We start from the raw sequence: 115343 nt of genomic DNA on the forward strand, positions 1-115343 counted from the left end.
ATTCCTGCCCTTTTATTTACATTATTAGGTGCTTATTCTTGTAATAAGTTAGCTAAAGTATTTTACGGTAAACAAGCTAGCCATGTAGCAGCTTTAGTTTTCTTATCTACTCAATCCATTTTCCTTGCCAACCACGATGTAAGAACAGATGCTGTTTTAACTGGAGCTACCATTTTTGGCATTTGGCAACTGGTTTTATATGTGCATCTTAACAAAGTAAAGCATGCCATTCTTGGCGCTATTGGTGTTGCTATTGCCTTTTCTACTAAGGGTAATTTAGGTGTATTTGTAGTAGGTGTATGTATTTTGGTCCATATAGCCTATACTAAGAAATGGAATATAATTTGGTCTTGGAAAACGCTTGTTGGTCTTTTAGCTTTTTTTATTTCTATTATGCCCATTTTATATGCTTACTATTTACAATTCGATTTACATCCAGAAAAAACAATTAATAATAGAACGCATATTTCTGGAGTTAAATTTATTTTATGGGATCAATGTTTTGATAGACTTACTGCTACTGGTTTTAAAAAAACGAGTCCAGATTACTTTTTCTTTTTTCATACGCTGCTCTGGGCCTTTTTACCATGGTCTTTAATTGCCTATGTTGCTTTATTTAACAGGCTAAAATTACTTTGGAAAGTAAAGTTTACATTACAACCTAAAACAGAAATTTTAACTTCTGTTGGTGTTTTAGTTGTATTAATAGTTATAAGTTTTTCTAAATTTAAGCTACCTCATTATTTAAATAGTTTGCTGCCTATATTGTCTGTTTTAGTAGCTGGATACATTATTAATTTACATCAAAATAATAAAATAAAAACAACAAACATCTTGTTAATTATTCAATACACAATACTAACCTTAGGTAGTGCTTTTATTTTATTCTTAATATTATGGGCCTTTATGCCTCCGCATGTTGGCTATATGCTTTGCTATTTACTATTAGTAGCTGGTTTATGTTATATTGTAATTACACAAATGCAAAAACTTAGAAAATTAGTTATTGTTTCTGTTTACTTCATGATTTTTATAAACTTTTGTTTAAATACCCAGTTTTACCCAAAACTGTTAATGTATCAAGCGGGTAATAATGCTGCTAAAATTATTGAATCGGAAAACATTATTAAAGACGATGTATTTATGCTTAAAAATAAGCCTAGCTGGTCGCTCGATTTTTATACAAAAAGAATAACACCAAACCTTAATATTGAAGAAGTAGTTAACATGAAAAAAGGTACATGGTTATTTTTATACGAAGAACAAATATCGCTTTTAAATCAAAATAATATTGAATGGTCTAAAAAATATGAGATTAACCATCATCGTATTACAAGACTTTCATTCAAATTTTTAAACCCAAATACCAGAGAGGGCATACTTAAAAAAGCTTATTTATTACAAATAAAATAGTTTTTCTATAGCGTTTAAAATGAAATTTATAAAGAATTAATTAAGCGTACAAATTTACAGTATAACACCTAATGCTCTAGAGTAACTAATACTTTTATATTTTACTGAGTTTTAGTAATAGTTGATACTTTATAAACTTCTTCTTGAGAGTTATAATTTTTTAGCCACTCACCTTTAGATGTTCCGTGATCAAAAGAGCTTAAAAAAGTTATAAATTTTGTTTTCTTGCGAGCTTCTTCATTAGATAAGCCTTCATATTTTATACGATATAAAGCACTATACAATCCTGCGCGACCTATACCATGATAGCAGTGTATTAACACTGGATAAGAATTATCATTATCCAAAATATTAAAAAATTGCTCTAAGTTTTCTTTATTAGGAATTTGTTTTGATGGTAAATTTACATGCCTTACACCTTTTATAGCGCTTACAGCATTATGCTCTTTTATTATGTCTTCGTTTAAACTTGGGTTAAGCGGATCTATAACAGAGCCAAGCCTAAGATCTATAATTGTTTTTATATTATATTTTGTTATATAATCTTTAATTTCATGAGGAGGAATAACACCAGATTGAAATACCTTACCTTCTGCTATTTCTTTAAATCTATAATTAAAATGTACTTGATAAATATGGAAAGATGTTAATACAATAGCAATTGTTAATAGAGAAAAAATAATTTTCTTTGTAGTTTTCATTACCTGCCTTTTAGTATTTCTAGTAACGAATTTATAGAATACTAAAACAGAAAATTGGGTGTGGCATAAAGCCTAATGGTTTAATAAAGATTACCAAACATACACGTAGTTTTTCATAACATTTACATTACACAAACACATAATAACCTAAAAATTAAACCTTTAATTCAACTTAAGTTTTATAGCACTAAAACTAACTATACCTTTTTTATAACATTGGTAACAATACCCCAAATAACAAAGTCGTTATCATCTGTAATTTTTATAATAGGGTAATTAGGATTTTCGGGCTGTAGCCAAACTTCGTCTTTATCTACTCGCAATCTTTTTACAGTAAATTCGCCATCTAAAAAACACACTGCTATTTTATTATTTATAGGCTCTATACTTCTATCTATTACTAACAAATCGTTATCCTCTAAACCAGCCCCAATCATAGATTGACCACTTACTCGTGCAAAAAAAGTCGCTTCTTTATTTTTAATAAGCTCTCTGTCTAGAGACAAACGTTGCTCTTTAAAGTCTTCTGCAGGCGATGGAAATCCAGCAGCTATACCTGCATCGAAAAAAAGTGCCCCTAAACCACCTATGGTTTCTGGCGTAAAAAAAGTTAGTGCACTAGATTTATGTAATATCATTGGTTAACAGTATTCGTTTTATTTGTTTTTGCTATTTCGTCCATATTCTAAAAAAAAGTATTGCACGATAGAACATAGCTGTTTTGGATTTTAGAATTTTGGAAGTTTAAATTTAATTCTATTTTCTGAGATTTTGCTGTTATTTAACAACAATAATGTCATTAATATTAGTAGTATATCTTGGCGATAATCGTTCTTGGCGCATTTTCCAGGTGCGCTCTAAATCTTGATTACCTAATTTAATCTTATAATTAGCATACTTTTTATTTAAATGATCTATGGTTTGCATTAAGGGTTTGTGTTTAGGGTTTTCGTTATCAAACATTTGTAATTGCTTATTATTTGTAGGCACCAACCCCATTACTATTACTCCTGCTCGCTTATACTTTATGCCAGGTTTAAAAATTTTTGAAACTGCTCGAATCGCTTCTTGGCTAAGAACCAAAGTAGAATCTGTTGCATATGCTAAATTTACTACAGCATTCACCCTATGCTGCTCTAAATCTTTTTTATGTCTATCACTACTTAAAGTCACATAAATAGTATGGCAACTAGAGCCTTGCTTACGCAATTTTTCGGCACAACTTGTTGCAAAGGTCGAAATGCGTTCTTTTATACTATTTAAATCAGAATAAGTATACTCGAAGCTTCTAGTTGTTGCTATTGCTCGTTTTCTCTCTACCTCATCTAACTTTATTTTAGATATTCCTTCTAAATCTTTTTTTAGTTTCCATACTGTAATAGATAAATTTTTACGAACCCAATCGTCTGGCAACTGTACAAAATCGTATGCTTTTACACACCCTTTTGCTTTTAAACGCTTTTGCAAACCTCTACCAATGCCCCAAACTTTCTCTATAGGCATCCATTTTAAAGCTTTTATACGCTTCTCTTCAGAATCTATAACATATACCCCTTGTGTTTCATCTGGAAATTTACGGGCAATTTTATTAGCCACTTTGGTTAAAGCTTTAGTTGGCGCAACACCTACACAAGTAGGAATACCTGTCCATTTTAAAAGACGCTGCCTTATTTGCATTCCATATTTTGTAAAATTTTTGTCTTGAAAACCTTTAAACTCTAAAAAAGCTTCGTCTATACTATAAACCTCTACATCTGGCGTAAACTGCTCTAAAATAGTCATAACGCGCGAACTCATATCTCCATAAAGCGGGTAGTTAGAAGACAACACCTTAATATTATTAACCTTACAAAAATTTTCCCATTTAAAAATAGGTGCTCCCATAGGTAAGTTTAATGCTTTTGCCTCGTCGCTACGAGATATAACACACCCATCGTTATTACTTAAAATAGCAATAGGTTTATTTCGCAAGTTTGGATTAAAAGCACGTTCGCAAGACGCATAAAAGTTATTACAATCTACTAAAGCATACATGGTATAAAATTAAAGATTTATTTAGCTTTAAAAATATTTTTTTACTTAGAATTATTATAAACAACCTACACAACCAAAAGCAATAAAAACAACACAATCGATTAATAGTAAACTAGTTAAACACAAAAACCATGTAAATTAATCTGCTATAATTATTTTTTTACAATTTATTTTTTTGAAATTATTGTGAAAAAAAACGTAATTTTAAATGCGAACGTCTCTCACCAAAATTTATTGCATAAATTTTGATAGCAACATTTTTTAATTTTAAAACAAGTGTTGTGAATACTCTTAAGAAGCGAATTATCGTCATAGAAGACGATCCGATATTATTAGACTCCTACGAACATTATATATCTACGTTTAAAAATTTCTCGCTAAAAGCCATGTACAATAACGTGCACGACGCTTTAAAACATTACGAGGCAACATCTCCAGATATAATAATTAGCGATATTTCTATGCCAGGCATGAGCGGTATAGAAAGCATTAAAAAGTTTAAAGAAAAAGATAGTTCTGTCAAAATTATTTTAATTAGTGTACACGACGAGATAAACTTTGTTTTAAACTCTATAGAAAACAAGGTAGATGGCTATCTTACTAAACCTATTAGCAAAGATGGTTTATTACACGCTCTAGAATCTGTTGAGCAAGGTGGCATACCCTTAACACCAGATATTTCTAAACTTTTAGTTAAATTGGTTGTTGATAAAAAAGATGATTTATTCTCTAAAAACGATTTATTTTCTGAAAGAGAAATAGAAATTTTAAAACTTTTTACAACAGGGCACACCTACAAATCTATGGCCGAAACCTTATTTATTTCACACAGTACAGTTAATTTTCATATTCAAAACATATACAGTAAACTAGATGTCAACAATAAATCTGATGCATTAATTAAACTAAAAAACACTAAAATTTAATTATAAAAGGTTTTAAACATACTTTTTTTATTTACAGCTAGCCTCCAAAAATACTAGCACGTATATTCTCTTCTTTTATCGTTTGTTAATGTTTTAAGGGTAATAATGAGTTATAATGGGTAAAATTAACTAATAAGTTATCATTAAATTCTTATTCTTTTGTAATACCCATTAGTATTTTATGGTATTATATATTTTAAACAATATTTCTTACAGCAAACAATAGGCATGTCTAAATTAAAATTAACTTCTATCATTTTATTAGAATTTTTAATTCTATTTCTAATAATAAGTTGTGGCACTAATAAAAAAACACCACAATTAGTAAAAGGTACTAATCAAGAAATATATCCATTTTCTGATCCAAATAATTCAGGAAATTGGAGTTACAAAACAGATCTTAGCGATGAGTTTGAAGCTTCGACCATAGACGAAGATAAATGGTATATCGTTGGCAAATTCGAAAACGGAAAACCAGTATATAAAGACCCCGATTATCCAAACAAAAAAGTATGGAAAGGTCGAGCTCCTTCTCAATTTTCTGGAAGAAATTACCGACTAGAAGATGGTAAATTAATATTAGAAACACGTTGGGAACCCGATTTTCCTTTTGCTAAAGACAATAAACAAACTTGGGGGCCAGATAAAAAAATTGAAAAATACGAAAACCTTACAACTGCATGTTTTATTGGGCGCCGAAATTTTAAATACGGTTATATGGAAATTAAAAGCAAGGCAGCAGATGCAGAAATAACAAGTGCTTTTTGGGCTACAGGTAGCCAAACCGAACTAGATATATTCGAGCAATTTGGAGATCATCGTCAAAAAGGAAAAGAATGGAAAGATCGAGAACTTTGGTGGTCCATTCACGATTGGAGTAAAGAAGGAAAAGGAAAAACTGTTTTTACAGAACGTTTAGATTACGGATTTAGAGTTGCAGATAATTTTCATGTTTATGGTATAGAATGGGATGAAAATGGAATGAAACTTTTTGTTGATGGAAAACTGTTTACACAAGCAACAAAAGAACAAGTAGAAGCTTATGCTAAAGATAAAAATTTACCTAATGGATGGGTAATGACTGGGCCAATTCACCTTTGGTTAGACCAAGAAACTTTTCCTTGGCATGGTGTTCCAGACTCTAAAGAAGATTTAGAGTTAAATAGTCCAGAAAACAAGAAAGGTGATGGTGTTGTTGATTATGAGATTGAATACGTTAGAGTTTGGCAAAAAAAGTAAGTTAAAGTCTAGTTTTAAAACTACTATTAATCCAATTTATTATAAGATTTATAATAAATTGGAGAGAATTTAATAATTGCTATTAGTTATTAAATAATCTCTTTAAAAAAATTTATTATGAGTTCGTACAAAAAAAACGCGTACATATATTCTACAATAGTAGCCATGGGTGGTTTTGTCTTTGGCTTAGATGCTGCATTAATATCTGGCACAACAAGTTATATAACTAAAGAATTTTCTTTGTCTACAATGCAACTAGGCCTAGTTGTAAGTGCTCCTGCTTGGGGTGTGCTGCTCGCTTTACTATTTGCAGGGTATGCTTGTAATAAATACGGAAGACGTAAAACACTACACGCAGTAGCTGCCATGTATGTTATATCTGCCATTGGCTCAACCTTTTCTCCAAACTATATAGCCCTATTAACTTTTCGGTTTTTAGGAGGTTTGGCTTTTACTTCAATTTCGCTGGCAGCCATGTATATTGGAGAAATTGCGCCTCCTAAATTAAGAGGCAAACTAGTAACCATGATACAAATTAACATTGTAGTTGGTTTATCTGGAGCGTATTTTATTAATTATTTAATACTTCAGCTAGGCGCATCAAACGCTTCTTGGGTAACCGAATATGGCTTAAATACACAAACATGGCGTTGGATGTTAGGCTCTGAAATTTTGCCTGCATTAGCTTGGTTTATACTTTTATTTTTTGTGCCTCGTAGTCCCGCATGGTTATTTTACAACGGAAAAGAAAATGATGCCAAACAAACGCTTTTAAAACTACTACCTAAAGATAAAGTAGACACCCATTTAGTAGAAATGAAAGAAAGTTTAGAAAACAGTACAGACAACCGTTCTTTACTTTCTCAACTAGGAGATATATTTAGCAAACCCATGCGCATTACTTTTATAATAGCTTTTAGTATTGCCATAGCACAACAAACAACAGGAATAAATGCTATTTTATTTTATGCCCCAACGGTTTTCGAGCAGGTTGGCATGGGTACAAATGCAGCCTTTATGCAAGCCATCTGGATTGGTTTAACAGGTTTAGTCTTTACCGTTCTAGGTTTAGTGTTAGTCGATAAACTTGGTAGAAAACCTATGATTGTTGGCGGTATGTTATGGGTGGTTATAAGTTTAGGTATTGCCTATTTTGGTTTTAAAACCGCAACTTACACCCTATCTAAAGACGCCATAAACGAACTAACAGAAATTGAGCATGTTAACAGATTAAATAGCATAGTTAATATAGAATACGGAAGCGATATTGAGTTTAAAAAAGCACTAATAGAATCGTTAGGAGAAGAAGGCGCACGAAATCATTCAAGTTTATTAATTCAAAAATCAGCAGATATAAATGCTGTTTTAATCTTAATTGGAATTCTTAGCTTTATTGCAGCCTTTCATTTTTCTGTTGGCCCTGTAATGTGGGTCTTGTTTTCCGAAATATTTCCAATTTCAATACGTGGTATAGCCATTCCTTTTTTCACATTAATTACAAGTTTAACCAGTTCTTTGGTTCAATTCTTTTTTCCAACACAACTAGAAACATTTGGAATAAGCAACACCTTGCTTTTTTATGCAGTAACAGTATTTATTGGCATGGTAATTCAATACCGTTATTTAATAGAAACCAAAGGATTAAGCATTGAAGAGATTCAACTAAAACTTCAAAAAAAATAATTTTATAAATCACAATAAAAAATGAAATCTCATATTAGAATTTATATAATTACCCTTTTTGTATGCATTACATTTTTTAATCTAAACTGTAAACAAAATAGCCAAGAAAATACCCCTACAGAAAAAATTCTAAAAATAGAAAGAGTTCTTCCGTTTTCAGATCAAGAAAATAAAGGCGGTTGGGTACTTAATGAAGATTTAAGTGATGAGTTTGAAGGCAACACAATAGATACTGCAAAATGGTTTGTTGAAGGTTTAAATGACAGATATTACATCTGGAAAGGAAGAGCGCCTTCTCAATTTGTGTCTAAGAATGTTATTGTTGAAGATAATAAATTAAAACTGCGTACCGCCTGGGAGCCCGATTTTAAATTTTATGATGAAAGCTACGCCGATGGCAACATGGGAGCTTCTAAATACGGAGTATATAAAGATGGCACACCTATGCCAGTTACTACCGCAGGCGTATTAACCCATAAGCGTTTTTTGTATGGGTATATGGAGGTAAAATCTAAAGTAGGTAATGCTGCTATTACGGGTGCATTTTGGGCTATTGGCCACGAACAAGAGTTAGATGTTTATGAGCTCATGGGAAACCCTAAAAGTAAAAAAGGAAATATTCGAGAAGATTCTTATTTGGCTACAGCGCATGATTGGAGTCCGCCAGCTCAAAGACCAACCAAAATTTTTAATCACGTAGAAAATTTAGATTTTAGAACAGCAGACGATTTTCATGTTTATGGAGCCGAATGGGGTGTAGATTATTTAAAACTGTTTATTGATGGCAAAATGATTCGTCATTTTACGCAAGATCAATTAGGAACAGCGTTTGTTTTAAACAATCCCATGGAAATTTGGTTAGACTCCGAAATATTCTATTGGCTAGGTCTACCGCATAAAGAAGAATTGCCTGTAGATTTCGAAATTGAATACATGCGTGTATGGCAAAAACCATCTGATAACATATTAGCAAAAGATGCTGCTTTTTATGGTTTTGAAGGACCTATTCTTTTTGAAGAAAACCCAAAACCTTTAACACTACTTCCCGAAAGTTCTGTTCCAAATAATTATCAAAAATTCTGGATTCTAGATGAAGATTCCGCAAAATACTTATCTATTGTACACGGAGATTATTATAAAGGTGTTAATAGTCTAAAGTTTTCTGGTTACGGAAAAACAGATAGTTTAGAAGTTAACAAAGTAGTAGCCAAGGCTCCAGAAGGATCTCTAAAACTCAAAGCTGGAGATTATAATCTATCGGCTAAACTTTGGTTAGACCAAGGTATTATTGCAAATAAAATTCATGTCACATTAAAAAATCCAAGCTTAGAAGTTGCTTTTAAAGATTTACAAAAACTACCAAGAAGAACATGGATAACTGTAGAGGCTAAAATTTCTAGAACAGCAGTATCTGCAAAAGATGATAAATTAACTATTGAAATAAGAAAAGAAGACTTGCCAAAAACAAGAGCTGCAAAGCTTTTTATAGACGACATTGCCATAAAAGCAATAAAGTAAACACTAGCAGTTTTAAAAGAACTTGTCTAAAATATAATAGAATAAACAGAAATGAATACAGCAAAAAAACATACTAGAGCCATAACAAATACTGTAAATAGCCCATACGTAAAACTAAAAAGCATCGATTTTGGAGATTGTAGGTGGACAGATGGATTTTGGGCGAATAAAGAAAATGCTGCAGCACAAATTATGGTGCCTTACATGGGTAAAGTTTTATGTGGAGATGTTGGACATGGATTAAACAATTTTAAAATTGCTGCTGGAGAAAAAGAAGGAGAACATAAAGGATTTTACTGGCATGATGGCGACTTTTTTAAGTTTATGGAAGCTAAAACGTACATTTATGCCTTAACAAAAGATGAGTCATTATTAAAAGAGTTAGATGAATACATTGAGTGGATTGGTAAAGCTCAGGAAGAAGACGGGTATATTCATACACATATTCAAATTACTGAAGGTGCAGAACGTTTTTCGAACAGAAAGTACCACGAAATGTATAATTACGGGCACTTATTTATTGCTGCAAGTGTACACTACCGTTTAACAGGGCAACGTAATTTTTTAGATATTGCTATTAAACAAGCCGACTTGCTATGTGTGTATTTTATGCCAGATACTAAGCACTACCAACGTTTTGGGTTTAATCAAACTCAAATTATGGGTTTGGTAGAATTATACAGAACAACAAGAAATAAAAAATATTTAAAACTAGCAGAAAAATTTATTAATCGCAGAGGACATTACGATATAAAACACGACTCTACCACAGAAGGTTACCCCATTGGAGATATGGTGCAAGAACGTACACCTCTAAAAGAAGCTAAAGAAGCTGTAGGGCACGCAGTACTAGCATTATATTACTATGCAGGAGCTGCAGATGTATATGCAGAAACTGGCGAAAAAGAATTAATTGATGCGTTAGATAGATTATGGGAAAATGTAACAGATAAAAAAATGTATGTTACCGGTGCTGTTGGGCAAGCACACTATGGAGCTTCTACTAATTTAGATATGATTGAAGAAGGCTTTATTGATGCTTATATGATGCCTAACATGACTGCTTATAACGAAACTTGCGCTAATTTATGTAACGCCATGTTTAGTAACAGAATGATGGCTTTAAAAGAAGAATCGCGTTATGCTGATATTATTGAATTAGTACTGTTTAACAGTGGTTTATCTGGTATTAGTATTGATGGAAAAGAATATTTTTATTCTAACCCTTTACGAATGGTAAATGGCTCTAGAGATTACGAAGCACATGCAGATGTAACCGAAAGCCCAGTAAGACAGGCATATTTAGAGTGTTTCTGTTGTCCGCCAAATTTGGTTCGTACCATTTGTAAAAGTTCAGGATGGGCATATACCTTATCAAAAAACGGAGTTGCTGTAATACTATTTGGAGGAAACACTTTAAACTCTAATTTATTAGATGGCTCTAAAATTAAATTAACTCAAGACACGAACTATCCATGGAAAGGTATTGTAAAAATAACTGTTGATGCATGTAAAGCTGAAGCTTTCGACATTAAGGTTAGAATACCAAAATGGGCTATTGGTAGTACTTTAAAAGTTAACGGAGAAGATAAAGGCGTAGAAGTTACACCAGGAACTTTTGCAGTTGTTAACCGCGAGTGGAAAGCAGGAGATACCATAATTTTAGATATGCCTATGGAAATCACCCTTCTAGAAGGACACGATAGAATTGAAGAGGTAAGAAACCAAATAGCAGTAAAAAGAGGACCTATAGTTTACTGTATAGAGTCTCCAGATTTACCAAAAGATAGTGGCATTTTAAATGTATACTTAAAAGGTAATGCCGAATTTAAAGCAGTACACAAACCAGACTTTTTAGGTGGTGTAACCATTATAGAAACAGAACTATTACTAAGAGAAGGCAAAACTAACGACATGTACCAAACCGTTACAAAACCCATATTTAAACCCTATAAAACTCAACTAGTACCATATTTTGCTTGGAGCAACCGAGGACAAGCTGAAATGACAGTTTTTATGCCTGTTGTATGGTAAATAAAACATGTGTTCGGGTAATTTATGCACGATGATTTTAAAATTGATTTTACCACACATTAAAAATACGTGTAAAGACATAAACATGAAGTTGATATGATAATTTTAGATTATATAGAACATCTAAAATTTAAACAAAAATTAAACAAATAAAATGAAAAATTTAGCACTTAGTCTATTCTCCTTAATAACCATATGCTCTTGCGGAAAAAAACAAGAAGAAGTTAAGACAAAAGAACTTGCTGTAAACACAACAACTACAGCGCAATTAAGTTTAGATAAAAATAAAGGTATAATAAATAACACCAATAGCCCACATGTTAAACTAAAGAGCATTAACATTGGCGATTGTAAATGGACCGAAGGTTTTTGGGCCGATAAGTTTAAAGTAGCCGAAGAGGTTATGATACCTTACATGGGCGAGGTTTTAACAGGAGATGTTGGTCATGCCCTAAACAATTTTAAGATAGCTGCTGGATTAAAGGAAGGTAAACACAAAGGTATGAAATGGCACGATGGCGATTTCTATAAATGGATGGAAGCTTCCATGTATATCTATGCTCAAAATAAAGAAGAAAAAATTATAAAAGAACTCGATGAGTATATAGATATAATTGGTAAAGCACAAGCAGAAGATGGTTATATTCATACCAAAGTTCAAACCGAAGCAGACATGGATCGATTTGGTAATAGACAACATCACGAAATGTATAATTTTGGACATCTTTATACAAGTGCATGTATTCATAACCGTATTACAGGTAAAACTAATTTTTTAGATATTGCTATTAAAAATGCTAATTTCCTTTATAATAAGTTTATGCCAGAACCAAAGGGGCATTTAAAACGTTTTGGTTTTAATCAAACCCAAATTATGGGATTAGTAGAACTTTATAGAACAACTAAAGATAAACGATACTTAGAATTAGCCGAATTATTTATTAATTTAAGAGGAAAATTAAAAGTAAATCCAACACCTGTTTCTAGCTATAAGTTTATTGGCGATATGGTGCAAGAACGTACACCTATTCGTAAAGCAAAAACAGCCGAAGGACATGCGGTGTTGGCGCTCTACTATTATGCTGGCGCTGCCGATGTTGTTGCAGAAACAGGAGAAAAAGAACTTTTAAAAGCTTTAGACAGATTATGGGGTAACGTGGTAAATAAAAAAATGTACGTAACTGGAGCTGTTGGGCAAACACACCACGGTGTTTCGTCTCACGTAGACATGGTTCACGAAGGTTTTATAAACGAATACATGATGCCAAACCTATCGGCATATAACGAAACGTGTGCCAATGTTTGTAACTCTATGTTTAGTTATAGAATGCTAGGGTTAAATGGAGAATCTAAATATGCTGATATTATGGAATTAGTACTTTTTAACAGTGCTTTGTCTGGTATTAGTGTAGAGGGAAAAGATTATTTTTATGCAAACCCACTTCGCGTAAGTCATGATGGGTACGATCCTGGTAACGATACAGAGTTTGATGTACGTCAGCCTTATATTCCATGTTTTTGTTGTCCACCAAATTTAGTTCGTACTATAGCTAAAGTATCTGGTTGGGCATATAGCTTATCCGAAAATGGAGTTGCAGTTAATTTATATGGCGGTAACACATTATCTACAAACTTATTAGATGGTTCTTCTATCAAGTTAAAACAAGAAACACAGTACCCTTGGGAAGGGCAAGTAAAGATTACAATAGAAGAAAGTAAAACTGAGGCTTTCGATATTTTACTAAGAATCCCAGAATGGGCAAGTGGTTCTAAAATACTTGTAAATGGAAAAGCAATAGGTGTCGAAGCAAAAACAGGAACATTTGCAGTAGTGAATCGTAAGTGGAAAAAAGGAGACGTATTAACTTTAGATATGCCTATGGATATTAAGCTTTTAGAGGGACATCCTTTAATTGAAGAAGTTCGTAACCAAGCGGCTATAAAAAGAGGACCAGTGGTTTATTGTATAGAATCACCAGATTTGCCAAAAGGAACAGATATTTTAGATGTTTACCTACCAATAAAATCAAAATTAACAGCAACATATAAGCCTAGCTTTTTAGGAGGTATTTCAACTATTAATGGAAATGTAAAACTTCGTAAAGACGATAAAAAAGGCATGTACAGAGAAATGTCTAATTTAAAATGGGATACTTACAAAGCTCAATTTGTGCCATATTTTGCTTGGGCAAATAGAGGTCAAGCAGAAATGAGTGTTTGGGTTCCAGTACTTATGGAGTAAACGTTATTTGTACAATTTTTAATATAAAAAGCTATGTTAATTTTATTATTAACATAGCTTTTTTTTAGAGTTTTAAATTAAAATCATGAAAATTCTTATCTACACAATTGCTTTTTTATCATATCATATAATTCTAAGTCAGAATAGTAAACAACCTAATGTTTTGTTTATTATGTTAGACGATTTAAACGATAATATAGGGGTTTTAGGTGGGCATCCACAAGTACAAACTCCTCACATGAATGCCTTAGCAAAAGAAGGAGTTGTATTTAAAAATGCGCATACAAATGCTCCAATTTGTGCCCCTTCACGAGCTAGTCTTTTTACAGGTATATATCCACACAAATCTAAAAATTTTTGGTTTTCGAAATGGACAGAGAATACGGTTTTAAAAAACAGTAAAACGTTAATGCGTTTTATGAAAGATAACGGTTATTTAACTCTAGCTACAGGAAAACTAATGCATCACAGAGATAAAAATGAATGGGATGAATATGGAATAGAGAATGATTTTGGTCCTTATCCGTTTGATGGAAAAAAAACGGTAAAACATCCATTGGTACCAAAGGAATATTATCAAAATAAAAATGATGGACTTTATGCTTCTTTGGCAAATATACCTAGTGTTTCTCCATCGAGTAACACACCAGGTTACACAGGTTGGTACGATGTTAAAAACAAAAAACCATATAATTATGTAAACGATGAAAATCGAGATTTGTTAAATGATGAATTAACAGCAAATTGGGCTACAAATAAAATTAAAGAATTAGAAGCTAAGAATACTACAAAGCCCTTTTTTCTAGCAGTAGGTTTTGTAAGGCCTCATACACCACTAGTTGCACCACAAAAATATTTTGATAAATACCCTTTAGAAAATTTAAAGCTTCCTGTTATTAAAAAGAATGATATTGATGATACTTTTTATAGATCTACCTTTAAGAGGGTAGCGCCTTGGGCAAAACACTATCAAGATTTAAAAGCTTCTTATACTAATTTAAACGAGGGATTAAAAACTTATTTACAAGCATATTTAGCTTGTGTAAGTTTTGCCGATGACCAAGTAGGTAAACTAATGAATGCTTTAAAAAATAGTAAGTTTAATAATAATACTATTGTCTTTTTGGTAAGCGACCATGGTTATAATCTTGGAGAGAAAGAATTTATTTATAAAAATAATTTATGGGAAGAAACAACAAGAATTCCTATGATTATTCGTGCGCCGATGTATGCGAAAAATGCAGGAGAAAAAGTAGATCACCCAGTCTCTTTAATAGATGTATACCCTACAATAGCAGATTTATGCGGTATTAATAAAACCAACATTAAAAATAACAAAGGCGAGTTATTAAATGGTTATAGTATGAAACCATTTTTAAATAACCCTAAAAAAGGTAAATGGAAAGGTCCTGGCGTAGCTTTAACAGTAGTAAGAGGTAATACTAAAAGTAATGAGGCTAACGAGCAAAGTTATGCAGTGCGCTCAAAAGATTTTAGATATATTAAATATGTTAATGGGAAAGAGGAATTGTATAACCATAAACAAGATCCATACGAGTGGGAAAATTTAGCAAGTAAAAAGAAATATTTAAAAGTAAAAAAAGAGCTAAGAAGAGAAATGAATGCCTTATTAAACAATTAAGGTAATCATTTTTCAGTAATACTAACTTTAAATAGGTTAAAATAATTAAGTTATAGGGTAAGTTTTGAGCTTAATAACTCGTCTTTTTATCTTTTTTTTGGTAAAAGAATAATTCAATGTTTTAAAAATGTTTTACTCCTACTTATTTTAAATAATATATTGTTATGAATTTTATTAAAAAAATACACTTACTTTTAGCTAGTACATTCTTGTTTTTAACAAGTTGTATAGCGCAAACAGAACGCCCAAATATATTACTAGTTTTGTGTGACGACCTTGGTTACGCAGATGTAGGCTTTAATGGTTCTACAGATATTGTTACTCCAGAAATGGATAAACTAGCAAAAAACGGAGTGGTTTTTACATCTGCCTATGTGGCGCATCCTTTTTGTGGTCCAAGTAGAGCATCATTACTAACAGGACGTTATTCTCAAGAAATAGGGACACCTTTTAATTTACATAGTAATTCTAGTCAAAAAAATGAAGACAATATGGGAGTACCATTAAAGGATGTTTTTATGTCTAAAGTTTTACAGAACTCTGGTTACTATACTAGTGCTTTTGGTAAATGGCATTTAGGTGCAGCCCCTAAGTATCACCCTAATAATAGAGGTTTCGATAATTATTATGGTTTTATAGGTGGTGGGCATGATTATTTCCCAGAGCAATATTTAAAAATATACGAAAAACAGCTTAAGGCAGGTAATAAAAACATAAGAGATTATTATTTACCATTAGAGCATAATAAAAAAGAAGTAAGAGAAACAGAGTATATTACAGATGCTTTATCTAGAGAGGCTGTTAATGGTATTAAATTAGCATCAAAAAACAAAGACCCTTTCTTTATCTATTTAGCTTACAATGCACCACATGTACCTTTACAAGCAAAAAAGGACGACATGCAAAAATTTGCTCATATACAAGATAAAGATAGAAGAACATATGCTGCAATGGTTTACGCTGTAGATAGGGGCATGGGCGAAATTGTAAAGACTTTAAAAGAAACCAACCAATTTGATAATACTTTAATCGTATTTTTAAGCGATAATGGAGGTAATTTTGATCATGGAGCAAGTAATTATCCATTAAAGGGAACCAAAGGAGATGCTTGGGAAGGTGGATATCGTGTACCTATGTTTTTTCATTGGCCAAATAAAATAAAAACAGGGAAAAAATTTGATCACCCAGTATCGTCATTAGATATATATCCAACATTTGCAAAACTTGCAGGGGCGAGTTTACCAAAAAATAACAAGTTGGATGGAAAAGAGATTATGGACGATGTAATAAATAACAAAGAGCCACATAAAGACGAATTAATTTACTGCTTACGCTACAGGCATGGTCATTGCGATGTTGGTGCTAGACAAGGCGATTGGAAAATTACACGTGTAGGTAACGAGCCTTGGCGTTTAACTAATATTACAGCAGATATTGGAGAAAAGAAAAATATGGGAGGTAGATACCCAGAACGCCTTAAAAATATGGTTGCAGAAACTAAAAAATGGACAGAAACTTTTATAACTCCTTTATGGTATTATTCTGCTCAAGATGAAGAAATGTGGAACGATGGAAGAATGCCAAAATACGATGAAACATTTGAGGTAGATAAGTTAATTAAACCAGCCTCTGGACATTAATAATTTTCTCTAAATATTCACACTAGAGAGATAATAGAAGGAGTAAATAAAGTAAAATCGATAAAATTAAGCTAGAAATAAACTTGACAAGGTAATATTTTTAGTTTCATTTTTATCATTGTAAAAATTGTATGAGTAACTTGCGTTTTAAACTAAACACAGCATGATTAAAAACATTTTTACAACTCTATTTATTGCTATTTGTTTGTTTTCTTGTCAAGAAAAAACAACAAATTCTGACGGTTCTTTTAACCGTGAGGCCGATTTTAATTTCGATTGGAAATTTCAACTACAAAAAGACACTACTAAACTTACCAACGTACCTCTACCCGATGCAAATTGGAGAGACGTAAGACTTCCCCACGATTGGAGTGTAGAATTCTCTTTTGATAAAACGCTAGAAGGGTGCACAGGCTATTTACCTGGAGGAGTTGGTGTGTATCAAAAACATTTTGAAACCCCTAAAGATATTAGCGAAAAAAGTGTTTATGTATTATTTGATGGTGTATATAACAACGCTAAATTTTGGTTAAATGGCAAAAGTTTAGGAGAGAATCCTTACGGTTATTCTCCTGTTTATTTTGATTTAACAACGCTTTTAAATAAAGATAAAGAAAACATACTAACAGTTCATGTAGACCATTCAAGATATGCAGATTCTCGCTGGTATACAGGTAGTGGTATTTACAGAAATGTAAAACTAATTACTCTTAACAAACTACACATTCCTATTTGGGGTACGTTTGTGTCTACTCCAATAGCCACAAAACAAAAAGCCTCTATTCATTTAGAAACTACAGTAAAAAATCAATTAGCAGCTAACGAAAATTTCACCTTATCTACTAAAATTTTAGACGAAAAAGGTAATCAAGTTGCTTTAAGTGAAGAACAATTAAATATAGAAGCTAATAAACAAAATACCTTCTCTCAAGATTTTTCGCTAGCTAATCCTAAATTATGGGACACCGAAAACCCTAACATGTACAGCGCAGTAACTTCTGTTATTCAAAAAGGTAAAGTATTAGACACATACACAACTCCTTTTGGCATTCGAAGCTTACGCTTTGACGCTAAAACTGGTTTTTATTTAAATGAAGTCGCTACAGAAGTTAGAGGTATTTCTATTCACCATGATGGTGGTTTAGTTGGTGCTGCTGTACCAAAAGGAGTTTGGAGAAGACGTTTTGAAAAACTTAAAGCTTGTGGCGTTAACGCAATAAGAACAGCTCACAATCCGTATTCTAAAGAGTTTTTAGATTTATGTGACGAAATGGGAATCTTGGTACAAGATGAGTTTTTTGATGAATGGGATTACGCGAAAGACAAAAGAAAAAACTACCACGATCGTAGCACAGATTACATTACTAGGGGTTATGTAGAGCATTTTCAAGAATGGGCTAAAAGCGACTTAACACGCACCATGTTACGCGATAGAAATCACCCAAGTGTATTTCAATGGAGTATTGGAAACGAAATTGAATGGACTTATTTACATTACAGATACGATACTGGTTTTTGGAAAGATCCAAACAATCCACAGGCATCTGGTAAATATTGGGGAAGCGAGCCTATTTTAACGCCAGAACAAATAAAAGCAAACTACGATGCTGCCGAAAAAGGAGAGCATATATTAACAGAAACTGCACATAAACTAGCAAAATGGACTAGAGAACTAGACCCAACTAGAGTTGTTACAACCAATATGGTAGTACCACAAACAAGTATGGTAAGTGGCTATGCAGACGCTGTAGATATTTCTGGATTTAGCTATAGAAATAAAGATATTGCATGGGCTAAAAAACACTGGCCAGACAGACATATTACTATTAACGAAAACCCTGGTACTTGGGACGATTTAAAACATGTAATTGATAATCCGGGCGTATTCAGCCAATTTATGTGGACAGGAATTTCTTATATGGGAGAACGCGATGGAGATTGGCCTGCAAAAAGTGGTTGGGGAGACCTTTTAAATTTAGCTGGTTTTGAATTACAAGGCTGGAATTATTTTAAAAGTGTTTGGGTAGACGAGCCTCACCTTTCTATTGGTACTTTACCTATTGCAAAGTCTGGATTTAAACAAACCGGTATTTCTGGTCAACAGTTACCAGAAAACAGTAATGCTTATAAATGGAGAGACTCTAATATGCATTGGAATTATAAAGAAGGAGAATCTGTGGTTGTAGAAGTTTGTACTAATTTCCCAGAAGTAGAATTATTTATAAACGATCGCTCTTTAGGTAAAAGAAAAATGGCAAATAGCCCAGATAGGTTATTACGTTGGACCATTCCTTTTCAAGCAGGAACACTTACTGCAAAAGCAATTAAAGAAGGAAAAGAAATTACTACCCAATTAAAAACAACATCTAAAGCAACAAAATTAAACCTAACCGCAGATAAAACTAATTTAAAAGCAGATGGTTACGATGTATCTCATTTTGTGGTACAATTAGTTGATAAAGATGGCTTAGCTGTAAAAACCGAAGATGCTAATATTGAATTCGAAATTATTGGCGATGCCAAACTACTAGGTGTTGATACTGGTATTAGCGAAAACACACAAGACTTTCAATCTAACACTATTAAAACAGGAAAAGGCAGATGTTTAATGATACTTCAGTCCACTAAAAAAGCAGGAACAGTAAAAGTTATAGCAAAGGCTGAAGGATTTAAAAACCAAGAAATAACACTTCAAATTAAATAAAACATTTAAAATATATTCCCATAAATACAGGAATACATTTTAAACAAGTTAAAAACTAATAAGTGTAAGTTAAACAAAGCACTATTTTTAGCATAGAATTTTCCGTAATTTGATAAAAATTTATCAAATTCCATGATTATGAAACTGCTAAAAATAGTGTTTTTACTTTCCGTACTGTTTGGTTGTAAAACCAAAGAAACACCAAAAGAAACACAACCAGCAAAAAAGCCTAATATTTTATTTTTAGCCATTGATGATTTAAGGCCCGAAATTGGCGCTTATGGTTCAGAAATTGCCATTACACCCAACCTAGACAAACTAGCAAGTCATGGTTTATTGTTTAATCGAGCATATTGTCAAGAACCTATATGTAGCCCTTCAAGAGCTAGTTTAATGACGGGGTCAAGACCAGAAACTATTAACGTTATAGAGAACTTTACATATTTTAGAGAAGCCAATCCAGATATAGTAACTATCCCTCAACATTTTATAAAATACGGTTACGAAACTGTTCACACCGGTAAAATTTTCCATAAACCATCTTGGGCAGATAACGAAAAATCTTGGAGTAGAAAGCCCGCAAACAATAAAATGACCATTAAAAAAAGTAGAACTCCTGGCGGTTACGCCCTACCAGAAAACCAAGAATTTTCTAAAAAAAGTACAGCAGAAGTTATTGCTAAATATGGAAAAAACGCACCAAGAAATGGCTTAGGAAAAGGTCCTGCATTCGAAAAAGCAGATGTCGAAGACACCTTTTACGAAGATGGCTACAATGCAGAGTTAGCCATTGTTACCATGAAAGATATGCTTGCTAAAAACCCAAACAAACCTTTCTTTTTAGGAATGGGAATGAAAAAACCACACTTAAATTGGTTAGCACCTAAAAAGTATTGGGATTTATACGATCCTTCAAAAATAAAATTAGCTACCCAAACAGAAGCTCCAGAAAACGGAGCAACAATGGGGCTACATCCTTCTTTTGAATTAAGAGCGCGTTACGGTATACCAAAAAAAGGACCAATTAACGACGAGATGGCAAGAACCCTTAAACATGCTTACTTAGCTTGCGTAAGCTACATTGATGCCCAAATTGGTAAGATGATTGATGCCTTAGACGAAGCTGGAGTAAGAGATAACACGATAATAATTGTGTGGAGCGACCATGGTTGGCATTTAGGGGATATGGGCATTTGGGGAAAGGCCACTAATTATGAAATTGGTACACGTGTACCACTAATGATATGGACACCAAATATGCCTGCAACAACTAGAGGTAAAAAATCTGATGCTTTAGTAGAATTAGTAGACATATATCCAACTTTATGCGAATTAGCAGGAATAGAGTTACCAAACCATTTAGAAGGTCAAAGTTTTGCACCTCTATTGGACAGTCCAGATAAAATATGGAAATCTGCTGCATTTAGTCAGTTTCCAACTCCAGCTTTAAGAGAATGGGCTGCAAACCCTTTATCGCAAGGTATGCGAGAAACCTATTTTGGGCCATTAATTGAAGAGGTAGAAGGAAAAATTAAAACTCAACTAAAAAATAAATGGGATCGCGATTTGTTCGAAAACAGATTAATGGGCTATAGCATGCGCACAGAGTATTATAGAATGATTGTTTGGAAAGACTATACTAAACCAGAAAGTAAACCTTTATTTATAGAACTATACGACCATAAAAACGACCCTACAGAAACTGTAAATATTGCAGATAAAAACCCAGAATTAGTTGCAAAACTTTTAAAACAATTTAATAAAGGATGGAAAGGCAATAAAGCGGTTTTAAACTAGTATAAAAGAGCAATTCTTTTAAAGAGATTGTTTATTAATAGCATAGTATATCGTTAAAAGTAGTTTTAGTCTCTTCTTCTCTATGGATAATCTACTTTTAACTTTCTTCTGTCTAAAAATGCTTTAGAAGTTTCCCAAATAGCAGGAGAATAGATAAAACTAGCAGAATATTCAAACTCTATAATTTTGCCAGATTTTAGTTTTTCTTTACCTATTAAATAGTAACTGTCTCCTACGTGATTACTAAAATATTTTTTTGCTGAAGTAAAAAATATTGTATCTCCTACGTTATATTTTTTTACTACTGTCTTATCCTCTTGTAAAGTACTAACATCTATAAAATACTCTTTAAATCTATTAGAATTTAAGTCTCCTCGTTTTAATACCGATGCCTGTTTAACTATAAGAGGTTTATTTATATAAGCTTTAAAATTTGCAGTATTAGAAACATCAGTTGTAGAGGAGTAAGCTAAAAACCAAAGTAATAAACCAATAAATACAAGTATTGAAATTACTAGAACCAGCATAATTTTTTTTAGCTTGTTCATATTTTTATGCTATTCTTAATAAAAACCATTAAAGTGCTTTAATATCGTCTGCAGATATCCATCCTGTTTTTCCGTCAGACAGCTTAATTTTATTCCATTCTTTAATAGAATCTAGTACCTGTACTTTGGTACCTTCGTGTAATCTAAAAGACTCTTCACTGCGTTTATTAGGTTCGCTTTTAACCTTACTTTCTTGAGAAAAAACAATAGCAGGATTATCTTTTTTATCTAAATTATATTTATGAAAAGCTAATACTAAAGATATAACCATTAACAACAAAGACACATTGCTTACTATAAAAGCTAAACGCTTTTTAACAGTAGAAAAAGAGAAATAATAAGCTAGAAATAATACCACAAATAAAAACGCGAAAGCTACTGCTAATTTTGCCCAACCATCAAAAGTAAAAGCATGTGTTATCTTTTTTCCAAGTTTAGTAAATCCTGTTTCTGGTAACACATCTATAGCATCAATAGTCATATTTTTTGCAAACGATAAGTTGTTTTTTATATCTGCATCATTAGGGTCTAGCTGTAAAGCCTTTTCGTAATAATAAATACTTGGTGCAATATTATTTAATTTATAATGCGCATTCGCAAGGTTAAAATAAACCTCGGCCGAGTGTTTTTTTGTTTTTAAAATAGCTTTATAAGCATCAATAGCTTGAGCATATTCGCCATCGTTATACAAAGTGTTTCCTTTTTCGAATAACGCATCGTTTTGCGCCAAAGTTACAGTACTAAACAAAAATGCAAGGATGTATATTAGGTTTTTCATCTTAACGTGCTTGTTTATCTATTAAAGAAATGGTTTGTGCTGCTTTATTGTAATCTTCTTGCATTGTTACAATGGTTATTGGCGTATAACGTGCCAGTTCGCAACTTTCTAGAATAGCATTAAAATCTTTTATAACCTCGGCTTCTACACCTTTTTCGGTTAATAAAACTTGAATTTTATCTTTACTTAAATCACTTGTTTCTATATGCAATTTGGCTTTTAAATAATTATGCAATGCTTTTTCTAAGGCTATATAAAAAGCTTCTTTTTTACCTAAGGCTTTCTTGGCATTACTTAAATATTTCTTTGCCAGTTTATCGGCTTTTCTTATTCTGTTACCAAATACATCGGCATCTCTTGTCGCTTTCTTTTTTCTAATAATTATAGCTATAGGAATTACTAAAAAAGGCAACAACAAAGCACTCCAAAATAAAGGTGTTTTAAAAAAATAGTTTTGCGATATAGATTCAATATTGGTTTTAGTTTTAATAAAAGCAAACTGATCGTTATTTAAAACAACACGCTGCTTTGCACTACCTATACTGGTTTCTTCACCTGTTTGTACCGCATTATTTAATGGTCCTTCTAATACATCTATAACAATTTCTTTAGACGATAAACGTTTGTAGCTTTCTGTTTTTAAATCGAAATAAGAAAAAGAAATATTAGGGATAGGGTATTTACCTTTATACTGAGGCACTACGGTATAAGTATCTGAAATACTACCTTGCATACCCGATAAATTGGTTCTTACATTTTCTACATGTTCTGGTTCGTAAACCTCTAAAGAACTTGGTAACGCTATTTTAGGTAAGTTAAATAATTTTAAGTTTCCTTTTCCTTTAACCTCAACTTTAGTTTGTAAAGACTCTGATGCGTTTAATTCTGTTTTACTTGTAGAAACATTAAAAGAAAAATCGCCTACTGCACCAGTAAAATCTATAGGCTTACCAGCTTCTGGTAATGGTTTTACATTAATTGTCTTATTACCTGCAGATACGGTTTTATGCACACGCGTCATCATGCGGTTACCAAAAATATCGCGTCTATTTGATGGTACTTGTACCGTAATATCTAGACTTAATGGCTCTATATTTAATTTCCCTGTTTTTTGAGGATACAAAACCGCTTTTCTTAACACTAAAAACCGGTATTCTTCGCCTTTATAGGTACCGTTTTCTACCTTTTGCCCTTTAGTGTCTATCGTTTGGCTCCAAAAATCGTTGTATCTGGGACTGTCAATTTCGTGCCAATTATCTACACCTGTACTTGGCGAGACATACAATTTATAAACTACAGTTATAGCCTCGTTTAAATATGGGTTAGATTTAGAAACCTCTGCAACTAAATGAATTGTTTCTGACGCTATATAATTAGGGTCGTTAGGATCTTTTGGTTTATCGATAGCAGCTGTTACTACTACTTTTATAGGTGTTGTTTTATAGGTTTCGCCATCTATAACTATGGTTGCTTGTGTAATAGTAAAATTACCTCGTTTTTTGGGCGCTAAAAAATAACTGTATGTTTTTTTAAACGACCTAACTCCATTAATCCACGAATTACTAACCGATTGATTTGGGCCTCCAACAACTGAGAATCCTGAAAAACTTGGCGGATTAAAGTTATCGCCATCTTTATTCATTTCAAAATCTACACGCAATCGTTCGTTTATACCAAGCTTACTTTTACTAACCTTTGCTTCAAATTTTACTTGCGAAAAAGCAAAACTTGTTGCAAACAAGAGTAATAATATAGATACGTACTTTTTCAATTTCATTTTTACTTTTAATAAATTCCTTTATGTAGTAGGCTCACAAAAAAAGAAGCTTTTTTACCAATCTTTTTCTGTTTTTACTTTAACACCTTTTTGTTTTTCAGCATTCATTTTTTCTTGAACTTTTTGTTCTTGATTATTCATAGCTTCCAAAAGGCTTTTTATTTGCTGAGGTGATAATTGTCCTGGTTTAGGCTGTGGCTTTTGCTCGTCTTTCTTTTCGTCTTTATCTCCTTTATCTTCTTTCTCATCTTTAGGGTCTCCCTTATCATCTTTTTTATCTTCGTCTTTCTTCTCGTCGTCTCCCTTATCTTTATTCTCGTCCTCTTTATCTTGATCGTCTTTATTATCCTGATCCTTATTATCCTTGCTATCCTTGTCTTTATTCTCTTTATTTTCGTCTTGTTTATCCTTACTCTTGTCTTTGTCTTCTTTATCTTTATTATCCTTATTCTCGTCGTCTTTATTTTCGTCTTGCTTCTTATCTTCTTGCTCCTTTTGCTTTTTCTTTGCTAAGGCTAAATTATAACGCGTTTCTTCGTCTGTTGGGTTATTTCTTAAAGCATTTTTATAAGCTTCAACCGCTTCTTTGTAATTTTCGTTTTTCATTAAAACATTTCCCATATTATGAAATGCTTTATGGCGTTCTGCTTTAGATGTTGCGCCTTTTGCTGCTTGTTGATGCCTATACAAAGCTTCTTCATAATTTCCTTTTTCGTAATACGAATTACCTAAATTATAAGCTCCCGTTACTGCTAAAGGCTGATTAGATAAAGCCTTTCTATATTCTATTTCGGCCGATACAAAATCGTCATTACTAGCTAAGTTATTTGCTTCGTAAATATGATTATTTGCCTTTTTTATAGCTAACAAAGCCTCTTTATCTTGCGAAAAAGAAAGCGACGTAACTAATGCCATTGTTGCTAAGACTATTTGTTTTATCATTTTATTTCTAATATAAAAAACCTTGTTATTTTTCTTCGTTAAATATTTTATAAATGTTTCGCTTCTGCAGATTTACTAAAAATTCTCATTAAATAAATTCAGTTTTTTCAGCCAAGCAGTTTTACGTTCTAACAAGAACACATCTAATAATAAAAAGAATATTCCGAAACCTAAAAACCATTGAAACTGATCTTTAAAATCGGCAAATTGTTTAGCTTCAAACTCGGTTTTATCCATACTATTTAATATTTCGCGAATGCTTTCTACCACATTATCTGTGTTTTTACCATTTATATAGGCGCCATTTCCCTCTTCTGCAATACCTTGCAAAGTTTCTTCGTTTAATCGGGTAATTACCGTTTCGCCTTGTCCATCTTTTTTATAACTCTGTACAATACCGTTTTTCTTAATTGGTATTGGGCCTCCTTTTAAATCGCCCACACCAATTGTAAATATTCTTATACCTTCTTTATTTGCTTCTTCTGCAATAGATACAGCTTCTTCTGTATGGTCTTCTCCATCAGAAATAATAATTAGCACACGATTGGTTTGCTCTTCATTATCGAAATAAGTTTTTGCTAGCTTAATAGCCTCACTAATTGCTGTACCTTGAGACGATAGCATATCGGTATTCATGTTGTTTAAAAACATTTTTGCCGAGGCATAATCTGTTGTAATTGGTAATTGCGGAAATGCTTTACCTGCATAGGCTATAATACCAACTCGGTCACTTGCTAAATTATTTACAATTTGTGTTACTAACTGTTTAGATTTTTCTAAACGGTTTGGCGCAATATCTTCGGCCAGCATACTTTTTGACACATCGACAGCAAAAACGATATCGACACCTTCTCTTTTTACGGTTTCTAATTTTGTGCCATTTTTAGGGTTAACTAAAGCCATAGATAAACATGCAAAAGCCAAACAAAGCACTATAACTTTTAAAATAGATTTAAAAAAAGACTTATTAGGGCTTAACCTATTAAGCATCTGCTTATCTGCAAATTTTTTCTGCGCACTTCGCTTCCAAATTTGAAGTAATAGAAACAACACCACAACCACAGGAATGATTAGCAACGTCCAAAACCATATTTTTTCTTCTAGTAAATCAAACATATAACAACTCTAAAATTCTATTTTTAATACTTTTTTTCGCTTTCGCGGATATAGCAAAATACTTTTACACAAAACTTCTAAAAAAGGTAAAGCGCATTAACAACTCTATTAACAACAATAAACCCGCTAAGAGCACTAGAGATCTATACTTTTCTTCGTAGTTATAAAACTTAAACTCTTCTACCTCTGTTTTTTCTAGTTTATTTATTTCGTCGTAAATCTCTTCTAGCTTTTTATTGTTTGTTGCTCTAAAATATTTACCACCTGTAACTTCGGCTATTTCTTTTAATAATTCTTCGTCTATTTCTACTTGAACACGCCCGTATTGAAATCCACCATTTCTATTAAGTGCCACCGGAGACAATGCCATTCCGTTAGTTCCTAAACCAATAGTATAGGTTTTAATTTCGTATTCTAAAGCCAATTCACTCGCTATTTTAGGATCTATAAAACCAGAATTGTTTACACCATCGGTTAATAAAATAATAACTTTGCTAACAGCCTTGCTATCTTTTAACCTATTTACAGATGTTGCCAAACCCATACCTATAGCAGTTCCGCCTTCTATAATAGTGTTATATTTTATATCTCTTAACGATCGTAAAACAATAGATTTATCGCTGGTTATTGGTGTTTTTGTAAAACTTTCGCCTGCATACTCTACTAAACCAATACGATCGTTTGGCCTACCTTTTATAAACTCTGCAGCTACTTTTTTAAGCGCTTCTAGTCTGTTTGGCAATAAATCTTTAGCCAACATACTAGCCGATACATCTATGGCCATTACAATATCTATACCACGCGTAGTTTTTGTTTTTGTAGACACATCTACCGTTTGTGGTCTTGCTAAAGCGGTAATTAATATAGCTAGCGCAAATAAACGTAATGCAAATAATAAGTGTTTAAGCTTTGGCAACCACGAATTGGTTACCTTAAATCCCTTTAAGCTAGATATTTTAAGTTCTGCTGTTTGTTTTTTGTGCTTTAGCACATACCAAAAAACCGCTAATGGTAATAATAACAACAACCAAAAAAACTCTTTATCTAAAAATTGTATCCCTTCTAACATTACTCTTCATCATATTTAAGTTCTACAGAATTTAAAATACGTTCTACTATTTTATCTGCATAAGTATCGTCTTCCTTCCAAGTTAATACAATTTGTTGTATTACATTTTCTGCATTAAATACTAAAACGGTATAGTTTCCAGATTCTTTCTCGCCTTCTATTAACGTTGGAAAATTACCTGTTCCGTGTGTTTTTAAACCCTCTGCTCCATTTGGCGTAACAAACTTATCTGTTTTAACAAGCATGTTTTCTACACCTTGAGCTTCCATCATTTTTATACTTTGCTCTGCTATTTGTTTAAGCTCTATTTTATTTTCGCCTAAATTTTTAATTTTAGTAGTAACCACTACTACATTAAATTTATCTATTAAGCTACCATAGCCAAACATGGTCATTTCTACCTGCTGTTTCGCTTCTTCTGGTATTGGCGGTTCCATACGTTTTAAAACTTTAGGCGTGGTAATAGTAACTGGCGGTATACCGTATTGACTTGTGTACCACTCTCCTTCTAACAACTCTTTACTATCGTGCCCAATAACAGTGTCTTTTACATAATCAAAACCAAACTTAAAAGATAAACCAATTACGGTAGCAACTAATAAAAACACACTAATACCAACTGTTATCCATATTTTTTTACGTTTTTGTTTGCGTTCTTGCTCTTCTCTGTATTGCTCGTCTAGTAGTTTTTCTTCTTCGGTAGGTTCTGGCAATGCTTCTCTTACATGGTCTATTTCTATATCAATAGTATCTCTATCTATTTTAGCTAGCTCTATATCTGGTGCAGACTTAGCAAACTTTACCAAATCGGCTCGTTTTAAAATACTTTCTAAATTCTTAATATCTTCTTTACTTAAATCGACTTGATTAGCTTTTTTAAGTAAATTAAGTCTGTCTATAAGTTCGTCTGTTGTACTTTCTAGCGCGCGATCGTAAACTTTCTCATCAAGATATTTTCTTATAATAAATGTTAATTCAGAATAATAATCTTTTAAATTTTCTTCTTCTAAATAACTAGACTTATCTAAGGTTTGAAGCGCAAGTTTTGCCCTATCGTAAGGAGGTAAAAGCGCTATTTTTTCTTGTTCTGTTAACGGTTTTTTACGCCATAAAAACCAATACAACAGAGCTGCAATAGCTGCAATAGCCATTAGGGCGTACAATAAATATTTCCACCAATCGCTTCCCATTTGGTTAACCTCAACAATAGGCTTTATATCGTAAAGTCCTTGTTTTGTTGTATCTACAACGACTTCGCTTACACGTACATCCAACGAGTCTGTAAAAAAAGTTTTATCGCCAATTATAATTTTCTGTTTCGGAATATTGTAATATCCAGAATCGAATTGCGTTAAGCCATAACGTCTTACTAAATTGAATTTGTCTTTGTTTTTGGTGGTATCAATTTGATAGGTTTCTATCATTTCCAAAGCGCCAAACGATTGCCCTTCTGGAAAAACTACTAGTTTTGTAGAATCTGCCTCTACCTCTATTTTATAGGTAATTTGCTCCCCTATTCGAATAGAATTTGTTTCTACAGACGATTTTACTTGCGAAAACGAGAATAAAGAGATAAGGCACAAGAAAAAAGACAAAGCAAACTTTGACCTTAAACCAAATGGTTTTGATTCTTGATTTTTAATTCTTAATCCTTTTATATTTAAACTATTTTCTTTCATTTTAATTAGGTTTCCACTGCGCTCAACCAGACCTATTAACTTTATTTAACCTCTCCTTTTAAAATATCCTAAAAGCTTTTTAACGTAGCTTTCGTCTACGCGACAATCTATAGCTCCTGCTCCAGACCTTGAAAAACTTTCTTTGTAATATTTTACTTTTTCTTGATAGAATTCACTGTAATTCTGTCTTACTTTTTTAGACGATGTATTTACAAGCATTAATTCGCCAGTTTCTTCGTCTTGCATTTGTACCATACCTAAATTAGGAATAGCTTCTTCGCGCTCATCATAAATTCTAATACCAGTAACATCGTGCTTATTAGCAGCAATTTTCATGGTATGTTCGTAATCGTCTGCTATAAAATCTGAAAGCACAAAAACAATAGCCTTCTTTTTCATAACATTTCTTAAAAACTTTAAAGCTTCGGCTAAATTAGTTTGCTTACTTTTTGGTTCGAACTCAATAAGTTCTCGAATAATTCTTAAAACGTGAGAACGTCCTTTTTTAGGCGGAATAAACAGCTCTACAGTGTCAGAAAATAAAATCAATCCTATCTTATCGTTATTTTGTGTGGCCGAAAAAGCTAAAGTTGCTGCTATTTCTGTTACCACTTCGTTTTTAAATTGCTGGTTTGTTCCAAACAACTCAGAACCCGAAACATCTACCATAAGCATCATGGTAAGTTCGCGTTCTTCTTCAAAAACTTTTACGTAAGGTTCGCTGTAACGTGCGGTAACATTCCAATCGATACTACGTACATCGTCTCCAAATTGATATTGGCGCACTTCGCTAAATGTCATACCACGACCTTTAAAGGTAGAATGATATTCGCCTCCAAAAATATGATCAGACAAACGACGTGTCTTAATCTCTATTTTACGTACTTTTTTTAGTAATTCTTTAGTATCCATTTTTTAAGTATGCAGTGTGCAAATCTTTAGTTAACAGTCAAAAAAAATAAAAATTAAAATTCGAGTATACAACTACGTATCAAATTCTAATTTACTGCCAACTCTCTATGGTACTTCTATTTCGTTTACAATTTTATTAATAATATCTTCTGATGTTACATTCTCTGCTTCTGCTTCGTAAGTAATACCTATTCTATGTCTTAACACATCGTGAACAACTGCACGTACATCTTCTGGTATTACATAACCTCTACGTTTAATAAAAGCAAAACATTTTGCTGCTGTAGCTAAGTTAATACTACCACGAGGCGATGCTCCAAAAGAAATAAGCGGCTTTAAATCTGCTAGTTTATATTTTTCTGGGTAACGTGTTGCAAAAATAATATCTAAAATATACTTCTCTATTTTTTCGTCCATATAAACCTCTCTAACAACTTCTTGCGCTCTTAAAATTTGAGACACAGAAACTACAGGGTTTACTTTCTCCCAAGAACCTTTTAAATTAGCCCTCATAATCATTTGTTCTTCAGATATTTTTGGGTAATCTATAACAGTTTTTAACATAAAACGGTCTACCTGAGCTTCTGGTAACGGGTATGTACCTTCTTGCTCTACAGGGTTCATGGTTGCCATTACTAAAAAAGGCTTGTCTAGCTTAAAAGTCTCGTCGCCTATAGTTATTTGCTTTTCTTGCATAGCCTCTAATAAAGCCGATTGCACTTTTGCAGGTGCTCTATTTATCTCATCTGCTAAAACAAAATTGGCAAATATTGGTCCTTTTTTTATCGAAAAATCGTTAAGCTTCATGTTATAGATTAAAGTACCTGTAACATCTGCTGGTAATAAATCTGGAGTAAATTGTATTCTACTAAAACTACCATCAACAGCTTTCGCTAAGGTATTAATTGCTAGTGTTTTTGCTAAACCTGGCACACCTTCTAATAAAATATGTCCTTGCCCTAACAAACCTATAAGCAAACGCTCTACCATGTGTTTTTGCCCCACGATAACTTTGTTCATCTCTAAGGTAAGCAAATCAACAAAAGCACTTTCTTTTTCGATCTTTTCGTTAATTGTCTTAATATCAATTGTACCTGTCTCTTCCATCATATTATATTTTTAAAAGCCCGAATATACTGTTCTTATTTGAGCATTGCAATTTGTTAAAATTTTTAATTAAACGGTGTTAACAATTGGTTAAAAAAAACAGGCATTTTATCAATGAATTAGGCATTTAACTAATAATTTTGATAAGATTATCACAAAAAACGTACAGATTGGTATTTAAGCTTAAAAGACGAAAAAAAATAAAGTAAATGAATGATTAACTATAATTTGACACGAACTGTGTTTTATTAAACTTGTTTTAAGTATTTTTATACAAGAATTAGCGTATAAACTAATTGATTTACTGCCATGCAGGAATAACGATTATGATTAACAAACGTTTACTTATAAAACACTTACTAGCTCATAACGATGAGAACAGTTTTTATGATAAAAAACGTAAAATTGATATTAGCCAAAAAGAAGGAAAAGCTAAGTTTTTAAAGCATATTTGCGCACTTTCTAACAGCAACCCTAAAAACAACTCGTACATTGTTATTGGTGTGGAAGATGAAGACAATAATATTGTTGGCGTAGATTTTTTTGACGATAGCAAAATACAAAACCTTATTAACGCTTACCTTACTAACCCGCCAATTGTACAATACGAAAATATTCCCTTTCCACATTTACCAGACCACAAAGTGGTTGGTTTAGTTACTATTAGGCCTATAGATAGTATTACATCGCTTAGAAAAAACATTTGGAAATATTATGGCGGATCGGTTTTTTTTAGAGACGGTAGCATAAGCATGCCTAAAGTTTTTGACATAGAAATTACAGATACAAATTCTAAAATTGTTGAGTCTATAGAAAACCATGCTCAAAATAACATAGAACACACTTTAAATGGTGTTTTCGATTTTATGAATAACCGTGTAGATTTTAATCCTAAATACAAAGTTTTTAAGGAGTATTTTGTAATGTGTTGGTCTGGTAAAAAGAAGGTTGTAAAAACAGAAACCTTTTTTTCTAGAGTGGATATTGAGTTAATTAACGAACAAGTTCGACTTTTTTTCTCTGCTCTAGACGAGGTTTCTATAACTTATAACGACGATAGTTTCTCTATTATAGAATATGTAAACCTAGGGCTTCAAAATAAATTTAAATATTACCCATTAGAAAAAACCACTATTCGTTTTGAAGATAATGCTAGCTACTCCATAGACTCTAAACTTTTATTTGAACCTCCGCAATTTGATAAAAAAACACTGCATCATATATACAATACAAATAATGCGCTTTTAGAGAAATTAAAAAAAAATATAACGCTTACAAAAAGTGAAGAATTCGATTTACAAAACTTACCTGCAACGTATTTAATTTGTTATTTAAATTTATTTCACGATGCTAAAAACAAGTTAAACGAAGCTAAGCCATATATAAAAGCTTACAGCAGAAAAACATACAACCTTTACAAAGAGTCTATTCGTATTTTACGCAAAGTAAAATACAGTTAATATTAACAAATGTTAATAAATTTAACCTTAAATTAACCTTAGGAGAGATTTTGTATACAAAAAATGATTATTTTTGCCTCGCTATTAATCATTTTACACATAACCTTGTTTCTTACATTTTTATAAATGTTGCTGAAACAAGGTTTTTTTTTATATTTTTTTACCACCTTATAAGGAGTAAAAATTTTACCGTTTAACTATAAAACAGACTAGCTAATAAACGCGTTAGGGATTGATGCGACATCCTTTTTAAAACCTAAAATAGATAATACTTAAATTTTAGTACTAAGCTTAACAGCATAAAACAACCTCGCTTTGCTAACAATACTGTTTTAAAAAGATATAGCGGAAAGCCCGACCCTTGTGGTAACGCCAAAAAAACTAGATAAAGCTTAATTGTTTAAAGGATTTGCTAAGCACTTTTTTATCGTCTACCTGTAACCACTTATTTAATACAGTGGCATAAATGGCTCTAAAATCTATTTCGAATTTTAAATCGCCATTACCATCCAAATCGCTTAAACTACTCATGTTGTTATACAAGCCTTGTTTTTGTAGTTGATTACCAATAATAAACACATTATTTGCTGTACCATGGTCTGTACCTACATTTGCGTTTTGCTTTACACGACGTCCAAATTCTGAAAATGTTAAAATTAAAGTGTCGTTAAAAGTGCCATTATCTTTTAAATCTTGCACAAAAGCCTCTATACTTTTCGCATAAATATTTAACAATCGCTTTTGTGTATTTAGTTGGTTTACATGGGTATCGAAACCACTTAAAGATCCGTAAAACACTTTGGTATCTAGCCCAGAATTAATAAAACTTGCTGTAGTTTTTAATTGATTACCAAACTTATTATTTGGGTATTCTTTTTTTGATGTAAACGTTTTACTGGTTTGATAAATGTATTTGGCTGAAGACTCGGCAGCTATCATGGTTTTATACAAATATCCTAAATTATGCTCGCTTAAATGTGCGTTATTTTGATTACTGCGTATGCCTTTAAAATAAGGGTCTTTAGATAGGTTATAAAATGCTTTTGGGTCTTGGGTTGCAATGGCGTTCATGGTTTCGCCTTTCATGGCCAACGATAAACTTTCGTCTATCTCGATAGCACTGTAAGGTTGTTTTGCATAATTATCTAAATAACGCCCAATCCATCCGCTTTGCGAATATTTATTAGAGTCGGTAGCGGTGTGCCAAATATCGGTAGATCTAAAATGCGATCTATTTGGGTTTGGGTAGCCTACATTATTAATTACGGTTAAATTACCTTGGTCGTATAAACTTTTTAAAGGTGTTAAACTAGGATGCAAACCAACCTCGTCGTTAATTTTTATAACGTCTTTTTTAAGTATACCTAATGTTGGTCGCTCTTTGTAATACAAGTCGTTTCTGTAAGGTATTATCGTGTTTAAACCATCGTTACCACCAGAAAGCTGAATAATTACTAAACGTTTATAACCAAAGCTTTCGCTAGCTACTTGCTCGAACGCTTTTACAAAGCTAGGAACAAAAAACAGGCTACTTGCCAAACTTGAATTTTTTAAAAATTTTCTTCTGTCCATAATTAACACATTTGATATTCTGGTAAAGACATGAGTTGTATACAATATTCTTGCTTAGAAACCTTGGCCAATGTATTTAAATACGTTGCTGCTTCTGGGTTTAATGGGCAAGAAATTATATGTGCTACCAAACTTTCTACCTCTACACTTTTAAAATTTTTATTGAAAAACTCCCAATTGGCATTGGTTTGATAAAACTTACCAAATCGTTTTTTAAACATCGCTTTTTGCGCCTGGACATTATGCTCTTGCCCTTCTTTTGCTTTAGATATGTAAGCGTTGTTTAATAATAAAGACGGTAATTTTAACCTAAGCACTATGGTATTGCTATCTATCCAATTGCGACCACCTTTCCAACCTGCTACATTTGGCGGATCTAAAAGCACTTGCCCCAGTAGTTTTTGAAGGTACAACAACCTTTTATTTGTTTTAAATTGAAATGGCACAATGGTTTTTATGCCTACTATAAACTCTATTGGCGATTTTATTTTTGTTCCTATATTTTTATCGTCGTAAAACCAATTAGACATTAACACAAAACGCATTAGTTTTTTAATATTATAATCTGGATAAAACGTGTTTACCATTTGGCTTATATGCGACTGATCTAAATTTTCGTTTACAAAATAGCTGTATATTTTTTCGCAAATATATTTAGCACACTGTTTTTCTTCTAAAATAATATCGATAATATCTTCGCCCGAAAAATTACCCGTTTTACCAAAAAAGGTTTTATTAGTATTGTCGTGCTGACGTTGGCGTAAAACAAATTCTCCTTGTAAATTATGGCTGTACCCCGTAAAAGCCTTTGCACTTTCTTTTATATCGGTTTCTGTGTAATTACCAACTCCAAGTGTAAACAACTCCATAAGTTCGCGAGCAAAATTTTCGTTTGGCTTTTGTTTTCTGTTTTGCTTGGTGTTTAAATATTTTGTCATGGCTGCCTCTTTAGAAATAGCATTTACAAAATCTTTAAAATTACCTAAAGCATGTTTGCGCAAGGTGTTATGAAAGTTTTGAGCGTATAAAAAATTATTGTCTTTACACACAAAATGATTAGCCCAGAACAAGGTCATTTTTTCACGTAATATTTCGTCTGTGTTAGACAACCTATTTATCCAAGCAACATTAAGTTGCTTTGTTTTTTCTCGGCTTAATTTCTGAACTTTCATTCTATTAGCCTTTATAGTTTCTAAAGACCCACTTAACAACGCTTGAATATCTGCAGTATCAACAGTTAAAGGAGTGACAGAATCTGAAGCCTTTAATAAACTATTTACAACCTCTGCTTTCTTCTTTTTAGATAAGTTTTTTAATTTTGTTGGTAAAATACCAAAACCTACCCGCCAATATAAATGTTGAATATGATTGCTTTTCATCTGAAAAATATTAAAATAAATGAACCTTAGTATTTACTTTGACTCCAAATTACAAAAAAGGTTTAATATTAACGCTTTTTGAAGCTACACAAGTTTTGTTAAAACTAAAAATTGATATTTAAAACACAGCTATAGTACATTAAAAAACAAAAAACCGTTTCAAAAAAAAATGAAACGGTTTTTAACTATTTAGAACAAGCTATTAATTAAGTTCTATTTACCACCATCTAGCTCGTCTTGCCATTTTAAAAGCGCTTCCCACTTACCTTGATAAGCTAGTTCTGCTTGTTTTGGCCACGTGCCTGGTTTATGTATTTTAAAACGATCTCCGCCAGAATTTAAAATGGTTTGACATTTCTCTACCGTACATTCTGATAATGCCTTCCAGGTATTAACGCCATGATTATGAAACAATTCTTGAATTTTTGGACCAATACCCTCTACAAGAGTTAAATCGTTTTCTTTTACTTTTTTTCCAAAAATAGCTTTTGCAGCAGCAGCATCAAAAGACACCAAAGCTACAGATGCAGCAGAAAAAGATGTTGCTAAAGAATCCTTTACAGACTTTAAATCGGACTCTAAGGTAGACATTGACGTGGTTAATGCTAATTCACGCCCTTTACAAGCATCCAATTCGGCTTTTAAAGTAGCTACTTCTCCTTGACACTCTTCATCATTTCCTCCAGAAAGCTTACCCAATAAGTAGCCTAAAATAGCACAAATAGCACCAACTAATAAAGGGATTAATATACACCAATTCATAATTTTATATTTTTAAGTTTTAGTTAATTGTAATTTCTGTTCTTCTGTTTTCTGCTCTACCAGCTTGGGTTGCGTTATCTGCAATAGGAATAGCCTGTCCTTTAGAAAGCGCTTCTATATTAGCTTCCAAAATGCCATTTTTAATTAAATAGTCTTTTGCAAAATCTGCACGTTGCTTGCCCAGAATAATGTTTTTATCTGCATTACCAGTATTATCTGTATGGCCAACTACTTGAATTTTTACACCTAATTTATCCACACAATGCGAAATATCTGCTATTTTTTGACGTTGCGACGGTGTAAGATTAATAGATGCTTGCCCTGTTTGAAAGTGTAACACTAAAGGGTTTGCTCTTATAGCATCGCAAGCTGTTTTTAACGCATCTATAGACGATGTGTCCGACGCGTCTATGGTTAACATACCAAAAGCTACTGGACCAAACAAAGTATTATTTACATCTGGGTTTATGGCATCGTTTAACTTACCTCGTGTATCAATTTGTTTTGATGGCACGCCATGTAATACTAAATAATTTTTAACCTCGTTTGCTCTAGCCAATCCAAGATTTGGATATGCCGAATTGTTTTTCTCATCACTTTTATAAAATCCTACAACATCAACTGTTTTTAAAGGGTTTGATAAAAGATATTCTTTAAGTTCTAAAACTCCTTTTTCTACTTGGTCTGCAACAGGGTTTAAAATTGAAAAATTCGACGTTTTAAAATTAAAATTGTCATTTTGTTTTATACTAAAATTGCCATCTGCATCTGTAATTGCAAAAGCATTTCTAGTCGCGTCTTTAATTTTAGGCGCATCTACCTGTTTAGTCTCAACCGTTTTGTTTTTACAATTTTCTTTGCCACAACAAATGCTACAACATAAAAAGTAATACAAAATAGTACCAAGAATAATAGTGAGTAGAATACCTAAAAGATAAGCTGTTTTTTTACTCATTTTAAGTTAGTTTTATACAGTTAGTTACACAAGTAGCTACAGTGTGCTACTTTAAGCTCACTTATTAAGAAACATAAAAACCAAAAAAGTCACATTCTAGAAAGAACATGACTTTAAAAACTATTATTTTTTTATGCTTTACAAATTGAATTTTATACCCTGTGCCAGAGGTAACTCTGTAGTATAATTTATAGTATTGGTTTGACGACGCATGTAAACTTTCCAAGCATCCGAACCAGATTCTCTACCGCCTCCTGTATCTTTTTCTCCCCCAAAAGCACCTCCAATTTCGGCGCCAGAAGTTCCTATATTTACATTAGCAATGCCACAGTCTGACCCTTGAACAGACAAGAAACGCTCTGCTTCTCTTAAATTATTAGTCATAATCGCAGAACTTAAGCCTTGTGCTACTTCATTTTGAATATTAATAGCGTTTTCAACACCACCCGAATATTTTAACAAGTATAAAACAGGAGCAAAAGTTTCGTGTTGTACAATTTTAAAATGAGATTGTGCCTCTGCAATAGCAGGCTTTACATAACACCCACTCTCGTAACCTTTACCTTTTAAAACAGCACCTTCTACAACTACATTTCCACCTTCTTCCACAACTCTAGATAAAGCATCACTATACATTTTTACAGCATCAATGTCTATTAAAGGCCCCACATGATTATTTTCATCTAACGGATTTCCTATTCGCAATTGCTTATAAGCATCAACAACAGCTGTTTTAACTTTATCGTAAACAGACTCGTGTATAATTAAACGCCTTGTAGAGGTACAACGTTGTCCAGCTGTACCAACAGCTCCAAAAACAGCTCCAATAATAGTCATTTTTATATCGGCATCTGGTGTTACAATTATTGCATTGTTTCCACCTAATTCTAATAACGATTTACCTAAACGCCCTGCAACTTCTTTAGCTACAATTTTACCCATTCTGGTAGAACCTGTTGCAGAAACTAAAGGAATACGCGTATCCTTCGTTATAAACTCACCTACCTTATAATCGCCATTTATTAAACATGATATCCCTTCTGGTAAATTATTTTCTGCAAAAACTTGGGCTGCTATGTTTTGGCAAGCCACACCACAAAGAGGTGTTTTTTCGCTAGGTTTCCAAATACAAACATCGCCACAAATCCATGCCAAAGCTGTGTTCCACGCCCAAACTGCTACAGGAAAATTAAAGGCAGAAATAATACCAACTACACCCAATGCATGGTATTGCTCGTACATACGGTGCCCTGGCCTTTCAGAATGCATGGTAAGTCCGTGAAGTTGGCGAGATAAACCTACAGCAAAATCGCAGATATCAATCATTTCTTGTACTTCTCCTAAACCTTCTTGATAGCTTTTACCCATTTCGTAAGACACTAATTTGCCTAACGCTTCCTTTTTCTCTCTTAATTTATCTCCAAATTGGCGCACAATTTCTCCACGCTGTGGTGCAGGTATAGTACGCCATGTTTTAAACGCACTAGTTGCAGCATCTATTACTTTTTTGTAATCTGCTTCTGTTGTTGTTTTTACTTTTCCAATTAACTGTCCATCTACTGGCGAATAACTTTCAATAATCGAACCGCTAGAAAAACGATTTGTTCCTGTAGATGTTCCTTCATTTGTATGTTTAACACCTAAAACTTCTAGTGCTACATCTATACCAAATTCAGTTGCTATTGTATTCATAAATTATCGATTTGTTAGTTATATCATTATTTATTGCGAATATACTAATTAATAAGTCGTTTTTATTAAAATAAACATGTAATTAAATAGTTAACTTAGCTTACTCATTAACTTATACTACCATGAAAAAAACCGCCTTACTTTTACTTACTCTAATTTTAGTTTACACTTGTAAAAGCGAACAAAAAACTTCTCTTAAAAGCACAACAAACCAGCCTATTAAGGCTACATTCTCTATAATCATTCATGGTGGCGCAGGTAGCATAAGACCAGATAACTTATCTAAAGAAAAAGAAATTGAATATCAACAAAAACTAGAAGAAGCTATTAAAGTAGGACATGACATTTTAAAAAATGGAGGTACAAGTTTAGACGCAGTACAAAAAACAATAACTATTTTAGAAGATTCTCCACTCTTTAATGCTGGAAAAGGTGCTGTTTTTACTCACGAAGGACACAATGAACATGATGCCTCGATAATGGATGGAAAAACTTTAAACGCAGGTGCTTCTGCTGGCACAAAAACAGTTAAAAACCCTATTAATTTAGCTCGAGCAATTATGGAAAAATCGCCTCATGTTATGCTTTCTGGCAAAGGCGCAGAAACTTTTGCTAAAGAACAAGGTTTAAACCTCGTAGATCCTAAATATTTTTCTACAGAAAAGGCATTAAAATCTTTAGAGCGGGTTAAAGCATCAGAAAAAAATAAAATGGCATCCTTTTTTAATACAGATTTACAAGATTCTAAATTTGGTACTGTTGGCTGCGCTGCATTAGACAAGTATGGCAATTTAGCCTCTGGAACATCTACTGGGGGAATGACTAACAAACGTTGGGGACGCATAGGCGACTCTCCTATTATTGGAGCAGGCACTTATGCCAATAATAACACCTGCGCCATTTCTTGTACTGGTTGGGGCGAGTTTTTTATTAGAGGCATGGTTGCTCACGATATCTCTACACTCATGGCATACAAAGGTTTAAGCTTAAAAGAAGCTTCGCGTTTAGTAATCCATAAAAAATTAAAAGATTTAGGTGGCAATGGTGGTATTATTGCTGTAGATAAAAATGGTAATTTTGCTATGGAGTTTAATACCCAAGGCATGTTTAGAGCTACCATGAACCATAAAGGCGAGCTATACATAGGCATGTTTAAAAATTAACTTTAAGAACTATTTAACAAAACCTTAAAATCTAAACCTAAAAATTTACACGTACCTTTATTAACAAGAATCAACGTACACTTGTTGTATTGCCTATACTCGTTCATTTTCAATCAAATCGCATTAAATCATGACTTTAAAAAAGATTATCACCTTCGTTTTACTTATTTCAGCAGTTATATCCTGTAAAAAGAAAGAAGTAAACACCAATAATATTTTTAAGTTTAAAGATTATATAAGCTATACAACATCTGGATTAGTATCTGTAACAAGCCCTATACAAATAAATCTATCTAAAACAGTTGAAGGGTGGGAAGTGGGCCAAGAAATAACCAGTAATTTTATAAGTATAAAACCTTATATAGAAGGTAAATTAAAAGTTGGAAATAACCATACATTGCTTTTTACTCCAGACGAAACCCTAGAACCAGATACCGAGTACGCAGTAACAGTAGCTCTTGATAAAATTTATAAAAACACGCCTAAAGATTTTGGTAAATACACCTTTCAATTTAAAACCATAAAACCAAACTTTAATATTGTTACCAATAATTTACAATCTTACAGTAAAAAATGGCAATATATAGAGGGTACTATTAAATCTTCGGATATTATTACTCTCGAAAATGCAAAACAACTTGTTAAGGCATCTCAAAACGAAAAAAAATTAAATATCGTTTTTAATCAAGCCAATACAAAAAGCAAATACTTCGAGTTTAAAATAGATAGTATTAATAGGCTAATTGACGACAGCTCTATACTTATAGCATGGAATGGCAAGGCCATTGATGCAGAAAACAATGGAGAAAACAATATTGTTATTCCGGGTATAAACAACTTCACCATTACAAAAACCGAAGTTGTACAATCGCCAGAACAATACGTATCTATAAATTTTTCCGATCCTATAAAAAAGCAACAAAACTTTGACGGATTGGTAACTATTCAAAAATCAAAAAACCCAAAATTTATAGTTAACGGTAATGTTTTAAAAGTATACCCAAATAATAAATTGGTTGGCAATATTGAGGTAAGCGTATTTCAAGGCATAAAAAACACCGATGGTTTTAAACTAAAAAAACCGTTTTCTGAAACTATTGCATTCCAATCTTTAAAACCACAAGTACGCTTAATTAGTAATGGTACTATTCTACCTAACTCGCAAGAATTAAAATTTAATTTTGAAGCTGTTAATTTAAAAGCTGTAGATGTTAGAATAATTAAAATATTTGAAGACAATATACTTCAGTTTTTACAAGACAATAATTTAAACAGTAATAACGATCATCAAATTAAAAGAGTAGGAAGACGCATAGCAAAACAAACTATTCCGCTAGTTTCTGCAACAGAAAACACAGGAAAATGGAAAGCTTACAGCGTAGATTTGTCTACGTTTTTTAAAGCAGACCCTGGTGCTATATACAGAGTAGAAGTTAGTTTTAACAAAAGCTATTCTTTATACAATTGCGAAGCTAGCAATACAACTACAGCAAGCACAACTAACGAAAACGATTACTACCAAGAAGATAATGCCAGTATAGATAACGAAAATAAAGAGCTACTAGAAGAAGCCTACTGGAACAACTTAACATACCGCTATAAAACCTATACTTACAATTGGCGCGAAGAAAACAACCCTTGCCACGATGCGTATTACAATAAAAACAAAGAAGTTTCGCAAAACTTAATAGCATCAAATTTAGGTGTCATTGCAAAACAAGGTTCTAACAACTCGTACTACTTTGCTGTTACTAATATTTTAAATACAAACCCAGAAGCCAACGCTACTATTACACTTTACAATTTTCAAACTCAAGCTTTAGAAAGTGCAAAAACAGACGAAGAGGGCTTAGCTATTATTGATGCAGAAAAGCATGCATCGTTCGCCATTGTTACCAAAAACAACAATACCAGCTATATAAAACTAAGCGACGGAAACTCGTTATCGTTAAGTAAATTTGATGTATCTGGAAACCATTTACAACGCGGACTTAAAGGTTATATTTACGGAGAGCGTGGTGTATGGAGACCTGGCGACTCGTTACACTTAACCTTTATACTAAACGATAAAGCAAATAAACTACCAAAACAACACCCTGTTAAGTTGGAAGTAACAAACCCTAACGGTAAATTGGTTTACAAAAAAGTAACAACCAATAACGTTAACAACTTTTTTAAATTCACAGTACCAACAGCAACCGAAAATAAAACGGGGAATTACAGCGCCAAAGTATCGGTTGGAGGAGCTACATTTTACAAAGGCTTAAAAATTGAAACCGTTAAGCCTAACCGATTAAAAATAAAGGTAGATTTTAATAACGAAATACTTACTAATAACCAACCCCTTAAAGGAACATTAAATGTTAAGTGGCTACATGGCGCTCCTGGAAAAAACCTCAAAACAGAAATTAAAGCAAAATTTAGCAGCGCTCACACAGCCTTTAAGAACTATAAAAACTACACCTTTAACGACCCTACTAGAAAATTTGAAGTTGAAGAAATACATGTTTTCGATGGCAAAGTAAACGAAGAAGGTTTAGCACAAATAAACAAAAAGCTATCTGTAAAAAACAATGCTCCAGGCATGTTAAACGTTCAGTTTTTAGTACGTGCTTTCGAAAACGGAGGCGATTTCTCTATGGATGCCTTTACTAAACAATATGCGCCATACACGTCTTTTGTTGGCTTAAATTCGCCTAAAGGCAATGCTTACGGATCTTACCATACAGACGAAAACCAAACCTTTAATGTTGTGGTAGTTAACACCAAAGGAAACCCTATAAAACGTAAAAATTTAAAAGTTAAAATATACAAAGTAGAATGGCGTTGGTGGTGGAACTCATCATACGAAAACCTATCGAGCTATGTGTCTAACAAATATCACAGACCCTATTTAGACACAACTATTAATACCGATGCTAATGGCAAAGGAAGCTTTAACATAAAAATACCAAATAACGAACGCGGACGCTATTTAATTCGTATTGAAGATCCTGTTAGTGGTCATGCTACAGGAAGAACAGCTTATTTTTACAAAAACTGGTGGCAAAACGCAACGTCGGGTAACAAAGACGCAGCAAAAATGCTCGTATTTTCTGCCGATAAAGAAACCTATAATGTTGGAGAAACAGCAAAAATAACTTTTCAATCTGGTAGCGAAGGTCGAGCGCTAGTTAGTGTAGAAAATGGCACCGAAGTTTTAAATTACAAATGGGTAAAAACTAAAAAAGGAGAAACTACTGTAGATATTCCTATTGCTAAAGATATGGCTCCAAACGTATTTGTAAACATTTCACTTTTACAACCACATGCCATAACATCCAACGATTTACCAATTAGGTTATATGGTGTAATCCCTGTTATGGTAGAAGATCCAAATACAAAATTAGAACCCGAACTAAATATGCCAAACGTTTTGCGTCCAGAACAAAAGTTTGACCTAAAAATTTCAGAAAAAAACAAAAAAGCCATGACTTACAGCATTGCTGTGGTAGAAGAAGGTTTATTAGATTTAACACGATTTAAAACCCCAAACGCTTGGCATTCTTTTTATGCTCGCGAAGCTTTAGGTGTAAAAACTTGGGATATTTTTGACGATGTAATTGGCGCCTATTCTGGTAGTGCAGATCAAGTATTTGCTATTGGTGGAGATGGTAATGCTGCAGCAGGAAAAAACAAAAAAGCCAATCGCTTTAAACCTGTGGTTACTTATTTAGGCCCTTTTAACTTAAAAGCTGGCGAGAAAAAAACACATAGTATAAAAATACCTAATTACATTGGCTCTGTACGTACAATGGTTGTTGCTGGAAATAACACAACCGAAGCTTATGGTAGCACAGACAAATCGGTTCAAGTAAAAAAACCATTAATGGTACTCGCATCGCTTCCACGAAAATTAAGCCCAGGAGAAAAAGTAACATTACCAGTAACCGTTTTTGCTATGGAGCCTAAAGTAAAAAATGTAAACATTCGTTTAAAACTTAGTAATGGCATATCGATAGTTGGAGAAACTACAAAAGCTTTAAATTTTACAAAGCCAGACGAACAAATGACCTACTTTAAACTAGATGTAAGCAAAGCAAAAGGCATAAATACAGTTGAAGTAATTGCCACAGGTAATGGAGAAAAATCGACCTACAAAGTAGAGCTTGATGTTATAAATCCAAACCCTATAACCTCGAAACCTATAGACAAATCTTTAGAAGCTAAAGCATCAGAAAACATTGTCTTTTCAACGTTTGGAGTTACTGGGTCTAATAGTGCTACGGTAGAGTTCTCAACCTTACCTCCAATGAGTTTTTCTAGAAGGATGCAATATTTAATTCAGTATCCGCACGGCTGCTTAGAGCAAACCACATCTAGTATTTTTCCGCAGTTATTTTTAAATGATATTTTCGATTTAACCGCAAACAAAAAGCAAGAAATTCAAAATAATATTGAAAATGGTATAAAACGCTTAGGTCACTTTCAAAGACCTCATGGCGGTATGAGCTATTGGATGGGAGAAAACCAAGCAGACGATTGGGGCACAAGCTATGCTGGTCATTTTTTAATTGAAGCAGAAAAGAAAGGCTTTGTACTCCCGTTAACCTTTAAAAATAATTGGATAGCCTACCAAAAGCAGGCAGCTAGAGACTGGAGACCAAGCTATAGAAAATATAATTCTGACTTAGCGCAAGCCTACAGGCTCTACACCTTAGCCCTTGCAGGCAAACCAGATTTATCGAGCATGAATAGGTTACGAGAGTTTTCAGAATTATCTAACGAAGCAAAGTGGCGTTTAGCAGCTGCTTATGCTCTAGCTGGCCAAACCGAAGCTAGTAACTCTATTTTACAAACAGCAAATATAGAGTTTAAACCAAATAAATATAATTATTACACCTATGGATCTGTAGACAGAAACAGAGCTATGGCCCTAGAAACCATGGTACTAATTAAAAGCAAAAAAACGCGCGAAATAGCACAATATATTGCTAAAGATTTATCGAGCAACCGCTGGATGAGCACACAAACCACTGCATATAGCTTATTAGCTATGGCAAAAATGGTTAACGCCAATGGCGGAAAAGCTTTAAAACTTAAGTTTGACATAAATGGAACTAGAGAAACTATTACTACAAAAAATGCTATAGCCCAACGAGAGCTAAAAATTAACGATGGCGATAACACTATAACTGTAACAAACCAAAACGACAATGTAGTTTATGTACGCGTTTTAAACTCAGGAAAACTCCCGCTAGGTCAAGAATTAGCAGAACAACGCGGTTTAAGCATAAGCTACACTTATAAAGATTTAAAGGGCAATGCTATAAATGTATCCGAATTAAAACAAGGTCAAGATTTTGTAGCTACCGTTTTAGTAAGCAACCTTAAAAACGAATCTGTAAACAACATTGCTTTAACACAGGCTTTCCCTTCTGGTTGGGAAATTGTAAACACGCGCTTTACAGATTTTGGAAGCTCCACAACAAGCCAAGCCCGTTTTACAGATATTAGAGACGACCGTGTTAATTTTTATTTCGATTTACCAAAAAAAGGAAAACACAGTACTAAAACTTTTAATATAATGTTAAACGCCTCGTATTTAGGCTCGTATTATTTACCTGGTATTCAAGCAGAGGCCATGTATGACAACGACTATTTAGTTAGAACAAAAGGAAAATGGGTAACTATTGTTAAATAAAGATTTAAAACCATTATTACATTAAATAACAAGAAACCACTGATGCTTTTTTGTGTTGTTACGCATATGCAACACAAAAAAGTTTCTACCTCAAATTATTATAATGACAATCTTTTAAAAGAGCGTGCTTTTAAGTGAAAAAAATAATCAACTACATAAAACATCATAAAATAAAATCGGTATTGGTTTTTATAATATGTGTAGCCTATTACTTCTGCTTACCAAATCCGCTTTTTAAAGACCCTACAGCAACAGTAATTAACAGCTCTAACAACACCTTATTAGGTGCACAAATTGCTAAAGATGGCCAATGGCGTTTCCCGCAAAATGATAGTGTTCCAGAAAAATTTAAAACCTGTATTATACAATTTGAAGACGAATATTTTTATAATCACCCTGGTTTTAATCCCATTTCTATTTTTAAAGCATTAAGAGAAAACACCAAATCTGGTAAAATAAAACGAGGAGGCAGCACCATTACCCAACAAGTTATTAGACTGTCTAGAAAAGGAAATTCTAGAACATATTTCGAAAAAATAATAGAAATTATTCTTGCCACACGTTTAGAATTTAAAGTATCTAAAAATAAAATTTTAGCATACTACAGTAGTAATGCTCCTTTTGGCGGTAATGTTGTTGGGCTAGACGCTGCTGCATGGCGCTATTTTAACCAAAACGCCAACAATTTATCTTGGGCAGAAAATGCAACACTTGCTGTTTTACCAAATGCACCAAGCTTAATTTACCCTGGCAAAAACCAAGAATTATTACTTAAAAAACGTAACCGTTTACTAAAAAAACTACTCGACAAATCTATTTTAGACACGCTAACCTATCAACTTTCTATTGCCGAAAGCTTACCACAAAAACCATATGCATTACCACAAAAGGCTCCACATTTATTGCAAAAAATTGCAAAATTGCACTATGGTAAACGCATAAAAACAACAATAGATTACAATTTACAAGCTAAAACAAACACCATAGTTAAAAACCATTATAATTTATTAAGTGAAAACGAAATTTACAACAGTGCTGTTTTAATTTTAGACGTAAAAACAAGACAAGTTTTAACCTATGTAGGCAATGCACCAACAGATAAAGCTCACCAAAAAGATGTAGATATTATTGATAAACCTAGAAGTACAGGCAGCATTTTAAAACCTTTTTTATACGCTGCCATGCTAGATGCAGGCGACTTATTACCAAACACACTAGTTGCCGATGTACCTACACAATTTGGAAGTTACACCCCCGAAAATTACAATAAAACCTTTGATGGCGCTGTGCCTGCAAGCAAGGCATTATCGCGCTCTTTAAACATTCCTGCAGTTAAAATGCTTCAAAGTTTTGGACTGGATAGGTTTCATCATTATTTAAAAGCCTTAAAACTTAAAGACTTAAAATATAATGCCAACCATTATGGGTTATCTTTAATTCTTGGTGGTGCAGAAAGTAATTTATGGGATTTATGTAAAAACTACGCAGCCATGTCGTCTACATTAAATCATTTTTCTAATAATTCGAGCACCTATCTATCTAACGAGTTTTGCGAACCCACTTTTTTAGCTTCGGATGTCAAACATTTTGGAAAAAATACAACCGACAAAACTCTCTTTGACGCAGCATCTATATACTTAACTTACGAAAGCCTAAAGAAAGTAAATCGGCCTGAAGGCGACGAAAGTTGGGAGTTTTTTGACGATTCTAAACAAATAGCATGGAAAACCGGTACCAGTTTTGGTTTTCGCGATGCTTGGGCTATTGGCACCACAAAAGACTATGTAGTTGGTGTTTGGGTTGGCAATGCCGATGGCGAAGGCAGACCAGGTTTAGTTGGTGTACAAACTGCAGCTCCTATTTTATTTGATGTTTTCGATATTTTACCCAACAGCAATTGGTTTGCAAAACCTTTTGACGAGATGCAAGAGGTTTCTATTTGTAACAAAAGTGGCTATCGTGCTTCTACAAACTGCGACCAAGTTACACCACAACACATCCAAATAAGCGGTTTAAAAACAAAACCTTGTCCGTATCACAAATTAATTCATTTAGACAAAACAGAAACCTTTCAAGTTAATACCTCTTGCGAAAATTTAAACAATATAACACATAAATCGTGGTTTGTTTTGCCACCTTTAATGGAGCACTATTACAAAACTAAAAACCCATTTTACAAAACTTTACCAAAATTTAGAACAGATTGCCTAGGTACAAATCAAACTTCTATAGCTTTTATTTACCCAAAACAAGGCAATACTATTTTTTTACCAAAAGATTTTGATGGCAAAACCAACCAACTTATTTTAAAAATCGCCCATTCTAAACCAGAAAGCACTGTACATTGGTATGTAAATAAAACCTTTGTTGGCAGCACAAAAAATATACACGAATTAGCCATTTCTCCTAAAAAAGGCAAGCACATTATTACGGTTGTTGATGAGTTTGGAAACCAAAAAAAACAGACTATTAATATATCAGAATAATTCCTACACGACACTTCATCCTATATTTTTTTAAAAAAATTAACCAATTATCGATAAAATACGCATTATGACGATGTTATATGAAAAAAAAGAGTATATTAGCAACCTAAAAAACAAATTAAAAGACAGAATAGAACCACATGAACCCCTCTCAAAGAACGTGACTTTTTGTAAGATTTCGGGTCTTAGTAATAAGGCCTAATAAAATTTAGTTTGCCCTAACAAAATTTTAAAATGAAACTTAAATTTAACCTACTTATTATTTGCTTTGCATTTGGTTTATTTTTTAATATGGCTAATGCGCAATATTGCTCATCATCTTTCCATAACCCTTCTCAACATTATATATCGAATGTTAATGTGGGTACTTTAAATAATACAACTACATATGGAGCTTCTAGTTATTCTGATTACACATCAATATCAACAGATTTAACCATTGGAAACACATATACAATAACTATTTCAAGTGCTAGAGTAGATTCTTGGAGAGCTGCTGGTTATGGCATTTGGATAGATTATAATGGCGATGGCGATTTTTATGATGCTAACGAAGAGGTATGGTCTTTTGGCACCTCTACAGTGTCTCCGCAAAGCACAAGTTTTTCTGTTCCAGGTAATGCTATTACAGGCGCCACTAGAATGCGAGTAAGTATGGTTAACTGGTATACTCCTGATCCTTGTGCAGTAGACACCAATACAAATAATTATGGCGAAATAGAAGATTATACTATCAATATTTTACCACCAGTAAACCCTGTTCCTGCAGATGATGATCTTTTGGTTACACAAAACAGTAATACAGGAGCTAACAACCAAATTGATGTTAGTTTAAATGATAACATTGGTACAGATGGAGGTGATTCTGATAATTTCTCTTTAAACACTACAGCATCTAACGGTACTGTTACAGAAGTTTCTGATGGCGTTTTTGAATATGTACCTAACGCCAATTTTTTTGGTACAGATAGCTTTACATACTCTATTTGCGATGCATTAAACCACTGTGCAACAGCTACTGTAAATGTTATAGTTAACTGGGCTGCATGTAAACCAACTAGTAATTCAAAAGGCGATAGATATATTACTAATGTTAGTCTTGTTGGAGAATCTACATCTATAAATAACACCTCTGGAGACGATGGTGGCTATGCCAATTATACAGACGGTACCGCAGCAGATTTATACTTAGGTAGCTCGTATAATGTAACAGTCTCAACAGGAGGAGACACCAATACTGCTGGTTGGGCTGCTTACATAGATTTTAATCAAAATGGAAATTTTAACGATCCAGGTGAAAAAATTTATGACACACAAGGCACAGAAGCTTATTCTCCTTTTGCTTCTCAAAACTTTACAGTTCCTTTTTCAGCTTCACTAGGTTTTACAGTAATGCGTATTGGAGTAAGAAGGTATTACTCATCGGGAGAATCCTGCGGAACAACCTCTGGACAAGCAGAAGAATTTGAAGACTATAAACTTAATTTATCTATTAACCCTACAAGCCCTGCAGAAATAGATATTAAGGGTAATGGTAACAATATTACAGATGGATCTACAACCACATATGTAAATAACAATACAGACTTTGGAGTTTACGATATTTATAGTACCATTCCATCCCAAAAAACATATAGAATAACTAATAATGGAGGTACAGACTTAATATTAATTGGTGGTTCGCCTGTTACTCTAACTGGTAGTTCAGATTTTTCAATATCCTCACAACCAACCTCTACAACTTTAGCCTCGGGAGAGTTTACATTTTTCTCTATTGAATTTAGTCCTACTGCACCTATAATAGGACAAAGAATAGCTACAGTTAGTATTGCGAACAACGACCCAGACGAAAACCCTTATACTTTTACAATAGAAGGCTATGGAGAACAAACTTTTCCTGACACTGATGGAGATGGCATACCCGATAATGTAGACTTAGATGATGATAATGATGGTTTACCCGATCAATACGAGCAAGTATCTTGTGTATCAAACCCAATAGCAAATACAACAGATGTTGTATTTTTATTCGAAGATTTTGAAACTGGCACAAACAGAGGTACAATTGACGGAGTGACATACTGTTGGGAAGACGGTTCTGGTTCGTGTAATAGTTCTCCAGATTTAAATGATGGAGAATATGTTGTATACTATAAAGCCACAAACAACGATGGCACAAACCAAACACCTAACGGGGAAGTTGCTAGCTGGGCAGATGGGCTTTGGTATCCTGGTCTAGACCATACACCCAATGATACTAATGGGAGAATGGCAATGTTTAACGCCGATTACGACCCTGGTATATTTTACGAAAAAACTATTGTAGGTGTAAGTGCAGGGGTAGATATTACATATGGATTTTCTGCAATAAATTTAGATAGAGCTAATGCTCCTGGAATTGCAACACGAGAAAGACCATCGGTTTTAATAGAAATACTAGACCCAACTGGCACCGTAATAACCTCTTCTTCAACTGGACTTATTGCTCCAACAACAGATTACGTAACTGGAGATTGGGTAGATGTAAGCGCAACCTTTAACACACAATACACTCAATTTACCGTTAGACTAATTAACCAAAGTCCTGGAGGTCTTGGAAACGATTTAGCTATAGATGATATTTTTGTTCAACAAACACTTTGTGATTTAGATGGCGATGGCGTTGAAGATGCCATAGATTTAGATAATGATAACGACGGTATACCTAACGTCGTAGAATTACAATTACCAGACACAGATAAAGACGCTACAGTTAATAACGATACTGGCGCCAATACTTGGGTAGATATTAATAACAATGGGCTTTTAGATTTATACGACCATCAAGATGCTGCAGGAAACAATCCTGGAGACGTTGGATTTACATCATCTGTAGGAGTACCAATAGACTTAACAGACCCAAAATATGATACAGATGGTGATGGTGTTACCGATTATTTAGACCTAGACTCTGATAACGACGGTATTTTTGACGCTGTAGAATACGACAATAGAGGAGATATTGATATAAATGGCGATGGGAATGGTGATGGATTAGATCGCCAATTATACGACAGTAATGGCATTGCTATTCCAGACGATGGTTTTGATGGCGATGGTATTTTAAGTCCTGCTGATGGCAACGATTTAGATGCAGATGATAATGACCATGGAACAAACAACGCCTATCCAACACCGCTTGACGACGATGGAGATGGCATACCTAACTTTAGAGATGTTGATAGTGGCGACAACCCTAATAATTTTGCCAACGGTAGTGACATAGATACCACAGAAATTTATGCGCATTTAGATGCTGATAATGATGGTGTTTTAGATGATACTATAGATACTGATAATGATGGTATTTTAGATATTTTTGATACCGACAATACTATTTACGGTTCTCCAAGAGCATTAAACGATTCGTATACCTTATTTTTTGATGGTAGAAATGATTATGTAGAAGAACCTCCTGTAATAAATGGATGGACAAACGCAACCCTTATGTCTTGGGTAAAAGTAGAACCCGGATCTTCTGGCAAACGTGTTATTGCTGGTCAAGACGAAATACAACTTTATATAACTGCAAGTGGTAATGCAAGCGCAAGCGCAAATGGCAACACCCTAACATCGTCTGCAGCAATAGCTACTGGTATTTGGGTACATGTTGCAGCTATTTACAATGGCACAACAGGCAATTTTACCTTATACATAAACGGAGAAGAAGATGGTACAACAACGGTATCTGGTGCATTGCCAGCAGACACCTCTAACTTTACTCTTGGCAGAACACCAGATACAGATAGCGACTATTTTGAAGGCGAACTAGACGAGGTTAGAGTCTTTACCAAAGCCTTAACCAAAACGGAGCTGGAAAGAATGGTATATCAAGAATTAATAACCGCACAACGTGGTGCAGTTATTCCTTTAGATATTTCTACCACCTTAGCTGGAACTCTTTCTAGATACTATAAAATGGACACATATACAGATGATATTACAGGCAACAACGCATCTGGAGCAAAACTATACAATATTAAAAATATTTATTTTCAAACGGCGCCTTTACCTTACGAAACCATAGCTGGAGGTAGTGGCCATTGGAGTAATAAAAATAACTGGAAACATGGAGATGTTTGGGATATTGACGACGAAGCAAATAATAAAGATTGGTCTATCGTGCACTTAAAACACAGCATAGAAACAGCTAATAGGCATGGTACTTCTGGGTTACTAATAGACGCAAGTGCAGACTTAGAAGTTAATGGAGATTCAGAGCTTTTAAACACTTGGTACCTTAACCTTGATGGCGATATAGATTTACAAGGCGAATCGCAATTAGTACAAACAGAAACAAGTATTTTAACAGCTACTAGTAATGGTACTTTAGAGAGAGACCAGCAAGGTAACTCTAACACTTATTTATATAATTATTGGTCTTCACCTGTTGGCACACCAAACAATAGCACAAATAATAACAGTTATACATTACCAAATGTTATTTCTAATGTTCTGTTTTCTTCTTCGGGATTTAATGGTAGCGATTCTCCTGTTACAAATGCAGATTATTGGATATGGAAGTATGCCAATAGATTAGGAGATACTTATTCTGAATGGCAACACATAAGAAGCACAGGCACCATGCTTACAGGCGAAGGCTTTAGTATGAAAGGGCCAGGCACAGCAACACCCGAACAAAACTATGTTTTTAAGGGAAAACCTAATAACGGAGATATAACACTAACTATTGCTGCTGGTAACGACTATTTAATAGGGAACCCTTACCCATCTGCAATGGATGCTAATGAGTTTATTTACGATAATATTAGCACAACTGATGGTGGACGAAATACCACAGGAAACGTTATTAATGGGGCTTTATATTTCTGGGATCATTTTGCAAAAGACACACATATTTTAAGAGAGTACGAAGGTGGCTACGCAACGTACACCTTAATGGGTGCAGCCCCTGCCATTTCTACCGATACAAGAATTACTGCTTCTGGACAAACAGGAACAAAAACGCCAGGGCAGTACATACCTGTAGGACAAGGCTTTTTCGTATCTGCCATTGCAGATGCCTCTTTACCTAATGCATCAAGCATGACACAACCTATAGATGGAGGTACTATTGTAATTAAAAACAGTCAGCGTATTTTTAAAACAGAAGCATCAGACCCTTCACTTTTTCTTAAATCGAATTCTAAAAAAACTAAAACAGCTTCTACAAAAGCCAATACAGATATAAGAGAAAAAATCAGATTAAAATTTAATTCACCTAAGGGCTATCATCGCCAATTACTTGTTGGTGTAGATTCTTTAGCAACAAAAAACTACGATTTAGGTTACGAAGCTTTATTAAATGAAGAAAACAGCGAAGATATGTATTGGATGCTTAACGACTCTCAACTTATTATTCAGGCTGTAAATAATTTTGATAAAACGCAAACTCTTCCGCTTGGCGTAAAAACAAAAGAAGGTGGTTTTATTGAGATTGAAATTGATGAGTTAGAAAATATTTTAGACGAAACAGAAATCTATTTAAAAGATAATTTAAACAATGTTTATCATAATTTAAAAACATCAAAATATATTACAAGTGTAGCTTCTAACGAAGTGCATGATAGATTTGAAATTGTTTTTTCTGAGAATAACGAATTATCGAATACAGATATTAAATTAAATACCGACATTGCAATTTACTATAACAACACTTTAAAAACTATCGAGATTTCTAACGAAAAAAATCATGATATAAAAAGTATTGAAGTTATTAATATGCTTGGTCAAAAATTGTTAAATAAAGCTATTAATTCTTCTAAAAGTAAAATAAGCACACCAGCAAACATAAATTCTGGGGCTTATATTTTTAAAATTAAAACATTAAATTCAACCATAAATAAAAAGTCTTTAATTAACTAACCACTAACCAACCCGCATGACTATTACTAAAAAACTACTATTAGCAGTAACAGCCTGTTTATGTTTTTATTTTTCTGAAGCACAAACATCTCCAATGCAACCGCTATCCTCTTCTACAACACACGGATCGGATTGGACAACAACAAATTTAACTCCAGACCAAGCTCTAAACTTTCCTTGGGAAATTACTTATGGCCCTGACAATAAGTTATGGATTACCGAACGTGTAGGAGAAAAAATAATACGAGTAAGTACAGCTGGAACTCAAAACACAGGAGATATAGAAACGTTAATAGATTTAAGCGCTAAAATAGAAAACTCTAAACAAGGCGGATTAATGGGCATGGCTATTCATCCAGATTTGTTTAATAATTTAAACACAGCAAATAATTATGTTTATGCTGCGTATACTTATAATGATGGAGCAGGACTTCAATTAAGGATTGTTAGATTATTATATAATCACGCTCAAAATATATTAGAAGAAGACACATCTCTTGACGCAAATGGCACCATAATAGAAGGTTTACCTGGTAGTGAAGACCATAATTCTGGACGATTAATTATAGGTCCAGATTTAAAGCTATACTACACTATAGGAGACCAAGGAGCCAATCAATTTACCTATTCTTGTAATCCTATATTGTCTCAGGTATTGCCAACATCTCCCACAGATTACAGCAACTACCCAGGAAAAACATTACGCTTAAACCTAGATGGTTCTATTCCATCAGACAATCCAGTACTTAATAATGTACAAAGCCATGTTTTCTCCTACGGGCATAGAAATGCCCAAGGCATTATTTTTGGACAAGATGGTACTTTATACAACTCTGAACACGGAGCAAAAGTTGACGACGAAATAAATATTGTTAGTTCTGGTAAAAATTACGGTTGGCCAGAAATTGCTGGTTATTATGATAATTTAGCTTATACATATTGTAATTGGTCTTCTTTAGGCGGTGCTTGTGATGCTAATAATTTTAGCGACCACAATTGCCCAAGCGGTGCAGATACAAAAACAGAATACCAATCTTACCCTACACTAGCAGATGTACCTAGTAACTTTGCACCTCCAATAGGTACTTATGGAGGTACAGTAGACACCGATCCGCCTGGAGGTTGGTTTTCATGGCCTTCTGTAGCACCCTCTAGTATAGATATTCATGAGGCAAATAATATACCTGGTTGGGGAAGATCTTTATTAGTTTCAACCTTAAAAAAAGGAACGATATACCGCGCAAAGTTAACTCCTAAAGGCAATGATATTGTTGGAGACGATGACGAAAGTACCATTGATGGATATGAAGAATTTCATTCATCTAACGATAGGTATAGAGACATAGCTATATCTCCTGACGGACTTACCATTTATGCGGTTACAGATAACAGTGGTGGTACTTCTGGTCCATCGTCTGGAAGTGGTGTATCAATAGAAAACGGAGGAACAATTGTTAAAATAGAATATGTAGGGGCGCAAGTTACCAATCCGCCAGTTGCAAATTGTCAAGATATTACCGTAACCTTAGATGCAGATGGCAACGCAACTATTTTAGCAGAAGATATTGATAATGGCTCTACCGGAGGAACCGCAGGAATAAACAATATAGTTATAGACCAAGATACTTTTAACTGTACACACATTGGTACGCAAACCGTTTGGCTAACCGTTACAGATAATAATGGTAACGAAAGCAGATGCAACTCTACAGTTACTATACAAGCAAATGCAAACCCTAATCCTTTTACTGCCCCTACTTTAGATGCTATTGTGAGCAATTGCCCTATTACAGTTACTGCACCAACATTACTTAATAATGCCTGTATAGAAGTTACAGCAACCACAACAGATCAGGTTACTTATAACCCTGGAGAAAGCGGAACGATTACTTGGTCTTTTGATGATGGAACAAACTCTGACACAACTACACAAGACGTTATGGTAAATACCCTAGACACTCCATCGAACATCGCTGTAACACCAGGAGCAACAACATCTTACTTAGTTTGGGACAATATAGACGATGTTAGTTTTGAAGTTAGATATAGAGAAACAGGAAACTTTACTTGGTTAACCGAAACAACAAACGCTAATAGCTTAACACTTGCTGGGCTAAACACTTCTACAACATACGAGTATCAATTACGAAGCGACTGCGGTACGTTTCAATCTAGCTATACAGCTTTAGATACGTTTATGACTACTAATATTACTTACACAAAACCAACAGTTTCTTATTATCCTGATAATTTCTACATTAGTAATCTAAAATTAAAAAACAGTAGTAATATTGAAATTTTAAATAATTCGTCTGATGAAAATGATGATATAAATGGATATTCTGATCATACTACAGGAGAAACCATCCCTGATTTAAAAGCTGGCGATAATTTTAATATTGATATTACACTAGTAAATACACACGAATGGAACAAAACCACGGGACATTCTGTTTGGATTGACTACAATCAAGATGGAGATTTTCTAGATAACAATGAGCGCGTCTGGGGTACAACTGCTGGCAATGATTTATTTGATCATGGTGTTGTAGCGCAAGGCTCTTTTACAGTCCCTAGTGAAACACTAGTTACATTAGGAAACACACGCATGCGAATTGCTTCTAGAACATACTACACCCCTGAAAACTCTATTGAAATGGCGTTTGATAATAACAACGGTGGTGAGTATGAAGACTATATGGTAAATATAACTGGAGAGCCTTTATCACTTTCTAAATATTCTGTTTCAGAATTTAAAGTATACCCTAACCCTGTAAAAGATGCATTAACAATACAACTACCACCTAATTACAACATAAAAGGACTTAAAGCTGAGCTTTATGACATACAAGGTCGAGTTATAACTCAAAAAAACATAATAAACACTTACACAACAGTTGAAAACTTAAATAACTTAAACAAAGGTGTTTACTTTATTAAATTTAAAAATGATAAAGGTATATTAGGTACTAAAAAGCTAATAAAACTATAATAGTTATTAATTAAAATTTACAAAAAAAGCCTAAAACAGTATAAATGTTCTAGGCTTTTTTTTGTAATTATTTTAATTGTGTTACTGCTTTATAAAAGCTCGTAACATACTATGGTCTGATTTTAATGTATTTATTTTTTCGGTTTTTAATATTTCTAAATCTTTAGACACCCAAATATGGTCTAGAGAAAGTAGCGGTATATTATTAGGCCAAGTTTCTACAAAACCATTTCCCTTTTTTAAAAAAGCATGATTAAAGTCTTGCTTAAATCGCCTAAGAAAAAAAGACTCTAAGGGCACATTAAAATCGCCTAAAACAATAGCATTTGTTGTTTTATTTATTTCTGGATTTGCAAAATTAAACTCCCATGATTTTGGTACATCATAGCTACCCATCATATCTACAGCAAAAAAATGGACTCCAGATGTTTTAAAATGAACAACTGTAGAGTTGTGATTAGAACTTCCTTCTTTTATAATTTGCATTGGAGTTTTAGAAAAAATTTGCAATTCTTTCTTCGATTTGTAAAAATAATAATCTGGGTATTTTTTATGTAAATCATTAAAGTTATTACCCTTTGTTTCGGTTAAAACCATAACGTCTGGTATTTTTTCAAGATCTAGAAAAACATCCTCAAAACTATTTTCTCTTGAAGCGTTCCAAAACACAACTTCCAAATCTGTTTCTTTTATTTCAGAATCAAAACTAATTCTAAAGCTTCTACTTAACCAGACCAAACAAAGCAAAGCAGCTAGCATTAAATTATATTTTTTTAGTTTTCCAAGAAAAATAGACAATACCAATACTATAGCAATAATAACTGGTAACGGAAATAAATAAAAATATATAGATATATAATGATTATACTCTTTTACAAAAAAATGTAATGTGAGTAATGCTGCAATAATTAAAATATTTGCAAATAAATAAAGCGCCTTAATTATTTTTATCATTAGCGTAACGAGAAACCTTTTGCTGCCCACCATGGGTGAATTTCTATTACCAATCGACCTGCCTTTACCATAGGGTCAGAATTTGCTAAACTATCTGCCATTTTCAAACTCGGTACATTATAGATTGTAACACCTCTAATATTGCCATCGTCACCAAAAGGTCCAGAAATATCTGCATACCCTAATTCGTACATTTTACCTAAATGCGCTAAGTGCTCCTTTTGCAAATCCGTAGCTTCTTCTTCGTTTTGACCACGAATAGGTCCTTTTTTTAAAAAAGCCATAAAATATTGTTGCATAATAATAGTGTCTTTAGTTCTCTTATCCACATAATGGAAAGTACTATATCCTTTAGCTTTAAGATCGCTTATTATTGCTTTAGCAGATTTTTTAACTGTAACATTTTCGTCTTGTTTAACAACCAATGTATCTATCTCTTTTTTAATAACCTTAGCAGATGATTCAATAGTAGTCTTATCAATCTTAACAGGTTTAGCATCCTCTTTACAAGCAAAATTCATTAAAATTAAGAACACAAAAAAAACATAATTTTTCATAATAAAAGTATTTAATTCCAAGTATTATAAGGCGCTTTGCTTAGCAAAGAATTATAATACTTTATTTGCCCGGTAACTTCTTGGCCCAACCAACTAGGTTTTACAAACGTTTCGTTTTCATTATTTAATTCTACTTCGGCAACTATCAACCCCTTATTATCTCCAAAAAACTCATCAATTTCAAAAATATGTTGTCCTACTTTTACCTCGTACCGTATCTTTTCTATAACGCCTTTTTCGCATAATTGCAATAAGGCTTTAGCCTCTTCTATCTTAATTTCTTTTTCCCATTCAAAACGTGATAAACCATTGCTTGTAGATTTTCCTTTTACTGTTAAAAAACCTTTTTCCCCTTTTACACGTACTCTAACAGTACGCTCTTTATGTGTATTTAAAAACCCCTGAATAATTTCGGTATGCTTAAAAGCATCTGTTTTAAAACCTTCAGATTTAACTAAAAATTTACGTTCTATTTCTACCATTTATCTTTTATCTAATTTATAATAAAACACGTTTCAAATAAATCTTTTATTAAAAATAAGCTATTTAATGTCTAAATTTACACTATGTCTAACGATTTACCAATTAGAAAAATTATTCATATCGATATGGATGCGTTTTACGCCTCTGTAGAGCAAATGGATAATCCAGATTTAAAAGGTAAAGCCATTGCTGTTGGAGGTGGCGAAAAACGCGGTGTAATTAGTGCAGCAAGTTACGAAGCTAGAAAATTTGGAGTAAAAAGTGCCATGTCTGGAAATTTAGCAGTAAAACTTTGCCCAGATCTTATTTTTGTTAAACCACGTTTTAATCGTTATAAAGAAATTTCTAAAAAAATTAGAGATATATTTTATGATTACACAGATTTGGTTGAACCACTTTCGCTAGACGAAGCCTATTTAGATGTTACAGAAAATAAGAAAGGGAACCCTAGCGCCTCTTTAATTGCTAAAGAGATAAGAGATCGTATTTTTAACGAAATTGGATTAACAGCCTCTGCAGGTATCTCTATTAACAAATTTGTTGCCAAAATAGCAAGTGATTATAACAAACCTAATGGGCAAAAAATTGTAAATCCGGGAGAGGTTATCGAATTTCTTGAAGCTTTAGATATTAGAAAATTTTATGGTGTAGGTAAAGTTACTGCAGAAAAAATGTACCAAAAAGGTATTTTTACGGGTAAAGACTTAAAAGAAAAATCTATTGAATATTTAGATAAAAATTTTGGAAAATCTGGTCGTTACTATTATTACATTGTAAGAGGTATACATAACAGCGAAGTAAAACCAAATAGAATTAGAAAAAGTTTAGCAGCAGAGCGTACATTTAGAGAAAACTTATCGAGCGAAATTTTTATGCTCGAAAAATTAGAGCATATTGCAGAAGAAGTTTCTCGCCGATTAAACAAAAGCAAAGTAGCAGGGAAAACAGTAACTTTAAAGATAAAATACAGCGATTTTACTTTGCAAACACGAAGCAAAACTTTGCCTTATTTTTTAAGTGACAAAAGTATTATTCTAGAAACCGCTAAAGATTTATTGTATCAAGAACGCTTGAGTAACTCGGTACGTTTACTAGGCATTTCTTTGTCTAATTTAAATACAGAAACTAAGAAAAAACCAGAACAAAAAAGTGTAAGCGTTCAACTTAGCTTTAAATTTTAGGTCTTTAGCAATTATAATACATTTAATTAAAACTATTTTAAATAAAAATGCTGCCAAATGGCAGCATTTTTATTTATATAAAGTGATCTTAAAACTAAGCTCAAGATAATAATTTAAGCGTAATAGGTAAGTAAGGCTTAACTTAAATTACATGTTTTTATTTCTGTTACACGCAACGTATTTACCATTCCTTTTTCTTGAATTGGCATGGCTGCTAAACTAATTAACATGTCTCCCGCTTCTAAATATCCTTTTTGACATGCCATAGCGTTTACATCTTCTATAGTCTCGTCTGTACTTACAAACTTATCGTAGTAAAATGCTTTTACACCCCAAAGTAAACTTAAACGAGTTAATATTTTTTTGTTAGATGTAAATACTAAAATGTGACAAGACGGTCTCCAAGCCGAAATTTGAAATGCTGTATATCCACTATTTGTTAATGTCGAAATACCTTTTGCATTAATTTCGTTAGCCATATTTGCTGCATGATAACAAATAGATTTTGTTATGTAACGGTTAGTTCTAATATGCGGAGGTAATTGTGGCACCTTTATTAAATCTGAGTCTTCTACACTTTTTAAAATGTCTGACATTTGCTTAATAACTTGTACTGGATATTTACCAACAGATGTTTCGCCAGATAACATTACAGCATCTGCACCATCCATTACAGAGTTGGCTACATCGTTTACCTCTGCTCTTGTTGGTGTTAAACTATCTATCATAGTTTCCATCATTTGCGTAGCAATAATAACTGGTATTCTAGCTTTTTTAGCACGTAACACCAATTGCTTTTGAATTAACGGAACCTCTTCTGCTGGAACTTCTACACCTAAATCGCCACGAGCAACCATTAAACCATCGCATTGCGATACAATTTTATCGATATTTTCTACCGCTTCTGGTTTTTCGATTTTAGCTATAATAGGAATTTTATATTCGCTGTGTTCTTTTATTAAATCTCTTAATTGCATTAAATCTTCAGCATGACGCACAAATGATAATGCAATCCAATCTACTCTCTGGCCAATAGCAAAAATAGCATCTTCAATATCCTTTTTTGTTAATGCAGGTTGAGATATATTAGTGTTTGGTAAGTTTACACCTTTTTTAGATTTTAATGGTCCGCCTTGTATAACTTTAGCAACCACTTCGTCTTTAAGGTTTGAAGAAACGACTTCAAAAATTAATTTACCATCATCTAAAAGTATACGCTCTCCTGGTTTAGCATCTTGCGGAAACGTTTTATACGTCATATAAACACGCTCCTTTGTTCCTTCAAAACGCTCTCCAGTTGCAAAAATTATTTCGTCTCCAGGGTTTACAATTACCTCTTCTTTCATCACGCCAACTCTAAGTTTTGGCCCTTGTAAATCTCCTAAAATGGCTGCATTATACCCATACTCGTCGTTAAGTTCGCGTATCATATTTATACGCTCTGTAACATCACTGTAATCGGCATGAGAAAAATTAATTCTAAAAACGTTTACGCCTTCGTCAAGCATTCCTTTTAAAACTTCTTTTGTACTAGATGCAGGTCCTAACGTCGCTACTATTTTGGTCTTCTTTCTTATTGGCATTAGCTAAAAATTAAATTGTCCTTTGATTTTAATTGACTTGTGTCAATACTATAGGCTGTTGCTATTTGGGGTATATTTAGTATACTATTAATAATATACTTTTCTTTGTTTTCGCTTAATTCGTTTTCAATCTTCAAAAAATAATTAACCCGTTTTTTTTCGGGCACCAAATTAAATGTTTTGGTTACCTTATATTCTGTATTAAATAACGATTGATATTGAGCAACTTCATAAATTTCTTTTACACATATATTAGAAACTAAACTCCAAGTTAATAGCTGCTTTTCGTCTTCCCAATCGAAAATTGAAAACGACGATTTCCCGCTATTAAGGTCTAAATCGCACATTTTTCGCTTAAAACTGATGCCTAAATTTTTATTTAAAAGATAAGCTAATCTATAATCTTCGAGCGTACAATGTATAGCTATTAAAGTATAATTTACTTCATCAAATACATTGTCTAGAATAAGTTTGTGTACAGCCATAACTTATATTATCGACGTAAATATAATATATTAAATATTTAGTAGAGATATATTTTGTCTAATCTTAACGTTAAATACAACTCAAACGTTGTAGTTATTCTCTAGTAAAAAAGTAGACTTTAAAGCATTTTAGATATACTTTTTTGAAACGCAAAAAAAGCACGCTTAGATGCCTTTTCTTCAGCCTTTTTCTTAGATGTAGCCCTTGCTTTTGCCACAATTTTATTATCTATAGATAGCTTTACAGAAAAATGCCTTACGTCGTCGTTACCTGTATCTTCGTATACATTGTAAGCAAAAGTTTTTTTCTCTTTTTGGCACCATTCTATTAGCAAACTCTTATAACTTATAACCTTACCTTCAAGTTTTTCTATATCTACATAAGGTATTATAATGCGCTTATATATAAATTTTTCACATTGCTTATAGCCTCCGTCTAGAAATATAGCACCTACTAATGCTTCAAATAAATTACCATGAATATTATCGCCAAATTGCCCTGGCGGAATTTTACTTTCTACTAACTTAATTAGGTTTAACTCTCTACCCAACTCATTTAAATGCTCTCTACTTACAATTTTAGATCGCATTTTAGTTAAGTAGCCTTCGTCTCCACCTGGTACTTCTAAATACAAATGAGATGCAACAACCGAGCTTAGCATGGCATCGCCCAAAAACTCTAGTCGTTCGTAATTAATAGCATTACCCTGGCTGTCTTTAATATTCATTGAGCGGTGAGTAAATGCTTTTTTATAGAATTTTAATTGTTTTGGATTAAAACCTAGAATTTGGTTTAATTCCATAAAAAAACTCCCGTTGCGCTGAGAACGGGAGTTTAATATTTTTCGAATATAGTTCATCTAAGAATTAATAATTTTATTTAATATTCAGATGTAATAAACCATGTTTCATTTTACTGTAAAATTTAATTTATCGTTATGGTTTATTTAATTCGAGATTAATCTATTTTTTTGAATACGATACAAGCATTATGCCCACCAAATCCAAATGTGTTACTCATAGCCACATTAACCTCACGCTTTTGCGCAGTGTTAAGTGTTAAATTTAATTCTGGATCAATGTTTTCATCAACCGTTGTGTGGTTAATTGTTGGAGGTACAATACCATGCTCCATTGCTAAAATAGCCGAAATGGCTTCTATAGCTCCAGCAGCTCCTAGTAAGTGCCCTGTCATTGATTTTGTTGAATTAATATTTATGTTTTTGGCGTGATCTCCAAACACCTCAGTAATTGCCTTAAGCTCAGCCACATCACCTAAAGGTGTAGACGTACCATGTGTATTAATATGATCTACGTCTTCTGGTTTAAGTCCTGCGTTTTCTAAACAATTTTTCATTACAGCAATAACTCCAATACCATCTGGATGAGGCGCTGTCATGTGGTATGCGTCAGAAGATAAACCTCCACCTGCAACTTCACAATAAATTTTAGCACCTCTTGCTTTTGCGTGCTCATATTCTTCTAGAATAAGTGCTCCTGCACCTTCTCCAAGTACAAAACCATCTCGTGTACCATCAAATGGACGCGAAGCTGTTTCTGGACTTTCGTTTCTAGTAGACAAAGCATGCATAGCATTAAAACCACCCATACCAGCAATAGTAACTGCAGCTTCACTTCCTCCAGAAACAACTACATCGCAATGTCCTAAACGTATCATGTTTAAGGCATCGAACATAGCATTTGCAGATGAAGCACATGCAGAAACTGTTGTGTAATTTGGCCCCATAAATCCATGCTTGATGGAAATATTTGCAGGCGCAATATCGGCAATCATTTTAGGAATAAAGAAAGGGTTAAATCTTGGTGTCCCGTTACCTCCTGCAAAGTTTAAAACTTCTTGCTGGAAGGTTTCTAAACCACCAATTCCTGCTCCCCATATAACACCTACGCGTAACTTATTTACCTCATCTAGATTTAGTTTAGCATCTTCAATAGCCTCATCTGCAGCCACTACAGCGTACTGTGCAAATTTATCCATTTTTCGTGCCTCTTTTCTATCAAAAAAATCGGTAGCTACAAAGTTCTTTAATTCGCATGCGAATTTTGTTTTGAACAACTCAGTGTCATAATATGTTATAGGCGCAGCACCACTCTTACCACTAATTAGACCTTCCCAATATTCGTCTTTGGTGTTGCCAATAGGTGTTAAAGCCCCTAATCCTGTGACTACAACTCGCTTTAATTCCATAAAATTATGCTTAATTTACTTCTTATTTAGCTTCTTCTATATAAGAGATAGCTTGACCAACTGTAGCAATATTTTCAGCTTGATCGTCTGGTATTTGAATATCGAATTCTTTTTCGAACTCCATTATTAATTCTACAGTGTCTAAAGAGTCTGCTCCTAAATCGTTTGTGAAGCTAGCTTCTGTTACAACTTCGTTCTCATCTACTCCTAACTTGTCTACGATAATCGCTTTTACTCTTGATGCAATGTCTGACATAATCTTTTAATTTTAAGTTTTAATTAGTTGGCAAAAATAAAAAACTTTATTTTTAAAACACACCTTTACCATAAAAATGTGTTGGTAATTTAATAAAATTACTTTGAAGTATTTCTATAATCGCTTCTAATTGTTAATAATTATTCTTTTTTTTGTTCGAATAAAATTAACATTATTGTCTGTAAAATGAAACGTATAGTAATTTTTGCGTCCGGTGGAGGAACAAATGCTGAAAATTTAATCAAGTTTTTTCACAACAGAGAAAATGCGTCTGTTATTCAAGTATTAACTAACAATCCTTATGCCAAAGTGCTAGAAAGAGCAAAAAAGCTTAAGATTAGCGCACTTTCTTTTAATAAAATAGCCTTTACAGAGACAGAAGACGTCTTAAATATTGTAAAAGCTGCTAAACCAGACCTTATTGTTTTGGCTGGTTTTTTATGGAAATTCCCAGATAATATATTACATGCATTTCCTAATAAGGTTATCAATATACATCCTGCACTCTTACCTAAATTTGGAGGCAAAGGCATGTACGGTATGCATGTACACGAGGCTGTTGTTGCTAACAAAGAAACAGAAACGGGCATAACCATTCATTATGTAAACGAAAATTACGATGAAGGTGCTATTATATTTCAAGCAAAATGCAATGTTATTAATACGGATACTGCAAACGATGTTGCTTCTAAAATTCATGATTTAGAAATGAAACATTTTCCTGATGTAGTTAATAAATTGTTATCTGAGTAAAATTGAGATCTTAAATTGAATAGGTTTCTACTTTCGTAGAAATACAAAGCATGACAAAAAAGAAAAAGAAATACTATACTGTTTGGCAAGGACACAAAACTGGTGTTTTTGAAACCTGGAACGCTTGCAAAAAACAAATTAAAGATTACCAAGGCGCTCAATACAAATCGTTTGCCTCCCTAGAAGCAGCAAAACAAGCTTTAGAAGGCAATTATTTTGATTATATTGGAAAAAATAAACCAATTAAAAGCGAATTATCTGCCGAGCAATTAAAAAAAATAGGATTACCAAACTACAACTCCATATCTGTTGATGCTGCCTCTAGTGGCAACCCTGGCATCATGGAGTATCGAGGTGTCGATACTAAAACAAAACAACAACTTTTTATTCAAGGTCCTTTTGAACAAGGCACCAATAATATAGGAGAATTTCTTGCCCTTGTACATGGTTTAGCTATTCTTAAAAAAAATAACAGCAACCGCATACTCTACACAGATTCGAAAATAGCCATGAGTTGGGTTAGAAAAAAAACCTGTAATACCAAGTTAACCCGAAGTGCAAAAAACAAACCTGTTTTTGATTTAGTAGACAGAGCGCTAGATTGGTTAAAAAATAACACATACAGTACCGTAATTGTAAAATGGGAAACTAAAGCTTGGGGAGAAATACCTGCAGATTTTGGTAGAAAATAAACTTTAAAATAAAAACAGGCGTCTTAAAAACGCCTGTTTTGTTTTACTATTTTTACTAATACCCCTCAGTATGTTTAATTTTAAAATAGTAGCAATTCATTAATTAAGACACATCCTTTTTTAAAAAGTCACATAAAAAAACGCTTTTAATATTTTTAGGCAAAAAAATGCATAATCATCTTTAATAAGAATATCGTTTTAACGTCTAAAAAAGAATTATATTTGCAAAAAAATCATCATAACCTCTTTTATGAGCAAATTAGTAATTGTTGGCACTGTAGCTTTTGATGCCATTGAAACACCTTTTGGTAAAACCGATAAAATTCTTGGAGGTGCTGCTACTTACATAGGTTTATCTGCTTCTCACTTTAATGTAGATTCTTCAGCAGTATCTATTGTTGGTGGCGATTTTCCTCAAAAATATTTAGATTTATTATCAAATAAAAACATTGATATTTCTGGAATAGAAATCGTTAAAGAAGGTAAAACTTTTTTCTGGAGCGGACGCTACCACAACGATATGAATTCTCGCGATACTTTGGTAACAGAGTTAAATACCCTTGCCGATTTTAATCCTGTTGTACCAAAAAACTACCAAGATGCAGAAATAGTAATGCTTGGTAATTTACACCCACTTGTACAACAAGGTGTTCTAGATCAAATGACGGTAAAACCTAAATTAGCTATTTTAGATACCATGAATTTCTGGATGGACTGTGCTTTAGACGATTTACTTAACGTTATAAAAAACGTAGACGTAATTACTATTAATGATGAAGAAGCAAGGCAACTAACAGGAGAATATAGCTTAGTTGTTGCAGCACGAAAAATTCATGAAATGGGACCAAAATATGTGGTAATTAAAAAAGGAGAACATGGTGCCTTATTATTTCATAATGAAGATGTATTTTATGCTCCAGCATTGCCACTAGAAGAAGTTTTTGACCCTACAGGAGCAGGAGACACCTTTGCGGGTGGTTTTGCAGGCTATCTTGCTAAAACAGGAGATACCTCTTTCGAAAACATGAAAAAAGCAGTAATTTATGGCTCTACACTAGCCTCTTTTTGTGTTGAAAAGTTTGGAACCGAGCGCATGGAAAACCTATCGAAAGATGAAGTACACAAGCGACTAATGCAATTTAAGCAATTAACGCAATTTGAAATAGAATTAACATAAACTAACGCGCTCTAAATTTTAGAGCGCGTTTTTTAATACAAACCTTGCTCTTAAAAAAAGCAGGTAATAAAAACCTAAATCAATTTATTATTTCAGTAAAATCACTAATACCTAGTTTTTATGAAATAATGTAAATTAATGAGAATAGCGAAAATTTAAAAATTTATGAGTGATGCTTTAAAACATGAATGTGGAATTGCCATGATAAGGCTTTTAAAACCACTTGAGTATTATAAAGAAAAATATGGAAGCGCATTTTATGGTGTAAATAAAATGTACCTTATGATGGAAAAGCAGCACAATCGCGGACAAGATGGTGCTGGTTTTGCTAGCATTAAATTAGACACAAAACCAGGAGAACGTTACATAAGTAGAGTGCGCTCTGTTGCACAACAACCAATTCAAGATATTTTTGCTCAAATTAACGACAGAATTAATAATGAGCTTAAAGCACATCCAGAATACACAAACGATGTAGCTGCACAAAAAAAGAACATACCCTATATTGGCGAAGTCTTACTTGGCCACGTACGCTACGGTACTTTTGGTAAAAACAGCGTAGAAAGTGTACATCCATTTTTAAGACAAAACAACTGGATGCACAGAAACCTAATTATGGCAGGAAACTTTAACATGACCAATGTTAAAGAGCTTTTTAGTAATTTAATAGAATTAGGTCAACACCCAAAAGAATATACCGACACCATTACTATAATGGAAAAAATTGGTCATTTTCTAGACGATGCTGTTAGTAAAATTTATAGAGATTTAAAAAAAGAAGGTTACAATAAGCAACAAGCTTCTCCACTTATTGCTGAACGTTTAAAAGTTGCAAAAATTTTACGACGTGCTGCAAAAAACTGGGATGGAGGTTACGCTATGGCTGGTCTTATTGGACATGGAGATGCTTTTGTTTTAAGAGATCCTGCAGGTATTCGTCCAGCATATTATTATCAAGACGACGAAATTGTTGTTGTAGCATCAGAGCGACCAGTAATTCAAACTGTTTTCAATGTAAAAATGGAAGACGTAAAAGAATTAGATCCTGGTCAAGCTATAATTACTAAAAAGAATGGCGATATTAGATTAAAACAAATTCTAGAACCTTTAGAAAGAAAATCTTGCTCTTTTGAGCGTATTTATTTCTCTAGAGGTAGTGATGCTGAAATATATCAAGAACGAAAAATGCTTGGTAAATTAGTAATGCCTCAAGTGCTTAAAGCAATTGATGAGGACACTAAAAACACTGTATTTTCTTTTATACCAAATACTGCAGAAACATCGTTTTTTGGAATGATTGAAACAGCAGAAGCGTTTATAAATAAAACCAAAACAAATGCTATTTTAAACGGGCAACGCTCTTTATCTGCAGCAAAAGTAACTGAGATATTATCTGAACGTGCTCGTATTGAAAAAATAGCTATTAAAGACGTTAAACTTAGAACTTTTATAACAGAAGACAGCAGTAGAGACGATTTGGTTGCTCACGTTTACGATGTAACCTATGGCGTTATTAAACCTACAGATAATCTGGTTATTATAGACGATAGCATAGTAAGAGGTACTACACTAAAAATGAGTATTTTAAAAATGCTAGATCGTTTAAACCCAAAGAAAATTATTGTTGTGTCTTCTGCTCCACAAATACGTTATCCAGACTGTTATGGTATTGACATGGCTAATCTAGAAGGCCTAGTAGCCTTTAGAGCAGCTTTAGCTTTATTAAAAGAAAGCAACCAATTCGATATTGTAAAATCTGTTTACGAAAAATGTTTAAAACAAACAGAATTAGACGATAAGCATGTACAAAATTTTGTAAAAGAAATTTATTCACCTTTTACAGCAGAACAAATCTCTGATAAAGTAGCAGAATTATTAAGTGACGAAAGTATAAAAGCCGAAGTAAAAATTATTTTCCAATCTGTAGAAAACTTGCATAAAGCATGTCCAGATCATAAAGGCGATTGGTATTTTACAGGAAATTACCCTACAGATGGTGGTAATAGAGTTGTAAACCGTGCTTTTATCAATTTTTACGAAGGCAATAAAGAACGTGCATATTAACTAAGATATTATCAATTTTAACAATTGATAATTGCGTTTTATCTGAAATAAACGCATTTAATCTAATAAATACTCAATTTATAGGAAATACACATAAATTGGTATCACCATAACATAAGTAGGTTAAGTTCATGGTAGATTTGGGGCAAAAAAAGGTGAACATCTGTTCGCCTTTTTTTATACAACAAAACCAATTTTAAACCACACAAAACACTAATAAACAATACATTGCAAAAATAAAATCAATAGGTTTAGATTTAAAACAGTTTACTTTTATTCGTTATTTTTTTCTTTTTTATCGCTAAAAAAATCTTTTACATCATCAAAGGTTTCTGGCTTGTAAATAAATTCTTTTTCTTTGTTTAAAATAAAGTATGTAGGCGTTCCTGTAACACCATAAGCATTACCTATTTCGTTATCCCATTTACCAGCTCCATAAACGTGTAAAAACTCAGGGTAACGATACGTTAAATCTTTCCACTTATAAGGTTCGTCTTCTAAACCAATAGCTACAATTTGTAACATTCCTTTTTCTTTGGAGTTAACAAAGTTTTGTAACTGCGGAACCTCTTCTAAACAATGCGAACAAGTACTACTCCAAAATACCAGAATGTAGTGTTTTGCCACATTTAACTCGCTTAGTTTTTTGGTAACAAGCACTTCTTTTTCTTTTATCTCTATAGAAAAATCTGGGGCTTTATTGCCTATAGATGTGTTTTGATATAAAATTAAAGCATGTAAAAGTTCTTGATCGTTTAGCGACACAGCTAAATCCATCAAATAATTTTCTGCTATAAAATTAGCAACACTTTCTAAATTTAAATCGGCCATTTGTTGCCACAAATCTGTTAAAAGTCTTTTTTTAATTTTTACAGGAGCTTTGCTAATTACTGCAGTAAAAGCTTTTATATTTTTAATATAACCCGATGCTTCATCTTTAGCATCAGCAGAAATTCCAAACACATAATTAAACATACGCTCAGTTAAAAAATCTGAACTTTGAAGTATTTCATTTTTAAAATCTACAGCATCAAAATAATGTGTTTTTAAATTAGCAAGATATGTAGTTCCATCTTCTGCTTTATTAGGTATATATGGCCTGTTAGCCTTAATAAAGTTAAGCGCTATAGTCTCCTTTGCTCCCAACTCGTAATTAGCTTGTGTTTCTCGCTGTGTTTTTAAAATAGACTTAAATGCTAAGGTATCTTTATCGCCTTCTCTAAAATACTTACCAATACTATTGGTTACCATAGACATACTATTGGTATAAGATGCTAATAAAGTATTCTCTAAAGACGATTGAAATGTAACTCCAGTTTCAGAATTAAAAGATAACTCTATATCTTCTTTACCGTTGTAAATAACATCAAAATTATAATCTTCCTGTGGTACAGCATAAACCAATTTGTAAATACCTTTTGTAACAGTAGAGTCTAACATAAACTCAAACTCTCCTTTTTCGTTTATTTCGGCGTTACTTACGTAAGTAGAAACCTCTGGGGCCACTTTATATAACAATACGAATTTATAATCTTCTGGAGGAGAAAACACACCTTTTATGGTATGCTGAGCCATAATAATACTTGGTAATAAAACTGCTAAAGCAAAGAGACGTTTTAACATCGATAATAATTTATAATTTAATAAACAATAATTAAGCCATAATGGGTTTAATGGCATTTAAAGCTTGGTTTACAGATTTAATATTTTCAAACGTAAGCAATAATCGCAAGCCAGCACGGGTTTGTTTTTCTTTCATTTTACAAATATTAGCATTTGCTTGTACAAACTTTAATACTTTGGTAAAAGTACCACTTTGGTAAAAATTACTTTGTTGGTCGTTAATAAAATACCCTACAAACTTCCCTTTCTTCATTATAATTTTTTCAAAGCCTATTTTACTTGCTAACCACTTTATTTGGACACTATTTAATAAATCGGTCACTTGATTTGGCAATTCACCAAAACGATCTATTAATTCCTTTTCAAAATTATACAACTCGTCTTCGGTTTTTAAGTTATTAAGCTGCGTGTATAAATTTAATCGCTCTGCAATATTATTAACATAACTATCTGGAAAAAGCAATTCGAAATCGGTATCAATAGTTACGTCTTTTACATAAACCTTACCTTCTTCTGGCTCGTTATATAAATCTTTAAACTCGTTTTCTTTAAGCTCTTCAATAGCTTCGTTTAATATTTTTTGATATGTATCGAAACCAATTTCGTTAATAAATCCGCTTTGCTCCCCTCCTAATAAATCTCCAGCACCTCGAATTTCTAAATCTTTCATGGCTATATTAAATCCGCTACCAAGCTCTGTAAACTGCTCTAAAGCAGAAATACGTTTTCTAGCATCCTCTGTCATCGCAGAATACTCTGGAGTAATAAAATAACAAAATGCTTTTTTATTACTACGCCCAACACGCCCTCGCATTTGGTGTAGGTCGCTTAGTCCAAAATTATTAGCATTATTTATAAAAATGGTGTTAGCATTTGGTACATCAAGCCCGCTTTCTATAATAGTTGTACTTACTAACACATCAAAATCACCATCCATAAAAGATAGCATAAGTTGTTCTAACTTTTTACCATCCATTTGGCCATGACCAATACCTATTTTGGCATCGGGTACCAAACGTTGAATCATACCTGCAACTTCTTTAATATTTTCTATTCTGTTATGAATAAAAAATATTTGTCCGCCACGTTGTATCTCGTAACTTACAGCATCGCGAATATCTTCTTCGTTAAAACGAATAACATGACTTTCTATAGGATATCTATTTGGTGGCGGTGTTGTAATGACCGATAAATCTCTCGCAGCCATTAAACTAAACTGGAGTGTTCTTGGTATAGGTGTAGCTGTTAGCGTAAGTACATCTACGTTGTCTTTTAAAGTTTTTAGTTTTTCTTTAACAGCAACTCCAAATTTTTGCTCTTCGTCTACAATTAAAAGTCCTAAATCTTTAAATTTCACGTTTTTATTAACTAGTTGGTGTGTACCTATTATAATATCTACCTTACCCTGTTCTAGGCGTTCTAATGTTTCGCGTTTTTCCTTTGCTGTTCTAAAGCGGTTTACATAATCTACCGTTACAGGAAAATCTTTTAAACGCTGAGAAAATGTTCTAGAATGCTGATATGCTAAAATAGTTGTTGGCACTAAAACAGCCACCTGCTTACCATTGTCTACCGCTTTAAAAGCTGCACGAATAGCCACCTCTGTTTTACCAAAGCCAACATCGCCACAAATTAAGCGATCCATAGGGCGTTCGCTTTCCATATCGGCTTTAATATCTGCAGTTGCAGTACTTTGATCTGGTGTGTCTTCGTAAATAAACGATGCCTCTAGCTCGTGCTGCATATAACTATCTTCGTTATACTGATAGCCTTTTTCTGTTTTACGTTTTGCATAAAGCTTAATTAAATTAAAAGCCACATGTTTAACACGCGCTTTTGTTTTTTGCTTTAAGGTTTTCCATGCGGTGCTACCTAATTTATAAACCTTAGGAGGCTTACCATCTTTACCATTAAACTTAGTTATTTTATGCAGTGAGTGTATACTTAAATAAAGCACATCGCGCTCGCCATAAACCAATTTTATAGCTTCTTGTTTTTTCCCTTCTACGTCTATCTTTTGAAGTCCGCCAAAACGTCCAATTCCATGATCTATATGCGTAACATAATCGCCTATATCTAAATTTGTAAGCTCTTTTAAAGTAATAGCTTGCTTTTTAGCATAGCCATTTTTAAGGTTAAATTTATGATAACGTTCAAAAATTTGATGATCTGTATAACATACTACTTTATTATCGTGGTCTATAAACCCTTGGTGTAACGATAAAATAATGGTTTGATAAGCCTTAACATCTAACTGAGAATCGTCGAAAATATCGTGAAAACGTTTAGCTTGTTGCTCGCTAATGCACGCAATATAATTTACAAATCCGTTGTTTGTATTTGCATTTAAGTTTTCTATTAATAAGTTAAATTGCTTATTAAAAGATGGTTGCGGAACTGTTTTAAAAACAATTTCGCTTACATCTGTACGTGGTGTAGAGGTTATTTGTCCTGCATCATTAACCAAATAATTATTTAAATCTGTAGATCGCTCAAACTCTATAATAGAAAACTCTAATAATTGCTTTTTTAGTAATGTAGAATTACAAAACAGCTCGCTTGGCTCTGCATGCTTTACATCTGTAGATAGGTTTTTAAAAGCCTCTTCTGCCTTGCCATAAAAATCGTCTATTCTAGAAAAGAATAAATCGGCATTTTTAAAACATATTACTGTTTTTTGGGCAATATACTTTAAAAAGCTCTGTCGCCTTTCGTCTAGTAGTTTATTGGCAACATTAGGAATAATGTTTATTTTTTTTATTTGCTCTATGGAGAGTTGAGTTTCTACATCAAAGGTTCTAATACTATCTACCTCATCGCCAAAAAACTCTATTCTATAAGGTTCGTCGTTCGAAAACGAAAACACATCTACAATACCACCACGAACAGAAAACTCACCAGGTTCGGTTACAAAATCGACTCTTTTAAATTGGTATTCAAACAAAACTTCGTTAACAAAATCTATAGACAAATTGTCGTTAACACCTATTTTTAAAGTATGTCTTTCTAATTCTTTTCTGGTTACAACTTGCTCGAAAAGCGCATCTGGATACGTAACAATTATTGCTGGTTTTTTTCGCGAATTAATACGGTTTAAAACCTCGGCACGTAAAAGCACATTAGCATTATCGGTTTCCTCTATTTGGTAGGGTCTACGGTAACTACCAGGATAAAACAACACATCTTTTTCGTTACCAAGTTGCTCTAAATCGTTTAAATAAAAAGCTGCTTCTTCTTTATCGTTAAAAATAATTAAAAAGGGCTTTTCTGCAGTTTTAAAAGCTTGAGAAATTACAAAAGAAAAAGACGAACCCACAAGGCCTTTTAAATGGGTTTTACTCTGAGATTGGGCAATAGCAGTTCGCAGATTTTGCATTTGCAAAGTCTGTCCGTAAGATTGCGAGAGGGAAGATTTACTCACTTTATTTTATTTTACAGTGTAAATATACGGTTTAGAATTATTTATATAATGCTTTACCTACTTTTTGAAGATATTTGTTTAGATTTAGTATTAACAAATTAACTAAAAACCAACTATTTGACCTCAATAATATGTCTAAAATTTTTATGCTATTTTTAAGTTTATTGTTTAACAAACACAAAGTTAAACCATGTAAATAAAACAAGAATGGCTTACAAAAAAGACCTGAGTGTTATTACTATAAAAATTTAAAAAAAAGAGTTAAGATTAATTTGTTTTAATTGCGTTAGGGATTGAGGCATTTGTTGAAGCTCCTCGTAGAGAGCGACTGCCGAAAGCGCGCCCCCTGTGGTAACGCCCAAATATTTAAAATTTCGGTATAAAATCTTAAAAAAAATATGTAGGTTTGCATCACTAAAAAAAGAAAAATATATGTCGTTTTCAGATTTATTTGACAGTGGGTTTAAAAAGCGTAATGAGAGTCATTTTGCAGCAATTGTTCGTGTAGCAATGGCAGATGGTATAATTACAACCGAGGAGCAACAATTTTTAGATAGATTGGCGCAAAGATTGGAGATTGGAGAAGGAGACTTTAAAGCCATTTTAAAGAATTATGAATCTCACCCTATAAATCCGCCTGCATCTTACGACTTGCGTTTAGAGCGTTTGTTCGATTTAGTACGCATGGTACATGTTGATAACATAAAAGAGGATGAAGAGCATACCTTATTAAAAAAGTTAGCTGTTGGACTTGGTTTTCATGCTGTAAATGTAAAATACATAACAGATAAAGCTTTGACTTTAGTTAAAAATGGTGTTGATTTAGATACTTTTATTGAGGAAATAAAAAATATGAATAAATAGAAAATAAAATCTATACAATATTTAAAGCGCTCGAATTAATTTGGGCGCTTTTTTTTATGGAATATTTTTAGCGGTCTTTAATTATACTTTAGTGTAATTTCTATAGCTCCGTTACCTCCTCTTACACCCCAGTGCCCAGCTTTATTACCCATTAAAACTTTAACAGATTTTACATCTATAGGGTTAACTCCAGAAATATCGTGTGTAACAACTCCATCTACAATTAAGAGAGCATACTGACTTGCGTTTATAGAATTAACGCCTCTAGAATCTAATATAATTTGCTTTCCTGTTGCTCCAAAATCGCCAGGAGTAACCGATGGATCTATATTTTGATCTACCACTTTGGCTTGTGGGTAAACGTATTGGATAACATCGTATATGTTGGCCAATTGATCGAAGTTGTTGTTTTCGTCTAACAAATGCTCTAAACTATACTCTAGGTCATTCTGTGTCATGTGTCCACTTTTAACAATATCTTTATAAGCAGCTTCTACTTGAATAACAACTAAATTTACGTGTAATTTATTTTCTCCTTTTAGTTTTAAACGCTGAGTATGAAAACCACCCGCACTAAACACCAGTTGGTCATTTTTTTTACAAGCTATAGAAAAATTACCAAGAGCATCTGAAAACACACTTGTTTTAGATTTTTTAGAACTTACCTTAACGCTTTTAACTCCATATTTTTTAAAAGCCACTATTTTACCCGTAACCGTGTGCGTTTGAGCAGAACTAAAATTTACCCCAAATACGATAAAAAGAACAACTGCTAAAAAAGATAATTTCATAACTTTAAGTTTAAAAGTTTAACCTCTACTAAGTTAATCAATTAAATTTACACACCATTAAAAAGGGTTAATACAACCTCTTAAAATCAACTTTTAAAAGTTGACATTATATAAACAACTAACAAAATAAACTATATTTTAACACGACTCTTTTAGTTTAAACAAAAAATAAGCTTTCTTAAAATACAAACTAGAAATTTAGCATTTACAGCCTATTTTACCCTAAAATTAACCAATAGTTCTCTTTTTAAAATCATTAGTTTCCTTAAACGATACACTGTTATATTAATTTTACACCTATAATTCAACCAATATCTTACATTTAAAAATATGAATAACATTGTTAAAGGCTTACTTATAATTTTACTGTTTTGGTCTTGCGAAGACTCTAAACCAAAAACAGAAACTGCACTAGCTACAAAAACAGACACTACTTACGAAGCAAATTGGGAATCTTTATCTAAACACAATGAAGATCCAGAATGGTTTCACGATTCTAAACTAGGAATTTATTTTCACTGGGGTTTATATAGTGTTCCTGCTTATGGTTCAGAATGGTATCCTTATAGATTATATAGAGAAAATGAATACCCTGATTATAAAGAATTTCACGAAAAAAACTATGGTAAACTTGAAGATTTTGGATATCATGATTTTATACCAATGTTTAAAGCAGAAAAGTTTGACGCAGAAAGTTGGGCAGATCTTTTTAAAACAGCTGGAGCAAAATTTGCTGGCCCCGTAGCACAACATCACGATGGCTTTGCTATGTGGGATAGTGAAATAAACCCATGGAACTCTGCCGATATGGGTCCGAAAAAAGATATTACAGGAGAAATTTTAACTGCAATAAAAAAACGTGGTCTTAAAACCATGACATCGTTTCACCATGCTAGACAAAGACAAAGACATGAAGGCGACTCTACAAAATGGGATACTTATAACAGCCATTTTGCATACAACCCTAAGTACCCAACATCGTCTGAAGATGCTGATTTAAGAAAATTTTATGGAAACCTTCCTCAAAAAGAATTTGACCAATATTGGTTAGATCAAGTTAATGAAGTTGTAGACAAATATTCTCCAGATATGTTATGGTACGACGTTTGGTTAAACCATGTTGCAGAAGATAAAATTGAAGAAATGTCTGCTCACTTTTTTAACCATGGCTTAAAAACAGGGCAAGAAGGCGTTATTATTGCAAAACATGACGATTTACCTAAAGACATGAGTATTTTAGATATTGAGCAAGGTGGTAAAAAAGATGTTTCTGAAAAAGTTTGGATGACAGATATTACGGTTAGCGATAAAGGAAGTTGGTGTTATACCAATGGACAAGTATACAAATCGCCAGAAATGTTACTTAGAAACATGATTGATGTTTGGAGTAAAAATGGTGTTGTGCTTTTAAATATTTCTCCTTTAGCTGATGGGACAATAAACAAAGAACAACGCGACCTTTTAACTAACGTTGGTGGATGGTTAGATGTTTATGGAGAAGCTGTTTACGGTACTAGACCTTTCCATATTTACGGGTTTGGACATGCTAAGGCTGCAGAAGGCGATCATGGCGGACAATCGGCTAAAGTTAAGTATACCGCTGGCGATGTTAGATTTACAACATCTAAAGATAAAAAATCACTTTATGTATTTTTATTAGGAAAACCTAAAGCGGGTACAAAAATATCTTTAGGAAAAATGAACAATATTGGATACGGTCCTGCCTCGCCAGTAAAGCGTATTGTAGAGTTAAAATCTGGTAAAGAAGTTAAGTGGAACAAAACAGAGAGAACTTACTCTTTTACTGTACCAGAAGGTGTTGAATTAAGTAGCTTAGCTAATGTGTTTAAAATGGAATTAGAATAATTACAAACACATTATTAAAATAAAAAAGCCTAGATTAACTCTTGTTAGTCTAGGCTTTTACTTTTGCACTACTTAATTTTACTTACCAAATACGTACACGATTATTTGGAGCAATATACATACTATCTCCTTCTTTAATATTAAACGCATCATAAAAAGCATCTACATTTAATAAAGGCTGTACTGCTCTGTTTTTTCCTGGCGAATGCGGATCTGTTTTTATTCTTGTTTTTAAAGCATCATCACGCATTTTTATTCTCCAAACGGTAGCCCAACTCATAAAAAAACGTTGTTCTGCTGTAAAACCATCAATATTATCTGGTCTTCCTTGGTCTTTAAATGTTAATTGTAAAGCATCATAAGCAGCTAATACACCACCTAAATCTCCTATATTTTCTCCTAAGGTAAAACCTCCATTAATATTAGTACCAGGCAATACTTCTATAGCACTATATTGATCTGCCAAGGCTTTTCCTAAGGTTTCAAATTGTTTTAAATCTTCGTCAGTCCACCAATTGTTAAGGTTTCCATCTTTATCATAACGCGCTCCAGAATCATCAAAGCTATGGGAAATCTCATGGCCAATTACAGCACCAATACCTCCATAATTTACAGCATCATCTGCTTTATAATTATAAAATGGAGGCTGTAAAATAGCTGCAGGAAAAACAATTTCGTTATATGCTGGGTTAAAATATGCATTTACAACCTGTGGCGCCATATACCACTCAGACTTATCTACTGGTTTGTCTAACTTATCTATACTTTTGTTAAAGTTCCATTTACTAACATTAAGCGAATTTTGTAAATAAGAACCTCCTTGTTTTACACTCTTTATTTCTAAATCTGAGTAATCTTTCCATTTATCTGGATAAGCTATCTTTACCTTCATAGCTCGTAATTTCTCTACAGCTTTAGCCTTGGTACTTTCACTCATCCAATCTAGTTTGTTAATTCTGTTTTCGAAAGCCAAAACCACTTTTTTAATCATGTTTTCTGCTTTAGTTTTTGCTTCTGGCGGAAACATTTTATCTACATAAAGTTTCCCTAGAGCTTCACCTATATTTTGGTTTAAAGCTGCTAATGCTTGCTCGTTTCTTGGGCGTTGTTTTTTAGAACCATTTAAATCTCTTCCATAAAATTCCCAATTTGCTTTTTCCAACTCTGTACTTAACACACCTGCAGAACTTCTTAGTTTTTTCCAGGTTAAATAAGCTTTCCAAGTTTCTACATTACCATCTGCTAAAACCTCTTGCAACCTATTAAAGTAACCTAAATCGCTTACAATAACCGTATCGATTTGCTTAACTCCAATACCGTTTAAAAAACGACTCCAGTTTACAGCAGGCACCATATTTTGAACCTGACTAATAGATCTTGGATTATATCTTTTTCTGGCATCTCTTCTTTCTACCTTATCCATTTTAGCTTCTGCCAAACGTGTTTCGAATGCCAAAACCTGCTGTGCTTCTTTATTTGCATCTGCTTTACTTTTACCAATAAACTGCAACATTCTTGCAATATGTGCAGTATATTTTTCTCTTTTTGTTTTAGAGTCTGCATCATCTTTTACATAATAATCTCGATCGGGTAAACCAACACTTCCTCCACTAAGAAAACCTATGTTTCTATTACTGTTTTTAGGGTCTGAACTTACTCTAAAACCATATAACCCACCACCACCATAAGGAGCTGTTTGTACCATGTAATTTTGTAGGTCATCAATATTTTTAATACCATCAATTTTTGCTAAATACGGTTTAATGGGGTTTATGCCTTTTTTATTTCTACCTACAGTATCTAGAATAGTTTGGTAGTAATACACTGCTTTTTCTTGATCTGAACCTGGTAAAACTTGAGTTTTACTAATATCTTTATTATCAGACATAGCAGACTCTAGAATACTTAATGCATCTTCGTCTGTTTTTTTTCTTAATTCAGAAAAACTTCCCCAACTAGATCTATCATCTGGAATTTCGTTATTATCTAACCAACTCCCATTTACATATCTAAAGAAATCGTTGTTAGGTTTTGTAGAAACATCCATAAAATCAAGATTAATTCCGGGTACAACTGCTTCTGCAACTGCTGTTTCTTCCTTTTTATCATTTTTACATGCCACCAAACTTGCAAGTGCAATAGCTGTAAAAAACGATATTTTTTTTGAGTTAGTCATTATTTTTTCGTTTTTAAGTTAATCGTACAATATTACTACTATTTTAAATTTTGAAATTTGTCAATTAGTATATTTTCACAAAACATTAATAAAAAAGGGACATTACGTAAGAATTATACACCTCTTTTTAATTTATTAACTTATAAAAACAAGTAAATAAATCTATTAAAACTTTATAATATTCTTAACAAAGAAAACACATACCTTTGTAAACTCGTTTTTATTACTATTTTAATTGGCTAGATTTAGTTACTTGTTTTTTACGCTTTTTATAAGCATGTCTGCTTTCTTTTTTACAGAGAGCAACAATACGTATACAGAAAAAACTCTGCCAATTGAAAATGTATTAAAAACAACTGTATTAAACAGTCAAGGTATTATTGTAAATGCCTATCCAGATTTTACAGAGAATACATATAAAGAAAATCAGGTTACATTTTTTAAAAAATCGCATTTAAAAAACGAAACCTACAAAGCCCAACAAAAACGTTTATTATCGTATCAAAAAACAAGTAAACTTATTACTGTTGGCTTAACTACAAAGCAAATTATATTCCCGTTTCATTCATTTACGTAAACTCAATATATTTTTCACAAAATCTATTGAATCGCTACTCTAAATAGGGCTAGCGACGATTTATTACATATTAAATCTAAAATTTACAACAATGAAAATATCATTTACCTTACTAGTAGTTCTAGTAACATCTACTATTGTAGTACCTTTTTTAATTTTTATTTTAAAAGGAATAAACAGTAACGCAAAAAAAGAAATCTATAAATTAACCAAACAAAACAATTTTAAATATGACGTAAAAACTATTTGGAATAATAAATTTATTGGTATTTCTGAAGACAAAAACATATTAACATACATTCACATTAAAGAAGAAAACAAGCAGTTTACAAACATTAAACTATCTCATTTTAAAACTTGCGATATAGCAGCAAATTATAAAATAGATAAAAATAAAGTAAGACACCTTAAACAGTTAGATTTAAAACTAACTTACAATGCACCAGACAAAAAAGACCTTATTATTCGTTTTTTTGATGCAGACGAAGCTTTTATGGAAAACTACGAAATGCGCAGAATAGAGTATTGGAAAACATTAATTTCTAACAATTTAAACCGTACTTTAATTAACAAAAAAGCGGCATAAATAAGCCATAAAAACATTAACCTACACCATAAAGTTAGGTTAATGTTTTTATTTATGTAATTTTAACTGAATGCGTTTTCGTGCAACATCTACCTCTAGTACTTTTACAATAATTTGTTGATGCAAGCTTACATGGGCATTTACATCTTTAACAAAACTATCAGATAAATTTGAGACATGAATTAATCCGCTTTCTTTAATACCAACATCTACAAAACACCCAAAATTGGTGATATTATTTACAATTCCAGGCAATAATTGCCCTTCTTGCAAGTCGTTAATCGTTTTTATATTCTGATTAAAAGTAAACACTTTGGCTTGCTCTCTAATATCTAAACCTGGTTTTTCAAGCTCTTTAATAATATCTTCTAATGTTAGCAAGCCAATACTGTTAGAACAATACAATTTTAAATCAACCTTTTTAAGCAACTCGGCATTACCAATTAAATCTTCTACAGACTTACCTAAATCTTTAGCCATTTTTGCAACTACAGCGTAACTTTCTGGATGCACAGCCGAATCGTCTAACGGATTTTTAGCATCTTTAATTCTTAAAAAAGCTGCGCCTTGCTCAAAAGCTTTACTACCTAAACGTGGTACATTTTTTATGTCTTTTCTTGATTTAAACACCCCTATATCGTTTCTATAATTAAAAATATTTTCGGCTAGCTTTGGTCCAATACCAGACACATAACTTAATAAACTTTTACTTGCTGTATTAATGTTTACACCTACCGCATTTACACAATTTTCTACCACGACATCCAATTGTTTTTGAAGTTTATTTTGGTCTACATCGTGTTGGTATTGCCCCACACCAATAGATTGTGCATTAATTTTTACCAACTCTGCCAATGGGTCTTGTAAACGCCTACCAATAGACACAGAACCACGCACAGTAACATCGTAATCTGGAAACTCTTCACGGGCAATTTTTGATGCCGAATATATACTTGCACCTGCTTCGCTTACCACAAACACCTGCACATCGTTTTTAAAATGAATTTTTCTAATTAACGCCTCTGTTTCTCGCGATGCAGTACCGTTACCTATTGCAATGGCTTCTATTTTATAAGCATCGGCCAGCGAACTTATTTTTTTAATTGCTCCTGTACTATCATTTTTTGGTGGATGCGGATAAATCGTTTCGTTATACTTTAATTGTCCTTGTGCATCTAAACACACCAATTTACATCCGGTTCTAAATCCTGGATCTATAGCTAAAACTCGTTTTTCTCCTAAGGGAGAACCTAGTAATAATTGTTTTAAATTTTTTGCAAATACAGAAATTGCAGATTCATCTGCTTTATCTTTTGCTATTTGTAAAGCTTCATTACTTAACGAGGGCAATAATAAGCGCTTATATGCATCTTTTACCGCTAGCTCTATTTGGTCTGCGCAAGCGTTATTAGATCGTATAATTCGGTTTTCTATTCTATCTAAAGCTTTATCGTTATCAATTTCAATTTTAACCCGAATAAAGCCTTCGCTTTCCGCTCTTAAAATTGCTAATAATCGGTGAGAAGGAATACGACTTAAACTTTCTTGCCAATCAAAATAATCTCTAAACTTTTGAGCCTTTTCGTCGTTAGCTTTTGTTTTTATCACTTTAGTCGATATCATTGCAAAACGCTCTAATTGATTACGTATATTATTTCTAATATCGGTACGCTCGTTAATCCACTCTGCAATAATATGTCTAGCTCCTTCTAAAGCGTCATCTACAGAATTCACATTGCCTTTTGTATATTTATAAGCAATAGACTCCACATCGTTGGCATTTTGAGACATAATAATTTTTGCCAAAGGCTCTAAACCATTTTGTCTTGCTTTTTCTGCTTTTGTTTTTCTACTTTTTTTAAATGGTAGATATAAATCTTCTAGTGTAATTAAATCTTGGGCTTGCTCTATTTTTTGTTTTAATTCTGGAGATAAAACATCTTGCTCTTCTAACGTTTTAAAAATTGATTTTTTGCGTTTTTCTATAGCTTCAAACTGCTCTTTAAACTTTACAATTTCTCCAATTTTAACCTCATCTAAATTACCTGTTTGCTCTTTTCTATACCTAGAGATAAAAGGAATAGTGCAGTCTTGGTTAAGTAAATCTATAGTATTTTTTACAGATTGCTGCGAAAACTGCGTATTTGAAATTATATAGGAAACCAGATTCATCATACTTTAAAAAAAATTAAAGCGAATTTACTAAAAACAAAAAAGGTTACCCTAAAAAAAGAATAACCTTTACTTTTACTTTATTTATTAAGCAAATAACTAGCTTATTGCTCTGTTTGGTTTTTAGCCTCTTCTATCATTTTATCGTTTGGCAAAATAGCTATATTTACACGTCTATTTTTTGCTCTACCCTCTGCTGTAGTATTATCATTTGTAGGCTGCGTTTCTCCAAACCAATTGGTTGTAAAACGACTACTATTTAAACCTTGATTTGTTAAATAATTAGTTACTGCATAGGCTCTGTTTTTAGAAAGCAACATATTACTTTGCTCATTACCAACACTATCTGTATGCCCTACAACCAAAATATTTGTGTCTGGATATTCTTTAAATACAACCACTAATTTATTGAGACTATTTTGAGACGCTGGGTTAACATCGTACTTTCCAGTATCAAAATATACACCACTATTTTCATCAAACGTTACAACAATACCATCGTCTACACGCTCTACAACTGCTCCAGGAATTTCCTCTTCTATTTTTTGCGCTTGTTTATCCATTTTATTACCAACAAGCACACCAGCGCCACCGCCAATAACACCACCAATAACAGCTCCTAATTCGCCATTACCACCTTTACCAACGTTGTTACCTATAATGGCTCCTAAAATGGCTCCACCAGTAGCACCAATTACGCCTCCTTTTTGCTTATTGTTCGCATTTTCTACAGTTTTACAACTTGTTGCACTAATAGTTAATACTACAGCAAATAATAATCCTGCTTTTTTTATAATAGTTTTCATGTTTAATTTTTTTTAAAATTTGTTATAATTCATTGTAATTACAAATGGTTTACCTTCTACATTAACCGTTTGTTGCCATTGCATAGTGGTATCTGAGAGTTGAGACAACCTCATTCTGTATCCAGAATTAGTTACAGATTTACCTTTAGCATTTGTTGGTTTTAGTAAAAAATCGTACAATCCTGTTTCTGGATCTACCTCCTGAATAGTAAATATAAAATGGCGGTCGCCTGTACTGCAAGCTGCGTTATTTATATTGTAAATTCCTGTGTTGTTATTGGGAGTAAATTGCCAGCTACTACCCTCGAAACAAGCTTGAGTAGCATCATCTAATAACGAAATATTATATGTACCACTTTCGCTATAAGTAATTGTACTTAAAGTCCAGTTTCCTTTAATTGTTTTTTTAGAAACCCGAACTGTTTTTGATGTTGCACACGAGACAAAAACCGAGGCAACCATTAATAAAATTGCTATTTTTTTCATTTGTTTACTTTTATACTATGTACGCAAATACTAGGGTTACAAGTTTTTTAACACCTGTTAATTATTTCTTAAACATCACACCAACCTAATATAAAACACTAAAAATCACACAAATAATAAGGCATAAAAAGACATTAAATAAAACCTTTATAGGCTTTAATTAATAATATAATTGTAGTAAATAACGAGAAGTACAACCTTAAAACAGAAGAAATAGGTTGTTAGAAAAATAAGCTATGCTACTTTTTTTAGTAAATCGAAACAAGGACACTTTTTACAGCGTTTATTTTCTCCTTTTTTAAATTTTTTACAGCAACTACTTTTTACTTTATCAGGAATTTCAATTCCTAATTTTTGTAATTTTTTAATTGCTTTTTTCTTATCTTTTTTACCCATAACAGAATCTAAATTTCTAGACAGCTATTTTTATTAAGACAAAAATAAGTTATTTTTATTAAATCTAAATAAGCTTGTGTGTTAAAGTTTACACAACAGAGTCTTACCCATAAAAAAAGGATATTCTTAAAAGTTAAGAATACCCTTACTATTAATTAATCAATTAATACCCTACAAAACTGTAAGTGTATATTGTGGAGTTGGATTTAACGGGCAGAAATAAACATATTCTCCTTTTGCTAAAGTTGTAGCCTTAGTTTTTTCTGTTTTACCATCTGTTACAACCTTTGTTACATATGCTGTTTTAATATGGTTTTCTGGGTTGCTAGCGTCTTTTCCTTTTGGTACTAAAACCAAACCCACCTCTTTTGCTGCGTGGTTATTAGACACTTCGAACACATAAACTCCAGCGTTTACAGTTAAAGCTTTTTGCGTAAACTCTCCTTTTGTTTGCTCTAAAGCAATAACTTTTGATGTTTTATCTTGTGCGTTAGAGTTAATTGTAAATGCTAATACGAATACTAAAATTGCGACTACTTTTTTCATTGTTATTTTTGTTTTTTTGTCCGCGTAAGCGAAACTATTATTATTATTAAAATTTTACTTGTTTTTACCTTAAAGCCTTTATACCGTTTCTATTTCTAATGGCTGTGCTAACGGAAAATCTATAGCTACATCTGTTAAATTATGCAGTGTGTTTGTTACTGTTATTATAGCATAAGCAAATGTTAAGTCTACTAAATTTTCTTTTGTATAACCTGCATTATAAAACGCATCTTTTGCGCTTTCGCTTACTTTGCCACTAGTTTCTGCAATTTCTTTAGATATGCTTGCTAAAGCATTTAATTTAGCATCCCATGAAGCGCGTCCTTGTCTTAATTCTAAAATTTGCTCGTCTGTATAACCTTTTAACTTACTAGTTGCAGTATGTGCAGACTGGCAATATAAGCAACCGTTTACTTGACTTACTGCTAAATCTACAGCTTCTTTTTCTTTTGCAGATAACGATAATTTGGTGTTCGAAAATTTTAAATACTCGCCTAATCCGTTTTTAGAATATGCCATTGCAGCATATAAATTTGGTACAAATCCTATTGCTTTTTCTAAATTATCGAAAATAGCCTGGTTATTTTCGTTTACTTCTTCTCTTTTGGGTACATTAAATGTGCTCATAATTTTACTTTTTAAACTGTTATTATTTTTGCTTTTTTGTTTGATATTGTTGACACAAAAGTGCAACCGTTTTAAAAATTATACCATGTAGGTTATTCCTTTTGTGTTGTCAATTTTACCTTTATTGATTTACTCTTACTGTATTAAATACTACATATGGTTTTTCGGCATCACAATAAAAATCTGATAAATGATTTTGATCACAATGTGTTTTTTCGCTTATAGTATTAACTGCAGATGCCCTTTTTCCTTTGAATATTTCAATTAAATTGAAAATAGATATGTGTTTTAAATTCATGACTTTGTTGTTTTAATTACTTGGTACAAAGATGAATTAAAAGAAGAGGCTATACCATGGTTAGATTGCCTGAGGTATTGTCAATTTTTCCCTAAACTACTTATTGAAGCTGTTTTTTGAAGTCTGTAGGCGATAATTGGGTGTTTTTTTTGAATAATCGACTTAAATGCGAAGCATCATCAAAACCTATTTCGTACGCAATTTCTTTTGCTGTTTTATCGGTATAGGTTAAAAGACGTTTTGCTTCTAACACAATACGACCATGGATTATTTGTAACGGACTCGTATTTAATTTTGCAAATGTATTAGACAGTGTTTTAGGAGATTTAAATAGTTTATTGGCATAAAACGACACACTATGTTCTGTTTTAAAATGAGACTCTACAAGCAAATTAAACTCTCGTAATAACTCTATTTTAGAATCTTTTACCGTCTCTACATACCCCTCTTTTGCCTTTAACAGCCTTGTGCAAATAATAATATAACGCGCCATAAGCATACGTAACATTTCGGCTTGTATGGTATCTTCAGTATCAAACTCATCCATAAAAACATCGTTAAGTATAGCTAGTTTTTTTTCTTCTGAAGCATTAAGTGTTATTATTGGCACATGTACATTGCCAAAAAATAATAGCCCTGCACAACTTACCTCTTTATCGTGATCTTTAATGCAATAAAACTCACGATTAAATTGATATACAACCAAATTTTTACCCGAAACATACTGCACATATTGTACAGCTGTTAATACTAAAACACTTTTGGGCTTAATAGTATATGGTATACTATCTACAATAATTTCTGCTTTTGCAGATGTTGTTCTTATAAAAGTGTAGAGCTCTGCTTGTTTAGATGTTTTATAATCTTCTAAAAGCGATTCGTCTCCTATTTTTAAAAACGCATTGGTTGAAAACTCTGTAAATCTTTTTTGCATGCCTTTTTAGTCTACATACCTTAAAAAACATTACAAAATATTAGCACACAGAAAACCTCTTAAAAAGCACTCTCTAAAATTTCTAATTGGTTAATAATTTGATACTCTGTAATAGGAAAAGGTTTTTTATTTACTAATGTTTGATAAACAGCTTCAAAAAAGTTAATATAAGATGCTTTTTCTGACGCTATTTTCTCTTCTGTAACAACACCTTTGTCATCAACACTTGTTAAAACACCCTCGCTATTAGGCTTTTCTACCCCAAACAACACATTATCTGGCTTTAAACCAGATTGTAATTGCGTTTCTTGAACGTCTGTTCTGTTTTTAATATAAGACCCCTTTGTACCATGTAAAACAAATGCAGGCAAAGCATTAGCAACTAAAAGACTAGCGGTAACATATACTTGCATACCACTATTATACTTTAAGTGTACATGTGCATAATCATCAACTTGGGTTTCTGGACGATTACCCAAGGTTACTATATTAAACGATTCTGGTTTACCAAACAATGCTATAGATGCATCTAATAAATGAGGCCCTAAATTATACAAAAGCCCATTACCAGCAACAGGAGACTCTTTGGTTATATTAGTACTAATAGCATATTTATACCTATCGTATCTAAAATGCACTTCAATTAAACGCCCTAATTTCCCCGATTCTATAACCTTTTTAACAGATAAAAAATCGCTATCGTAACGTCTATTTTGAAAAGGCATAATAATACAATTTCTTGTTTTAGCTTCTTTAAAAAGTGTTTTAGCTTCGGCAGAAGTTACCGTAAAAGGTTTTTCTACTATAATATGTTTGTTAGCCCGAATAGCTTGTAATGCAAAATCGAAATGCGTAGAACTAGGTGTATTAATAACCACCAATTCAATACTATCATCATTTAAAAGCTCTGTTACAGTATTATAACTTTTTATATCTGGATATACTACTTGTGCTTTTTTGGTAGACCGCTCTACAATTGCCTTTAAATTAAACTTAGGATGCATATTTAAAAACGGGCAATGAAACAAGCTTCCGGACATACCAAAAGACAACACACCTGTTTTTATTACATCATTCATCTATAAAAATATATTAACTTATTTGCAATCCGTTACCAACACTACTATTATCTGGGTTTACAAACACTAATTTCCCATCTGGAGTTTCGGTCATTAAAATCATACCTTGACTCTCTACACCACGCAATGCTCTAGGCGCTAAGTTTACTAAAACAGTAACGCGTTTTCCAACCACTTCTTCTGCGGTAAAACTTTCAGCAATACCAGAAACAATGGTTCTTGTATCGATACCTGTATCAACCTTAAGCTTTAAAAGCTTTTTGGTTTTTGGCATTTTTTCAGCTTCTAGAATGGTTCCTACACGAATATCTAGTTTTGTAAAATCGTCAAAATTAATAGTATCTTTTTGAGGCTCAACCTTAGCATTAGCTATTTCGTTTGCCTTTTTACTAGCTTCTAATTTATCTAATTGTGCTTGTATAGTAGCATCTTCAATTTTAGAAAATAACAACTCGGCTTTACCTATGTTATGTCCTGCTGGCAGTAAAACATCTTTAACAGCAACCTCGTTCCATTTAATAGCGTCTATAAGTGTGGCATCAGTTTCGTTTTCTTTTTTATCGTTATCAACTAAATTAAGAATACCTTTTAATTTTACAGAAGTAAATGGTAAAAATGGCTCACTTAACGTTGCTAAAGCAGAAGCTATTTGAAGCGCTACATACATAATGGTTTTTGTACGCTCTGCATCTTCTTTTATTACTTTCCAAGGCTCTGCATCTGCTAAATACTTGTTTCCTAAACGCGCTAAATTCATTAACTCCTGTCCCGCTTCTCTAAAACGGTAACGCTCTACAGAGCTCGCTATAACATTTGGATACGCTTTTACTGTTGCCAAAGTTTCCTTATCAACCTCCAATAAATTACCAGCAGAAGGCACAATACCTTCGTAATATTTGTTGGTTAAAACAACAACACGATTAATAAAGTTACCAAAAATGGCCACTAACTCGTTGTTATTTCTAGCTTGAAAATCTTTCCAAGTAAAATCGTTATCTTTTGTTTCTGGAGCATTTGCTGTTAACGCATAACGTAATACATCTTGCTGACCAGGAAAATCTTTTAAATATTCTGGCAACCAAACTGCCCAATTCTTAGAGGTAGATAATTTATTACCTTCTAAATTTAAAAACTCGTTTGCGGGTACATTTTCTGGCAAAATATATGTGCCTTCTGCTTTTAACATAGCAGGGAATATAATACAGTGAAAAACAATATTGTCTTTACCTATAAAATGTACTAGCTTAGTGTCTTTATCTTTCCAATAAGGCTCCCAATCTTTACCTTCGCGTTGTGCCCATTCTTTAGTAGAAGAAATGTAACCAATAGGTGCATCAAACCATACGTAAAGCACTTTACCTTCTCCGCCTTCTGCAGGCACGGGAATACCCCAATCTAAATCTCTAGTTACTGCGCGAGGGCGTAAACCATCGTCTATCCAAGATTTACATTGCCCATACACGTTAGGTTTCCAATCTTTTTTATGTCCTTCTAAAATCCATTCTTTTAAAAAATCCTCGTGTTTATTTAATGGTAAAAACCAGTGCTTTGTTTCTTTTAAAGTAGGCACATTACCAGTAATTGCCGATTTAGGATTAATTAAATCTGTGGCATTATGGCTGGTTCCACAGTTTTCGCATTGATCGCCATAACTTTCTTCGAAACCACATTTAGGGCAGGTTCCTACAATAAATCGATCTGCTAAAAACTGGTTTGCTTCAGCATCGTACAATTGCTCTGATGTTTCTTCAATAAATTCTCCTTTATCATTCAAAGTCTTAAAAAACTCTGATGCAGTATCGTGATGAATTTTTGCCGATGTTCTAGAATAATTATCAAAAGTAATCCCGAATTCTTCAAAAGACTGTTTAATTATAGCATGATATTTATCTACAATATCTTGCGGAGTAACACCTTCGTTTTTCGCTTTTATTGTAATGGGCACACCATGCTCATCACTACCACCTATAAAAAGCACATCGTTTCCTGTGCCACGCAAAAAACGCGCATAAATATCGGCTGGCACATAAACCCCCGCTAAATGCCCAATATGTATGGGTCCGTTAGTGTATGGCAGTGCCGAAGTAATGGTATATCTTTTTGGTGTATTCATCGATGCAAAATTTTATTTAATGTCCTTAATGAAATAAAAACGACTAAGACTATCTTTTTTTAATGCCTTCGCTTTACTCAGAATGGTTATGTTTTTGAAGCCACAAAAGTAATGAATTAAGCATCGATTTAGAAAAAAAATGTACATTTACAATATGTCACAAAACCTACTAATTTCAACTTTACTTTGCACCGTTTTATTTTTCGGAGTACAAACCGCTTTTTCGCAAACCACAGTATTACAAAAACAAAATAACACATTGAAAAAACCACCGTATTTAAAGTCTGGAGACACCATTGCTATTGTTGCGCCTTCTGGAATTTTAAAAAACAGAACTGCCGAAGTTGAACGCGCAAAAAAACTTTTAAAAAATTGGGGGTTACATGCCCTAGTAGGAAACAATGTTTTTAAACAAGACCACCATTTTTCAGGAACAGATAACGAACGTTGCGAAGATTTCCAAAACGCTTTAGACAACCCTAGCGTAAAGGCCATTTGGTGTGCTCGTGGTGGTTATGGTTCGGTTAGAATTTTAGATAAATTAGATTATTCTAAATTTAAATTAAATCCCAAATGGATTATTGGTTACTCAGACATTACAGCGCTACATAATCAAGTACATAACTTAGGCTATCAATCTATTCATGCCATGATGTGCACTAGCTTACAAGACGAATTTACAACAATTAAAGAAACCATTTCTACATTTAAAAAGGCGCTTTTTGGCACGCCATTGAGCTACACTTTACACCCATCAAAATATAATAAAAAAGGCACAGTTACAGCACCAATAACTGGTGGCAATCTAACTATTTTACATACCATGCTAGGCTCTAATTCTAGCATTGACACTTCTGGAAAAATATTGTTTATAGAAGAAATTGGCGAATACAAATATCATATAGATCGCATGTTACAAAGTTTAAAACGCGCTGGCTATTTTAACAATTGTAAAGGCTTAATTATTGGCGATTTCACAAAAATAAAAAAGAATACCACGCCATGGGGATCTTCTATAGAACAATTAATTTTAGATGTTGTATCAGACTACAATTTCCCTGTTGCATTTAACATGCCCGCAGGCCATGCAAAGGATAATCGCTCATTAATTTTGGGAGAAACAGTTGTTTTAACGGTAAATAACGAACAGTCAACCATTATTTTCGAGAACTAAAACATTATGTTATAATATTGAGCTCTCATTCTCAAACCCTAAATTATAATAATGATGAAAAAATTACAATTAGTATTAGTAGCAATTACACTTTTAGTTTCTTTTAATGTAAAGGCAGACGAGGTAATCAAAAATTCAGACTTAAACCTAAGCAACCCAGATGTTCGTAAATGTTTAATTGAAGCCTCTAAAACAGACGGATGGAGATTAGCATCTGTAACAATGAACAAAGCTAACAAGCTTGTTCTTATTTTTGACAAAGGAGACACTACAAGAGTTTATACAAGCAACGAAGAATTATAGAATAATTTCTTTTAAATTATAAAAGCCAACTACAATATGTAAGTTGGCTTTTTTTATACTGCACCTTTTTAGCACACAACAAACCCCAAATTATATAATTTACTATAAAATGTTTATTTCTAAATAAGCATCATTGCAAATTCTATCGTATTTTTGCAATATGAAAAAAGGAATTTTACTTGTTAACCTTGGTTCGCCAGATAGTCCAAGCCCAAAAGACGTAAAAAAATATTTAGGTGAGTTTTTAATGGATGAGCGCGTTATCGATATTCCGTTAGTAGCAAGAACCGCATTAGTAAAAGGTATTATTTTAAATACACGCCCAAAACAATCGGCAGCAGCCTATAAAAAAATATGGTGGGACGAGGGTTCGCCACTTATTGTGCTATCAGAAAGGCTTCAAAATAAAATACAACAACAAGTAGACATACCTGTAGAACTAGCTATGCGCTACGGTAGCATGACCATAAAAAAAGGCCTACAATCCCTAGTAAACAAAGGCGTAGAAAAAGTGCTATTATTTCCTTTATACCCACAATTCGCTATGGCAACAACAGAAACCATTACTGTTTTAGCCGAAGAGTTACGCCAAGAACATTTTCCTAATCTTAAAATAGAATCTGTTCCCGCATTTTACAACAAACCAGATTATATCGAGGTGCTAGCAAACTCAATACAAAAGCATTTAAAAAACAAAAAATACGACCACTTATTATTTTCGTATCACGGTGTACCAGAGCGCCATATACGCAAAAGCGATATTACAAAATCGCACTGTAAAATAGATAAAAGTTGCTGTGTAACACCAAGCAAAGCACACGAATTTTGCTACAAACACCAATGCTTAGAAGTAACACGTTTGGTTGCTCAAAAACTAAACCTTAAAGAAAACACATACTCAACATCCTTTCAATCGCGTTTAGGTTTCGATCCGTGGTTGCAACCTTACACAGACAGAACCATAGAACGATTAGGTAAACAAGGCATAAAAAACATGGCCATAGTTACACCTGCCTTTGTTAGCGACTGCTTAGAAACTCTAGAAGAAATAGCTATGGAAGGTCAAGAATTATTTCACGAAGTTGGCGGGCAAGATTTTACAACAGTACCCTGCCTAAACGACGATAGCGCCTTTGTAAACCTATTATCTAAATGGATAACAAACTGGAGTAAAACACCAGCAGAAACAGTTTAAACCATGGAGTATTACGCATACATAAAATCGCTGCACCTCATATTTGTAATTACCTGGTTTGCTGGCTTATTTTATATTCCGCGCTTATTCGTTTACCAAATCGAAGCCTTTCACAAACCCTCACCAGACAAAGAAATACTAGGTAAACAACTTAAATTAATGGCAAAACGCTTGTGGTACATCATCACATGGCCATCAGCCATTTTAGCAACACTATTTGCCATTTGGCTACTTATTTTATTGCCAAGTTGGCTACAACAACCCTGGATGCATGTAAAACTAACCTTTGTTGTTCTTCTTATAATATACCACCTAAAAACACATCAATACTTTAAACAATTACAAAACGATGTGGTAAAAAAAACATCCAATTTTATGCGCATCTGGAACGAAGGCGCCACATTTATTCTCTTTGCAATCATTTTTTTAGTCATTCTAAAAAGCGCCATAAATTGGGTTTGGGGCGTAGTAGGCATTTTTATTTTGGGCGTGCTAATTATGCTCGGTTTTAAAGTATATAAACGCATACGCGAAAAAAACCCAGAAGCATAACACACATTAAGGCGTTACCCGAAAAGGGTCGCGCTTTCGGCAGTCGCTTTTTTGTGTTGCATAAGCGCAACAACACAAAAAGAGCTTCAACAAATGCCTCTATCGCTAACGCATACACGCTACCAATACCCTTTTCAATTTAAAATTTAGCACAACAAAACTAAAGCCCGCTATATATTTTTTAAAACCCGCTTAGTATGTTTGGTTTGATTATTGCTATATTTAATGGATTAATAACAAAAATGAAGCTAAAAAAATTATCCCTACGTACTCGAATTTTCATAGCCATGATTATGCTTGTACTATTAGCATCTATACTTATTGCAGTAGTTGCTATATACCAATATCGAGAAGAAACTATAGACTACCATAAACAACGTCTAGAACGTAAAGAACAAAACATAAAAACACACCTTAAAAGTGTACTAAACGGACGCGGAAACACCTGGGAAGTAAAAACAGACAACCTACCCTATATTTTTAAAGAAGATATAAGTAGCATAGCCGATATACATAAATTAGAAATAAAACTCTACGATCTAGAAGGCTCTATACTAATATCATCCAAAGCCAACTTAAAAGAAAACATAGACGAAAAATGTATTGACGCCGAAATACTAAACCAAATTTCTAACACGGCAGAGCATCATTTTGTAGAAAAAAACGAAATAAACGGAGAAACCCTCCAATCGTCTTACAGTTATTTTTACGATCTAAAATTTAAACCCATAGCCATATTAAAATTACCATATCTAGAAAACGACGAGTTTCTATCTAAAGAACTTAACGAGTTTCTAGAACGCCTAAGTTATGCTTATTTATTCATTTTATTAATGGCTATAGGTATTGCCTTTTTACTCTCTAAATACATTACAAAATCTTTAAAAACCATTAGCGACAAAATAAACGCTACCAGACTAGAAAAGCGCAACGAACGTATAGATATAGACGATACTAGCGAAGAAATATCTACTCTAGTAAACTCTTACAACAGCATGATAGACGAGCTAGAAGATAGTGCTGTGCAACTAGCAACAAGCGAGCGCGAACAAGCCTGGAGAGAAATGGCAAAACAAGTAGCACACGAAATTAAAAACCCGCTAACACCTATGCGTTTAACGGTTCAAAACTTTCAGCGTAAATTCGATCCAGAAGACGAAAACATACATTTAAAAGTAGACGAATACAGCAAAACAATTATCCAGCAAATAGATACCATGAGCTCTATTGCTTCGGCATTTTCAAATTTCGCAAAAATGCCTGCTCAAAAAAACGAAACACTAAACGTAGTACAAATTGTAAAACTAGCGCTCGATATTTTTAACGAAGATTACATAGTTTTTAATTCTGACAACGAAGAAATAATAGCAAAACTAGACCGCACACAATTAATTCGTGTAGTTACAAATTTGGTAAAAAATGGTATACAAGCCATACCAGAAAACAAAACACCCAAAGTAACTGTTAGTGTTAACACCAACTTAAACAACATTATAATTACGGTTGCAGATAATGGTTCTGGCGTATCAGAAGAGAACATAAGTAAAATTTTCGAACCAAAATTTACAACAAAAACAAGCGGTATGGGTCTTGGCTTAGCCATGGTTAAAAACATAGTAGAAACCTACAAAGGCACCATAACATTTACAACAGAAAAAGACAAAGGAACCATTTTTAAAGTAACATTTCCAAAAGAGTAAATTATAGAAAACACAATGAAAGGTATTAAATTATTTAGCCTAATAACTTTACTTAACCTTAGTATAATAGGCTACTCACAAGCAGGTGTTTACAGCAAAACAAACACACCAAAAAACAAAGACACAGAATTAAAATGGACCGTTACATTAAATAAAAACGGTTCTTTTATTTATAATTTTTATAGAAAACATAAAAAAGGAGTGCCTGAAGAAGAAAACTTTTATGGAAAAGGTACTTGGAGATTAAATGGCAAAATAATTAACTTTTTTACCAACCCTGAAACCGAAATAAACGAGATCTACAAAATGGATTTTACAAACACCAAAGCAAGATACGTTAGTAAATCTCCAAGAAACGAATCTGCTAAAACCACTAAAACAGCCATTAAGTTTTATCAATCAGACCTCTTTGCTATTACCGGGTTAGAACTATTTAAACAATAAAAATGAAAAACATATTTATCTTACTATTTTTAACATCAACAATAAGCTTTTCGCAAATTGTAGAACCTGTTAAATGGAAAACTAGTGTCGAAAAAATTTCAAATTCAGAATATATGTTAATTGCAAAAGCACATATAGAATCTGGATATCATTTATATTCTTTAAACACTAAAGAAGGCGGACCATTACCAACAGTTTTTATTTTTAATAAAAACGATAATTACGAACTAATAGGAGATATGGAAGAGGGAAAAGGCCACAAAGTATTTGAACCCGCCTTTAATATGAATGTTACCTATTTTAACAACCAAGCTCTTTTTAAACAGAAAATTAAACTAAAAAATAAAAACATAAACAAAATTTCTGGAGAAATAGAGTATATGACCTGTAACAACTCTAGCTGTATGCAAGGTTACGACGATTTCGAATTTAATATATAAACCAACTATTTATACACCATGAGCTACAATAATATTATTACCGCACTAAGCAATAATATAACAACCATTACCATTAATAGGCCTAGTAAACTAAACGCTTTAAACAAAGAAACTATTGAAGAATTACACCATGCCTTTAAAACTGCCGAAACAGACAAAAACACTAAAGTTATTATTGTTACAGGAAGTGGCGAAAAAGCATTTGTTGCAGGCGCAGATATTAGCGAGTTTGCAGATTTTGATACCAACGAAGGCGAAAAATTAGCAGCAAAAGGTCAAGACATATTATTTAATTTTGTCGAAAATCTTTCTACACCTGTAATTGCTGCTATAAATGGCTTTGCATTAGGTGGCGGATTAGAATTGGCCATGGCATGCCACTTTAGAGTTGCTAGCGACAATGCTAAAATGGGTTTACCAGAAGTATCTCTGGGCGTTATACCCGGTTATGGTGGCACGCAGCGTTTACCACAACTAGTTGGAAAAGGCAGAGCCATGGAGCTTATTATGACCGCAGGTATGATAGACGCTACAACAGCACTTAGTTATGGTTTGGTAAACCATGTAGAAAAACAAGAAGATTTACTAGCTTTGTGCCAAAAAATAGCAGCTAAAATTTTACGTAATTCTCCTGTTGCTATTGGCGCTGCCATTAAAGCCATTAACGCAAATTATAAAGATGGTGTAAACGGTTTTGAAATTGAAATTAAACAATTTGGAAACAGTTTTGCAACTAAAGATTTTAAAGAAGGGACTACTGCTTTTTTACAAAAACGTAAAGCAGATTTTCCTGGAGAATAACATTAAACAACAAGTTTATTAATTTAAACTATGCCTAAATGCATTAGGACTTAGTGTTGTTTTCTTTTTAAAAATTTTACTAAAATATTGAGGATACTCGAAACCTAAAGCGTAAGCTATTTCGCTTGCGCTTTCTTTCGAGTTTAACAGTTTACTCTTGGCTTTCTCTATAATATATTTATGAATATGGTCTTGCGCACTTTGCCCAGTTTCCTTTTTTAATAAATCGCTTAAATACTTAGAAGACATACCCATAGCCTCGCCACAATATTGAACCGAGGGTATACCCAACTCTAACTGTTTATTTTGCTCGTAATACGTTTTTAACAACTTTTCGAACTGGTTCGCTATATCTTGATTTAAATTTGTTCTGGTAAAAAACTGACGGTCGTAAAACCGCACACAGTAGTTTAACAACAGTTCTAAATTCGAAATAATAAGTGTTTGGCTATGCGCATCAATATTACTAGTAAATTCTTTCTCTATTTTTCTAGAAATTTCTGTAATGGTTTTACGCTCTTCTTCCGATAAATGCAAAGCTTCGTTTGAAGCATATTCAAAAAAAGAAAATTGATCTATTCTTTTCCCTAATTCAGATTTTCTAATTAAATCTGGATGAAAAACAATACTCCAACCCGTATCTTCTCTATTAATATTTTGTCTTTCAATTTCTATAACCTGGTTAGGTGCCATAAAAATCATAGAGCCTTCTTGGTAATCGTAAGAGTTTCTGCCATAATTAGAAATGGTAAAAGCACAATTATCTTTTAATCCAATTTGATACAAACCTAGAACATATTTAAATTTCTCGAACTCTACAAGCTCTATACTTTTATTTACTCTTAGTATAGAAATTAATGGATGTTTTGGTTTTTCTATTCCAAAAAAATCATGAAGTTCTGCTATACTATTTATGCATTTTATATCTTTCATTACCAAAAAACATCAATTTAAAGGTTTTCCCACCAATTACTATAATTATTAACAGAATTCTTAACCCTTATTTCTTGACCAATTGCAGGTGTAATTACCTCTATATTTAGTGCTTCGGCTTCTTTTTTTACACGTTTAATAGGGTCTGTCCATTCGTGCAAAGCAAGTTTAAAGCCAGCCCAATGTATAGGCATTATCTTTTTTGCCTTTACATCTATACCTGCTTGTGCAGTTTCTTCGGGCATCATATGGATATCAGACCACATCTCATTGTATTGCCCACACTCCATTAATGCCAAATCGAAAGGCCCATATTTTGCTCCAATTTCTTTAAAATGAGACGCATAACCACTGTCGCCACTAAAGTAAATATTTTCGTTTTTAGACTGAATAACCCAAGAACTCCACAAAGTACTTTGTCCATTATTTAACTTTCTACCAGAAAAGTGCTGTGCAGGCGTACAAACCAAATTTATACCTTCAAACTGTATATTTTGCCACCAATCTAATTCAGAAATTTTATCTAAAGACACATTCCATGCCTCTAAATGAGCCTTAACACCTAGCGGAACATAAAAATGATTGGTCTTATTTTTTAATTTTAAAACCGATTGATAATCTAAATGATCGTAATGATCATGCGAAAAAATAACCGCATCAATTTGAGGTAACTTTTCTATTTCTAAAGGAAATTCTGTATTAAAACGATTAGCGCCAAGAATTTCTAATGGAGCAGCAACCTTACCAAACATAGGATCTAACAAAATATTTTTACCTTCTATTTGTAATAAAAACGAAGAATGACCAAACCAAACCAATCGTGCTTCACCCTTATAATTTGCAACATTTACAGAGTCTATTTTTGTCGCTTTTAAATCTGCTTTAGGTCTTCCGTTAGGCACTTTTGTTGTAAAAAAGGCATATGCTAATTTTAAGGTTTCTAGAAAACTTAAGTCTTTTGGAACTGGGTTTGTATTATTAAATTTACCATTTTTAAACTGCTTAGACGAAGCGTAAAAAAGCTGTTGTTCTTTGGTTACATTGCCTCCAAAACTTGGATAGAAATTTGTAAAAACCAAATATACTACTACAAAAAAACCAACTATAATAAGTGTTGTAATCATCAATCGTTTTACTGTTTTTTTAAACATTTTATTTAAATTCTCTTAATATATCTTTTTATTTTAATTAAAAAAGCTACACCTAATAAACACTTCTGTTTATCAATTAATTATAATGCAAAAATAAAACTATATAAAGGTTAAAATGTATTCTAATTACCAATAGTTTAATACTTTTTTCTGGTTTGTATTTTAAAAAACCTATTCATTTTTTTCAAATTTTGTTAATAACCCATTTTTGCTTTAACAATTTTAAATACAATTAATAGCTAATTTTATAGTGCTACAAAAACAAGTAATCGACCCTTAATTTACTATAAATGAACTCGAAATCTGCCATAAAAGGACGAGGCGCACAGCTTAATGTACGCAATCGTTTTTTTGAACTAAGTCATGAAATGCGCGACGACTTTTTAGAATTTTGCAATAAAGAAGGCGAACAAGTAGAGCATAACAAAACTGAATATTTAAACGTTTTTCCTAAAACTATAGTAAATAAAATAAATAGCCCAGATGTTGGCATGCAATACTCTATGAATGTTTACCAAGGCTGCGAACACGGTTGCGTGTATTGCTATGCGCGTAATAGCCACGAATTTTGGGGTTATAGTGCTGGCTTAGATTTTGAACGTAAAATTCTAGTAAAAAAAGACGCTCCAAAATTATTAGAAAACTTACTTAAAAAGAAAAGCTGGAAAGCGCAAACCATAGTTATGTCTGGCAATACAGATTGTTACCAACCTGCCGAAAATCAATTCGAAATAACAAGAGCTTGCCTAAAAGTATTTTTAAAATACAAACACCCTGTGGGCATTATTACCAAAAATGCGTTAATTTTAAAAGACTTAGACTTACTTAAAAGTTTAGCCAAAGACAATTTAATTGGTGTAAGTATATCTATTACCTCTTTATCTGAAGAAACAAGACGTATACTAGAACCAAGAACTGCCTCTATAAAAAAGCGTTTAGAAACCGTTAAGATATTAAGCGATAATGGTATTCCTGTAAATGTGATGATTGCACCTATAATTCCATCCATTAACAGTCACGAAATTTTACCATTAGCAAAAGCTGCAGCAAATAATGGTGCCATTTCTATAGGGCATACTATAGTTAGACTAAATGGAGCCATAGGCGCATTGTTTACAGATTGGATAGAAAAAAAAATGCCAGATAGAGCCAATAAAGTATTGCACCAAATAGAAAGTTGCCATGGTGGTACTTTAAACGAAAGCAGATATGGCACAAGAATGCGAGGAGAAGGTAAAATAGCAGAACAAATTAACAACCTTATTAAACTTGCTAAGCGCAAATATTTTAAAGATAAAGTGGTGCAAAAAAAACTAAATACAACTCTGCACGAATCTTTTAAAACTGGACAATTAAACCTTTTTCAATAAAAAAGAGGAAGCCTTGCGGCCTCCTCTAAATAAACTAGGTTATAAGGTGGTTTGGTTAATTAATTTCTTTTATAAATTCTCGACCTTCAGAGATTACACTTATTTTATAAGAGCCTCTATATAAACCAGTTAGTCGATATGCTTTTTCAATATTCTTTTCATCTTCGATAATTTCAGAATGTACTAATTCTTTTTCTCCAATATAAAGTCCGTTGTCAAAGTAAATTTCAACTTTTAAAGGCGCTTTGTTTAAAGACAGCTTTGTAAGATATACCATATCGCCTTCAACTCTTATAAAAGGCTTAAAAGTTTTTGTTTCTAGATCTGGATTAAACTTTACAACACCCTCGTTTACAGTAAAGGGAATAGTACTAATTTCAAAATCGCCATCCAATTCGAACAAATAGTCTCCTTTTGGAAGTGTTGTTAAATCGAAACCTTTTGTATAAGTGCCCGTTTTCTGGATTAGTTCTTTATATAGTATAATTCCGTTTTCATCTTTAATAGATAATAAATTTCCTTCTTTAACACTTTCTAGGGTAAGTGATGTTTTTTCAGCATCATTTTTAATAGAGAAAAATGAAGACTCGTTTGCGAAACTTAACAAGGTAGCAAACATTGTTACCATTAAGAATCCTTTTTTTGTGTGTGTGATTACGTTTTTCATAATTTATAGGTTTTAACGTTTTACTCTACAAATATATAGCGCCTTTAAAACATGTAAAACACTGAAATTGATGTATTTATATGCTAAATTATCTATTATTTTTATGTTTTATTTATGTAAATTAATAGAGAATATAATTAGGTTAATTAAGCATATTTAGATGTATACGTTAAGCTTTTGTAATTATATTTTTTGGTTCTATAATAAAATTTGCTTTTTTAAAAAACAGCAAATATTGTAAAACACTAAAAAGGAAAATGTGCTTGCATTTAATCCAAAAAGTACTTTATTTTTTAAGTGATCGTGTACTTAACTAAAACCAAATAAACGAATATTTTAAAAATATTTTTTTACTAAAAAATAGACGAAAAAAAAGTGAGCCACCACAGCTCACTTTTAATAACTTAATTATTTTCTAGAACATTATTTACCAATGTACTCTGTATATTCTCTTCCTTCAGAGGTAAAAACCATTTTGTATCTACCTTCATCTAAACCAGTTAGTTTAAAAACACGTTCTATTTTCTTTGTGTTTTCTACAGTTTCTGTATAAACAGCAGTAGAAGTATATAAGCTATCCATGCTTTCAAAATAAACATCTATTTTTAAATCTTCTTTATTAAGTGCTAGTTTAGATACAAATACCATATCGTTTTCTACTCTTACTACTGGCTTAAAAATAGTTAACTCTAAATCTTTTTCGAAAGCAACAGTACTAGATTTTACAGTAAACGGAATAGTTTTTATTTCTACATCGCTATCTAACTCAAAAACATAAGTGCCATTTGGCAATGTAGATAAATCGAAACCTTTAGTGTATACTCCAGATTTCTGTATAAATTCTTTATATAAAATAAGTCCGTTACCATCCTTAATAGATAATAAGCTTCCTTTTTTAACGCTTTCTAAAGTAAGAGAGGTTTTTTTAGCATCATTTTTTATAGTATAAAATGAAGACTCGTTTGCGAAACTTAACATGGTAGCAAACATTGTTACCATTAAGAATCCTTTTTTTGTGTTTGTGATTACGTTTTTCATAATTTATAGGTTTTAACGTTTTACACTACAAATATATAGCGCTTTTAAAACACACAAAACACTGAAATTGATGCATTTATATGCTAAATTATCACTTTTTATTTCCCCAATTAAAAGAGTATATAATAGGGGTAATTGAGCATAATTTTAGCATGTAGGCAGATTATTTTTTTATTTAAAAAAGTATTATTTTAAAACAGATTATATTTTTTAAAACACAAAAAAAGAGAAAGCGATCTATTTGTTTTATTCTGGCAACTATTTTTAAAACAAAAAAACATCTTTAATAAAGATGTTTTTTGTTTTAACATTAAAGTTTAAATAAATAATAAAGTGCTATCTATAAAATTAAGCACAAAAAAAGTGAGCCACCACAGCTCACTTTTACAAACTAAACTAAACTAAATATAAGACATTAAATATTAATGTATTGTGTAAATTCTCTTCCGTTAGATTTTAAAACAATTGTGTAATTCCCTTTTTGCTCAAAACCTAAAGTTTTTAATTTTAAAACTCTTTCTATCTTTTTTGTTCCTTTAATTGTTTCTGTATAAACAGGATTAGATGTATAGTCTCCATTTAAATCTTCAAAGTAAACATCAATTTTTAATTCTTCATTATGAAGCGCTAACTTAGATATAAATACTAAATCATTATCTACTCTTACAAATGGTTTAAAAGTTGTTTCCTCTAAATTTTTATCAAATACAACTTTACTAGATTCTACTGTAAAAGGAATTGTTTTAATTTCTACTTCACCATCTAGCTCAAATACATAAGCACCATTTGGCAATGTAGTTAAATCAAAACCTTTAGTATAAATACCAGAAGCTTCAATAAGCTCTTTATATAATACAATACCTTTGTTATCTTTAATAGACAGTAAATTTCCTTTTTTTACACTTTCTAAAGTAAGCGATGTTCTTTTGTCATCATTTTTAATAATAGATAATGAAGACTCTTTTGCGAAACTTAACAAGGTAGCAAACATTGTTACCATTAAGAATCCTTTTTTCGTGTGTGTGATTACGTTTTTCATAATATTGGTTTTTAACCTTTTTGACACTACAAATGTATAGTGGTTTTAAAAGCTACAAAACATTAAGATTGACATATTTATATGCTAAATTATCTGTTAATATAACGTTAACACCTCGTTAAGTTAATATAGCATATATTAAGGGTAATTATGTGTATTTAAATCTATGTTTTTAGAATTCTATATAGGTTTAACCCTTTTAAAAACTATTGTAAATAAAAATTAATTAGAATGGGTTTTAATTTATTGAGAAACGAGAATATAAAAATTAAGACAAAAAAAAAGTGAGCCACCACAGCTCACTTTACCAACTAAACTAAATAAGACATTAAAATCAATTATTAATGAATTTCTTTAATCGCTATCTATCTCTATTTGACAGCTATATATATTTTAATTATTTTTACTTTTAATATTAACTGTTGTTTAATTCTTTAAATAAATGTTACTAACAATTAACACTACAAATATATAACGCATTCGAGTAATAGATAACATCAATTTTAGCTTATTTGTATGCTAAATTAACTGTTAAACGAACGTTAATATAATGATAAGTTAAAATAGCATATATTAGGGTTAATTAAATATACAATGTATGCATAATAAATAGTAATTTTGTACCTAAAAAACCTACTATGATTAATAAGAAACCCACTTTAAAGAAGCTTAGCCCAAGTTTTGGTAGTTCCATACTGGTTAAACAACACGTAGATAAAGTAGATAAAAACGATGCTTACTGGCATTTTCACCCAGAACTCGAGCTTATATACATAAACAAAGGACAAGGTAAAACACATATTGGCAATCATTTATCTTATTTTAACAATAGCCAACTTATATTAATAGGATCTGATTTACCACATAATGGTTTTACCGATAGACTTACAGCAAACGGAACAGAAACTACAATACAATTTAAATCTAACTTTTTAGGTGATGATTTTTTAAATGTTCCAGAAATGGCTAACATTATTGCTTTATTTGAAAGAGCAAAAAAAGGTATTCGTTTTAAAATTGATGCCAAAAAGAAAATTGGACCTAAAATTGAAAAACTTTTAGAGCACGATGGTATGAAACGTGTTATTAAATTTTTAGAAATTTTAAATTATTTAGCCAAAACAGACGATTACGCACTATTAAACGCAGATGGCTTTGCTTTTGAAGCCGAGCCACAAGACAGTGCTAAAATTGATATTATTTTTAAATACGTTAATAAAAACTTTCAAAGACATATTACTTTAGACGAAATTGCAGACGAAGTAAGCATGACAGTTCCTGCTTTTTGTAGATACTTTAAAAAAGCTACAGGAAAAACATTTACACAATTAGTTAACGAATATAGAGTGGTACACGCTACCAAACTATTAAACGAAAGCCAAATGAGTATTGCCGATGTTTGTTTTGAATGTGGTTTTAATAACTTCTCGCATTTTAACAAGCAGTTTAACGAGATTACAGGTAAAAGTGCCTCTAACTACAGAAAAGAAATAAAATTAATTATTCAGCAAAAATAAATACAACTTCATAATTAATGGCTTTATGAGACTAAACTTATTTTTCTCCCTGCCACTCTTTATCAAATTGATTTAAAAACTCAAGCATAAATTCATGCCTTTGTAAGGCTATTTTTTTTCCTGTCTTAGTGTTCATTCTGTCTTTTAAAAGCAATAATTTTTCGTAAAAATGATTAATGGTTGGTGCAGTTGATGCTTTATACTCTGCTTTAGTCATATTAAGATTTGGTTTAATTTCTGGGTCGTAAAGCGCTCTGTTTTTAAAGCCTCCATAATTAAAACAACGTGCAATACCAATAGCACCAATAGCATCTAGCCTATCGGCATCTTGTACAACATTTAATTCTGGAGATTTAAACGCCTGATTTATATTACCGCCTTTAAAAGATATATTTTCTATAATTTTAACCACATGCTCTATAGTAACAGAGTCTACATTAAGTTTTACCAAAAACTCGGCTGCTAGTTTAGGGCCTACGGTTTCGTCTCCGTTATAAAACTTACTATCTGCAATATCGTGAAGCAAAGCACCTAAACACACCACAAGCATATTAACCTTTTCTTGTTTGGCAATAAGCAACGTGTTTTTATAAACACGCTCTATATGGAACCAGTCGTGTCCTCCTTCGGCATTTTTAAGGGTTTCCTTTACAAAATCAATGGTTTTACTAATTTGTTCTTTTTCTGATATCATGCCATAAAAATAAAAATTCCTTTTTGTACTAAAAGGAATTTACTTATCAATTAAAAATTTATCTAAACCTCTTCCAAAACAGATGTGCCTTTAGATAAATCGCCACTCGTCCATTGCCAACTTTCGTGAAGCTTTATTTTTCCATTAGCAAGTATTTCTGGTTTAGATGTACAAATACCCGTCATTAACTCTCCAGCAGAGTTAATTTGGTGGTATCTCATATTTATAGTTCCGTTGGCATCAACCAAACCTATTAAATGCCCTTTAACAATATGCCCACCTTTATAATGAGACGTTAAAATATGTCCTTCTTGTTTATATAAAAAAAACGTTTCAGAACTGGTTTCGCTATTTTTCGAGCTAGAAACCGGCCTAAAACGTTTATTGTTATAGTTTATCACCTTTTAATAAAAGTGTTTATTTAATTATTGCAGGCTCTACCCATTTAAACTGGAAAGAGTTTTCTGGAATTTTCATACGCTCTGCAATACGCGTCATTCTAGAAGGCAACTTCATAAGGTAATCTCTAGCTTTTTCTGCTTCGTCGTTTAGGTTACCAATTTTATCAATTTCCCAACGCTTAATAAGTTTTTCTAAAATATCGATATAATCCATAGAAGTGTAAACACCAATACGTTGTGCAGTGTTAGAAAACTCTTCAAAAGCAGATCCTATTTTACCACCCGTTTCTCTTAAAAAATGAGCAGGCATGGTTATTTTTTGCTTCATCATATGGTGAAAAGCCATCATCATTTGGTTAGGGTCTACTTCAAAAATACGCTCTACAAATTCTGAATAAGCGTGATGATGTCTCATCTCGTCTCCAGAAATAATTTTACACATTTTAGACAAACGCTTATTACCAACATCTTTAGCTAATTTAGCTACACGGTTATGAGACACATAAGTTGCTAGTTCTTGAAAACTAGTATAAACAAAGTTTTTATATGGATCTCTATCGGTGCCAATATCAAAACCATCTGCAATTAAATGCTGCGTAGTAATCTCAATCTCTCTCATGTTTACACGCCCAGAAAGGTACAAGTACTTGTTAAGTACATCGCCATGTCTATTCTCTTCTGCGGTCCATTGGCGTACCCATTTGGCCCATCCACTTTGCCCGTTTACTTGGTCTACACCTTCAACATCCATTAACCAAGACTCGTAAGTAGGTAATGCCTCTTCGGTAATCATATCACCAACTAAAACCACCCAAAAATCGTATGGTAAATCTTTTGCTAATTCTCTAATTTCTCGAACATCTTCAAAAAACGACTCTGTATTTGTCTCAGAATTCGGCAAAAAATCTGTTGGTTGCCATATTTTTTCAACAGGAATTAAATACTTTTCTACTAATGCATCGATGTCTTTTTCTAAAAACTGCATTACTTCAAATCTCTTATTCTTTAAAGCCATCTTGTATGTTTTTAATATTTTATATGTTGTGTAATGGTGTTTTCAACACTATTAATAAGGTCTTGTCTATTAGCAAAGGTACTAACTTTTAAAGGCTTATGTACAGTAAAAGTAATGTGAGTTCCTAAACCCATAGGAAATTTACCGTAACGTACTGTTTTCCAGCTGTTATTAATTGTAATTGGCACAACCAATGCCGAGGGTATTTTTTTTAACAAAATCTCTAAGCCTTTTGTTTGAAAAGGTTTTGGTTCTCCTGTTTTACTACGTGTACCCTCAGGAAAAATAACAGCTGCACGGTTAGTTTCTTCTATATATTCTGCAAATTTCATAATAGCAGGTAGAGATTGCCTTGGGTTTTTTCTGTCTATAGCCACAGATCCGCCATGTCGAATGTTATAAGACACACTCGGAATCCCTTTTGCCAATTCTATTTTGCTAATAAATTTAGGATGATGTTTGCGCATATACCAAATAATAGGAGATATATCGTACATACTTTGGTGGTTTGCAACAATAATAATAGGTTGATCTGTACCAATATTGTGCGGATTGTTAAACGTAATACGTGTTCCCAAAATATTTAAGCAGCGCATTAAACAAAACTGCAACGCATCAACACTTTTTTTTAGGGCTTGATACCCAAAAACACGGTAACAAAATGCTTGTATAGGGTGAAACACCAATATGGTTATTAAAAACGCTATGGCATAAATAAAGGTAAGCGGATAGGACAATAATTTTAACATGCCCCAAAAATAAGCAAAAACTTAAATTTAATAGACAGCTACGCAGTGGTTATTTTCACATTCTACATTTGTGGGCATTGTAACAATTGCACAATTAGACATAACACCCCATTTTGTATTATATTCTTTTTCCTTTTTATTATAAACCTCAACCAAATTTTCTAGCTCATTTGTATTAATAGATGTAGAATATAGCAAGTAACTCCATGGTCCACCACAAGGTTTATCTCCAAAGGCAATAAATTTACAAGTTGTAGTTTCGTTACAAATAGATGTATTTGCTAAAGTTTCAATTTCTGTTTTTAAAATGCTTAATTCTGTTTGCTCATCTTCCTGCGTTACTAAACCATCGTCGCTTTCACACTTAAAAGCAACAACAATTAAGTATAAAACTAAAACAATTAATAAATACTTTTTCATTCAAGTTAGGTTTAAATATAAGATGTAAGCAAGCTAAAAAGGTTGCGTTAAAACATAAAAAAACCACGATAAATCGTGGTTTTAATTAATCTTTTACTAACAAAGTGTCTAGCAATGTGTATTGTAAGCATCCATTAAATTTTCTGCAATTAGCTCTGCTGGTCTTCCTTCAATATGATGACGCTCTAACATATGCACCAACTCCCCATCTTTAAATAAAGCCATACATGGCGAACTTGGAGGAAACGGAACCATATGTACACGTGCAGCATTTACAGCATCCTTATCTACACCTGCAAAAACAGTTGTTATATTATCTGGACGTTTTTTATTTTCTAAACTCAACCTAGCTCCTGGGCGCGCATTGGCAGCAGCACAACCACACACAGAATTTACTACCACTAAAGTAGTTCCTTCTTTAGCTAATGCAGCCTCTACAGCTTCTGCTGTTTGTAATTCTTCAAAACCTACTTTGGTTAAATCCTCACGCATTGGTTTTACTAATTCTGCTGGATACATATCTTTAAATTTTTATTTTATAATTAATACTATGCAAAGTTAATCAAAAATCATGCAAAAATGTTTTGGGCGTACCCTTAAAACGCTTATGGCGTTATAAGGTCAGGCTATACGCTATATCTTTTTGGTGACAAAGTTTCAGTACCACCCTAAAAACAACACCTAATTTTAGGTCATTTTAATCAAAAAAAGATAATCTCACAAAAAAGGATGTCGCTTCTATCCTTTACGCAAGCCAACCAACTATAGGCAGTAATCTAGAAAAAGCAAGTAACAATATACCAGAAAAACAAAAAACGCAAGCCTACAAATACACTACTGTAACAAATGCTAAAAAAAGTCAACTAACAATAGTATATTTGAAAACATAAAAACAACAAAAAAAACATGGGTTTTTCAAAATGGATAGGCGCCTCTATAGGATGGTCGTTTGGCGGACCAATAGGAGCCATTTTAGGCTTAGCTCTTGGTAGCGTAGTAGATGCATTTACAGACGAAAAAAACAGTCCCTTTATAGGGCAAGGGCAACCAAATCAAAGTAGCCAACGTCGCACAACATATAGAACACAACCAAGACAACGCCCACAAACACAATCGGGCGATTTCGAAGTTAGCCTATTAATACTCGCATCTATAGTTATAAAAGCAGATGGCGTACAAGACAAACGCGAATTAGACTTTGTACGCACCCAATTTGCTGGTATGTATGGTAAAGATCGTGCTAACCATGCCTTTAAATTATTTAAAAATATAAACAAGCAAAACAATATCTCTACTCGCCAAGTATGCTTGCAAATAAGACAAATGATGGATCATGCTTCGCGTTTGCAACTTATGCATTTCTTATTTGGAATAGCAAAAGCAGACGGTAATGTTACCGAAGACGAAGTAAAACAAATTTACACCATTGCTGGCTATTTAGGCATAAGCGCCAGAGATTACGAAAGTATAAAAGCCATGTTTTACAACAGTAGCGAGAATGCTTATAAAATATTAGAAATAGAAAAAGGCGCTACCATAGCAGAAGTAAAAAAAGCATACCGTACTATGGCAAAAAAATATCACCCAGATCGGGTTATTCACCTAGGTAAAGAACACCAAAAAGGAGCCAAAGAAAAATTTAGACAAGTACAAGATGCTTACGAGCAATTACAAAAGGAACTAAAGTTTTAAGCTTATAAAGCAGACACCCCATAACTAACTATTAATCTTTTATTTGCATTTTTAAATACCTCAACCTTATCTTGAGTCATTTTGGTATTCCAAACATAAAGGCGTTTTAAACGTTTTAAATTAGCAATTGTTTTTAGCGCTTCATTATCTACTTGGGTGTTGTAAATATTTAAAGACTCTAAATTTTGTAATTTGGTTAAGTATGATATGCCTTGACTTGAAATACTAAAGTTAGAATGTAGGTTTAGCTTGGTTAATAATTCTAACTGCCCAATAGTTTTAAGATCTTCATCTTTAATATTTAAACTATTAAGACTTAAAAAAACAATCTGCTTTTTTATAGAAAGCAAATCTTTAATATGTTTAGCCGCTTTGTTTTCGCCATAAGGCACAGTTACACCTAACAAATTACTTGTATTACTAATGGTTTTAATTTTAAAACCTTTTGCTCTAAGAGCACTAATAACAGTAGAATCTGCTGGATTAACAACCGCATTTAAACTATTACTTTTTGTACCTTTTAAGCCTAAAAAATTCTCAAAAAGTTCTATTTGCTCATCTTCAAGCTCTAGGTTTGCTAATAAACCATTGGGTTTGGCACCATTTAAAATCCAGAATTCAATAAGTTTTACATCTTCATCAGAAAAAGGACGCTTACCTTCTGGAGGCATAAAATCTTTATGATGTTGGGGTAATGTAATTCTATTAAACAACTCACTTTCTTTTAAATTCCCAGCGACAATACTAGGTCCGTTTTCACCACCTTTTAGCATGTTAGCATGAGAAGTTAGCAATAAATTGCCTTTTAATTTATCCGTATTATGACAACTAATACATTTATTAGCAATTAAAGGTTGAACAACATCTAAATACAGATCGGCAGAATCTAAAACCGTAACAGCAAGACGCGCTTCTGCCTTAGGAGGCAAACCAACCACAGCTCGTATAGGGTTTGGAGCATATTGCGTAAGGTAAGTAGACCCATGAGTTAAATTTCCGCCTAAATGCCCAGTAAAACCTAACCCTATAAAAATGACAACCATAATTATAGAGTTTACTAAGTTATTCTTTTTCGTTTTTACCCAAACACTCGAGTAATAAGCAAGTATAGAAATTACGGTAACGCCTATACCTAACCACTTATGATTAAAAAGAGTATCGTTATCATATCCACCTTGACAAGACAACAAATAACCCAAAACACAAGTAAAAACAGCACTAATAGCGCCTAATGCCAAAACAAAAGGCACTGATTTTATTAAGTGTTGAAATTTCTCTTTTTTAGCAAGAAAGTACATGAGAATACCAATAATTAGCACACCAATTGGTAAATGCACTAATAAAGGATGAAATCTGCCTAAAAAAATAACAAAATCCGGAACATTATCTAACTCATTCATGGTTTAAATACGATGTAATTTATACGGGTATATACCACCAGCATTCCATTGGCATATATAAAGGTTTTTATCATCATCTACACAAACATCATGGCAATGCTTAAAAATAGGTTTGTCTTGTAAAATTATATCTAAGGCTCCTTTTTTGTATTTTGGTTTACTGCCTCCTGGGTTAGAAACCACCTTATTTTCTTTATTTAAAATGGTAACAAAACCTTGATTCATTTGCATGTTGTAATTTCCTTTTGTCATGCCAAAACAAACACCAGAATACAACATATCGTCATCAATTACTGGCCTACTAACATAGGCTCCAGGAATGTAATACGACTCCAAATATTTACCATCTAAAGTAAAACGTTTAAACTCATTTTTAATTCTAGCACTACAAAGCAATGTAGGGTTATTAGGGTCTCTATTATCAATAGCTACACCATGAGCTTGCTTAAACTTATTAGGTTGCAAAAAACTATCACCTCCAAATTTTCTAATAAACTCACCTTTACTATTATACTGTAATATAAATTGCGACCCGTAACCATCTGCAATATAAATATCTCCGTTTGGAGCTATAGCGGTCTCTGTGGGTTTATAGTTTTGAGATGCCTTATAAATGCCTATGGCTTTCGGATTGCTAAACTCAAAAACAATATTACCATTTAAAGTTGTTTTTAACACCCTTCCGTTTGACGCATCTGTAATGTATAAGAATTCGGTTCCGTTTTCATCATGAATAGTAAGTCCGTGAGCCCCTTTTAAGTTTAAAGTCCAACTATTTAAAAGTTTCCCAGATTTATCATAAATAAGCATGTTATTTTTAGGATGATCGGTAAGCATAAAAAGTCTTTTCTTAGCATCCATAACCATTTCGTGGCAGTTTTTAACCGGATGGTTTTTAGGGTTTAAATTTCCCCAAGCCTTTTCTAACTTATATTTAAATTCGCCATGACCAAGAATTGTTGATGATAATTTTGGTCTAGAAGGTAGTATATTAAAAGCTTCAGCAGTAGGAGAAATTAGAGCTGTTGCAATAGTTGCTACCGCTGTTGACTTTATAAAATGACGTCTTGTAGTTTCTGATTTTTTCATATCAATTAGCTTAAAATATCTTTAACAACATGTCCGTGTACATCTGTTAGTCTATAGCGTCTTCCTTGGTGTTTAAAAGTTAATTTTTCATGGTCTATACCTAATAAATAAAGCAACGTAGCTTGAAAATCGTGCACATGTACACCATCTCTAACCACATTATAACTAAACTCGTCTGTTTCTCCGTAGGTAATTCCTGGTTTAACTCCAGCGCCCGCCATCCACATAGAAAAACATCCAGGATGATGGTCTCGACCATAATTAGTAGCTGTTAATTTTCCTTGCGAAAAACTGGTTCTTCCAAACTCGCCTCCCCAAATAACAAGGGTATCTTCTAGAAGACCGCGTTGTTTTAAATCCTGCAATAAACCTGCAGTTGCTTGATCTGTAGCTTTAGCTTGATTTTTAATACCTTTTGGCAAACCCCCATGATGATCCCAACCGGTATGGTAAAGTTGAATAAATTTAACATCGCGCTCTGCTAAGCGTCTCGCCTGCAAACAATTTGCTGCATAAGTACCAGGTTTTCTAGCATCTTCTCCATACAACTTATAAATATAATCTGGCTCCTCTTTGGTGTCTACAGCCTCTGGAACAGAGTTTTGCATACGATAAGCCATTTCATATTGATTTATTTTAGATTGAATTTCAGGATCTTTCCAAATATCAAATTGATTTTCGTTTAAACTTTTAATATAATTTAAAGCTCGTCTTCTATCTTTATCATGAACACCATGCGGATTATTTAAATATAAAACAGGGTCTTTACTAGATCTAAATTGAATACCTTGATGATGCGATGGCAAAAAGCCATTACTCCATGCCGAAGAGGTTAAAGGTTGCCCACCACTTTGAGACAATAATACCACATAGTTAGGAAGATTTTTATTATCGCTTCCTAAGCCATAACTTAACCAAGAACCAATTGATGGCCTACCACTTAATTGAGAACCGGTTTGCATAAACATAACTGCAGGTTCGTGATTAATAGCTTCTGTATACATGGAATTAATAACACATATATCGTCAACCATTTTTGCAGTATGGGGAAATAATTCACTAATCCATGTGCCAGATTGCCCATGTTGTTTAAAATTGTAAATAGATTTAACCAAAGGAAAAGAACTTTGATTAGCCACCATACCAGAGTTTCTTTGAGACCCTTTAACCGACGGAGGTATTTCTTTACCATGCCATTTAGCAAGAGTTGGTTTATAATCAAAAGTTTCTATTTGCGAAGGCGCTCCACTTTGAAAAAGATATATAACACGCTTTGCTTTGGCAGGAAAATGTGTACCATTTAAAAGACCGCCAATATTTGAATTATTACCTCCTATTAAATTGTTTGCAAAAGCTCCCGTTGGCCCCAACATGGAGGAAAGCGCTATAGAACCAAAGCCTAATGATGCTTTTTTAAGAAAACCTCTTCGAGTATCTGCAAATTTTAAATGTTTTGTTAAATCGTCCATATTTTTTATCTCATTGTATAGCTATCTGCTGTGTTCATAATGCCATTTATTACTGTTGCTAGCGCTGCTGTTTTTACGATATCGATATCTTTTTTTAAACTAGACTCTCCAATGCTTAAATATTTACTAGCATCTGCTTTCGAGGTAGAAAACCGATTAACCTCATCTTTATAAAATTTTTGCAGAAGATTTAACTCCTTAGAATCTGGATTTCTGCCAACACCTAATTTAAAAGCTTGTTTTAATTGTTTAACAGAGTCGTTTTTATGTGTACTTATAATATGCTCTGCCATAACACGATGAGCTTCTAAAAATTGAGGATCGTTTAATAACACTAAAGCTTGTAGTGGCGTACTTGTATTTCTACGTTTTACACTACACACACTGCGGTCTCCAACATCAAAAATAACCATAGAGGGTGGAGGAGAAGATCGTTTCCATATTGTGTATAAGCTTCTTCTATAAAGATTTTCGTCCGATTCTTGCAAATATTTATACCGCCATTTTTTCCTACTAATTTCGTCCCACAATCCTTTTGGTTGATAAGGATACACACTGCGTCCACCTATTTTTTTAGACAACAAACCACTAACTGCCAATGCGTTATCTCTAATCATTTCTGCAGACAATCTATAGCTTGGCCCTCTTGCCAATAATACATTATCGGTATCTATTTCAAGCAATGCTTTACTAACCTTAGAACTCTGTTGGTAGGTTGAAGACATCACAATTAATTTATGTAATTTTTTAATATCCCATCCCGACTCCATAAAGGTAACAGCTAAC

The 115343-nt window shown here is 32.8% G+C and carries 91 protein-coding genes (2 of these 91 only partly in view); 37 read left to right on the forward strand and 54 right to left on the reverse strand.

Annotated features, from left to right (window positions below; translation table 11 throughout):
- Window positions 1-1413 carry the 3' portion of an ArnT family glycosyltransferase gene (locus ABD715_RS08460; RefSeq protein ID WP_344787726.1) on the forward strand. 258 nt of this gene lie to the left of the window's left edge, so 1413 of the gene's 1671 nt are visible here — the last part of the coding sequence; the start codon falls outside the window, past its left edge; the stop codon is at window positions 1411-1413.
- 101 nt (window positions 1414-1514) lie between these two features.
- Here the strand turns inward: ABD715_RS08460 and ABD715_RS08465 are convergent, their stop codons facing one another.
- From ABD715_RS08465 to ABD715_RS08475, 3 genes are all read right to left on the reverse strand, one after another.
- Window positions 1515-2114 (reverse strand): dual specificity protein phosphatase family protein, encoded by a 600-nt coding sequence (locus ABD715_RS08465; protein ID WP_344787727.1) that lies wholly within the window; start codon window positions 2112-2114, stop codon window positions 1515-1517.
- A 197-nt stretch (window positions 2115-2311) separates the two neighbouring features.
- Entirely contained in the window at window positions 2312-2752 is a 441-nt protein-coding gene (locus tag ABD715_RS08470; protein ID WP_344787728.1) for a LexA family protein, read from the reverse strand.
- 139 nt (window positions 2753-2891) lie between these two features.
- Entirely contained in the window at window positions 2892-4148 is a 1257-nt protein-coding gene (locus tag ABD715_RS08475; protein ID WP_344787729.1) for a Y-family DNA polymerase, read from the reverse strand.
- Window positions 4149-4429: 281 nt separating this feature from the next.
- Between ABD715_RS08475 and ABD715_RS08480 the strand changes: the two genes are divergently transcribed.
- From ABD715_RS08480 to ABD715_RS08525, 10 genes are all read left to right on the forward strand, one after another.
- Complete coding sequence (locus ABD715_RS08480) at window positions 4430-5074, forward strand: response regulator (protein WP_344787730.1); 645 nt, start codon at window positions 4430-4432, stop codon at window positions 5072-5074.
- 228 nt (window positions 5075-5302) lie between these two features.
- Window positions 5303-6313, forward strand: coding sequence for a family 16 glycosylhydrolase (locus ABD715_RS08485; RefSeq protein ID WP_344787731.1), 1011 nt, complete (start codon window positions 5303-5305; stop codon window positions 6311-6313).
- Window positions 6314-6430: 117 nt separating this feature from the next.
- Window positions 6431-7996 carry an MFS transporter gene (locus ABD715_RS08490; RefSeq protein ID WP_344787732.1) on the forward strand — a complete coding sequence of 522 codons (1566 nt, stop codon included), beginning with the start codon at window positions 6431-6433 and terminating at the stop codon, window positions 7994-7996.
- Window positions 7997-8017: 21 nt separating this feature from the next.
- Complete coding sequence (locus tag ABD715_RS08495; RefSeq protein ID WP_344787733.1) at window positions 8018-9514, forward strand: family 16 glycosylhydrolase; 1497 nt, start codon at window positions 8018-8020, stop codon at window positions 9512-9514.
- A gap of 51 nt (window positions 9515-9565) precedes the next feature.
- Complete coding sequence (locus ABD715_RS08500) at window positions 9566-11548, forward strand: glycoside hydrolase family 127 protein (protein WP_344787734.1); 1983 nt, start codon at window positions 9566-9568, stop codon at window positions 11546-11548.
- A gap of 154 nt (window positions 11549-11702) precedes the next feature.
- Window positions 11703-13790: a glycoside hydrolase family 127 protein gene (locus ABD715_RS08505; protein WP_344787735.1), complete on the forward strand. Its 2088-nt coding sequence runs from the start codon at window positions 11703-11705 to the stop codon at window positions 13788-13790.
- An 85-nt stretch (window positions 13791-13875) separates the two neighbouring features.
- Complete coding sequence (locus ABD715_RS08510) at window positions 13876-15432, forward strand: sulfatase (protein WP_344787736.1); 1557 nt, start codon at window positions 13876-13878, stop codon at window positions 15430-15432.
- Between the two features lie 164 nt (window positions 15433-15596).
- A complete protein-coding gene (locus ABD715_RS08515; protein WP_344787737.1) occupies window positions 15597-17072 on the forward strand; it encodes a sulfatase-like hydrolase/transferase in 1476 nt (491 codons plus the stop codon).
- 163 nt (window positions 17073-17235) lie between these two features.
- Window positions 17236-19776: a glycoside hydrolase family 2 TIM barrel-domain containing protein gene (locus ABD715_RS08520; protein ID WP_344787738.1), complete on the forward strand. Its 2541-nt coding sequence runs from the start codon at window positions 17236-17238 to the stop codon at window positions 19774-19776.
- A 138-nt stretch (window positions 19777-19914) separates the two neighbouring features.
- On the forward strand, window positions 19915-21573 hold the full coding sequence (locus ABD715_RS08525) for a sulfatase (protein WP_344787739.1): 1659 nt from the start codon (window positions 19915-19917) through the stop codon (window positions 21571-21573).
- An 80-nt stretch (window positions 21574-21653) separates the two neighbouring features.
- Here ABD715_RS08525 and ABD715_RS08530 read toward each other — a convergent pair whose 3' ends face one another.
- The 9 genes from ABD715_RS08530 to ABD715_RS08570 all read right to left on the reverse strand — a co-directional run bounded on the left by ABD715_RS08530 (window position 21654) and on the right by ABD715_RS08570 (window position 31501).
- Complete coding sequence (locus ABD715_RS08530) at window positions 21654-22121, reverse strand: hypothetical protein (protein WP_344787740.1); 468 nt, start codon at window positions 22119-22121, stop codon at window positions 21654-21656.
- Window positions 22122-22149: 28 nt separating this feature from the next.
- Window positions 22150-22899, reverse strand: a complete 750-nt coding sequence (locus ABD715_RS08535; RefSeq protein ID WP_344787741.1) for a tetratricopeptide repeat protein — start codon at window positions 22897-22899, stop codon at window positions 22150-22152.
- A 1-nt stretch (window position 22900) separates the two neighbouring features.
- Window positions 22901-24676: a BatD family protein gene (locus ABD715_RS08540; RefSeq protein ID WP_344787742.1), complete on the reverse strand. Its 1776-nt coding sequence runs from the start codon at window positions 24674-24676 to the stop codon at window positions 22901-22903.
- Between the two features lie 54 nt (window positions 24677-24730).
- Window positions 24731-25618: a tetratricopeptide repeat protein gene (locus ABD715_RS08545; RefSeq protein ID WP_344787743.1), complete on the reverse strand. Its 888-nt coding sequence runs from the start codon at window positions 25616-25618 to the stop codon at window positions 24731-24733.
- Between the two features lie 75 nt (window positions 25619-25693).
- Window positions 25694-26734: a VWA domain-containing protein gene (locus ABD715_RS08550; protein WP_344787744.1), complete on the reverse strand. Its 1041-nt coding sequence runs from the start codon at window positions 26732-26734 to the stop codon at window positions 25694-25696.
- Between the two features lie 64 nt (window positions 26735-26798).
- Entirely contained in the window at window positions 26799-27803 is a 1005-nt protein-coding gene (locus ABD715_RS08555; RefSeq protein WP_344787745.1) for a vWA domain-containing protein, read from the reverse strand.
- Window positions 27803-29482: a hypothetical protein gene (locus ABD715_RS08560; protein ID WP_344787746.1), complete on the reverse strand. Its 1680-nt coding sequence runs from the start codon at window positions 29480-29482 to the stop codon at window positions 27803-27805. Before ABD715_RS08560 ends, ABD715_RS08555 begins: the two co-directional genes overlap by 1 nt.
- 45 nt (window positions 29483-29527) lie before the next feature.
- Entirely contained in the window at window positions 29528-30394 is an 867-nt protein-coding gene (locus tag ABD715_RS08565) for a DUF58 domain-containing protein (RefSeq protein ID WP_344787748.1), read from the reverse strand.
- Between the two features lie 105 nt (window positions 30395-30499).
- Window positions 30500-31501 carry an AAA family ATPase gene (locus tag ABD715_RS08570; protein ID WP_344787900.1) on the reverse strand — a complete coding sequence of 334 codons (1002 nt, stop codon included), beginning with the start codon at window positions 31499-31501 and terminating at the stop codon, window positions 30500-30502.
- Window positions 31502-31827: 326 nt separating this feature from the next.
- On the opposite strand from ABD715_RS08570, the gene ABD715_RS08575 reads away from it, so the two are divergent.
- Window positions 31828-32961 (forward strand): ATP-binding protein, encoded by a 1134-nt coding sequence (locus ABD715_RS08575; RefSeq protein ID WP_344787749.1) that lies wholly within the window; start codon window positions 31828-31830, stop codon window positions 32959-32961.
- A gap of 381 nt (window positions 32962-33342) precedes the next feature.
- On the opposite strand, the gene ABD715_RS08580 is transcribed toward ABD715_RS08575, so the two are convergent.
- The 5 genes from ABD715_RS08580 to amaB all read right to left on the reverse strand — a co-directional run bounded on the left by ABD715_RS08580 (window position 33343) and on the right by amaB (window position 39321).
- A complete protein-coding gene (locus tag ABD715_RS08580) occupies window positions 33343-34533 on the reverse strand; it encodes a DUF1501 domain-containing protein (RefSeq protein ID WP_344787750.1) in 1191 nt (396 codons plus the stop codon).
- Window positions 34534-34535: 2 nt separating this feature from the next.
- The gene (locus ABD715_RS08585) at window positions 34536-35912 is read right to left on the reverse strand and encodes a DUF1800 domain-containing protein (RefSeq protein ID WP_344787751.1); all 1377 of its coding nucleotides are present in this window, start codon (window positions 35910-35912) and stop codon (window positions 34536-34538) included.
- 213 nt (window positions 35913-36125) lie between these two features.
- Window positions 36126-36674: a hypothetical protein gene (locus ABD715_RS08590; protein ID WP_344787752.1), complete on the reverse strand. Its 549-nt coding sequence runs from the start codon at window positions 36672-36674 to the stop codon at window positions 36126-36128.
- A 19-nt stretch (window positions 36675-36693) separates the two neighbouring features.
- On the reverse strand, window positions 36694-37629 hold the full coding sequence (locus tag ABD715_RS08595) for an OmpA family protein (RefSeq protein WP_344787753.1): 936 nt from the start codon (window positions 37627-37629) through the stop codon (window positions 36694-36696).
- Between the two features lie 138 nt (window positions 37630-37767).
- A complete protein-coding gene (amaB, locus tag ABD715_RS08600; RefSeq protein WP_344787754.1) occupies window positions 37768-39321 on the reverse strand; it encodes an L-piperidine-6-carboxylate dehydrogenase in 1554 nt (517 codons plus the stop codon).
- A 122-nt stretch (window positions 39322-39443) separates the two neighbouring features.
- Here amaB and ABD715_RS08605 point away from each other — a divergent pair, with 122 nt between their 5' ends.
- The 5 genes from ABD715_RS08605 to ABD715_RS08625 all read left to right on the forward strand — a co-directional run bounded on the left by ABD715_RS08605 (window position 39444) and on the right by ABD715_RS08625 (window position 57549).
- A complete protein-coding gene (locus ABD715_RS08605) occupies window positions 39444-40484 on the forward strand; it encodes an isoaspartyl peptidase/L-asparaginase family protein (protein ID WP_344787755.1) in 1041 nt (346 codons plus the stop codon).
- Between the two features lie 130 nt (window positions 40485-40614).
- Window positions 40615-46167, forward strand: a complete 5553-nt coding sequence (locus ABD715_RS08610; protein WP_344787756.1) for an alpha-2-macroglobulin family protein — start codon at window positions 40615-40617, stop codon at window positions 46165-46167.
- Window positions 46168-46301: 134 nt separating this feature from the next.
- Window positions 46302-48653: a penicillin-binding protein 1C gene (gene pbpC, locus ABD715_RS08615; protein ID WP_344787758.1), complete on the forward strand. Its 2352-nt coding sequence runs from the start codon at window positions 46302-46304 to the stop codon at window positions 48651-48653.
- 234 nt (window positions 48654-48887) lie between these two features.
- Window positions 48888-54557 (forward strand): GEVED domain-containing protein, encoded by a 5670-nt coding sequence (locus ABD715_RS08620; RefSeq protein WP_344787760.1) that lies wholly within the window; start codon window positions 48888-48890, stop codon window positions 54555-54557.
- Window positions 54558-54573: 16 nt separating this feature from the next.
- Entirely contained in the window at window positions 54574-57549 is a 2976-nt protein-coding gene (locus ABD715_RS08625; protein ID WP_344787761.1) for a PQQ-dependent sugar dehydrogenase, read from the forward strand.
- Window positions 57550-57630: 81 nt separating this feature from the next.
- On the opposite strand, the gene ABD715_RS08630 is transcribed toward ABD715_RS08625, so the two are convergent.
- Genes ABD715_RS08630 through ABD715_RS08640 form a run of 3 tightly spaced genes read right to left on the reverse strand, consistent with a single transcriptional unit; the run spans window position 57631 to window position 59542 of the window.
- Complete coding sequence (locus tag ABD715_RS08630) at window positions 57631-58503, reverse strand: endonuclease/exonuclease/phosphatase family protein (RefSeq protein ID WP_344787763.1); 873 nt, start codon at window positions 58501-58503, stop codon at window positions 57631-57633.
- Window positions 58503-59060 (reverse strand): YciI family protein, encoded by a 558-nt coding sequence (locus ABD715_RS08635; RefSeq protein WP_344787764.1) that lies wholly within the window; start codon window positions 59058-59060, stop codon window positions 58503-58505. The genes ABD715_RS08630 and ABD715_RS08635 overlap by 1 nt, the downstream gene beginning before the upstream one ends.
- 11 nt (window positions 59061-59071) lie before the next feature.
- Complete coding sequence (locus ABD715_RS08640) at window positions 59072-59542, reverse strand: CYTH domain-containing protein (protein WP_344787765.1); 471 nt, start codon at window positions 59540-59542, stop codon at window positions 59072-59074.
- An 84-nt stretch (window positions 59543-59626) separates the two neighbouring features.
- Between ABD715_RS08640 and dinB the strand changes: the two genes are divergently transcribed.
- Window positions 59627-60724 (forward strand): DNA polymerase IV, encoded by a 1098-nt coding sequence (gene dinB, locus ABD715_RS08645; protein ID WP_344787767.1) that lies wholly within the window; start codon window positions 59627-59629, stop codon window positions 60722-60724.
- 137 nt (window positions 60725-60861) lie between these two features.
- Here dinB and pyk read toward each other — a convergent pair whose 3' ends face one another.
- The 5 genes from pyk to ABD715_RS08670 all read right to left on the reverse strand — a co-directional run bounded on the left by pyk (window position 60862) and on the right by ABD715_RS08670 (window position 65257).
- The gene (gene pyk / locus ABD715_RS08650; protein ID WP_344787768.1) at window positions 60862-62307 is read right to left on the reverse strand and encodes a pyruvate kinase; all 1446 of its coding nucleotides are present in this window, start codon (window positions 62305-62307) and stop codon (window positions 60862-60864) included.
- The gene (locus tag ABD715_RS08655) at window positions 62307-62792 is read right to left on the reverse strand and encodes an IPExxxVDY family protein (RefSeq protein WP_344787769.1); all 486 of its coding nucleotides are present in this window, start codon (window positions 62790-62792) and stop codon (window positions 62307-62309) included. The genes pyk and ABD715_RS08655 overlap by 1 nt, the downstream gene beginning before the upstream one ends.
- A gap of 119 nt (window positions 62793-62911) precedes the next feature.
- Window positions 62912-63652: a ribonuclease III gene (gene rnc / locus ABD715_RS08660; protein ID WP_344787770.1), complete on the reverse strand. Its 741-nt coding sequence runs from the start codon at window positions 63650-63652 to the stop codon at window positions 62912-62914.
- Between the two features lie 98 nt (window positions 63653-63750).
- Entirely contained in the window at window positions 63751-65001 is a 1251-nt protein-coding gene (gene fabF, locus ABD715_RS08665) for a beta-ketoacyl-ACP synthase II (protein WP_344787771.1), read from the reverse strand.
- Between the two features lie 22 nt (window positions 65002-65023).
- Complete coding sequence (locus ABD715_RS08670; RefSeq protein ID WP_008269813.1) at window positions 65024-65257, reverse strand: acyl carrier protein; 234 nt, start codon at window positions 65255-65257, stop codon at window positions 65024-65026.
- Window positions 65258-65443: 186 nt separating this feature from the next.
- On the opposite strand from ABD715_RS08670, the gene purN reads away from it, so the two are divergent.
- The 4 genes from purN (at window position 65444) to ABD715_RS08690 (ending at window position 69943) form a co-directional block, all read left to right on the forward strand.
- Entirely contained in the window at window positions 65444-66010 is a 567-nt protein-coding gene (gene purN / locus ABD715_RS08675) for a phosphoribosylglycinamide formyltransferase (RefSeq protein ID WP_344787772.1), read from the forward strand.
- A gap of 50 nt (window positions 66011-66060) precedes the next feature.
- Entirely contained in the window at window positions 66061-66702 is a 642-nt protein-coding gene (locus tag ABD715_RS08680) for a ribonuclease H1 domain-containing protein (protein ID WP_344787773.1), read from the forward strand.
- 250 nt (window positions 66703-66952) lie between these two features.
- On the forward strand, window positions 66953-67879 hold the full coding sequence (locus tag ABD715_RS08685; protein ID WP_344787774.1) for a PfkB family carbohydrate kinase: 927 nt from the start codon (window positions 66953-66955) through the stop codon (window positions 67877-67879).
- Between the two features lie 165 nt (window positions 67880-68044).
- Window positions 68045-69943 carry an amidophosphoribosyltransferase gene (locus ABD715_RS08690; RefSeq protein ID WP_344787775.1) on the forward strand — a complete coding sequence of 633 codons (1899 nt, stop codon included), beginning with the start codon at window positions 68045-68047 and terminating at the stop codon, window positions 69941-69943.
- A gap of 273 nt (window positions 69944-70216) precedes the next feature.
- On the opposite strand, the gene ABD715_RS08695 is transcribed toward ABD715_RS08690, so the two are convergent.
- The gene (locus ABD715_RS08695) at window positions 70217-71566 is read right to left on the reverse strand and encodes a TlpA family protein disulfide reductase (protein ID WP_344787776.1); all 1350 of its coding nucleotides are present in this window, start codon (window positions 71564-71566) and stop codon (window positions 70217-70219) included.
- A gap of 31 nt (window positions 71567-71597) precedes the next feature.
- Window positions 71598-74987 carry a transcription-repair coupling factor gene (gene mfd / locus ABD715_RS08700; protein ID WP_344787777.1) on the reverse strand — a complete coding sequence of 1130 codons (3390 nt, stop codon included), beginning with the start codon at window positions 74985-74987 and terminating at the stop codon, window positions 71598-71600.
- A gap of 432 nt (window positions 74988-75419) precedes the next feature.
- Here mfd and ABD715_RS08705 point away from each other — a divergent pair, with 432 nt between their 5' ends.
- Window positions 75420-75851: a tellurite resistance TerB family protein gene (locus ABD715_RS08705; RefSeq protein WP_344787778.1), complete on the forward strand. Its 432-nt coding sequence runs from the start codon at window positions 75420-75422 to the stop codon at window positions 75849-75851.
- A gap of 77 nt (window positions 75852-75928) precedes the next feature.
- Here ABD715_RS08705 and ABD715_RS08710 read toward each other — a convergent pair whose 3' ends face one another.
- Window positions 75929-76642, reverse strand: coding sequence for a hypothetical protein (locus ABD715_RS08710; RefSeq protein ID WP_344787779.1), 714 nt, complete (start codon window positions 76640-76642; stop codon window positions 75929-75931).
- Window positions 76643-76972: 330 nt separating this feature from the next.
- Between ABD715_RS08710 and ABD715_RS08715 the strand changes: the two genes are divergently transcribed.
- A complete protein-coding gene (locus tag ABD715_RS08715; protein WP_344787780.1) occupies window positions 76973-78508 on the forward strand; it encodes an alpha-L-fucosidase in 1536 nt (511 codons plus the stop codon).
- Between the two features lie 82 nt (window positions 78509-78590).
- Here the strand turns inward: ABD715_RS08715 and ABD715_RS08720 are convergent, their stop codons facing one another.
- Window positions 78591-80684: a M13 family metallopeptidase gene (locus ABD715_RS08720; RefSeq protein WP_344787781.1), complete on the reverse strand. Its 2094-nt coding sequence runs from the start codon at window positions 80682-80684 to the stop codon at window positions 78591-78593.
- Window positions 80685-80961: 277 nt separating this feature from the next.
- On the opposite strand from ABD715_RS08720, the gene ABD715_RS08725 reads away from it, so the two are divergent.
- Window positions 80962-81261, forward strand: coding sequence for a hypothetical protein (locus tag ABD715_RS08725; protein WP_344787782.1), 300 nt, complete (start codon window positions 80962-80964; stop codon window positions 81259-81261).
- Window positions 81262-81352: 91 nt separating this feature from the next.
- On the forward strand, window positions 81353-81847 hold the full coding sequence (locus tag ABD715_RS08730) for a hypothetical protein (protein ID WP_344787783.1): 495 nt from the start codon (window positions 81353-81355) through the stop codon (window positions 81845-81847).
- Window positions 81848-81895: 48 nt separating this feature from the next.
- On the opposite strand, the gene ABD715_RS08735 is transcribed toward ABD715_RS08730, so the two are convergent.
- From ABD715_RS08735 to metG, 10 genes are all read right to left on the reverse strand, one after another.
- Window positions 81896-84019: a Tex family protein gene (locus ABD715_RS08735; protein WP_344787901.1), complete on the reverse strand. Its 2124-nt coding sequence runs from the start codon at window positions 84017-84019 to the stop codon at window positions 81896-81898.
- A gap of 104 nt (window positions 84020-84123) precedes the next feature.
- A complete protein-coding gene (locus ABD715_RS08740; RefSeq protein WP_344787784.1) occupies window positions 84124-84825 on the reverse strand; it encodes a YiaD family glycine zipper/OmpA-like lipoprotein in 702 nt (233 codons plus the stop codon).
- A 12-nt stretch (window positions 84826-84837) separates the two neighbouring features.
- Window positions 84838-85311, reverse strand: coding sequence for a lipocalin (locus ABD715_RS08745; RefSeq protein WP_344787785.1), 474 nt, complete (start codon window positions 85309-85311; stop codon window positions 84838-84840).
- A 234-nt stretch (window positions 85312-85545) separates the two neighbouring features.
- Complete coding sequence (locus ABD715_RS08750; RefSeq protein WP_344787786.1) at window positions 85546-85707, reverse strand: hypothetical protein; 162 nt, start codon at window positions 85705-85707, stop codon at window positions 85546-85548.
- Between the two features lie 171 nt (window positions 85708-85878).
- A complete protein-coding gene (locus tag ABD715_RS08755; protein ID WP_344787787.1) occupies window positions 85879-86253 on the reverse strand; it encodes a cupredoxin domain-containing protein in 375 nt (124 codons plus the stop codon).
- Window positions 86254-86331: 78 nt separating this feature from the next.
- Window positions 86332-86880: a carboxymuconolactone decarboxylase family protein gene (locus ABD715_RS08760; RefSeq protein ID WP_344787788.1), complete on the reverse strand. Its 549-nt coding sequence runs from the start codon at window positions 86878-86880 to the stop codon at window positions 86332-86334.
- Window positions 86881-87001: 121 nt separating this feature from the next.
- Window positions 87002-87178, reverse strand: coding sequence for a hypothetical protein (locus ABD715_RS08765; RefSeq protein WP_344787789.1), 177 nt, complete (start codon window positions 87176-87178; stop codon window positions 87002-87004).
- A 100-nt stretch (window positions 87179-87278) separates the two neighbouring features.
- Window positions 87279-88112 (reverse strand): helix-turn-helix domain-containing protein, encoded by an 834-nt coding sequence (locus tag ABD715_RS08770; protein ID WP_344787790.1) that lies wholly within the window; start codon window positions 88110-88112, stop codon window positions 87279-87281.
- A gap of 59 nt (window positions 88113-88171) precedes the next feature.
- A complete protein-coding gene (locus tag ABD715_RS08775; protein WP_344787791.1) occupies window positions 88172-89191 on the reverse strand; it encodes a Gfo/Idh/MocA family protein in 1020 nt (339 codons plus the stop codon).
- A gap of 13 nt (window positions 89192-89204) precedes the next feature.
- On the reverse strand, window positions 89205-91304 hold the full coding sequence (metG, locus tag ABD715_RS08780; protein ID WP_344787792.1) for a methionine--tRNA ligase: 2100 nt from the start codon (window positions 91302-91304) through the stop codon (window positions 89205-89207).
- A gap of 154 nt (window positions 91305-91458) precedes the next feature.
- Between metG and ABD715_RS08785 the strand changes: the two genes are divergently transcribed.
- The 8 genes from ABD715_RS08785 (at window position 91459) to ABD715_RS08820 (ending at window position 97913) form a co-directional block, all read left to right on the forward strand.
- Entirely contained in the window at window positions 91459-92478 is a 1020-nt protein-coding gene (locus ABD715_RS08785; RefSeq protein ID WP_344787793.1) for a S66 peptidase family protein, read from the forward strand.
- Between the two features lie 51 nt (window positions 92479-92529).
- A complete protein-coding gene (locus ABD715_RS08790; RefSeq protein WP_344787795.1) occupies window positions 92530-92781 on the forward strand; it encodes a hypothetical protein in 252 nt (83 codons plus the stop codon).
- Between the two features lie 160 nt (window positions 92782-92941).
- Window positions 92942-93976 carry a ferrochelatase gene (gene hemH / locus ABD715_RS08795; protein ID WP_344787796.1) on the forward strand — a complete coding sequence of 345 codons (1035 nt, stop codon included), beginning with the start codon at window positions 92942-92944 and terminating at the stop codon, window positions 93974-93976.
- A 3-nt stretch (window positions 93977-93979) separates the two neighbouring features.
- A complete protein-coding gene (locus tag ABD715_RS08800; protein WP_344787798.1) occupies window positions 93980-94528 on the forward strand; it encodes a CopD family protein in 549 nt (182 codons plus the stop codon).
- Window positions 94529-94770: 242 nt separating this feature from the next.
- On the forward strand, window positions 94771-96228 hold the full coding sequence (locus tag ABD715_RS08805) for a sensor histidine kinase (RefSeq protein WP_344787799.1): 1458 nt from the start codon (window positions 94771-94773) through the stop codon (window positions 96226-96228).
- A gap of 15 nt (window positions 96229-96243) precedes the next feature.
- The gene (locus tag ABD715_RS08810) at window positions 96244-96672 is read left to right on the forward strand and encodes a hypothetical protein (protein ID WP_344787800.1); all 429 of its coding nucleotides are present in this window, start codon (window positions 96244-96246) and stop codon (window positions 96670-96672) included.
- 2 nt (window positions 96673-96674) lie between these two features.
- Window positions 96675-97112 carry a protein-disulfide reductase DsbD domain-containing protein gene (locus ABD715_RS08815; RefSeq protein WP_344787801.1) on the forward strand — a complete coding sequence of 146 codons (438 nt, stop codon included), beginning with the start codon at window positions 96675-96677 and terminating at the stop codon, window positions 97110-97112.
- Between the two features lie 18 nt (window positions 97113-97130).
- On the forward strand, window positions 97131-97913 hold the full coding sequence (locus tag ABD715_RS08820) for an enoyl-CoA hydratase/isomerase family protein (protein WP_344787802.1): 783 nt from the start codon (window positions 97131-97133) through the stop codon (window positions 97911-97913).
- An 18-nt stretch (window positions 97914-97931) separates the two neighbouring features.
- On the opposite strand, the gene ABD715_RS08825 is transcribed toward ABD715_RS08820, so the two are convergent.
- Window positions 97932-98846, reverse strand: coding sequence for a helix-turn-helix domain-containing protein (locus ABD715_RS08825; RefSeq protein WP_344787803.1), 915 nt, complete (start codon window positions 98844-98846; stop codon window positions 97932-97934).
- Between the two features lie 17 nt (window positions 98847-98863).
- Window positions 98864-99997, reverse strand: a complete 1134-nt coding sequence (locus ABD715_RS08830) for an MBL fold metallo-hydrolase (RefSeq protein ID WP_344787804.1) — start codon at window positions 99995-99997, stop codon at window positions 98864-98866.
- A 290-nt stretch (window positions 99998-100287) separates the two neighbouring features.
- On the opposite strand from ABD715_RS08830, the gene ABD715_RS08835 reads away from it, so the two are divergent.
- Window positions 100288-101367 carry a PA0069 family radical SAM protein gene (locus ABD715_RS08835; protein WP_344787805.1) on the forward strand — a complete coding sequence of 360 codons (1080 nt, stop codon included), beginning with the start codon at window positions 100288-100290 and terminating at the stop codon, window positions 101365-101367.
- A gap of 55 nt (window positions 101368-101422) precedes the next feature.
- On the opposite strand, the gene ABD715_RS08840 is transcribed toward ABD715_RS08835, so the two are convergent.
- The 3 genes from ABD715_RS08840 to ABD715_RS08850 form a co-directional block, all read right to left on the reverse strand.
- Entirely contained in the window at window positions 101423-102034 is a 612-nt protein-coding gene (locus tag ABD715_RS08840; RefSeq protein ID WP_344787806.1) for a hypothetical protein, read from the reverse strand.
- Window positions 102035-102457: 423 nt separating this feature from the next.
- Complete coding sequence (locus ABD715_RS08845; RefSeq protein ID WP_344787807.1) at window positions 102458-103072, reverse strand: hypothetical protein; 615 nt, start codon at window positions 103070-103072, stop codon at window positions 102458-102460.
- 415 nt (window positions 103073-103487) lie between these two features.
- Window positions 103488-104111 (reverse strand): hypothetical protein, encoded by a 624-nt coding sequence (locus ABD715_RS08850; protein WP_344787808.1) that lies wholly within the window; start codon window positions 104109-104111, stop codon window positions 103488-103490.
- A gap of 638 nt (window positions 104112-104749) precedes the next feature.
- On the opposite strand from ABD715_RS08850, the gene ABD715_RS08855 reads away from it, so the two are divergent.
- Window positions 104750-105628 carry an AraC family transcriptional regulator gene (locus ABD715_RS08855; RefSeq protein ID WP_344787809.1) on the forward strand — a complete coding sequence of 293 codons (879 nt, stop codon included), beginning with the start codon at window positions 104750-104752 and terminating at the stop codon, window positions 105626-105628.
- 37 nt (window positions 105629-105665) lie between these two features.
- Here the strand turns inward: ABD715_RS08855 and ABD715_RS08860 are convergent, their stop codons facing one another.
- From ABD715_RS08860 to ABD715_RS08885, 6 genes are all read right to left on the reverse strand, one after another.
- Window positions 105666-106322 (reverse strand): HD domain-containing protein, encoded by a 657-nt coding sequence (locus ABD715_RS08860; protein WP_344787810.1) that lies wholly within the window; start codon window positions 106320-106322, stop codon window positions 105666-105668.
- 62 nt (window positions 106323-106384) lie between these two features.
- Window positions 106385-106723 (reverse strand): avidin-fold protein, encoded by a 339-nt coding sequence (locus tag ABD715_RS08865; protein ID WP_344787811.1) that lies wholly within the window; start codon window positions 106721-106723, stop codon window positions 106385-106387.
- A 16-nt stretch (window positions 106724-106739) separates the two neighbouring features.
- Window positions 106740-107738 carry an acyl-ACP desaturase gene (locus ABD715_RS08870; RefSeq protein ID WP_344787812.1) on the reverse strand — a complete coding sequence of 333 codons (999 nt, stop codon included), beginning with the start codon at window positions 107736-107738 and terminating at the stop codon, window positions 106740-106742.
- 11 nt (window positions 107739-107749) lie between these two features.
- Window positions 107750-108487 carry a lysophospholipid acyltransferase family protein gene (locus ABD715_RS08875; protein WP_344787813.1) on the reverse strand — a complete coding sequence of 246 codons (738 nt, stop codon included), beginning with the start codon at window positions 108485-108487 and terminating at the stop codon, window positions 107750-107752.
- Window positions 108488-108514: 27 nt separating this feature from the next.
- The gene (locus ABD715_RS08880) at window positions 108515-108907 is read right to left on the reverse strand and encodes a hypothetical protein (protein WP_344787814.1); all 393 of its coding nucleotides are present in this window, start codon (window positions 108905-108907) and stop codon (window positions 108515-108517) included.
- Window positions 108908-109015: 108 nt separating this feature from the next.
- A complete protein-coding gene (locus ABD715_RS08885; RefSeq protein WP_344787816.1) occupies window positions 109016-109426 on the reverse strand; it encodes a BrxA/BrxB family bacilliredoxin in 411 nt (136 codons plus the stop codon).
- 387 nt (window positions 109427-109813) lie between these two features.
- Here ABD715_RS08885 and ABD715_RS08890 point away from each other — a divergent pair, with 387 nt between their 5' ends.
- Window positions 109814-110599, forward strand: coding sequence for a TerB family tellurite resistance protein (locus tag ABD715_RS08890; RefSeq protein WP_344787817.1), 786 nt, complete (start codon window positions 109814-109816; stop codon window positions 110597-110599).
- 2 nt (window positions 110600-110601) lie between these two features.
- Here ABD715_RS08890 and ABD715_RS08895 read toward each other — a convergent pair whose 3' ends face one another.
- The 4 genes in view from ABD715_RS08895 to ABD715_RS08910 are tightly spaced (at most 5 nt apart) and all read right to left on the reverse strand, a layout consistent with a single transcriptional unit that may run on beyond the window.
- On the reverse strand, window positions 110602-111999 hold the full coding sequence (locus ABD715_RS08895) for a c-type cytochrome domain-containing protein (protein ID WP_344787818.1): 1398 nt from the start codon (window positions 111997-111999) through the stop codon (window positions 110602-110604).
- Window positions 112000-112002: 3 nt separating this feature from the next.
- Window positions 112003-113088 (reverse strand): NHL repeat-containing protein, encoded by a 1086-nt coding sequence (locus tag ABD715_RS08900; protein ID WP_344787819.1) that lies wholly within the window; start codon window positions 113086-113088, stop codon window positions 112003-112005.
- Between the two features lie 5 nt (window positions 113089-113093).
- On the reverse strand, window positions 113094-114557 hold the full coding sequence (locus tag ABD715_RS08905; RefSeq protein WP_344787820.1) for a DUF1501 domain-containing protein: 1464 nt from the start codon (window positions 114555-114557) through the stop codon (window positions 113094-113096).
- A 5-nt stretch (window positions 114558-114562) separates the two neighbouring features.
- Window positions 114563-115343, reverse strand: the 3' portion of a protein-coding gene (locus ABD715_RS08910) for a DUF1553 domain-containing protein (RefSeq protein WP_344787821.1). It continues 2504 nt past the right edge of the window; 781 of the gene's 3285 nt are visible here — the last part of the coding sequence; its start codon lies beyond the right edge, outside the window; it ends in the stop codon at window positions 114563-114565.

This window comes from Postechiella marina, assembly GCF_039538365.1.
GTDB lineage: Bacteria > Bacteroidota > Bacteroidia > Flavobacteriales > Flavobacteriaceae > Postechiella > Postechiella marina.

Excerpts from the sequence above, each read along its gene's own strand:
- ABD715_RS08465 (WP_344787727.1), bottom strand. The coding sequence starts at position 2,114 with ATGAAAACTACAAAGAAAATTATTTTTTCTCTATTAACAATTGCTATT.
- ABD715_RS08470 (WP_344787728.1), bottom strand. The coding sequence starts at position 2,752 with ATGATATTACATAAATCTAGTGCACTAACTTTTTTTACGCCAGAAACC.
- ABD715_RS08475 (WP_344787729.1), bottom strand. The coding sequence starts at position 4,148 with ATGTATGCTTTAGTAGATTGTAATAACTTTTATGCGTCTTGCGAACGT.
- ABD715_RS08485 (WP_344787731.1), top strand. The coding sequence starts at position 5,303 with ATGTCTAAATTAAAATTAACTTCTATCATTTTATTAGAATTTTTAATT.
- ABD715_RS08490 (WP_344787732.1), top strand. The coding sequence starts at position 6,431 with ATGAGTTCGTACAAAAAAAACGCGTACATATATTCTACAATAGTAGCC.
- ABD715_RS08495 (WP_344787733.1), top strand. The coding sequence starts at position 8,018 with ATGAAATCTCATATTAGAATTTATATAATTACCCTTTTTGTATGCATT.
- ABD715_RS08500 (WP_344787734.1), top strand. The coding sequence starts at position 9,566 with ATGAATACAGCAAAAAAACATACTAGAGCCATAACAAATACTGTAAAT.
- ABD715_RS08505 (WP_344787735.1), top strand. The coding sequence starts at position 11,703 with ATGAAAAATTTAGCACTTAGTCTATTCTCCTTAATAACCATATGCTCT.
- ABD715_RS08510 (WP_344787736.1), top strand. The coding sequence starts at position 13,876 with ATGAAAATTCTTATCTACACAATTGCTTTTTTATCATATCATATAATT.
- ABD715_RS08515 (WP_344787737.1), top strand. The coding sequence starts at position 15,597 with ATGAATTTTATTAAAAAAATACACTTACTTTTAGCTAGTACATTCTTG.
- ABD715_RS08520 (WP_344787738.1), top strand. The coding sequence starts at position 17,236 with ATGATTAAAAACATTTTTACAACTCTATTTATTGCTATTTGTTTGTTT.
- ABD715_RS08525 (WP_344787739.1), top strand. The coding sequence starts at position 19,915 with ATGAAACTGCTAAAAATAGTGTTTTTACTTTCCGTACTGTTTGGTTGT.
- ABD715_RS08530 (WP_344787740.1), bottom strand. The coding sequence starts at position 22,121 with ATGAACAAGCTAAAAAAAATTATGCTGGTTCTAGTAATTTCAATACTT.
- ABD715_RS08535 (WP_344787741.1), bottom strand. The coding sequence starts at position 22,899 with ATGAAAAACCTAATATACATCCTTGCATTTTTGTTTAGTACTGTAACT.
- ABD715_RS08540 (WP_344787742.1), bottom strand. The coding sequence starts at position 24,676 with ATGAAATTGAAAAAGTACGTATCTATATTATTACTCTTGTTTGCAACA.
- ABD715_RS08545 (WP_344787743.1), bottom strand. The coding sequence starts at position 25,618 with ATGATAAAACAAATAGTCTTAGCAACAATGGCATTAGTTACGTCGCTT.
- ABD715_RS08550 (WP_344787744.1), bottom strand. The coding sequence starts at position 26,734 with ATGTTTGATTTACTAGAAGAAAAAATATGGTTTTGGACGTTGCTAATC.
- ABD715_RS08555 (WP_344787745.1), bottom strand. The coding sequence starts at position 27,803 with ATGTTAGAAGGGATACAATTTTTAGATAAAGAGTTTTTTTGGTTGTTG.
- ABD715_RS08560 (WP_344787746.1), bottom strand. The coding sequence starts at position 29,482 with ATGAAAGAAAATAGTTTAAATATAAAAGGATTAAGAATTAAAAATCAA.
- ABD715_RS08565 (WP_344787748.1), bottom strand. The coding sequence starts at position 30,394 with ATGGATACTAAAGAATTACTAAAAAAAGTACGTAAAATAGAGATTAAG.
- ABD715_RS08570 (WP_344787900.1), bottom strand. The coding sequence starts at position 31,501 with ATGGAAGAGACAGGTACAATTGATATTAAGACAATTAACGAAAAGATC.
- ABD715_RS08575 (WP_344787749.1), top strand. The coding sequence starts at position 31,828 with ATGATTAACAAACGTTTACTTATAAAACACTTACTAGCTCATAACGAT.
- ABD715_RS08580 (WP_344787750.1), bottom strand. The coding sequence starts at position 34,533 with ATGGACAGAAGAAAATTTTTAAAAAATTCAAGTTTGGCAAGTAGCCTG.
- ABD715_RS08585 (WP_344787751.1), bottom strand. The coding sequence starts at position 35,912 with ATGAAAAGCAATCATATTCAACATTTATATTGGCGGGTAGGTTTTGGT.
- ABD715_RS08590 (WP_344787752.1), bottom strand. The coding sequence starts at position 36,674 with ATGAATTGGTGTATATTAATCCCTTTATTAGTTGGTGCTATTTGTGCT.
- ABD715_RS08595 (WP_344787753.1), bottom strand. The coding sequence starts at position 37,629 with ATGAGTAAAAAAACAGCTTATCTTTTAGGTATTCTACTCACTATTATT.
- amaB (WP_344787754.1), bottom strand. The coding sequence starts at position 39,321 with ATGAATACAATAGCAACTGAATTTGGTATAGATGTAGCACTAGAAGTT.
- ABD715_RS08605 (WP_344787755.1), top strand. The coding sequence starts at position 39,444 with ATGAAAAAAACCGCCTTACTTTTACTTACTCTAATTTTAGTTTACACT.
- ABD715_RS08610 (WP_344787756.1), top strand. The coding sequence starts at position 40,615 with ATGACTTTAAAAAAGATTATCACCTTCGTTTTACTTATTTCAGCAGTT.
- ABD715_RS08620 (WP_344787760.1), top strand. The coding sequence starts at position 48,888 with ATGAAACTTAAATTTAACCTACTTATTATTTGCTTTGCATTTGGTTTA.
- ABD715_RS08625 (WP_344787761.1), top strand. The coding sequence starts at position 54,574 with ATGACTATTACTAAAAAACTACTATTAGCAGTAACAGCCTGTTTATGT.
- ABD715_RS08630 (WP_344787763.1), bottom strand. The coding sequence starts at position 58,503 with ATGATAAAAATAATTAAGGCGCTTTATTTATTTGCAAATATTTTAATT.
- ABD715_RS08635 (WP_344787764.1), bottom strand. The coding sequence starts at position 59,060 with ATGAAAAATTATGTTTTTTTTGTGTTCTTAATTTTAATGAATTTTGCT.
- ABD715_RS08640 (WP_344787765.1), bottom strand. The coding sequence starts at position 59,542 with ATGGTAGAAATAGAACGTAAATTTTTAGTTAAATCTGAAGGTTTTAAA.
- dinB (WP_344787767.1), top strand. The coding sequence starts at position 59,627 with ATGTCTAACGATTTACCAATTAGAAAAATTATTCATATCGATATGGAT.
- pyk (WP_344787768.1), bottom strand. The coding sequence starts at position 62,307 with ATGCCAATAAGAAAGAAGACCAAAATAGTAGCGACGTTAGGACCTGCA.
- ABD715_RS08655 (WP_344787769.1), bottom strand. The coding sequence starts at position 62,792 with ATGGCTGTACACAAACTTATTCTAGACAATGTATTTGATGAAGTAAAT.
- rnc (WP_344787770.1), bottom strand. The coding sequence starts at position 63,652 with ATGAACTATATTCGAAAAATATTAAACTCCCGTTCTCAGCGCAACGGG.
- fabF (WP_344787771.1), bottom strand. The coding sequence starts at position 65,001 with ATGGAATTAAAGCGAGTTGTAGTCACAGGATTAGGGGCTTTAACACCT.
- ABD715_RS08670 (WP_008269813.1), bottom strand. The coding sequence starts at position 65,257 with ATGTCAGACATTGCATCAAGAGTAAAAGCGATTATCGTAGACAAGTTA.
- purN (WP_344787772.1), top strand. The coding sequence starts at position 65,444 with ATGAAACGTATAGTAATTTTTGCGTCCGGTGGAGGAACAAATGCTGAA.
- ABD715_RS08680 (WP_344787773.1), top strand. The coding sequence starts at position 66,061 with ATGACAAAAAAGAAAAAGAAATACTATACTGTTTGGCAAGGACACAAA.
- ABD715_RS08685 (WP_344787774.1), top strand. The coding sequence starts at position 66,953 with ATGAGCAAATTAGTAATTGTTGGCACTGTAGCTTTTGATGCCATTGAA.
- ABD715_RS08690 (WP_344787775.1), top strand. The coding sequence starts at position 68,045 with ATGAGTGATGCTTTAAAACATGAATGTGGAATTGCCATGATAAGGCTT.
- ABD715_RS08695 (WP_344787776.1), bottom strand. The coding sequence starts at position 71,566 with ATGTTAAAACGTCTCTTTGCTTTAGCAGTTTTATTACCAAGTATTATT.
- ABD715_RS08705 (WP_344787778.1), top strand. The coding sequence starts at position 75,420 with ATGTCGTTTTCAGATTTATTTGACAGTGGGTTTAAAAAGCGTAATGAG.
- ABD715_RS08710 (WP_344787779.1), bottom strand. The coding sequence starts at position 76,642 with ATGAAATTATCTTTTTTAGCAGTTGTTCTTTTTATCGTATTTGGGGTA.
- ABD715_RS08715 (WP_344787780.1), top strand. The coding sequence starts at position 76,973 with ATGAATAACATTGTTAAAGGCTTACTTATAATTTTACTGTTTTGGTCT.
- ABD715_RS08720 (WP_344787781.1), bottom strand. The coding sequence starts at position 80,684 with ATGACTAACTCAAAAAAAATATCGTTTTTTACAGCTATTGCACTTGCA.
- ABD715_RS08725 (WP_344787782.1), top strand. The coding sequence starts at position 80,962 with ATGTCTGCTTTCTTTTTTACAGAGAGCAACAATACGTATACAGAAAAA.
- ABD715_RS08730 (WP_344787783.1), top strand. The coding sequence starts at position 81,353 with ATGAAAATATCATTTACCTTACTAGTAGTTCTAGTAACATCTACTATT.
- ABD715_RS08735 (WP_344787901.1), bottom strand. The coding sequence starts at position 84,019 with ATGAATCTGGTTTCCTATATAATTTCAAATACGCAGTTTTCGCAGCAA.
- ABD715_RS08740 (WP_344787784.1), bottom strand. The coding sequence starts at position 84,825 with ATGAAAACTATTATAAAAAAAGCAGGATTATTATTTGCTGTAGTATTA.
- ABD715_RS08745 (WP_344787785.1), bottom strand. The coding sequence starts at position 85,311 with ATGAAAAAAATAGCAATTTTATTAATGGTTGCCTCGGTTTTTGTCTCG.
- ABD715_RS08750 (WP_344787786.1), bottom strand. The coding sequence starts at position 85,707 with ATGGGTAAAAAAGATAAGAAAAAAGCAATTAAAAAATTACAAAAATTA.
- ABD715_RS08755 (WP_344787787.1), bottom strand. The coding sequence starts at position 86,253 with ATGAAAAAAGTAGTCGCAATTTTAGTATTCGTATTAGCATTTACAATT.
- ABD715_RS08760 (WP_344787788.1), bottom strand. The coding sequence starts at position 86,880 with ATGAGCACATTTAATGTACCCAAAAGAGAAGAAGTAAACGAAAATAAC.
- ABD715_RS08765 (WP_344787789.1), bottom strand. The coding sequence starts at position 87,178 with ATGAATTTAAAACACATATCTATTTTCAATTTAATTGAAATATTCAAA.
- ABD715_RS08770 (WP_344787790.1), bottom strand. The coding sequence starts at position 88,112 with ATGCAAAAAAGATTTACAGAGTTTTCAACCAATGCGTTTTTAAAAATA.
- ABD715_RS08775 (WP_344787791.1), bottom strand. The coding sequence starts at position 89,191 with ATGAATGATGTAATAAAAACAGGTGTGTTGTCTTTTGGTATGTCCGGA.
- metG (WP_344787792.1), bottom strand. The coding sequence starts at position 91,304 with ATGAATACACCAAAAAGATATACCATTACTTCGGCACTGCCATACACT.
- ABD715_RS08785 (WP_344787793.1), top strand. The coding sequence starts at position 91,459 with ATGTCACAAAACCTACTAATTTCAACTTTACTTTGCACCGTTTTATTT.
- ABD715_RS08790 (WP_344787795.1), top strand. The coding sequence starts at position 92,530 with ATGATGAAAAAATTACAATTAGTATTAGTAGCAATTACACTTTTAGTT.
- hemH (WP_344787796.1), top strand. The coding sequence starts at position 92,942 with ATGAAAAAAGGAATTTTACTTGTTAACCTTGGTTCGCCAGATAGTCCA.
- ABD715_RS08800 (WP_344787798.1), top strand. The coding sequence starts at position 93,980 with ATGGAGTATTACGCATACATAAAATCGCTGCACCTCATATTTGTAATT.
- ABD715_RS08805 (WP_344787799.1), top strand. The coding sequence starts at position 94,771 with ATGAAGCTAAAAAAATTATCCCTACGTACTCGAATTTTCATAGCCATG.
- ABD715_RS08810 (WP_344787800.1), top strand. The coding sequence starts at position 96,244 with ATGAAAGGTATTAAATTATTTAGCCTAATAACTTTACTTAACCTTAGT.
- ABD715_RS08815 (WP_344787801.1), top strand. The coding sequence starts at position 96,675 with ATGAAAAACATATTTATCTTACTATTTTTAACATCAACAATAAGCTTT.
- ABD715_RS08820 (WP_344787802.1), top strand. The coding sequence starts at position 97,131 with ATGAGCTACAATAATATTATTACCGCACTAAGCAATAATATAACAACC.
- ABD715_RS08825 (WP_344787803.1), bottom strand. The coding sequence starts at position 98,846 with ATGAAAGATATAAAATGCATAAATAGTATAGCAGAACTTCATGATTTT.
- ABD715_RS08830 (WP_344787804.1), bottom strand. The coding sequence starts at position 99,997 with ATGTTTAAAAAAACAGTAAAACGATTGATGATTACAACACTTATTATA.
- ABD715_RS08835 (WP_344787805.1), top strand. The coding sequence starts at position 100,288 with ATGAACTCGAAATCTGCCATAAAAGGACGAGGCGCACAGCTTAATGTA.
- ABD715_RS08840 (WP_344787806.1), bottom strand. The coding sequence starts at position 102,034 with ATGAAAAACGTAATCACACACACAAAAAAAGGATTCTTAATGGTAACA.
- ABD715_RS08845 (WP_344787807.1), bottom strand. The coding sequence starts at position 103,072 with ATGAAAAACGTAATCACAAACACAAAAAAAGGATTCTTAATGGTAACA.
- ABD715_RS08850 (WP_344787808.1), bottom strand. The coding sequence starts at position 104,111 with ATGAAAAACGTAATCACACACACGAAAAAAGGATTCTTAATGGTAACA.
- ABD715_RS08855 (WP_344787809.1), top strand. The coding sequence starts at position 104,750 with ATGATTAATAAGAAACCCACTTTAAAGAAGCTTAGCCCAAGTTTTGGT.
- ABD715_RS08860 (WP_344787810.1), bottom strand. The coding sequence starts at position 106,322 with ATGATATCAGAAAAAGAACAAATTAGTAAAACCATTGATTTTGTAAAG.
- ABD715_RS08870 (WP_344787812.1), bottom strand. The coding sequence starts at position 107,738 with ATGGCTTTAAAGAATAAGAGATTTGAAGTAATGCAGTTTTTAGAAAAA.
- ABD715_RS08875 (WP_344787813.1), bottom strand. The coding sequence starts at position 108,487 with ATGTTAAAATTATTGTCCTATCCGCTTACCTTTATTTATGCCATAGCG.
- ABD715_RS08880 (WP_344787814.1), bottom strand. The coding sequence starts at position 108,907 with ATGAAAAAGTATTTATTAATTGTTTTAGTTTTATACTTAATTGTTGTT.
- ABD715_RS08885 (WP_344787816.1), bottom strand. The coding sequence starts at position 109,426 with ATGTATCCAGCAGAATTAGTAAAACCAATGCGTGAGGATTTAACCAAA.
- ABD715_RS08890 (WP_344787817.1), top strand. The coding sequence starts at position 109,814 with ATGGGTTTTTCAAAATGGATAGGCGCCTCTATAGGATGGTCGTTTGGC.
- ABD715_RS08895 (WP_344787818.1), bottom strand. The coding sequence starts at position 111,999 with ATGAATGAGTTAGATAATGTTCCGGATTTTGTTATTTTTTTAGGCAGA.
- ABD715_RS08900 (WP_344787819.1), bottom strand. The coding sequence starts at position 113,088 with ATGAAAAAATCAGAAACTACAAGACGTCATTTTATAAAGTCAACAGCG.
- ABD715_RS08905 (WP_344787820.1), bottom strand. The coding sequence starts at position 114,557 with ATGGACGATTTAACAAAACATTTAAAATTTGCAGATACTCGAAGAGGT.